Genomic DNA, 114,029 nt, shown 5'->3' with positions numbered 1-114,029 from the left:
CCGCCGCCAGCGGTTTGCTCAGCGCCACATAACTGCCCACCAGCGACATGCTCAGGGCCAGGAACACACAGGCCAACCACAGAGGCGGCGCAGCAACAACTTTCAAAGTCATGGGTGCAACTCGTTCACATCAAAGCCCTGGATGATGCCCGAAATAGTGGGTCCATCCGGGGCGCTGGTCAGGCGATGTCAGTGGCCAAACTCCTGCTTGGGCCGGACTTTGTGGAAGCTGATCGGCACACCCTGGATGGCTGCGGCCAGTTCCTGGCGCGACTGCTTGGCCACGGTGGGTTTCATCTTGCCCATGACGTGCATTTCGCAGGGTTTGCAGTCAAAACGCAGGGTGAGTTTCTCCTTGCCGTTGACCAGTTGCAGCGGCTCGGCCTTCACAAAACCCTGCACACCGGTCACGCCCTTGGCCTGTTTGGGGCACAGGCTCAAGGAAAAGCGCACACAGTGTTTGGTGATCATCAGGCTGACTTCGCCCGTCTCCTGCACCGCTTCATAGGCTGGGGCGATCACCTTGACACCGTGTTTGGCATAAAAGGCGCGGGCCGCCCGGTTGAACACATTGGCCAGGTAACTCAAGCTGTCTTCGGGGTAGGGCGCGGGTGGCTCGATGGGCAGGGCACGTGGCAGGCGGGTGAAGGCGGCGGCGCGGGCTGCTTCCAACTGCGCCACTGCGTCGCGGCGCAGGCTGTTGAGCAGGGAGCTGGGCAACACAATGGCCTCAAATCGGCCTCTAGCCCAGGTCACGTCTGTGCTGATAGCTATGAAGTTGGTAGTTCCCAGGCGGCCCAGCTGGCTCCGGACTTGTTCCAGTGTGGCGTCCGAATCCAGCGCCGCTTGCCGCTGCGCTGCGGGAAAGGGCTGCTGCACCGTAGCGCTGTGGCCATCTTCGTCGGTCAGGGTCAGCTGCACGGCTTCAGCTTGTACCTGCAGGTTGATCCAGAGGCCGATGCGCCGGTCGCTCGATTTTTTGTCGAGCTGGCGCAGCCAGTGCACATCGCGGTTGCGGTTGACTTCCAGCCCAGCGCGCAGGTCTTTGAGTGTGTCCAGCGCGTCTTTGGGAAACACCCGCCAGCGCGCTTTCTTGGCGCTGATGAGTTCCGCGCGGTTGATGGCCAAGCCCACCAACTCTTTTTGCAGGTCGTAGTAACACAGGCCGTCGCCGTTGTGCAACTCGGTGTAGCGGCTGCTGAGTTCGAGCTCAACCCAGTTGGGGCCGGTTAACAACACGTGGCCAATCGGCTGGCCTGGATTTTTGGGTGAATCAAAGGCACCGATGTCATCCTGGCGGCCATTAACAAAGTAGTCGGTGAACTCGCGGTTGAAGTTCTGGTTCGGATCGGGGGTGAAACTGAAGGTGGTCTTGCCGCTGCTGGCGCGGGCCAACGGCTGCTCCGAATGTTGACGCTCTTCGATCACCTCATCGAGCAGGGTGCGGTAGTGCGCGGTGATGTTTTTGACATAGGCCATGTCCTTGTAGCGGCCTTCGATCTTGAAGCTGCGCACACCGGCGTCCACCAGCGCGTTGATGTTGTCGCTCTGGTTGTTGTCTTTCATCGAGAGGACGTGTTTGTCATGGGCCACAAAGCGGCCCTTGTCGTCAATTACCTGGTAAGGCAGGCGGCAGGCCTGGCTGCATTCACCGCGGTTGGCGCTGCGCCCGGTGTGGGCAGCACTGATGTAACACTGTCCGCTGTAGGCGACACAAAGTGCGCCGTGCACAAAAAATTCGATGGCGCATCGGCTGGGGTCGGTGGCGGCGCGGATGGCGGCGATTTGTTCGAGCGTCAGCTCACGCGCCAGCACAATTTGCGACAGGCCTGCGTCTTGCAAAAAACGTGCTTTCTCAGGCGTGCGGATGTCGGTCTGGGTGCTGGCGTGCAACTGGATCGGTGGCAGGTCCAGCTCCAGCAGGCCCATGTCCTGGATGATCAGCGCATCCACCCCCGCGTCGTAGAGCTGCCAGTTCAGTTTTCGCGCAGGCTCCAACTCATCGTCACGCAGGATGGTGTTGAGGGTGACAAAAATGCGGCTGTTGAAGTGGTGCGCATGGGCCACCAGACGGGCGATGTCGGCCACCGAGTTGTCGGCGCTGGAGCGTGCCCCAAAGCCCGGGCCACCGATGTAGACGGCATCGGCCCCGTGGTTGACGGCTTCGATGCCAATGGCGGCGTCGCGCGCCGGGGCTAAGAGTTCAAGTTGGTGGGGGAGCAAGGACATGGCCCGAATTATCCCTGCGTAGGCCGGGCTCTGCAGCTTCAGCGGGTGATGGCCCCGGGGCTTGCGCTGGACGGTGCTGCCGCAGCCTAGCGCCAGTGCAGCGAGTCCCGCTCCAACAAGCCGCCTTGGTGGGCGCGCTGCTGAGACGTATACACCTGCGCCTGCAGCCATTCCGGCGCACCGATGTCCTTGAGGGTTTCAGCATTCAGGCCGTCCAGTGCCGTCAAATGGCTCAGTTCCAGTCGGGCGCGCCGCGCTGCCTTCCAGGACGCCCAGAAGCGGCGCACAGCACCCATCCAGCGTGGGATGAGGCTGGGTGTGCTGTCTTGTGGCAAGGCGCGGCAGGCACAGGGCTGGGCGAGGGTGTTCATGAGAATCTCCAGGGTTTGGTTGAAGGTTCTGGTAAGCTTACCTGCCTGATTAGGCGCTGTATATCGATGATTTATGGATTGATTGTTCACTTATGCTTACCAAGACATGTCAAGATTACCGCTGAACATCCTGCCGACCTTTCGTGTGGTGGCGCGCCTGGGCAACCTGCGTGCGGCCGCGCAGGAGTTGCATCTGACCCACAGCGCGGTCAGCCAGCAGATCAAGTTGCTCGAAGAACAGCTGGGTTTTGAGCTGTTTGACCGGCGTGGGCGGCGCATTGTGCTCAATGCCGCAGGCGCCGCTTTGCTGCGTCATGTGGAGCCTGCGCTGGATCGCCTGGATGAAGGTTTGCGTGCCGCCGTGGCCACCGCAAAAGGGGAGGCGCAGCGCATCCGCCTGAGTTTGCTGCCTTCCTTTGCACAGCGCTGGCTGATGCCACGTATGCCGCGCTGGCGGGCCCGTCACCCGGAGATCAACCTGGAGATCCATGCCACGCAACAAATGGTGGATCTGGTGCGTGAGGGCTACCACGTGGCGCTGCGCCAGGGGGCGGGACCGTGGCGTGGTCTGCAGGCGGTACAGCTGATCGATTCACCCCTGATTGCGCTGGGGTCTCCTGCCGCAGCCCTTCGCCTGCAAGGGCGCAGCATCCATGCACTGGCCGAGGAGCCGCTGCTGGGGCGGGCCAGCTGGTGGGAGCGTTGGTTTGCCTTGGGCGGCTACCGGGTGGCGGTCAACCCGGTGGCCACCTTCAACGATGCCGGCTTGATGCTGCAGGCGGTGGAGCAAGACATGGGCATTGGCCTGGCGCGGGAGGTGCTGGCCGCCGACGCCTTGCGTCAGGGGCAACTGGTGCGGCTGTCGCCCTGGGCGTTACCAGATGCCACGGCCTTTGCCTTCTGGTGTGTTTTTCCGCCTGAACTGGACAACTGGCCACCTTTGTTGGCCTTTCGCGCCTGGTTGCAAGAGGAGCTGGCCTTGTCGCTGCAAGGGCTGGGCGACATGGCCGCGCACAGCGACCCGCTGTCTTAGGCTCCCCCAAAAAAACGCGGCCACTCGGGCCGCGTTTTTGGCATCAAAGGCTGTTGCCTTATTCGATGCGTGCTTTGGTGCGCAACTCGTTCTGGTAGTTGGCCAGTTTTTGCTGTTGCAGTTGCTGGGCGATCTGCGGTTTGACTTCCTCAAACTTGGGCAACTGGGCTTCACGCACATCGTCCAGGCGGATGATGTGGTAACCAAACTGTGACTTGACCGGGGTGTCGGTGGTCTTGCCCTTGGCCAGTTTGGTCAGTGCTTCGGCAAATTCGGTCACATAGTTGCCAGCGGGTGCCCAGTCCAGGTCACCACCGTTGACGCCGGAGCCCGGGTCTTTGCTGGCTTTTTTGGCGATGTCTTCAAACTTGCCGCCTTTTTTGAGCTGGGCGATGATGGCCTTGGCTTCGGACTCTTTCTCAACCAGGATGTGGCGGGCACGGTATTCCTTGCCGCTGTTGGCCGCTGCAAACTTGTCGTATTCAGCCTTGATTTCTTCGTCGGTGACGGCGTTGGTTTTCTGGAAGTTGGTGAACAGGTCACGGATCAGGATGGTCTGGCGTGCCAAGTCCATCTGCACCTTGTAGTCTTCGGTGGCGTCCAGGCCTTGTTTCTGGGCTTCCTGGATGAAGATTTCGCGGGCGATGACTTCGTCCTTGATCTGTTTTTCGATGTCCGGCGTGACTTCACGGCCGGAGCGGGCGATTTGCTGGCTCAGGGCCTGGACACGGGCCAGCGGCACGGCTTTGCCATTCACGATCGCCAGGTTCTGGGCGTTCGCCAAGGGAGACAGACCGGCCACCAGGGCAGCCAGTGCAAAACTTGCGACGAGTTTGTTTTTCATGGAAATTTCCTGCGTTTTTTGAATGAAAAGTGTTTGGGGGTTGGACCCGCTTCAGTTGGCGGCGGGTAATTGGGTTTCGATGGCCAGCGCATGCAGGCCCTGGTCGATGAAATCTTGCAGCGCATCATACACAAGCCGATGCCGCGCTACCGGTGTCTTGCCGGTAAATAACTGTGAAGCAATCCGTACACGGAAGTGGCTGCCAAAGCCAGTGCCATTGGCGCCCGCATGGCCGCTGTGTAATGCACTCTCGTCAATCACCTCGAGCGCAGTGGGTTGCAGCCGCTCTTGCAGGCGTTGGGTGATCAGCGCCGCGCTCGCTGTCGGCAGTGGCTGGCTCATGGTGTGGGCTCGCTTTTCTCCTCGGTCAGGTAGCGCGAGATATAAAAGCCCTGGCCCACTAGAAACACCACCGGGAACACATAACCCCAGATCTTGAAGTCGACCCAGGCCTCGGTACTGAAATACGCCGCCACATAACCATTGATGATGGCCATGAAAGCGCTGTAGCCCACCCACAGTCCGTTGAGGCGCATCCACACCGGCTCGGGCAGGCTCAACTGGCTGCCCAGCAGCGCCTTGAGGAAGTTTTTCTTGTAGACCCACACTGCCAAGGCCAGCGCAATTGCTATGGCGCCATACAACACGGTGGGTTTCCATTTGATGAAACGCTCATCGTGCAAGACCAGGGTCAAGGTGCCAAATACCAGGATCAAGGCCAGCGTGATCTTGTGCATGGCGGTCAGCTTGCGGTCGATGCCGTAGATCAGCGCCATCTGCAGCACAGTGGCGGCCATCAGCACCGCAGTGCCCACATAGATGTCGTAGAACTTGAAGGCGCCGAAAAACAGCAGGATCGGGAAGAAGTCGATGAGGATTTTCATGTAGCCTTGAAGTTTAACGAAGCCGAGTTCATGCAATAACGCAGGCCGGTGGGCGCCGGGCCGTCGTCAAACACATGGCCCAGGTGGGCGCCACATTGGGAGCACACGGTTTCCACCCGGGTCATGCCGTGGCTGCGGTCGGTGATCTCGGTGATGGCACCAGGCACCGCCAGCGAAAAGCTGGGCCAGCCGCAGTGCGCGTCGAACTTGGTGTCGGCGTCAAAGAGCTTATTGCCGCAGCAGATGCAGTGGTAGCTGCCGTCGGCCCAGTGGCGCGCGTATTTGCCGGTGAACGGGCGTTCGGTGGCGGCCTGGCGTGTGACCTGGAAAGCACCGGGTTCGGCGCCCATGTCGGCCAGCTGGGCCTGCCACTCGGCGTCACTTTTCTGGATGGGAAAACGCATGGTGTGGGTCTCCAAAAGGGTCAGGAACTGCAGCTGATGCTGATCTGGCTGGCCCAGTCGGGCGGCAAACCAGCCAGCGCCTCAAACGCGGGGTGTTCATCATAGGGCGCCAGCAGCAGCGTCAGCAAGTTGGCCACGCCGCTGAAGTCTTTGTGTCGTGCCGCCTCGATGGCGTTTTCACCGAGGTAGTTGCGCAGCACATACTTGGGGTTGACTTTGAGCATCAAATTGGCCTCTAGCCCTTGTTCTGATTGGGCGCATAGCTCTTGATACAGTAGCAGCCAGGTGTCGAAGCCAACCCGGTCGATGAACAGGTCGCGCACCGGCTCGAAGGGGCCACTGGCCCGGGCATGGCTCAGGCGGCGCCAGAAGATGCTGTAGTCGACCCGGTCCTGCGCCAGCAAGGCCAGCGTGTCGCGGATCAGTGTGGACAGCTGCTCGTTCCCCTCTGCGGCCTTGAGCCCGAGTTTGGCTGCCATCAACTGCTGGTAGCTGCGCTTGAAGGTGGGCTCAAAGCTGTCCAACGCCTGTTCTGCCGGGGCCGGGCTGCCAATCAGCGGCAGCAGCGCGTTGGCCAGCGCGTACAGGTTCCAGTGGGCGATCTCGGGTTGCTGGTCAAACGCATAACGGCCATGCGGGTCGCTGTGGTTGCAGATGTGGCCCGGGTCAAACGCGTCCAGAAAGGCAAACGGGCCGTAGTCCAGCGTCAGGCCCAGGATGCTCATGTTGTCGGTGTTCATCACGCCGTGGCAAAAACCCACCGCCTGCCAGTGCGCCACCATCACCGCCGTGCGCTGCACCACCGCCTGCAACCAGCTCGCGTAGACGTTGCCGTCCAGCGTGGGGGCGCTGCGGCAGTCCGGGTAAAAGCGGTCGATGACAAAGTCGGCCAGGGTCTTTAACTCGGCATGTTGCCGGCGGCTGGCAAAGTGTTCAAAGTGGCCAAAACGGATGAAACTCGGCGCCAGCCGGGTTACCACCGCCGCAGTTTCCAGCAGCTCGCGCGCCACCGGCTGGTCCGAGCCGGTCACACACAGCGCCCGAGTGGTGGGAATACCCAACCCAAACATCGCCTCGGAACACAAGAACTCGCGGATGCTGCTGCGCAACACCGCCCGGCCATCCCCCATACGGGAATAAGGTGTCAGGCCCGAGCCTTTGAGCTGGATTTCCCAACCATTGGCTTCACCGAGCAGAATCGCCCGACCATCCCCCAGCTGCCCGGCCCAATGCCCAAACTGGTGGCCGCTGTAGACGCTGGCCAGCGGCTGGCTGCCTGAGAGTGGCAGGTTGCCCGACAGGGCTTGCAACAGCTCGGGCGATGCCAGGGTCTGGGGGGCCAGGTCCAGCAGCGCGGCTGCGCTGGGGCTGCGCCCGACCCAATACGGCTCGGTCAGCGGCTGGGGGGCGATCTGGGTGTAAAACGCCGCGCCCAGTTGGTGAAACCGGTTGTCCCAGTTCAGGGGCAAACGCAGGGGCAGCTTGGGCAGGTGGGGCGCATTCATGGCTGAATTGTGGGCTGGCCGCGACAAACCCTGTGGGTGCAGGGGCATCCGGCGCAGGCTAGGGTTGCAGGGTGCCTGAGCGGGTGGGGGGCGGAGGGGGCCTGGTTTCGCAGTACGATGGACGGTTGATTCAAACCACAAGAGGAGCGCTGACATGTTGGGATTGATGCAAAACCAGGCGCTGACGATTTCGTCCCTGATCGACTTTGCCGAGCGCCACCATGGCGACGGCGAGATCGTCTCGCGCCGGGTTGAGGGCGACATCCACCGCTACACCTACCGCCAGGTGGCGCAGCGCGCACGCCAGTTGGCCCATGGGCTGGATACCCTGGGTGTCCAGATGGGTGAACGTGTTGGCTCGATCGCGTGGAATGGTTACCGTCATCTGGAGATGTATTTTGGTGTCAGCGGCTCGGGCCGGGTCTTGCACACCATCAACCCACGCATGCACCCGGACCAGATCGCCTGGGTGATCCACCATGCGCAGGACCAGTTGCTGTGTTTTGACCTCACGTTTTTGCCCATCGTCCAGGCCATCCACAGCCGATGCCCGAGTGTCCAACACTGGGTGGCGCTGTGTGACGCCGACAAGCTGCCGGCCAACAGCGGCATCCCCGGTTTGCTGAGTTATGAGGTCCTGCTGGCGCGTCAGCCGGTGACCTACACCTGGCCCGACCTCGACGAAAACACCGCATCAAGCATGTGTTACACCAGCGGCACCACCGGCAACCCCAAGGCCGCGCTCTACAGCCACCGTTCCACCGTGTTGCATGCCTACGCTGCCGCACTGCCCGATGTGATGTCGATGTCGGCGCGTGACGCGATCCTGCCAGTGGTGCCGATGTTTCACGTCAACGCCTGGGGTATCCCGTACTCGGCCGCACTCACCGGTGCCAAGCTGGTGTTTCCGGGGCCGGGCCTGGACGGCAAGTCGGTCTACGAGCTGATCGAGTCGGAGCAGGTGACGTATGCCGCCGGTGTGCCCACGGTGTGGCAGATGCTGCTGAGCCATGTGCAAGGCAAGGGCCTGAGGTTTTCCAGCCTGAAACGCACGGTGATTGGTGGCTCGGCCTGTCCGCCCGCGATGATCAGCGCGTTCAACGACCAGTTTGGTGTGGAGGTGCTGCACGCCTGGGGCATGACCGAGATGAGTCCCTTGGGCACGCTGTGCACCCTGAAAAACAAACACCAGCACCTGTCCGAGGACGAGAAGATGAAGGTGCGCCTGAAACAGGGACGAGCCCTCTATGGCATCGACATGAAGATCGTCGACGGCGAGGGTGCCGAACTGCCTTGGGACGGCCACACCTGTGGCGACCTGCTGGTCAAAGGGCCATGGGTGATCCGCGAGTATTACCAGGGTGAGGGTGACACCCAGGCGGTCAGGCCGCTGGTGGACGGCTGGTTTCCCACGGGGGATGTGGCCAGCATCGATGCCGACGGCTACATGCAGATCACCGACCGCAGCAAGGACTTGATCAAGTCGGGTGGCGAGTGGATCAGCTCGATCGATATCGAAAACATCGCAGTCGCCCACCCGGCGGTTGCCTTGGCGGCCTGTGTGGGCATGAAACACCCCAAGTGGGACGAACGCCCGGTGGTGGTGGTGGTCAGGAAGCCCGGTCTGGACGTGTCGCGCGAGGATCTGCTGGCCTTCTACCAGGGCAAGGCGGCCAAGTGGCAGGTGCCCGACGATGTGATCTTTCTGGAGGCCATCCCGATGGGTGCCACCGGCAAGATGCAAAAGAGCAAGCTGCGCGAGCTGCTCAAAGACTATGTGTTGCCCGACCTGCGTTGAGGACACCTGCACGGCATGGCTTGGTTGACCCTGTCTTTGTTGAACGGCATCAGCTACGGCCTGCTGCTGTTTTTGCTCAGCTCTGGGCTGACGCTGATCTGGGGCTTGATGGGGGTGCTCAACTTTGCCCACGCCGCGTTTTACATGTTGGGTGCGTACCTGGCCTACAGCGTCTCGAACTGGCTGGGTTTCTGGTGGGCGATGCTGCTGGCGCCCCTCGGGGTTGGGCTGCTGGGCGCGGGTTTTGAGCGGCTAGCCTTGCGCCGGGTGCGCTCTTTTGGTCACATGTCCGAGCTGCTGATCAGCTTTGGCCTGTCTTACATCCTGGTGGAGCTGGTGCAAGGCCTGTGGGGCCGCAGCGCGGTCGACTACCGGGTGCCGCCGGTGCTCGACGGGCCGCTGTTGACCCTGTTTGACACCCAATTTCCCCTGTACCGCGCCTTCATCATGGGCGTGACGCTGCTGGTGCTGGCGGCGCTGGCGCTGCTGGTGCGCACCCGCGCTGGCCTGGTGGTCCGCGCTGCCTTGACCCACCCCGAGATGGTGCAGGCCCTGGGCCACAACGTGCCGCGTGTGTTCACACTCGTGTTTGGCCTGGGCTGTGCCCTGGCCGGGCTGGCCGGGGTGCTCGGCGGCAATGCTTTTGTCACCGAGCCGGGCATGGCGCAGGCACTCGGTGGGGTGGTGTTTGTGGTGGTGGTGGTGGGGGGGCTGGGATCCTTGCGCGGGGCCTTGGTCGCCTCGCTGGGGATCGGCTTGTTGCAGACCTTTGCTGTGGCGTTGGATGTGGCGCTGCTGCCTTCACTCAAGCTCAGCCAGCTCGCGCCGGTCTTGCCCTATGTGGTGATGGTGTTGACCCTGGTGGTTCGGCCCCATGGTTTGATGGGAAGTGCACAGCGCCATGCCAGTTACTGAGCCGGGGTCAAGCCGACATCGCCAGACGCTGCTGCTGTGGGGCGGCTACGCGCTGGTCCTGGTGCTGGCGCCGCTGCTGTTTGACAGCAGCCTGGGCCAGTCGCTGTTGAGCCAGATCGGCATCGCGATCATCGTCTGCCTGAGCTACAACCTGCTGCTGGGCCAGGGTGGTCTGGTGAGTTTTGGCCATGCGGTGTATTCGGGCATGGGCGCGTATTTGGCGATGCACACGCTCAATCTGGTCAGTGGTGGCTGGCCGCTGCCCGTGAGCCTGGTGCCGCTGGCGGGTGGTCTGGGCAGTGTGCTGCTGGCGCTGCTGCTGGGCTGGGTCAGCACCCGGCGCGCGGGTACCGCGTTTGCCATGATCAGCTTTGGTGTGGGTGAGCTGATCTGGGCGGGTGCGCTGGTGCTGCCGGGGTTTTTTGGCGGGGAGGGTGGTCTGTCTGGCAACCGGGTGGCGGGTAGCGCGCCCTTGGGTCTCACGTTTGGCCCGCAAATCCAGCTCTACTACCTGATCGCGGCCTACACCCTGGTCTGCACGGCGCTGATGTACTCCCTGACGCAGACGCCGCTCGGCAGACTGCTCAACGCGGTGCGCGACAACCCCGAGCGTGTCGCCTTCATTGGCTACAACCCGCAGCGGGTGCGTTACATGGTGTTTGTGATGTCGGCCTTTTTTGCAGGTATCGCGGGTGGCTTGTCGGCCTTGCACTATGAAATGGTGAGCGCCGATGTGCTCTCGGCGCACCGCTCTGGCCTGCTGCTACTGTTCACCTTTGTCGGTGGCAGCACCCTGTTTGTCGGCCCGATCCTGGGCGCGGTGTTGATGGTGCTGGCGCTCGGTGTGTTGCCCGGCCTGACCCCGGCCTGGCTGCTCTACCTGGGTGTGGTGTTTGTGGGGGTGGTGATGGTCGCGCCCGGTGGTCTGGCGGCGCTGTTGCTGCGCGGCTGGCAGCGCGCCGGGCAGGGCGGTTGGTTGCGCTTGTGGCCCTGGCGGCTGGCGCTGGCGGCCTCATTTTTGATAGCTATTACCCCTGTATTGGCGGGGGTTGAGATGCTTTATCGCTTGCAACAGGTGGACATATTGGGCCCCCATCTGCGCTTCTTGGGCTGCACGCTGGACGTGTTGAGCCCCGCCAACTGGCTGTGTGTGGTGGCGGTGGCGAGCCTGGGCGGGCTGGGGTGGTGGCTGAGCCAGGGCGTTCTGGCGCAGAAAGCCGCGTTGTGAACCCACCTCTGACATCCCCCGCTGGTGCTGCGCTGGCCTTGCTTGGCCTGCACAAGTCCTTTGGCCCGGCCCAGATCATCCGAGACATCAGCCTGACGGTGGCACCGGGCGAACGTGTGGCCATCATTGGCCCCAATGGCGCGGGCAAATCCACGCTGTTTGACATCATCAGCGGGCGCTGTGCCCCCAGCCGTGGCCAGGTCTGGCTGGCGGGCCAGCGCATCGACGGCAAAAAGCCGTTTCAGATCAACCGCCTGGGCCTGGCGCGCAGCTTCCAGATCAGCCAGCTGTTTCCGACCCTGAGTGTGTTTGACAACCTGCGCTGCGCGATGATGTGGCGCCAGGGCCTGGGCTACAACTTCTGGCGCTTTCTCTCCAGCCTGACCGACACGAATGCCCGCAGCCAGACCCTGATGCAGCAGCTCCAGCTGGAGAGCGTCGCCCACATACCGGCGCAGCAGCTCAGTTACGCCCAGCAACGCGCGCTGGAGCTGGGCGTCACCCTGGCCAGCGACGCGCCGGTGCTGTTGCTCGACGAGCCCACGGCGGGCATGAGCCGTTCTGAGACCACCCAGTTCATGGCGCTGATCGACGAGTTAACGCGCGGCAAAACGCTCCTGATGGTGGAGCACGATATGTCCGTGGTGTTTGGGCTGGCGACCAAAATCGCTGTTTTGGTGCAAGGTGAACTGCTGGCCTTTGACAGCCCTGATGCCGTGCGCGCCAACCCGCTGGTGCAGCAAGCCTACCTGGGCGCCGTGTTGTCCACCGCTGAGCCGACCAAGGCCTGATGCAGATGCTGCAGATCCAGAACCTGAGCGCCGGTTACGACAAAAGCCGTGTCTTGCAAGGCGTGTCTTTGCAAGTGGGCGCGGGTGAGCTGGTGGCGCTGCTCGGGCGCAACGGCTCGGGCCGCTCCACCCTGGCCAAAGCCATCATGGGCTTGGTGCCCGCGCAAGGCAGTGTGTTGTGGCGCGGCCAGCAGCTGCTGGGTCGCACCACCTTCGAGATCGCCCGTGCTGGCCTGGGGTATGTGCCCGAGAGCCGTGATGTGTTCCCCGACCTGACGGTCACCCACAACCTGCTGCTGGGCCAGAAACCCGGTCGCCAGGGCGGCGGCTGGTCGCTCGACGACATGTTTGCGCTGTTCCCGCAGTTGCAGCAGCGTGCCCATGTCAAGGCCGGTGTCTTGTCGGGCGGTGAGCAGCAAATGCTGACTCTGTGCCGCACGCTCATGGGTAACCCCGAGCTGATCCTGATCGACGAGCCCACCGAAGGCCTGGCGCCGCAGCTGGTGGCGCAGGTGGCGACGTTCCTGGGCACCCTCAAAGCACGCGGGGTGTCGGTGCTGCTGATCGAGCAAAAACTCAGCATCGCGCTGCAGGTGGCGTCGCGCTGCCTGGTCATGGGCCAGGGCCGCGTGGTGTTTGAGGGCAGCCCTGCCGCGCTGCTGGCCAACGAGGCCGTGTGCCGGGAGTGGCTGGCGGTGTGAGGCGGAGGCGGTTCACGGCTGAAACCGAAGTGAGCTAACATATTGGTGCTTAAACACCAATGCAAGGACTCACATGAGCCGTTTGACAATCACCCTGTCCGAGCCGCGTTACCGGGCGTTGAAAGAAGCCGCCGCCCAGCGTGACAAAACCATTGGGCAACTCATTGACGAAAGCCTGGACTTCTACGGCATCAAATCGCGTGAGCAGGCGCAAGACCTGGTGCGCCGTGCGCGCCAGCTCAGCACACGCAGTGACGACCAAGCCATGGCGCTGGCACTGGATGCCCAGCGTGCAGCCCGCAGCGCGGGATGAGCCGTTTTTTCATCATCGACACCAATGTGGTGGTCGCAGGCTTGCTGACCTCGCATGCCGATTCGCCCGTGGCGCGTATTCTGGACGGCATGTTGGCTGCGGCCTTCCCGTTTGTGCTGTCAGAGGCGCTGTTGTCCGAATACCGCGCTGTGCTGGCCAGGCCGCATCTCGTCAAGATGCACCGGCTCAGCGCCGACGAGCTGGACACCATCCTGCTGGAACTGGCCCGCCACGCCATTGTGCTGACCCCCGCCAACAGCGACGCCACCCCGCAAGCGCCCGACCCCGGCGACCAGTTTTTGTGGGACTTGCTCAGCAGCCGTGACGACCTGTACCTGGTCACCGGTGACAAACTGCTGCTACAGGACCATGTTTTGCAAGATCGCGTTTTGACCCCGCACATGTTTGTGGACCGCCCATGACCCCCCAAGACTTCATCACCCAATGGGGCGCCCCCGACGGTGTGCCCGGCCCGGCCTATGGGCTCAACGAAGAGCAGGGCGCGCAAAGCCATTTTCTGGACCTGTGTGAACTGCTGGGCGTGCCCAAGCCGGGCAGTGCCGACGGTTACCGGTTTGAGGAAAAAAGCGCGGTCATCGGCGGCAAAACCGGTTATGCCGACGTGTTCAAACGCGGCGTTTTCGCCTGGGAGAACAAGGCCCCCGGCAAAAACCTCGACACCGCGCTCAAACAGCTGCTGACCTACAGCCTGGCGCTCTCCAACCCGCCGATCCTGGTGGTGTCTGACCGCCTGACGATTCGCATCCACACCCAGTTCACCGGCCACCCGAGCCAGACCCACAGCGTCAGCCTCTACGAGCTGGACCAGCCCGACAAACAGGCGCTGCTGCGCCGCATCTGGACCGCGCCCGAGAGCTTCAAGCCAACGGAGACCAACCGCGACATCACCGAGGCCGCCGCCAAAAGTTTTGCCACCCTGGCCGAGGGCCTGCGCCGACGCGGCATCACCACCGACGCACAGGGCCAGGCCAACCGCGTGGCCCATTTCCTCACGCAATGCCTGTTCTGCTTTTTTGCTGAAGACGTGGGCCTGCTGCCTGGGCGCATGTTCGAGCGCCTGGTCAACAACCGCCACATCACCCCGGCCAAACTCAGCCAGGGCCTGGCCGACCTGTTTGCCGCCATGGCCCAGGGGGGCATGTTTGGTGCCGACGACATCCCCTGGTTCAACGGCGGCCTGTTCAAACGCATCGACGTGCCGACCCTGAGCATCCTGGACGTGACCGAGCTGCGCAACGCCGCCAACCTCAACTGGAGCGCCATCGACGTGTCGATCTTTGGCACCCTGTTCGAGCGTGGTCTGGACCCGGCCAAACGCAGCCAGCTCGGCGCCCACTACACCGACACCGCCACCATTGACCGCATCATCGACCCGGTGCTGCGCCGCCCGTTGCTTCAAAAATGGCAGCAGGTAGCCCAGGAGATACAAGGGCTACAGGCCAAAAGTACCAAGAAGGGTGACAAGAACTACCGCGCCGCCAAGGCGTGTTTTATCGGCTGGCTGGACACTTTGCAAAACTACCGCATCCTCGACCCAGCCTGCGGCAGTGGCAACTTTCTGTTTCTGGGCCTCAAGGCGCTCAAAGACATCGAGCACAAGAGCCATCTGGACGCCGCCGCGCTGGGGCTGGACCGCGAGGCCGACTTGGTCACTGGCCCTCACAATGTGCTGGGCATTGAGCTCAACGAATACGCCGCCGAGCTGGCGCGGGTGACGGTGTGGATTGGTGAGCTGCAGTGGCGCATGGCGCACGGTTACGAGTTCAAGACCAACCCGGTGCTGGAGCCGCTGGACCACATTGAGTGCCGGGATGCTTTGCTTTGCTTTCCTGATGCGGTTTCTGATGGCGAGGACGCTGCTTCTGAGGAGGCAGGCTGTGAACCCGGGGCGCGGGCGGCGCAGAGGCCGCAGCCTCATACGCGTTGCTTTTTAAAATCGGCTGCGACCTCCGCACCACCCGCACCCCTGAGCGACAACGGCTCGCCCTCGGTGACCGAAGCCACTTGGCCGACAGCCAATGTGGTGATTGGCAACCCGCCGTTTTTGGGTGATCGCAAGATGATCCGGGAGTTGGGTGAGGACTACACCTTCACGCTGCGCCGCGTGTATCAGGGGCGGGTGCCAGGGGGCGCTGACTTGGTGTGTTATTGGTTTGAAAAGGCACGCTTGGCGATCGAGCGCGATGGTTTGCAGGCGGCCGGATTGGTTTCTACCAATTCGATACGTGGCGGTGCCAATCGCAAAGTGTTGGATGCGATTTGTCAAAGTACCCGGATTTTTGACGCTTGGAGTGACGAGGGCTGGGTGAATGACGGTGCTGCAGTTCGGGTTCCCCTCATCGCATTTGGTGACAAAGCCCAAATAGCGCGACTGGACAACGTAGCAGTGACAGCGATATCTGCAGATTTGACCGAGCAAGACTTATCTGGCCTAAATGACCTCACCGGCGCAGCGAAGCTGCCTGAAAACACGAGCGCATCGTTCATCGGTACGCAGAAAAACGGCCCTTTCGATATCACTGGGCAACTCGCCCGGGAATGGCTGCGGCAGCCAAATCCCAATGGGTTATCCAACGCAAAGGTGCTTCGTCCCTGGGTGAATGGAATAGCCGTAACCAGGCGTTCAGAAGATTTGTGGGTAATTGACTTTGACAAAATGAGTGAAGCAGATGCCTGTCTGTTTGAGTTGCCGTTTGCAAAGGCAATTCGAGAAGTAAAGCCTACGCGGTTGGAACTCAGAAGAGATTGGCATCGTTTGCATTGGTGGTGTCATGGTGATCCACGACCCTCAATGAAACTTGCTTTGCGTGACCTACCAAGGCAAATCATCTCTCCTCGCGTTTCCAAGCACAGAGTGTTCGCTTGGTTTAGCAGCGCCGTTTTGGCGGATAGCGCTGTGGTTGCCATCACCCGCGCCGACGACACCACGTTTGGCATCCTTCACAGTCGATTCCACGAACTTTGGTCACTGCGTATGTGCACCTGGTTGGGGGTAGGTAACGACCCGCGCTACACCCCCACGACCTGCTTCGAAACCTTCCCCTTCCCCGCAGGCCTTACACCCGCTGATACCGCTCACCAGCGCACCGAAACCCTGCCCGGCGGCGCTTTGATCCCTGCCGACCTCTATAAGGAAAATCAGCCTCTAGCCCTTATGAATCAAGGGCAAGTAGCTACAAATACCATATTGACTTTGGCCAACGGTGTCGATCCGTCCAGCACCTCCAAGGCGCGGGTGGTTCGGAGGTCGGGGGCGATTTTAAAAAGCAACGCGTATGAGCCCCCGGCATCCGAGCCAGCCGCGCCGGGCGAATCACCGCAGACCGTAGCGCATCACAACACCAGCCCAGCCACCAGCAAGAGTTCAACCAAGGTCTCTGCGCCCCTGGGCCTGCGTGACCACGCCATTGCCATCGCCCAGGCCGCCAAAAAGCTCAACGACCTGCGCGAAGCCTGGCTCAACCCGCCCGAGTGGACACACCGCGTGCCCGAGGTGATACCTCTGGGTTTGGACCATTCACCGTACCCGGACCGCATCGAGCCGCGCCCCGGCATCAGCGATGCAGACCTCAAGGCGCTGCACAAACGCACCCTCACCAACCTCTACAACGCCAAACCGGCCTGGCTGACGCTGGCGCACCAGCAGCTTGACTTGGCGGTGGCCGCTGCCTACGGCTGGGCTGACTACAGCCCGGCGCTGCCCGACGACGAGATTCTGAAACGCTTGCTGGCGCTGAATCTGGCGCGTTCTGGTGGTGATGCGGCATCTGGCAAGCTCACCCAATCAGCGTCTGTGGCTGATGTTGCACATGATGTCTGAGACCGCCATCCCCACCTACTGGCATGTGATCACCCGTTTTGGTGAGGTGCAAACCTTGCTGCCGGCGGCGCTGTGGGTGTGCCTAGCGTTGCTGCGCTCGCATGCCACGCGGGTTTTGGCCTACAGGTGGTTGTTCTGGCTGGCGCTGGTCACGCTGTTGAATGCTGCCTCCAAGCTGGCGTTCATCGGTTGGGGTGTGGGGGTGGCCAGCTGGAACTTCACCGGCTTTTCGGGCCACGCCATGTTCTCTGCAGCGATTTACCCGCTGTTGCTGGTCACGCTGGTGGCCCAGCGTTCATCGCGCTGGCACAGGGCGGCGCTGGGTTTTGGCCTGGTGCTGGCCGCTGGGGTAGCGCTGTCGCGGGTGATGGTGAATGCCCATTCGGTGTCTGAGGTGGTGTTAGGCTGGCTGCTGGGCAGTGGGGTGACGCTGTTGGCCATGTCCCGACCCGCTCTGCAAAGTGCACGCTGGCATCTGTATGTGCCGACGCTGCTGGCACTCTGGATGGTGCTGGCGCCGCTGCTGGCGCCACCCGCGCCAACCCATTGGATGGTGACCCGGCTGGCGTTGCTGCTGTCCGGGCGTACGCAGCCCTATACCCGGCTTGATCTGACGCCGGAGCGGCGCCCGCTGCCACCGGCACCGCTGCCTCAAGCCACGGTGCCGGGCTGAGCAAGATCTGTGGCGCCAGGGGCGCCGTTTTATGGACTTATCATCATTTGTATGCTGACACACATCGTTTTCTGGAAACTCAAGGACCACGCCGAGGGCGCGGACAAGGCCACCAACCTGGCGCGCGCCAAGGCGCTGCTCGAGTCCTGCGCCGAGCTGGTGCCTGGCATGCTGCGGTTTGAGGTGGCCACGGCCCAGCCGGGCCATGAATGCACCTATGACCTGGTGCTGTATTCGCAGTTTGAAGACGCCCAGGCGCTGGCGGCCTACCAGAACCACCCGGATCACGTGGCCATCAAGCCCTTCATCGGCGCCATCCGGCTGGAGCGCCAGTGTATGGACTACACCTATCCCGCACCATGAGCGATACCTCGAACCTGTCGTACAGCTCGGTGCCTTATGTGCTGCGGGTGATCCTGGCGCGCCCGGTGTTTTGGGGCGCCTGGCTGGTCGGTGCTGTGGTGGCCTGGATCGTGCCCGCAGCAGAAGTACAAGCCTGGGTGGCCAAGGCCATTTTGGGCTGGAACGCTGGCGTTGCGGTGTTTTTGTTGGGCGCCGCCTGGCAGATTTTTGGCAAACCGCGCACCAGTGTGCGGGTGCTGGCGGTGCTGCAGCAAGACGGCAGGCAGATCGTGCTGGGGTTGGTGGTGGCGGCGGTGCTGTTGTGCCTGGGCACGGTGGTGGCTCAGCTGGCGCTGGCCCGGGAGCTGCCAGCAGCGCAGCGGCTGGCCCACACGGTGCTGGCCGGTCTGACGCTGGCCAGCGCTTGGGCGGTGACCCAGGTCAGTTGTGCGCTGCACTACGCGCAGGCTTATTTTTATGCGCAGGTGCAGGGCAGCCCTGCGGTGTTGCGCTGGTCCGAGGAGCGGGTGTGTGACTACCGGCGTTTTCTAGGCTTGGCTGTGGCGCTTGGCACCGTGGGCCGTAGCACGCAGGCCCACATCAGCAGCACCGAGCTTGTGCGTGTGCTCTGGGTGCAGCGCGGGCTGGCGGTGTTGTTCAACCTGATGCTGTTGGTGTTGCTGGGCAACCTGGCCAGCGGGTTGTTGTAGCCGCGTTCATGACCAGCTTGCCAGAGACGCCAGGCGGTGAATCCGCTTATGTGTTGCGTGTGTTGCGCTCACGCCCGCGTTTGTGGGGGTGTCTGGCAGCGGGTGTGTTCACCGCCGCGTTGATTCCGCAGGCCACGGTGCAGCCCTGGGTGACACGCGCCATCATCGGCTGGAACGTGGGCGCGCTGGTGTACCTGTTGCTGGCGGCCTGGATGATGTTCGGGTCCACCCACGAGCGCATGCGCAGTCGTGCGGTCTCGCAGGACGATGGCAAGTTTCTGGTGTTGTTGCTGGTGGTGGGTGCGGCGCTGATGTGTGTCTGGGCCATCGTCGCCGAACTCTCGATGGTCAAGGAGCTTACTGGTGAGCTGCGGCGCAGCCATGTGCTGCTGGCCACCCTGACGCTGGCCAGTTCCTGGGCCTTCACCCAGGTGGCGTTTGCGCTGCACTACGCGCACGATTTTTATGTGTCGGTGGCCCAGGGTGCACCGGGTGGGCTGGACTTTCCGGGCACCCACGCGCCGGACTACGCCGACTTTGTGTACTTTGCCATTGTGATTGGCACCTCGGCACAAACAGCGGATGTGAGCTTCACCAGCCGCAGCATGCGCCGCATTGGCACCTTGCACTGTGTGCTGGCGTTTTTCTTCAACACCACGCTGCTGGCCTTGACGATCAACATCGCCTCAAGCCTGTTTTGAAGGCGCTTTAGCCCAGTCGCCAGCCGCCCGCCCCCAACACGCCAATCAGCCCAATGGCAATCAGGTAGATGGCCACGATGGTGCTGAGCAACCTGGGCATGACCAGGATCAGAATGCCGGCCAACAGTGAAATCAGGGGGGTGAGGCTCAGGTGGATGTTCATGGGTTCAGTTGTTCAACAGGATTTGCAGGATGACGCCGGTGCTGATGGCAACCAGCAGGTAGTCGCTGCCGCTTTGTACCCAATGGTAGCCGCGTGGTGGTGCCGACAGCCGGTGGCCACGCCAATCGTTCACCACATATTGGCGGCTGCGGTACTCGGCGGGCAGGCGAGCGCCCCGGTGGAACGCGTGGTTGGGTCCGGCGCCGCGTTGGTTTGACTGCGCCTGGTGCTGCGGCATGGGTTGGGGCGGCGCACGGTGTGCCTCGTTGTGGCGCGCCTGACCCGGTGGCTGTTGGGGGCGCTGGCTGTTCTGCTGGGACATCGGCCGCTGGGCCGGGACGACGCAGTTGCCGGGTGTGTTGCGGCAGTCATTTTGATTGTGCGGGGCGCGTGGCTGCGGGCCGTGGCCCTGCGCCAGGGCGCTGGTGCTGATGGCCAAAGCCATGGCCAAGCCCAAAACCGATGTGGTGTTCATGTGGTGATCTATGTGGGTGTCAAAAAAAGAGGGAGAAACGTGGGTTCACGTTCAGCTGCGGGGCTCACCACGCCGGTTGACGGTGATGCTGTCGCCTGGGGGTGTTTGCAACTGCACATGGTGGTCCAGGCCGCGGAAGTTGTAGCTCACATCCCAGAACTCGGGAGGTGCTTGGCTGGGCATCTCCTGGCAGCGTTGTACATCACGCGTGGAGGCTGGCTGCGGCTGGTTGTAGCGCCCGACCTGGTTGCCCATGGCGGCTCCCGCCACCGCACCACCAATGGTGGCCAGGTCTTTGTCCGAACCACCACCCAACTTGTGTCCCAGCACACCACCTTCCACGGCGCCTGTCAGGTCGTTGTTGCTGCGCTGTTTCACCGGCAGCTGCTCGCGCTCGACCCAGCAACGCTGCTCGGGCGGACCCACCACCGCACGCACTGAGCTGACACGTGCCTGGTACAGCCGCTCGTTCTGGCGCGGGCGGTAGTCGGGTGGGGTGGTCGTAGGTAGCGGCGCGTAGCGCAGGGTTTCAACACGGGTGTTTGGGCTTAGGGGGCGCACCGACGACACCTGCCTGTTCAAACCCATGGCTGCCAGCGAGGGGTAAACACCCTGGCGCAACACCACGCAACGGCCGTTGAAATCACTGTCCTCACATACCTCCCAGCGGCCACGGGTCACCTCTGCGGAGGAGGATCGGTCGTTGAAGCCAAAGCGAGAGAAGTCGTTGATGGTTTTTTGTGTGCTGAAGGACTGGCCGCGAAATTGGTCCCGCTCATAAAAACTGATTTGAGCCGCCGCCTGGCTGGCCAGCACCACACCAACAGCAACACAAAGAGGTCTCAACAACAGAGGCATGGCGGGTTCCTGTGAATTGGGCGGTGCTGTGCACCTTGTGTGGTGGCCAGCTTGGGGGGCGACTGTGGCATGGTGCGGCGGGCCTGTCTGTGTGTTGCCGAACAATCAGTCTGTGGGCCGGCACACCGACCACGCAGTTTGCATGAGGTAGTGTGTGCCACCGTTTTACCCCATGGACCGCAGGCATCGCTTTCTCCTTGCTGCTGCTTGCGCCTCTGTGGGGCTGGACGGCTTGGACATTGGCTCGAAGCTCGCTGAATTTCCTGCAAAATGGCTCCCAACAAGGACTTACCATGCCACGCACCATCCAACAACTTTTTGACCTGAGCGGCAAAACTGCGCTGGTCACCGGCGGCTCGCGCGGCCTGGGTTTACAAATGGCCCAAGCGCTGGGTGAAGCGGGCGCACGCCTGATGTTGTGTGCACGCCAGCCCGACGCACTGGAAGCGGCCTGTGCTGAACTACAAGCCGCTGGCATCGACGCACGCTGGGTGGCGGCCGATTGCGCGCAGGAGGCCGACATCCACAAGCTGGTGTCCGAGACCCTGCAGCGCATGGGTGACGTGGACATCCTGGTCAACAACGCCGGTGCCACCTGGGATGCCCCGGCGCAAGACCACCCGCTGGAGGCCTGGGACAAGGTGATGGACCTCAACGTGCGGGGCATGTTTGTGCTGAGCCAGTTGCTGGGCCGCCAAAGCATGATCGCGCGGGGTGGGCGCATCATCAATGTGGCCTCGATTGCCGGGCTGGGTGGCAACCCGCCGGGCATGAGCAGCATTGCCTACAACACTTCCAAGGGTGCGGTGATTGCTTTCACCCGCACGCTGGCCTGCGAGTGGGGGCGCTACGGCATCAACGTCAACGCCATCTGCCCGGGTTTGTTCCCCAGCCAGATGACCGCCGACACCCTGGTGCTGCTGGGTGAGGAGCGACTGGCCGCCAGCGCGCCGCTGCGCCGCCTGGGGGATGACGAAGACATCAAGGGCGTGACGGTGTTGCTGGCGTCGGATGCGGGCAAACACATCACCGGCCAGTGCCTGGTGGTGGATGGTGGCACCAGCGCGTACATGCGAGGGTCTGCCGCATGACCCTATCCCTGCCCAGCACCGACTTTGGCGTCGATATCCCGTTTGTGAAGCACCTGGGTTTTGTGCTCACCGTGTTTGCTGACGGCCAGTCCGAGGTGGACTTTACACCGCAGCCCGAACACCTCAACTCTTACCAGGTGACCCACGGTGGTGTCGTGATGACGCTGCTGGATGTGACCATGGCGATGGCGGCCCGTGCCGCACCCGGGCGCACCGGCGTGGTCACGGTGGAGATGAAGACCAGCTTCATGCGGCCCTCACAAGGGCCTTTGACAGCGCGCGGCACCCTCAAGCACCACACCGCCACCCTGGCCTTCACCGAGGCCACGGTGTATGACGCGCACAACCAGGCCTGCGCCCATGCCACCGGCACCTTCAAGTACATCCGGCGCCTGCCGGTAGGCAGCAAAAGTGTGCATGGCTTCAATAGCGCCTTGGCCCAGTCGGATGCCTGATCTATATGAAAAATTGGCCTCTAGCCCTTTTTCAGCAAGGGCCTATAGCTACACATGAAGGAGCAAACAGGTGTTGCCACCGATCCGGCTGATTCCCGAGCATGCGGCGCAGTACCGCGACCTCATGCTGCAAGCCTATGCCCAGCACCCACAGGCGTTCAGCTCCAGTGTGGCCGAGCGCGCTGCTTTGCCCGTGAGCTGGTGGGTCAGGCGGCTGGAACCTACCGACGACGCCCCAGAGGTGGTGCTGGGGGTGTTTGATGCGCAAGAGCTGGTGGCGGTGGTGGGGGTGGGTTTTGAGGCACGCGACAAACTGCGCCACAAGGCCACCTTGTTTGGCATGTATGTGGCGCCCCAAGCGCGTCAGCGCGGGCTGGGTGCCGCCTTGGTACAGGCCGCGCTGGACTGCGCCCGTGCACGCCCAGGCATCCAATTGGTGCAGCTCACCGTGACCGAGGGCAACCAGGCAGCGCAAGCGCTGTACGAACGGTTTGGTTTTGTGAGTTTTGGGCTGGAACCCATGGCGGTTGCGGTGGCGGACGGTTTTGTCAGCAAAAACCACATGTGGCGCCCGTTGGCTGAATAAACCCTTGTTATGCACCATAAGCGTGCATATTGCTCAGGGAAAACCCTCTCTAAGGCTTGGTAGGCTGCTAGACTCAGAAGGTTTAGCCGTCGGTTAAACCCTGCCATGCAATCTATCTTTTTGAGTGAAATGTCATGTTACGAGCAGACCGTGTGAGCAACCCCCTCCTGAAATCCAAAATCATGTCGGCAGAAGCCGCCGCCGCGCTGATACCGCCGGGCGCCAATGTGGGCATGAGTGGTTTTACGGGGTCCGGCTACCCCAAGTTGGTGCCGGGGGCGCTGGCGCGGCGCATGAAACAGGCACATGCAGCGGGTGAAGCCTTTCGCATCGGGCTGTGGACCGGTGCCAGCACCGCACCCGAGCTCGACGCGGTGTTGGCCGAGGCGCATGGCGTTGAGATGCGCCTGCCCTACCAGTCTGACGCCACCGTGCGCAAACAGATCAACGCTGGCGAAATGCAGTACACCGACCTGCACCTCTCGCACGTCGCGCAGCTGGTCTGGTACGGTTTTCTGGGCCACCTGGACGTGGCCGTGATCGAAGTGGCTGGCATCTTGCCCGACGGGCGGCTGATTCCGTCGTCATCGGTTGGCAACAACAAAACCTGGATCGACCAAGCCGACAAGATCATCCTCGAAGTCAATTCCATGCAAAACCTCGGCATGGAAGGTATGCACGACATTTATTACGGCACCCAGGTGCCGCCAGACCGCCAGCCGATCCCGCTGGTGCGTGCCAATGGCCGCATTGGTGAAGCCTACCTGCGTTGTGACCTGAGCAAGGTGATTGCGGTGGTCGAAACCAACCAGCCCGACCGCAACACCCCGTTTGCCGCGCCCGACGAAAACTCGCAACGTATTGCCAACCACGTCATCGAATTTCTCGGTGCAGAAGTCAAGGCCGGGCGTTTGCCGCCAGACCTGCTGCCGTTGCAATCGGGTGTGGGCAACATTGCCAACGCGGTGCTGGCCGGGCTCAACAACGGCCCGTTCGAGAACCTGACCGCCTACACCGAGGTGCTGCAGGACGGCATGCTCGACATGCTGCGCTCGGGCAAACTGGTCTCGGCCTCAGCCACCGCGATCTCGTTCAGCCCCGAGGCGATGAAAGACTTCAACGAGAACATTGAGTTCTACAGCAAACGCATCGTGCTGCGCCCGCAAGAAATCAGCAACCACCCTGAGGTGGTGCGCCGCTTGGGTGTGATCGCGATGAACGCGATGATCGAGGCCGACATCTACGGCAACGTCAACTCCACCCACATCAAGGGCACCAGCATCATGAACGGCATTGGCGGCTCGGGCGACTTTGCCCGCAATGCCTTCCTGTCTTTCTTTGTGACGCCGTCCACCGCCAAGAATGGCGCTTTGTCGTGCATCGTGCCGATGGTGTCCCATGTGGATCACACCGAACACGATGTGCAGATCATCGTCACCGAACAGGGCCTGGCCGATTTGCGCGGCCTGTCGCCCAAACAGCGTGCCCGCCTGATCATCGAGAAGTGTGCCCACCCCGACTACCGTCCGGCACTCACCGAGTACTACGAGCGTGCCCTGCGCGAGTCCCCCGGCAAACACACCCCGCATCTGATGAACGAAGCCTTCAGCTGGCAGGACAACGCCGTCAAGGTGCTTAACACCGAAGCCGCCTGATCTGAGGTGGCAGCGGGGCTGGGGCGGCATCCCAGCCTTGAGCGCGCATCTTGTGTGCTGTGATTTTGATAGCCTCCAGTCCTTTATATATAAGGGCTGGAGGCTATTTTGTTATGGAAGCCCTCAGAACAGTCATTTGGTGAGCGCGTCACTGTGCCACCCAACCTCCATCCATGTTCCAGGCCACACCCCGCACGTTGTTGCCCGCGGGTGAGCAGAAAAACACCGCGAGTGCGCCCAACTCTTCGGGCGTGGTGAAGGTTTTGGAGGGCTCTTTTTCGCCCAAGATCAGCGCAACCGCCTCGTCGTTGGAGAGGCCCAGCGCCGCCGCTTTGGCGTCCACTTGTTTTTGCACCAGCGGGGTCAGCACCCAGCCTGGGCAAATGGCATTGCAGGTGACGCCGCTGCTGGCGTTTTCCAGCGCGGTGACCTTGGTCAGGCCGACCAGGCCGTGTTTGGCGGCCACATAGGCGGACTTTTCAGCTGAAGCAACCAGGCCGTGGACCGAGGCCAGGTTGATGATGCGGCCCCAGCCCGCCGCCTGCATTGCGGGCAGGACCAGACGGGTGGTGTGGAAGGCGCTGCTGAGGTTGATGGCGATGATCGCGTCCCAGCGTTCAGGTGGAAAACTCTCAATGCGCGACACATGCTGGATGCCAGCGTTGTTGACCAGGATGTCGACCCGGCCAAAACGCTGGGCAGCAAAAAACATCAAAGCCTCAATCTCTTCGGGTCGGCTCATGTCGGCGCCGTGGTAGGCCACTTGCACACCGAGTGCCGCGACTTCGGCCGTGGGGCCGTCCACATCCCCAAAACCGTTCAGCACGATGTTGGCACCTTGTGCGGCGAGTGCCTTGGCAATACCCAGACCAATGCCGCTGGTGGAGCCGGTGACCAGGGCGGTTTTACCTGTGAGCATGGGAACTTCTCCGCAAAAAATAGATGGGTTGGGGGCGACCAAAGCGGGGTGGCTGGCCGGATTGAATTAGGATGCAGTCATTATCCAGTGACGCCCCATCATGTCCAACCCCACCCTTGCATTTATCGATTGCCCCGACGCCCAGGGCAGCCACCGCATGGCCTATTGGCAATGGGGCAACCCGGCCAGCCGCCATGTGGTGCTGTGTGTGCACGGGCTGACGCGCCAGGGCCGCGACTTTGACACGCTGGCGCAGGCGCTGTGTGAACAGGCGGGTGGCGACATCTGCGTGGTGTGCCCGGATGTGGCGGGTCGCGGCCAGAGCGATTGGCTCCAAGACCCGCAGGGCTACCAGCTGCCGTTTTATGCGGCTGACATGCTGGCCTTGCTGGCGCAGCTGCAGCCCACCCGGCTGGACTGGGTTGGCACCAGCATGGGGGGCTTGATTGGCCTGGTGCTGGCGGGCCAGCCCGATTTGCCGCCTTTTGCCAAGGTCCACCGTCTGGTGCTCAACGATGTCGGGCCGGTGATCGAATGGCAAGCGCTGCAGCGTATCGGTCAGTACCTGGGCCAGGTGCCGGTGTTTGACACCGAGCAGCAAGCGGCTGACGCGCTCTGGGCCATTGCCAGCAGCTTTGGCCCTCACACCCCAGAACAATGGCTGGCCCTGACACGCCCGCAGATCAAGCCGCTGGCCGATGGCTCTGGCCGACTCACCCTGCGTTACGACCCAGCGCTGGCCGAGCCGTTCAAAGCCATGACGCCGGAGTCTGCCGCCCAGGGTGAGGCGTTGTTGTGGCAGGCCTATGACCAGATCCGTGCACAGACGCTGCTGGTACGCGGTGCCGAGTCAGACCTGCTCTCAGCCGCCACGGCGCAGGCCATGACACAACGCGGCCCGAAGGCGCAACTGGTTGAATTTGCCGGTGTGGGCCACGCACCCACGTTTGTGCCGCAGCCGCAGGTGGATGCGGTGCTGTCTTTTCTGCTGGCCCCCGACCGTTAGAGGCCACACCCAAGCCCACCTTTATTGATTCAGTGTTTTCATGAAAATTTCCGAGATTGAAGTGACCACCCCCGAGCGCTCTGCCCAAGCCGTGCTGCCAGTGGTGGCCGCCACCGCCCAGAGTCTGCCTGAGCACCCGCAGGCCTTGGCGCGGGCCCGTGCCTTTGCCGAGCCGCTGCTGTCCTGCGAAGAACTCGACACCGGCGAAAACACCTTGGCCCATGCCGATGCGGTGGCCGTCATTCTGAAAAGTATCGGTGGTTCGGAGGCGATGCAGGCCGCCAGTTACCTGGTGTACGCCTGTGACCACCTGAACAAACCGCAAGAGGTGATTGCCAAGGCCTTTGGTGACAACTTTGCCGCGCTGGCCATGGAAACCACCAAGCTGGTGCGGGTGCAGCGCCAGGCGCGCATGGCCAAGGCCACCCGCCCGGCGGTGGTGGTGGACACTCCGGCGGCGCAACAGGCGGCCGCCGTGCAGACCGAAAACGTGCGCAAGATGTTGCTGGCGTTTTCGCGCGATTTACGGGTGGTGATGTTGCGCCTGGCCTCGCGCCTGCAGACGCTGCGTTTTTTTGCGGCGACCAAGCGGCCCATGCCCGAGGGCATTGCGGCCGAGTCTCTGCAAGTGTTTGCGCCGCTGGCGAACCGCCTGGGCATCTGGGAAATCAAGTGGGAGATGGAAGACCTGGCCTTCCGCTTTCTGGAGCCCGACACCTACAAACAGGTGGCCCGCTTGCTCGATGAAAAACGCGTCGAGCGCGAGGCCCATGTGGAGCGCATGCGCAGCCAGTTGGAGGCAGATCTGAACGCCAACGGCATTGTGGCCAAGGTCTCGGGTCGGCCCAAACACATCTACAGCATTGTCAAAAAAATGCGTGGCAAGTCGCTCGGGTTCGACAAGGTCTACGACGTGCGTGCGCTGCGTATCCTGGTGGCCAGCGTGCCCGAGTGTTATGGCGCCTTGAGCTGGGTGCACCACCATTTCACCCCGATCACCGAGGAGTTTGACGACTACATCGCCAAACCCAAGGTCAACGGTTACCAGTCTTTGCACACCGTGGTGCGTGACGCGGCCGGGCTGCCGACCGAGATCCAGATCCGCACCCAGGCCATGCACGACCATGCCGAAAACGGTGTGGCCGCGCACTGGGCCTACAAGGAGGCGGGTGCCAAGGGTTACGCGGGGGTGTCGGCCACCGGCGCCTATGACGCCAAGATCGCGGTGCTGCGCCAGCTGCTGGCCTGGGAACGCGATCTGTCCGGTGTGCAGACGCAGGACCTGCTGGACGACCGCATCTACGTGCTGACACCCGATGCCAATATCGTTGAGCTGCCGCAGGGTGCCACCGTGGTGGACTTTGCCTACACCGTGCACACCGACCTGGGCCACCGCTGCCGGGGGGCTCGGGTGGACGGCGCCATGGTGCCCCTCAATACCGCGCTCAAAAACGGCCAGACGGTCGAAGTGACCGCCGCCAAAGAGGGCGGCCCCTCGCGTGACTGGCTCAACACCGAGCTGGGTTACCTGGTGAGCCACCGCGCCCGCACCAAGGTGCGCGCCTGGTTCAACGCGCTGGCCCTGAGTGAAACCATTGCCAAAGGCCGCGAGGCGGTTGAAAAACTGCTGCAGCGCGAGGGCAAAACTGCACTCAAGCTCGATGACCTGGCGGTGCAGCTGGGTTTTGCCAACGCCACCGCGCTGTTTGAGGATGTGGGCAAGGACGAGTTCTCGCTGCGCGCCATCGAGCAGGTGCTGCGCCCACCCGAAGCGCCGCAGTTTGACGCCAATGCCCCGGTGTTGCGTAAACCCCGCTCGGGCGACAACCCGAGCAAAGGCGGCCTGCTGGTGGTGGGGGTCGACTCCCTCATGACCCAGATGGCCAAATGCTGCAAACCGGCGCCGCCGGACGCGATTTGTGGTTTTGTCACGCGTGGCAAGGGTGTCAGTGTGCACCGCAAGGACTGCAGCAACCTCAAGGAAATGGTCGCCAAAAATGGCGAGCGCCTGATCGAGGTGGAGTGGGGCGTGGCACGCGCCATGAGTGGCTCGGTGTTCCCGGTGGATGTGGCGGTGCAGGCGCACGACCGCCAGGGCCTGTTGCGCGACATTTCCGAAGTCTTCACCAAAGAGAAGATGAACGTGATTGGGGTGCAGACCCAGTCCATCAAGGGCATCGCTTGGATGACCTTCACCGTGGAGGTGTCCGACTCGGGCCGCCTGCACAAGGTGCTGGGCCTGGTGGCTGAGCTACCGGGTGTCAACTCGGCTCGCCGGAAGTAATGCCTTTTTTACCCTCCAGCCCTTGATGTAAAAGGGCTGGTAGCTATCTATTTTGTAATTCTCTGAACAAGCGTCATGGCCCACACTTTCCTCTGGCACGACTACGAGACCTTTGGTGTCAACACCCGCAGCGCCCGCCCGGCGCAGTTTGCCGCGATCCGCACCGACGCCGATCTGAACCAGGTGGGGGAGCCGATCATGCTGTATTGCCAGCCGGCCAACGACTTTTTGCCCGACCCCCAGTCCTGCCTGATCACCGGCATCACGCCGCAGGAATGCCTGGCCAAAGGCCTGCCCGAACACCAGTTTGCGGCGCAGATTGAGCAGGCGCTGGCCTGGCCCGGCACCGTGGGTGTGGGTTACAACACCATCCGTTTTGACGACGAAATCACCCGCTTCATGTTCTGGCGCAACCTGATCGACCCCTATGGACGTGAGTGGCAAAACGACTGTGGCCGCTGGGACATCCTGGACGTGGTGCGCACCGCCTACGCCCTGCGCTCCGAGGGCATCCAGTGGCCCAAAAACGCCGAGGGCAAACCCAGCTTCAAACTCACCGACCTCACCGCCGCCAACGGTCTGGTCCACGAAGCCGCCCACGATGCGCTGAGCGACGTACACGCAACAATAGCCCTGGCACGGCTGATCAAAGCCGCGCAACCACGCTTGTTTGACTTCTGTTTTGGCCTGCACAAAAAAGACCGGGTGTTGACCGAGCTGGGTTTGCCCAGCACCCCCGCCAACGCACGGCCGTTCTGGCATGTGTCAGGCATGTTCTCGCCTGAGCGCGGCTGCTTGGCGCTGATGTGGCCGCTGGCCATGCACCCGGGCAACAAAAACGAGCTGCTGGCCTGGGACCTGTCGCAAGACCCGAGCGAGTTGGCCAGCCTGAACGCCGCACAGATCCAGCAACGCCTGTTCACCCGCAGCGCCGATTTGCCCGAAGGTGTGTTGCGCCTGCCGATCAAGTCGGTGCACATCAACAAATCACCGATGGTGATGGGCAACCTCAAGGTGCTCAGCGAACCCATGGCGCAGCGCTGGGGCATCAACGTGGCCGAGCAACTGGACAACGCGGTGAAAGCCCGCGACCTGCCCGACATGAGCGCGATCTGGGCCGAGGTGTTTAAACGCGAGGCCAGTGGCCCGGTGGATGTGGACCAAGACCTCTACGGCGGTTTCATCGGCAATACCGACCGCCGCCGCCTCAACGACCTGCGCCAAAGCAGCCCGGAGCAACTGGCCCAAGCCCGCCCGGCTTTTGACGATGCCCGGCTGACCGAGCTGTTGTGGCGTTACCGCGCGCGCAACTTCCCGGCCAGTTTGTCGGCGGACGAGGCCACCGCTTGGGAAGCCCACCGCGCGGCCCGGCTGCTCGAAGGTGAGGGCGGGGCACTCACCTTGACCGCGCTGTTTGACCAGCTCGACCAACTGGCCGAGACGGCCGATGAGCGCGGTGAAGCCGTGTTGGGTGCTTTGTACGACTATGCGGAGATGGTTGCGCCGCAGGTCGATTGACAGCGCCGTGAGCGCTGGCGGACGCCAAAAGCCCACCCAGGTTAATGGCCAGGCACCGTTGGTTTGCTCTCCACATAGGCCCAGAAATCATCTGTGACCTCGTACTGCGGAAACGCCGTTTTGTGTTGTTCGGCCAGATAGTGCAGGGCCATCAGGATGTCCGCCGGAAAACCGCGACGGGTGCCATTGCGGGTGCCGTGTAACAGCCCCTCCATGTAGGCCACAAAGTTGCTGTGGCCCCAATAAGATGTTAGCTTGTCACCGATATGCGGGAAGGCCTTGGCCACGGTACGGAACTGCGGGTTGTTGTTGAGCACGGTGAACCTCCTCGGTAGTAGCCGCCACTGGCCGTGCCTAGATGGCATGGATGGCCAAACAATGTATAGCTGTCAGTCCTTGCTTGTAAAGGGCTTCAGGCCAAAAAGCCGATGAAGTGATGGTGCTGCAGGTGTGCAAGGCGAGTGCTGAAGTGCTTGTTGTCCGGTCGACTTGTGAGTAAGCGGGGCACTGCACCCTGCAAGCCATTTCCTGCTGTCGGCTGTTTGGGAAATGCTGGTTAAGGCCTTGGATTCAACCGGTCGCTGCAACAAGTTGGCTGAATCGTTCAGCAGGTGTTTCATAGTCTAGAGTTTTCCTTGGGCGTTCGTTGAGTTTTCTCGCAATCGCATTCAGCTGTGCCTGTGAGTAATGCGAAATATCGACCCCCTTGGGGAAATACTGCCGCAACAGTCCATTCGTGTTTTCATTGCTTCCACGCTGCCAAGGACTGTGGGGCTCACAGAAATAAACGCTGATGTCGGTGGCCAATGTGAAACGCTTGTGGTCCGCCATTTCATGCCCCCGGTCCCAAGTCAGCGATTTGTAGAGTTCCTGGGGCAACTTGCGTGCGTTTTTGATCAGCGCATTGACCACCGTCTGGGTATCTTTGCTGGCAACCTTTACCAGCATCACGTAGCGCGTCTGACGCTCAACCAGTGTCGCAATCTGGTTGTTGAGACTCCCAAACAGCAAATCGCCTTCCCAGTGGCCTGGTACGGCCCGATCCTCCACGCAGGCTGGGCGCTCACTGATGGATACAGCATTGGTGATCTTGCCGTGGTTGTCCGTCTTTTGTGTGTAGTGACGTGAACGGCGCATGGCTCTGGTACGCCTCAAATGCTGCAGTAGTTCCTTCTTCAATGCGCCGCGGGCTTGAATGAACAGACTGCGGTAGATTGTTTCGTGTGACACGTGATAGTCCTCGTCGCACGGGTAAGTATGCTTGAGCCACCCAGCAATTTGCTGGGGTGCCCATTGACATTGGTGCTTACCCGCCACGATGTTGGCCAGCTTTCGCTTGGCCACCAGTTTGCACGTCTTGGGGCGACGCGCCCGATCCCAAGCCGCTTGGTCGGCCTGGGCTGCGCGGTAGCAGCCTTGGCCACCATTGCGCTGGATCTCCCGGCTGACAGCTGAGGGAGCACGCCCAAGCTGGCAAGCGATTGACCGGATCGATCGTCCCGTCGCCAATGCGCGTGATATCTCTTCGCGCTCGGCCAGGCTCAACGCCAATTTGGAACGACAGCGTTGAGCCGGGCGTATGCCTCCAGTCTCAGCCAAGATGCGACTGACGGACGAGTGATTGCGATCAAATAATTGGGCAATCTGTTGAAGGGACTCACCCTTTTTCCAGCGATCCCACATCAGAGCCTTCTGGCTGTCTGTGTAGTAAATCCTTGGTCTTTGCTTCATCTGCAACACTCCTTCTGCTTACGCAGTCTCTAGTGTGTTGCAGCGACCGGTTGAATCCAAGGCTGATTCCCGACATTCAACTTTCCAAACTGCTTGCCTCAAACGCGACATTGAAAGAAGTGGCTTGTTCTTATCCGATCTTGCAATGATTTTGCCAACCGGACCTAACGAACGTGGATTTCTCTTGCTGAAACTGGAAACAGGTTTTTGCTGCGCTACTCAATATGGAAGCGTAACACCCCCTAGAGAAAACCCAGTAACTTGTAACCAAGAAGAAAAATACCCCACTGTCCACAACGTCACGTCCATCCAATAGGCCATGACGGTGCTCAGACAAACTAGATTCAGCGCTTGAGAAGACGACGAAGTGCCTCAATGTGAGTTGGATCCGTCTCGTATCGTTGCGGATGGTCAGCGAGATAGATGCCTGACGGGGCACCAGGCTTGGAGCGCAACAGCCACAACCCACGTTCGCCGCGTTTGTGAGTCATGTCACTGCCCGAGCGAGGGCCATTTTCTGACGGGGTAGCAACGAAAGCCAAAACCTGAGCGGATGGTCCCTTTAGCACCTCGGCAATCGTGATCACGCCCATGTCCAGAATGGGTGCAGTTTCGCCGAGGGCAGTTGCACCTACAGCCGATTGCCCCGACCATTCACCCAGAACGATCAACTCTGACTGACTGACCAATTGTTCATCCGTAAAGCGTGCAAACATGGCTGACGATACGCTAGGCAGCCCAGCAGCCAGAATCACGGCGACAGCACGTCGCCGATTCAATTGGGCGTCTGGGATTGCTTTCAAACTTTAGGCTGCGCCGAACGACGCCGAAAAACCAACATGACCAAGGCTAAACCCAATAGTGCCAGGGAACTTGGTTCAGGAACCGTGGATTGGATCGGTACGCCGTAAAGGTACTGCATTCCAGCGATGTCGTCTGCCTGCGGGCCGCTAAACTTTTCCGTAATGTACGGATTCATCAGGGAGTCGACCACACTGGTGTGGTTTAGGCCCAGCGCATGACCCAGCTCATGCGCCATGACTTGAAAGATACTAAAACCATCCCCAATAAGCCCTAGGCCCCAATTCTCTGCTGTGTCGAAATGAATGTCGCCAGCAAGCGAACCTCCATTGGCTGGTGGGTAATAGCCATGGGCCAAAACACCGAATTCGCCGTCGAAGGCATGGCCACTAATGCGGATGTCGGCATTCGTGCCTAAAGCATTGGACGCGACACCGTTGTCGACGACCTCCAAAAAGGTGAGGTTGGCTACGTTGGACCAAGCCGCGAGTGCGGACTGTATCTCTGCCTCAAAACCCACAGGCATGAAACTTGACAGTGCGGGGCAGATTCCCCCTCCTTCGGCTGAGCAGTCAATTGCTCCGGTCAGACTCCAGGTGATGGTCGCGCCAGTTCCGAGTGTGGGACTTCCCCACTTGCCAGGGCTGGTGGGGCCAACCACAAAGGCCGAAGCCAGGGTGGGAAGAATCAGAACTGAGGATAGTGCCAATTTGGCAACCAGCTTCTTTAGCATATTAGTTGTTCCGATTAAGGGTTGCCGCCTTTGGACGGAAAAGTCCAAAATGGACTAATTTTGAATGGCATGCAAAAAGTAGACCATCAACTTTAAATTGAATGTAAGTAATTGATTAAAAAAACAATTTGATATATATCGAATCTGACTAAGTCCGTTGAGCAGCCCAAATGTAAATATTCTCGACATTTTTGGTCCAGCTAAATGGCAGATGATGAGTTCTGCTGGCCACCATTCGGTCAGTCCATCGTTGTCAATATGCGGGGTACTTCAGGGATTGAATCAATGGCGTCTAGATTGCCACCCGGTGGCAAAGTCAGAAGATAGGCGAGCACATCGAGGTCATACTAATGACCATCGCTCATGGCGGCAAGGGTCTTCTGACTCAAAGGAAATTGGGAAGACATAAAGCCGCAATTCACCAATGCCCGGTACCGCTGCTTACCGCTCTCCCGCAGCCATCTCAATTTGCAGAGATTGAGTGCAAAATAAATAGCTACCAGTCCTTATAAATAAAGGGCCAGCAGCCAAAAAGACCATTCACTTATTGCGTACCAAAGATCCGGTCACCAGCGTCACCCAGACCCGGCAGGATGTAGCCGTGGTCGTTGAGCTGGCGGTCGATGGCTGCCGTGAAGATCTGTACATCGGGGTGGGCTTCGCGCAGGGCCTTGACACCTTCGGGGCAGGTCAGCAGGCAGACGAACTTGATGGAACGCGGTTGCAGCGCCTTGACACGGGTGATGGCGGCAATGGCCGAATGGCCGGTGGCCAGCATCGGGTCGACCACAATCACGTCACGCTCGGGCATGTCCTTGGGCATCTTGAAGTAATACTCCACCGCCTGCAGCGTGGCCGGGTCGCGGTACAGGCCGATGTGGCCCACACGGGCGCCGGGCACCACCGCCAGAAAACCCTCCAGCAGTCCGTTGCCCGCACGCAGGATGGAGGCCAGTGCCAGCTTCTTGCCGTCGATCATGGTGGCGGTCATGGTTTCCAGCGGGGTCTCGACCTCCACATCTTGGGTGGGCATGTCGCGGGTCACCTCATAAGCCATCAGCATCGCCAGCTCATTGAGCAGGGTACGGAAACTGGTGGTGCTGGCGTCTTTGCGGCGCATCAGGGTGAGTTTGTGTTGCACCAGCGGGTGCTTGATCACGTGAACGAAAGGATCGGATGTCGTCATGAATTGCTTTCCTGCATTTATCTTTTGGAACCGCCAAAGATACCACCCAAAACACCCCGGATGATCTGGCGACCCACTTCGCGGCCAATCGAACTGGCCGCACTTTTGAAAAGTTGTTCACCCGCCGAGGTGCGCCGGCCATTGCCACCGCCCAGCAGGCTGCCCAGGCCGGAGCCCAGGCTGTCGAGCAGGCCGCCGGACTCGGCGGCGGGGGCCTCAGCAGCGCCTGTTTTGTCTGCGCCGTTTTTGGCGGCGGCGTTGGTCCGTTCGGCAGAGCGGCCTTTGAGCTTTTCAAAGGCCGACTCGCGGTCCAGCGTTTTCTCGTAGACACCGGCGACGATGGACTCGGCCAGCAAGGTCTGGCGCTGCTCAGGCGTGATCGGACCAATCTGGCTGGCCGGGGGGAATACATAGACCCGTTCGGTTGGGCAGGGGCGGCCTTTCTCGTCCAGAAAACTCACCAAGGCCTCACCCACAGCCAACTCGGTGATCGCCGCGCTGATGTCCAGCCCGGTGTTGGGGCGCATGGTGTCGGCAGCCGATTTGACGGCTTTCTGGTCACGTGGGGTGAAGGCGCGCAGCGCGTGTTGCACCCGGTTGCCAAGCTGGGCCAGCACGTTGTCGGGGATGTCGAGCGGGTTTTGTGTCACAAAATACACGCCCACGCCTTTGGAACGCACCAGCCGCACCACCAGCTCAATGCGTTCGATCAGCACCTTGGGTGCGTCGTTGAACAGCAGGTGCGCTTCGTCAAAGAAGAACACCAGTTTGGGTTTGTCCAGGTCACCCACTTCGGGCAGGTTCTCGAACAGCTCACTCAGCAGCCACAGCAGGAACGTGCTGTACAGGCGCGGTGAATTCATCAGCTTGTCGGCAGCCAGCACGTTGATCAAACCGCGCCCGGCGCTGTCGGTTTGCATGAAGTCGTCGATGTTGAGCATGGGCTCACCAAAGAACTTGTCACCACCTTGGGCTTCGATCTGCATCAGGCCGCGCTGGATGGCGCCGATGCTGGCCGCGCTGATGTTGCCGTATTCGGTGGTGAAGCTCGACGCGTTGTCACCCACATGCTGGCACATTGCGCGCAGGTCTTTCATGTCCAGCAACAGCAAACCCGCGTCGTCGGCGATTTTGAACACCAATTGCAACACCCCAGCCTGGGTGTCATTCAGATTGAGCATGCGAGCGAGAAGCAGCGGGCCCAGATCACTCACGGTGGCACGCACCGGGTGGCCTTGTTCACCAAACACATCCCACAGCGTGGTTGAGAATGCTGCGTATTCGGGAGCATCCAGCCCTCGTTCAGCAAGGACTTTGGTCAGTTTTGGCGTGGAACTGCCGGCGCGTGAGATGCCGGTCAAGTCGCCCTTGATGTCGGCCATAAACACCGGCACACCGAGTTTGGCAAACCCTTCGGCCAGGGTTTGCAGGGTGATGGTTTTGCCGGTGCCGGTGGCGCCGGTGATCAGCCCGTGGCGATTGGCCTTGTCGGGCTGCAGGAAACACTGGGTCTGGCCGTGCTGGGCGATCAGGATAGGTTCAGGCATATCGGGCTCAAAAAGTACAATCGAGCCAATAGCGTAACGAATTTTCAAAGGAATTCCCGTGGCAGGACACAGTAAATGGGCCAATATTCAGCACCGCAAAGGCCGTCAGGACGAGAAGCGCGGCAAGATCTGGACGCGCATCATCCGTGAGATCACCGTGGCTGCGCGCTCCGGTGGCGGCGACTTGTCCGCCAACCCGCGTTTGCGCCTAGCCATTGACCGCGCCAAGGCAGCCAACATGCCGGCGGATCGCATCAAATACAACATTGACAAAGCCACCGGCTCGCTCGACGGCATCAGTTACGAAGAAATCCGTTACGAGGGTTACGGCATTGGTGGCGCGGCCATCATTGTCGACACCATGACCGACAACAAGGTGCGCACCGTGGCCGAAGTTCGGCACGCGTTCTCCAAGTTTGGCGGCAACATGGGCACCGAGGGTTCGGTCGCGTTCCAGTTCAAACACTGCGGCCAGATCATTTTTGCCCCAGGTGTGAGTGAAGACAAGGTGATGGAAGTGGCGCTGGAAGCCGGTGCCGATGATGTGATCACTGACGAGGACGGCGCCATTGAGGTGATCACCCCGGTGGCAGATTTTGAAGCCATCAAGGACGCGCTGGTGGCCGCTGGCCTGACCCCCGCCGATGCCGAGGTGACCATGCGGCCCGAAAACCCGATCGAGGTCTCCGGCGACGAGGCAGCCCGCATGCAGAAGCTGCTCGACGCGATTGAAGACCTGGATGATGTACAAGCGGTGTACCACAACGCCCAACTCGACACCCAAGACTTATGAAAATCCTCGTCATTGGCGGCGGTGGCCGCGAACACGCCCTGGCCTGGAAACTGGCCCAGTCGCCCAAAACCCACAAGATCTACGTGGCACCGGGCAATGGCGGCACCGCGCTGGACCCGCAGTTTGAGAATGTGGACATCACCGACATCCAGCAGCTGCGTGAATGGGCGCTGGCCCAGAAGATCGCCCTGACGGTGGTGGGCCCCGAAGGGCCGCTGGCCGCGGGCGTGGTTGACGAGTTCCGCAAACACGGCCTGCGTGTGTTTGGCCCGACCCAGGCCGCAGCCCAGCTGGAAAGCTCCAAGGCGTTTTCCAAAGCCTTCATGAGGCGCCACGCCATTCCCACGGCCGAGTTTGAGACCTTTTCTGACCCGGTGCTGGCCCATGCCTACATCGACAAGATGGGTGCACCGATTGTGGTCAAGGCCGATGGCCTGGCCGCTGGCAAAGGTGTGGTGGTGGCCGCCACCCTGGCCGAGGCGCACGCGGCGGTGGACTTCATGCTGCTGGACAACACCCTGGGTGTGAGCCACAACGCCGGTGGCGCGCGGGTGGTCATTGAGGAGTTTTTGGCCGGGGAAGAAGCCAGCTTCATCGTGATGGTGGACGGCAAGAATGTGCTGCCACTGGCCACCAGCCAGGACCACAAACGCCTGCTCAATGGTGATCTGGGTCCCAACACCGGCGGTATGGGTGCGTATTCACCCGCACCCATCGTCACGCCCGATGTGCATGCACGCGCCATGCGCGAGATCATCCTGCCGACAATTCGCGGCATGGAAAAGGACGGTATCCCGTTCTCAGGCTTTTTGTACGCGGGCCTGATGATCGACGCCCAAGGCAAGCCCAAAACGCTCGAGTTCAACTGCCGCATGGGCGACCCCGAAACCCAGCCCATCATGATGCGCCTGAAGACCGATCTGGTGGACGTGATGCTGGCCGCCACCGAACCCGGCCCACACGGCAAGCTCGACCAGATTGAGCTGGAGTGGGACCGCCGCACCGCCCTGGGTGTGGTGTTGGCCGCCCACGGCTACCCGATGCAGCCGCGCAAAGGTGATGCCATTACCGGCATTCCCAAAGAAGTGGAGGACGCCTGTGTGTTCCATGCGGGCAGCACCCTGGTGGATGGGCAATTGCAAACCTCTGGCGGGCGTGTGCTCTGCGTGACGGTGCTCGCCGACAACGTGCGCCTGGCCCAGCAGCGTGCCTACGAGGTGGCCGCAGGTATTCGCTTTGATGGCATGCAATACCGCACCGACATTGGGTACCGTGCTATCAAAGGTACATCTGCATGACAGCCGAGGTGAGCCAGCCGGGGGATGTGACAGCGCAGGTCAGCAACTACCTGCGTGGCCTGCAGGCGCGTATCACCGGCGCCATCAGTGAGATCGACGGCAGCACCTTCCTGACCGATGCCTGGCACAAAGCGCCTAGCGACAAGTTGCAAGGGCAGGGCATCACCCAGATTCTGGAAAATGGCCCGGTGTTCGAGCGTGCGGGTTGCGGTTTTTCGCATGTGCGCGGCCCGAGCCTGCCGCCCTCAGCCACGCAGCACCGCCCTGGCCTGGTGGGTGTGCCGTTTGAGGCCATGGGGGTGTCGTTGGTGTTCCACCCGCGCAACCCCTATGTGCCCACGGTGCACATGAATGTGCGCATGATTTCGGCCACCGCCAGTGATGGTTCGGTGGTGTGCTGGTTTGGCGGTGGCATGGACCTGACGCCGTATTACGGTTTTGAGGAAGATGCGCTGCACTTCCACCAGAGCTGCAAAAACGCTTTGGCCCCGTTTGGTGACGATAAATACCCGCGTTTCAAGACCTGGTGTGACGACTACTTCTGCAACAAACACCGGGGCGAACAGCGTGGTGTGGGCGGCGTGTTTTTTGACGATTTCCAGGAACTGGGCTTTGAGCGCAGCCTGGCCATGATGCAGTCGGTGGCGGACAGTTTTCTGGGTGCTTACCTGCCTATCGTGTTGCGCCGCAAGGACACGCCCTATGGTGAGCGCGAACGCAATTTCCAGCTCTACCGGCGCGGCCGATATGTGGAGTTCAACCTGGTGTGGGACCGGGGCACCCACTTTGGCCTGCAGTCGGGTGGGCGCACCGAGTCGATTTTGCTGTCGATGCCGCCGCTGGTGAGCTGGGCCTACAGCCAGGTACACGCGCCGGGTACGCCTGAGGCCGCGTTGACAGAGCAGTTTCTGGTGCGTCGGGAGTGGCTCTGAGCTCGTCTGGCGTGGCCCCCAAACGCATCGGGATCCTGGGTGGCTCATTTGACCCGCCGCACCTGGCGCATGTGGCGCTGGGGCAGGCCGCCGTGGCCCAGCTGGCGCTGGACGGCCTGTGTGTGGTGCCCACCGGCCAGGCCTGGCACAAAGCCCGGGTACTGAGCGAGGCCACACACCGTCTGGCCATGACGCAGCTGGCGTTTGCCGGCATCCCCCAGGCCTGGGTCGATCCGCGTGAAACCCAACGCGCCGGGCCCAGTTACACCATCGACACCCTGCGTGAGTTGTGTGCCGAGTTCAGCCAGGCCGAGTTGTTCCTGATCATCGGCGCCGATCAGGCGCAAGCGCTGACGACTTGGCAGTCGTGGCAGGAGATTCTGCAATCAGCTACAATATGTGTAGCTGATCGCCCAGATCTAACGAGGGTCAGGGCCGTATTTGATGCAGAAAAGGCGTATCCCGAGCGTTTTTTCCACCTGCAAATGCCATCGATGGCCATCAGCGCAACCGACATCCGCTCTGCCATTTCTACCCACCAAAACGTGACGGCACTGGTGGGCGAGAGCGTTGCGCGTTATATTGCCGACCACCACCTTTACCTATCCTCTTGATGACTACCAAAACCACCACCCCGACCGCTGCCAAACGCGCCGCCAAAACCCCCGCCAAATCGGCTGCCAAGACCACCGCGAAAGCGGCCAGCCAGGCGCTGACGCCGCTGGAAGCCGAAGAGCGCCAACGCGCCGTCACCAAACCAGCGGTCAAACCCGTGGACAAGTCCGAGGCCAAGGCGGATGGCAAGAAAAACGTGCAAAAACTGCAACGTGCGATTGTGGACGGGCTCGAAGACGTCAAGGCGCAGGAGATTGTGGTGTTTGACACAGAAGAGTTGTCCTCGCTGTTTGAGCGGGTGATCATCGCCTCGGGCACTTCCAACCGGCAAACCAAGGCGCTGGCCATGAGTGTGGTGGATGCGGTGCGTGACGCCGGTTTCCCCAAACCCCGGGTTGAGGGTGAAGCCAACGGCGAGTGGATCATTGTGGATTGTGGCCAGGCCGTGGTGCATGTGATGCAGCCCAGCTACCGCACTTATTACAACCTCGAAGAGCTGTGGGGTGAAAAACCGGTGCGCCTGAAACTCGGTGCCGCCAAACCGGTGGTGGCCAAGGCCGTCAAGGCGCCCGCCGCGCCGACCCAGCCGGCCCGTGCCGCCAAACCCGAGACCAGCTTGCGCCGCTCCAGTGCTGCCAAGAAGGGTGTGGAAGACGCTTTCCCCTCCAAAGCACAGCTCAGAAAGCAGGAAGAGGCCAAGGCTGCTGCTGCGAAAAAAGTAGCATCCAAAGCTTCACCCACAAGGGCTAGAGGCACAAAAGATGCTGAAACTGTGGCCAAACCCCGGATCAAGACCCTGGTGGTGAACGCGCCCAGCAAGCCCGCTGCCAAAAAATCTGCGGCCAAGTCTGCGCCCGCCAAACGGGCCGCCAAACCCGCTTCGCGCAAAGCCTGAGTGTGCGGCTGCTGATTGTTGCGGTAGGTCAGCGTGTGCCCGACTGGGCACAAACCGCCTGGGACGATTACGCCAAACGTTTTCCGTTCGAGATCAAGCTCGAACTCAAAGCGGTCAAAACCGAGCCACGCGCCTCCAAGTCGCTGGAAACCATCTACGCCGCTGAACGCGCCCGTATTGAGGCGGCCATTCCGAAAGGCTGTCGCATTGTGGCGCTGGACGAACGTGGCACCACGCTGACCACCATGGCGCTGGCCGGCAAGCTCAAGGACTGGCAGTTGTCGGGCGGTGATGTGGCGCTGGTGATCGGTGGCCCGGACGGGTTGGATCCGGCTTTTCGGCAGGCAGCGCATGAGCGGATTCGTTTGTCCGATCTGACGCTGCCCCATGCCATGGTGCGGGTGTTGCTGGTGGAGCAGCTCTACCGTGCCTGGTCGATCAATGCCAACCACCCATACCACCGGGAATAGTCAGACATGAAGCCATTCGTTTACCTGGCCTCCCAAAGCCCGCGGCGCAGGCAGCTGCTGGAGCAGCTTGGCGTGGCCTATGAGTTGCTGTTGCCTGATGCGGATGAAGACGCGGAAGCTTTGGAAGCAGTCCTGCCGCGTGAGGTGCCGCAGGCCTATGTGCAGCGTGTCACCCAGCTCAAGCTCGACGCGGCCTTGGCGCGGCTGAAAAAGCGTGGCCTGCCTGCTGCGCCCGTCTTGTGCTCAGACACCACGGTGGCGCTGGGGAGGGTGATTCTGGGCAAGCCGCTGGACGAAACTGACGCGGTGCGTATCCTGCGTGCCCTGTCGGGTAAAACCCACCGAGTGCTCACAGCGGTGGCACTGGGCACCGAACAACAGCGCCAGCAGGCGGTATCGATCTCCAAAGTGACTTTTGCCCCCATGTTTGATGCGCAGATCCAGGCCTATGTGGACAGTGGCGAGCCGATGGGCAAGGCGGGTGCTTATGGGGTGCAGGGCAGGGTGGCGGCACACATTGCCCACATCAGCGGCAGTTACAGCGGCATCATGGGTTTGCCAATGTATGAGACGAACACCTTGTTGCAGGGTTTTGGGCTGGGCCGTTAGGCCGCGAGGCGTTACAGTCTGCCCCCTATGCAAGAAGATATTCTGATCAATTGGGCGCCGCAGGAGACGCGTGTGGCCATTGTCGAGGGCGGTGCGCTGCAGGAGTTGCACGTCGAGCGCTCGCTTGAGCGTGGCCTGGTGAGCAACGTCTACCTGGGCAAGGTGGTTCGGGTGCTGCCAGGCATGCAGTCGGCCTTCATCGACATTGGTCTGGAGCGCGCCGCGTTTTTGCATGTGGCCGATGTCTGGCACCCACCTGCCGAGGGTGAAACCATTTCCAACGCGCGTGCGGCAGCTTCGCAGATCCCGATTGAAAAACAGGTGTTTGAGGGCCAGAGCCTGATGGTTCAGGTGATCAAGGATCCGATTGGCACCAAGGGTGCACGCCTGTCCACCCAGATCAGCATTGCCGGGCGCATGCTGGTTTTTTTGCCGCAGGACGACCACATTGGTGTGTCGCAAAAGATCCCGACCGAGCAGCGCGAGAGCCTGCGCCAGCGCGTTCAGTCGCTGGTGGGAGACATGGGCGGGGGCTTCATCCTGCGCACCAATGCCGAGGACGCCAGCGATCAGGAACTGGCTGACGACATCGCCTACCTGCGCAAAGCCTGGAAACGCATCCGTGAAGCGGCGACCAGGCTGCCTGCCAGCTCCTTGTTGCACCAGGATTTGAGTCTGATGCAGCGGGTGCTGCGCGACATGGTGGGCGAACGCACCGTCTCTATCCGGGTGGACTCGCTGGAGCAGTTTGAGGCCTTGAAAGCCTTTGGGGTGGAGTTCATGCCCGCTGCGGCGCAGAAGCTGCAGCACTACAAGGGTGAACGGCCGATTTTTGATTTGCACTCGATTGACGAGGACATCGCCAAGGCGCTGGGGCGTCGGGTGGAGCTGAAGTCGGGTGGTTACCTGATCGTGGACCAGACCGAGGCGCTGACCACGGTGGATGTCAACACCGGTGGTTTTGTCGGCGCCCGCAACTTTGATGACACCATCTTCAGAACCAACCTGGAAGCCGCACAAGCCATTGCCAGGCAGCTGCGTCTGCGTAACCTGGGCGGCATCATTGTGGTGGACTTCATCGACATGGAGCGTGAGGAACACCGCCAGGCGGTGTTGACCGAAATGCGCAAACAACTGGCGCGTGACCGCGTCAAAACCATGTGTGGCGGCTTTTCGCAGCTGGGGCTGGTGGAGATGACACGCAAGCGCACCCGCGAGTCCCTGGCGCACATGTTGTGTGAACCCTGCCCGCTGTGCCAGGGCAAAGGCATTGTCAAAACGCCACGCAGTGTGGCCTACGATATTTTCCGCGAGATTTTGCGCGAGGCGCGCCAGTTCAACCCCAAAGAATTCCGTGTGGTGGCCTCACCCAAGGTCATCGAGCTGTTTCTGGACGAAGAAAGCCAGCATCTGGCGGGCCTCTCCGAGTTCATTGGCAAGCCAGTGTCACTGCAAAGCGAAGGTGCCATGGGGCAGGAGCAGTACGACATTGTGTTGCTGTGATACCGGTAAGTCGGTTTCTTGTGTGGTGCTGCCTGGGAATTGGATGTTGTGTGGAGTGGAGTGGGCCGAGGCTTACACAATGTCGGTCCTGCAGGTGGCTTGTTACATTCTTCGGCGAGTCAACACAAACGCATATTCTGGTTAGATATCTTTTGCTTATTATGTATGAGCATTACTATCTGCAATGTGCTCCAATTTTCAGTGCACATAACGATGGGTTCTACTTGTTATTATTGGCATAAGGGCGTTTCACTCATTATGGTCTATCTTAAAGTCGCTTGCCGGACCTTCAATAATTACACAAATTTTGGCTATTTATCCACGCAAAGAGTGCGGCATAAATAGTGATAATTTTATATCTTATATTTAAATGAACTACAAATTGCCAATTTCATTTAGAGGGGTGTATTGGATTTTTTTGGCGTACTTGGCTATTCTGCCACTTGCTAATACCACTGCATTAAGAAATATTTTTCTTTTAACACTTGTTTGTTTAATTGGATATCACATTTTTTTTACCAATTTTTTGGTGGAGAAAGATTTTGAGCTGCGAAGTATTCCATTGCCTCTTGTTGTCTGGTTTTGTTTTTTAATTCTTTTTCCGCTCTGGGCTGAGCAAACAGATGTTGCGTGGATGAATCTTAAAGGGCAATGGGGGCAGTCTATTCTTGCTTGGTGTGTTGGTATTGGCGTTGCGCTAATTCTTGGGCGACAGGGGCCAAGTCTGTGGGGTCTGGCTGTTGCAAGTACTTTGCCTGTTGTAATTCACTTAACTTTGACTCTGCTGGCATGGTCGGGTGCATTTGGTACCAATTTCTCTGACAGTATATCCATTGGTGAGATATGGAGTTCTCTGATCCAAATGTTTGATTCCAGCATGCATGGAGATTCTGTTTCGCATGGCTTTCCATGGGGTTTCCGTGGATACGATCCTATGCATGGAAACCTCGGTTACGCCGCTTGTCAGGCTATCGTGTTGTTTGTGGTTTGCGCTGATATTGCGTGGCGGAAAGATCAACATGATAGATTCTGGGCAGCTGTAGCTGCTGTCACGCTTTGTTTTTTGAGCGTGTTTATAGCCAGTTCAAGGGGGGCTGTTCTGTTTGGAATTGTTATGTTGTTAATTGCATCTGTAGCTATTTATTTTAGAAATCTACAGAAAAAAATCGCATATAAAAAACGAAATTCTAGAAGATTAAATTTTAGATTACTTTTTGGAGTGCTAATTTCTCTTATTTTTGTGGGCGCATTTGCTGTAAAGATTGTTGGGAGTGATTCGCGATGGGTAGGTGTGGTCGATAAAATGTCAGTGGGCTTTGATATAGAAAATCCTATAGATTTTTTGTGTAATGGATTGTCGTTGGCGGATCAGGAAAAAATTAAATATCGTTACAGAAATGAATTGCCAAAATACTCTGATGAATTAATTGGAAGTTTGAGTTCGGATGGGGGGCGAGTTGTTTTGATGCGCGCAGGATTCTCATTGATTTTAGAAAATTGGCGTGGTATTGACGGTTCAAGATCAACTTATGAGAGGCTTATTGAAAATAAGTGCGGACATCCACCAGTGATGCATTTTGCACATACACATCAGGCTTGGATGGATGTTATTTTGGCATTGGGTTTAGTTGGTGCATTGCTGCTTGCATGGGTTTTTATCTTCTTCATGCTTGAAGGTTGGCGTAACACCAAGAGACTTGATTTTAGTGCTTGGGCATTTGCCCTATTTCTGATAACTATGTTTTGGATCTTGAGAGGATTTATGGATTCGGTTTATCGTGAGCATTATCTGCAAATGCAAGCGACGATTATTTCTTATTTGTATTTCAGAAAATATAATTCGATTGACATTGGAAAAAATTACGTTACTTCTCTCAAAATAAATGTTTGAAATTTTTTTTGTTTTTTGCCAGGCTGATTTTTAATCTCTCTTTGATTGTACGTTTGAGAGATGTTTTGTAACTTACGCCGGTGCCGCCACCTACGCCGCAGATAATTGGTGGCTCTCTAAGTAAACATGCTTTTATATTGTTTTTTTGAATGGATTCAAGAAAGCACTCCTCTAAGCCATATCCCATATCTATTTTGATGTTTAAATGGACGTTCGTGAAAAATCTCTCATAAGCACTAATGCTGGCTATGTAAAATCGAGTGTCAATGTATTTTAGTTTTATGGGTTTGAATAGGGAGAAGGCATTAACGAAAACGCCTTTAAAGAGAAGATTTTCATTCCACTCTGACAGGCATTCAAGATAGTTTTTAACCCAGAGTTTGGACGTGCATTTGGTGAAGCAACCGGCCTTTGATATAGACTCTGAGTGAGCTACTGCATATTTAACGATTTCTCCTTCGCCAAAACCTCGTCCATATTTTCTTACCATATCTTTGCTGTTTTCAAAGAAAATGCATTCGATTTTTGAGTTGGGGAATTCCTTTGTAATAAGTGGAGTGAAATCAAAACCGGAGCCGTCACATAAAGTGATTTGTAAGCCGGGATCAATGGCGAGCCATTCCTTGATCGATTCAAGTGCAAATGCTATTCTTTTATCGGCATCAGTAAGTTTTACACTTGTATCATGTGCAATGATGCTTGAAGTTAGTAGTATTGGGATGCTATTTGCTTTCAAAGAAGTATGCCTTAATTTTATTGTTGTTGATTTTTAATTTTTCTAAAAATATTTTGGAAGTTTGAGAGATTTTGTTTTTGAGTAATCCTGATTTTGAAAATTACTTTTTCATCCAGAGCGACTTCCAGTTTCTCTTTTTTTTTGGGGTGAGATCTAATCCGAAATTCCAGTTTGATTGTTTAATTATTCCTAGATAATTTCGAGAAATCACCTCTTCGGTTTCGCCAATCTCTTTGCTTTCATCGTATTGCTGTTTGTAATGAAATACTTTGAAAAGAGGTTCTATCGGCATTAGGCGGATTGGGGTGTATTTGAGTAATGCTTCGCCATACAATAGCATTTCGTTTGGATACTCTCGAATAAGATCCGCAAAACTGCAATCCTTTGTTGCTATGTATTTTTCATCCAATGTTTTCCAAACTAAAGATGAGCATATGATAGGTAGCGGTCCAAAATCATACACTCGCCCCGATCGATCAAAGCGCTGTTGGCCTTGAATACGATCTTTTATGAAATCACTTCTGATTTTGTGCTTGCCATGACGAGCAGCAAAGCTGAGAAGATCTCTTCCCTCATGCATGACGGTATAAGGTGTTTCTTCGTCATACATAAAGTCTTTGTATGCAAATGGCTTAATAAAGTATGCGTCTGAATCAATCATTACATAATTTTGACAAATTTTCAAGCGCCAAAATTCCGACTTGATGACCTGTTGTAGGAGGTTGCCTGGCATCTCATGCATTAAATCAATAGAGTGCTTTGGATTTGCCAGCAAGATCTCTTCATCTTGAATTAAGGTGTAAGTGAGTCCAGTGAGTTTCTCTTGAAAAAGATCCATATCCGAAGCCGGTACAGATATATAAAATGGAATGTGGTCAGAATTGTACTTTTGCACACTTTTGGTCAGTTCTACAACGCGAAGAACATCATTTTTGTAAGATTTGCAAAAGAGTACCAAATTCTTCATGTTAATGCTGTCCGTGTCGCTTTGACTCTTTTTGTGTAGTCAGATTATCCGTCAAGGCCACTATTTTTGAAACTGCGTCTTCCACAGTGAATGGGTTTGATTTAATATTGTCTGGAAGCTCACTGGTTTCCCAGGTATTGAATATTTCTAGTAGCTTGTTTTGTAAATCGGCAACATCAAGAGCGTTAACTACAGTGTGCTTCCGCTCATTAAGAATATTTTCTAGTTGAGCATTTCTCCAAATCAAGCCAAGTATCGGACGTTTAGCCCAAAGATATTCAAATAGTTTTGATGGTATGTATTCTTCGCAGAAGGGGTCGCCGCCATGCAACAGCAGAAGCACATCTGAGCGACGCATTGCTTCCAGTACCTGTTGCCTACCGCTTTTTCCAGTGGTTAAATCTGTTTCTAGGCGGCCATGCTCTACGACAATGCCGGGTAGAGGAAAACGGGCTAAAACTTCTCTTGACACTGAGTCCAGTTTAGAGCTGTATATATCTATCTGGACTTTGTTGCCATACTGCGGATTTTTTTCCAATACACCATGCAAAGCTTCAATAAAGACTGCAAGATTTCTCGTCTCAGCCAATGAGCCGCAGTGGGCAAAATGTAGGCGCTCTCTTTTTCTGTACACGGCGTCTTGAAAATCAGGAGCTGCCACACCCGGTATGATCATGTGGCCCTTTGAGCCAAGGTCAGGATTTCGTTCACTTGCCCTAGCTAAGGCCATCTCCGTAAACCACCACGCAGCCGAAGCATGTTTGCAGATTTTTTGTTCAAGATATTTGGCCCAGCCGTAGGCCATCCGTGAGTTTCGCCATTCTCCATGAATCATTGGATCATGAAGTTCTGCGATCCATGGGATGTGATAACGCCGAGCTAGCAGGAAGCCTGCAAGATGGGCAGAATTGGCCCCACCAGTCGAATAAATTATCGTCGGGTTATGTTTGCGGATCATTGCCGCGCCCTTGATATAAGCCATGACGAACCAGGACCACTGACTTTCCAGATGAATGAATGTGCGCTCAAGTAGATAGAAAGGTAAGAGTACCAAAGAAAATAGCCCTCTGACGATCTTGAAAGAAAGCGGGTTGCGAAGATATTTTCTTAGAATGTGCCGCATATCAAACTTCAATCCAGAGGGTGCTATAGCCGGCACTTGATGATGTTCGATAAAGATATCTTTTGTCCCGGTTTGAGCACTGACCACAATCGGCGTAATACCCTGTTGTATCAGGAATGGAATTTTATCGGTTATGGTTTGGCTAGCTGCACGGCCGTCCATATTAAAAGCGTGGGAAAGGATCAGCCATTTTCCACGACTTTCGTTCAGCTGAATAGTTTTTGTCATATCGTTATCATGCATTAAGGTTCGGTGTGTTGACAGTTGGGCTTGCCAAGCAGACCGCCATTGCCGCCAGAACTTCATCTTCTGTAATCTCTAGCATGCAGGGACTCGCAGTTTGTCCACTGTCATCGCATCCTGCCTTGCCACAAGGGACACATTCTCGGTCTTTTTGAACCACGACGATATTTCCTCGTTGTAGTCTGCCTCGCTGCGGTGGACATACCTGATCTGGAGAGCCTGGGTTGTACCAAGGGAACCAACGCGAGATAAATGTCGGGCCATATAGGGCGACCATGGGTATGCCGACGCTTGCTGCTAAGTGACTGATGGCGGTGTCCAGGCCGAGGTAACATTTGGCGCGCTTGAGCAGGCAGGTCATCTGATTGATGGAGAGATCACCTGCAATAAGCGTTGGTTGGTGACGGCACAGCAACGCAGCATTGGCAAGCCCAGCCTTCTCCTCTGCTGAAGGTGATGATGTCCAAACTGGATGCAGGCCGTATCGCTCGACAATTGCATCACTGACTGCGGCAAATCTTTCTGGTCGCCAGTATTTGTAGATCCATCGGGCAAAAGGATGAACCACGAAGTAGGGAGTGTTCACACCACGTTCATTGAGAATGCTGTTGACTCTGGCTTCATCTGCGCTGTCCCAAAAAATATCGACTGTCAGATGCGTATAAGGTATTTGTAGTGCTTTGGCAATAACTCCGCAATGATGTACGACAGGAATATCTTCCGGAAAGACAAGCGGGTGGGTAAGTAGCAGTCGTTGCCAGATATTTTTCAGTGAGTTGCCTTTGTTGCGAAATCCGATTCGCGTGACTCTTCCTGCTAGCAGTACTGCAATATTTCCTCTGTCAGATGAATTCATGTTGATGGCCAAGTCATAGCTTCGGAATATTTGGCCTAGGTACCCATCGTTTTTTTTATTGTTGTCAACGTAGATAACTTTTCGCACACGTTGATCCTTTTCCAGGAATTCACCGGTTCCTCGATTGACCAAAATATCTATATCGGCTTCAGGGTATGCTTGTCTGAGCAAGGCAATGAGGGGGGTCGTCAATATGACGTCACCAATCAGACGAATGTTGGCGATGAGTATATTTTTTGGCGAGGATGTCATTATTTCTGCTTCTGGTCGCGAGGATTGAGTATGCTCGACCTCATATAGGGATAAACGTCAACATATTGCTGGCGCAAAAATGGGTTATTGCGTCAAGCCTGCTGGTTCGGGGCCCAGAATGCAAATGCCTGCTTTCTGCGAGAAGCCACTGTGTTGATCACTGCACATGTATTGGGCTTAGGTGTCGTTCAGAAGGCTAGCTTTTGTCACTGTCACTGTCACGTAACAGCTAACTATTTGCTTTTACATCTGAATCTGATTCAGATTGGCGTAGTACCCGGCGGCAGAGATCAGTTCAGCGTGCGTGCCAGATTCAACGATACAGCCTTTGTCCAGCACCATGATACGGTCTGAGTTTTCGATGGTGCTTAGTCTGTGGGCAATCACCAGCGTTGTGCGGTTTTTCATCAACACCGCCAATGCCGCTTGGACTTGACGCTCTGACTCGGTATCGAGTGCTGATGTGGCTTCGTCGAGAATAAGAATGGGTGCATCCTTGAGCAAGGCACGTGCTATGGCGATACGTTGACGTTGGCCCCCAGAAAGTTTGGCGCCGTCTTCGCCGATCAGCGTGGACAGTCCTTCTGGCAACTGCTGAATGAATTCCCAAGCGTTCGCCGCTATAGCTGCTGCAATCACTTTGTCGCGGTCGCAATGGTTGCTTAGTCCAAAGGCGATGTTGGCCTCAATCGTGTCGTTAAAAAGCACAATGTCTTGACTGACCAAAGCGATGTTTTGTCGCAGACTTTCCAATGTCAGCTCAAGGATGTTGATGCCGTCAATGCGAATTTGTCCGGCGGTTGGGCTGTAAAAGCGTGGTATCAGTGCGCTGACGGTGGTTTTACCTCCTCCAGACGCTCCAACAAAAGCCACCGTTTGTCCTGCGTTCACGCTAAAGCTGATGTTGTTCAGTGCGAGCCGTTCGGCGCCGGGGTAACTGAAACTCACTTGCTCAAAAACGATATCTCCTTTTGCCTCAATGAGTTTTTTATCACCCGTGTCTGTTTCTGCGTTTTGGTCAAGCAGTGCAAAGACGCTCTCACACGCAGCTAGTCCACGTTGCAAAATTGGACTGATGCTGGTTAACTGTTTGATGGGAGATATCAGCAATAGCATGGCGGTGATGAACGATACAAAACCGCCCGCTGAAGTACTGGCCTGACCAGTGGTTTGGCTCAGTGCCAAGTAGGCGATCAAGGCAACGGCTAGAGATGCCGAAAGATGGGTGATGGGCGTCATCGCTGAAGCGGGCAATGCCTCACGCATCATGGATCTGCGAAAACGCTCTGTGTTTTTGAAGAAGCGTTCGGTTTGCTGGGTTTGGCCACCAAATATCTTGATGATTTTGTGGGCGGAAGCTGTTTCTTCAATGGTGTGCGACATCGAACGGATCGCTTCAAAACTTGAACGACTGGCAGCACGTATGCGTTTGCTAAACCCTTTCACGATGACTGCAATCAAGGGGCCAATGGCCAGTGTGATCAGCGTCAGTTTCCAGTCCAGATACAGCAGATAAACCAGCAGTGCCACGCCAGTAAGAGATTCCCGAATGGCGGTGACAAGGACACTGGTTGCCGCTAGATTGACGTTGTCAGCATCGTACAAAATACGAGAAATCAGTTTGCCTGATGATTGGTCATGGAAAGCTTGTGTTGGCAAAAAAAGAATTTTGTCGAACATCTCGCGTCGCAGGTCTGTGACCAGATGTGTAGAAGTCCATGTCATCAAGTAACTGGTACAAAAAGTCAGTATGCCTCGAACAAAAAACAACGCTACGATCCCGAGCGGAATGAGCCAGATCAGCCTTTTGTCTGGTGTCTGGAACCCGTTGTCCAGCAGGTATTTCATGATGGCAGGGAATACCGGTTCGGTAGCAGCTGTGCATACCATGCCTAAAACAGCCAGGCCAAACGCCTTCCAATACGGGCGGAGATAGGTCAAGAGCCTGGCATAGAGCGCGCGACTACTTTGCGGAGCGGGGTTAGACATGAAGTGACTGATTGAACGCCTGGTGCATCCATTACGGATTCACGCAGAGCCTCCTGAAACGGCGAGGCAGTTATTATCAGTTGAACTCCGTCACCTCCAAGAATGTCTATGCGTCTTTCCGTTGTTGTCATCACCCGCAATGAGCAACTTAACATCGAATCCTGTCTGCGGTCTGTTGAATTTGCTGATGAGCTTGTGGTGGTGGACAACACGAGCTCTGACCAGACTGCGGACTTGGCGCGTCAACGGGGTGCAAAGGTGGCTGTGACTCCAGATTGGCCTGGTTTTGGCCCGCAGAAAAATCGAGCGCTGGATCTGGCTACCGGGGATTGGGTGTTGTCTCTGGACGCCGATGAGCGTGTTACACCTGAACTTCGCCAGGAAATTTTGACGGTGATCGCTAGAGCCGATGCTGCAGACTGTTACAGCATTCCTCGCTCATCCTGGTTTTGTGGCCGTTTCATTCGACACTCTGGCTGGACCCCAGACTATGTGGATCGTCTGTTCAAGCGGGGTTCTGCCCGTTTTTCCGATGATCTGGTGCATGAAAGGCTGGTTCATCGGGGGCAATCGCAATCGCTTAAAAATGCATTGCTTCACTATAGCCACCGCAGTTTCTCGGATGTTTTGACCAAGATTGATCGCTATTCCACAGCCTCTGCACAACAGGCTTGGGGTCGGGGCAAGCGATCCTCCGTATGGGGGGCCGTCGGGCATGGTTTGTGGGCCTTTGTCCGGACCTATGTTTTCAAGGCTGGATTTCTGGATGGTGGTCATGGACTAGCATTGGCCATTGCCAACGCGGAAGGCAGCTATTACCGACACATCAAACTCTGGCAACTGGCGCAGCCAGCCAATCAGTGATCGCGCATGATCTTCAACATTGTTGAGCCCACGCTAAACAGCTACACGGGGCATTGTTACAGTTTGGTTGAGGCCATTGCCAAAACGGCTCCTGCAGAACACATCCGTATCTGGTCGGGGAAAGAGATCGGGCAGTCTTGGACATCTCGCGGAGAGATCCGGCCGTATTTTTCTCGTTCTTTGCGAAAAATCCAAAGTTTTTTTCTCTACAAACGTCTCTTGGATCAGCCGGGGAAAATTCTGCTTTCCACTGCGGGCACCACTGATCTGGTGCTCCTGAATTGGGCGGCTAAAGCTCAGATTCCACCTGACAAGGTGTATGTGTATGTGCACTGGCTGGGCACCAAAGCGTCCAAAGCCGGGAAGCTGGCAGCCATTGCTCGGAGCCAGCCACATATTGAGATTTTGTGTACAACTGAGACCACCACCTTTTTTTTCAAAGAACTTGGTTTTCGAGCCACCACAGTGGCCTATCCGCATGTGATTGATCAGCCTCAGAGACAAACTTTGTCAGGGTTTCGACACTTGTTGTTTGCGGGTGCAGCACGGATGGACAAAGGCTTCAGCCGGGTTGTCGACTTGGTGGATGACTTGGCGCACAGTCAAGGCGTCTGGCCCTTCTGGATTCAAACCTCTGCAACGCACCAGGCCAAACATGGCCCGGACATTTTGGCCCACATTGAGCGGCTCAAGCGGTCCAACTATCCACAACTGACACTGCTCAGTGAGACTCTTTCACCGGAAGACTACCGTGCGCTGTTTGTCGGTGGCATCAGCATCCAGCCCTATGCAGAAGCTGATTTTCAGGATCGGGTGAGTGGTGTGACTCTGGATGCCCTGACCGCAGGTTGCCCGGTGGTGGTCACAGCCAACACTTGGCTGGGGCGTGTTGTTTTGGAGCACAATGCAGGGGTGGCAACCAGCGATCTATCATCATATGGCCTGCGGCGAGCCATTGAAGAAATTGTGCGTGACTACGATGCATTTTCCCGGCGTGCCTTTCAAGCAGGCCAGATACTCCAAAATCAGCATTCCACAACCGCCATGATGCAGGCCATCTTCCACAAAGAGCGCCCAAGCGCTGTGTAAACTGAAATCCTGGGCCTGTGCGCTGACGTTTCGCAATCTATCCAAAAAAGTGACCTACTGCATGCGATTTCCTTTTGTTTCAACCTTGTTTTGCTTCCTGTTGGCATTGTTTAGCTTGCCTTCTTCGGCGCAGTTCCGTGTTGAAGTCTCCGGCGTGGGCTTGACCCAAGTCCCGATCACGGTGGCGCCCTTTAAGGGCCAAGCCGCCGCCATTGCAAAGATTTCCGAGATTGTTCAGGCAGATTTGGAGCGCAGCGGGCAGTTTCGGGCTGTGGCGGCGACACATGGCGCGCTGGATGAGGTGTCTTTGCCGGATTTGTCTGTCTTTCGCCGTGCCGGTTCTGATGCAGTGGTGTCCGGGAGCGTGAGCACCTTGGCTGATGGTCGTGTTGATGTTCGCTTTCGGCTGTGGGATGTGGTCAAGGGGCAAGACCTGGGTGGTCAGAGTTTTGCCGTGAATGCCGCTGACGCCCGTCTGGCTGCGCATCGGGTGGCTGATTACGTCTATGAAAAACTGACGGGCGACAAAGGCGCTTTCTCGACACGTATTGCGTATGTCACCAAGTCTGGGCCGCGTTACCAGTTGTGGGTCGCTGATGCTGACGGAGAAAATGCCCAGTCTGCATTGGCCAGCCCTGAGCCCATCATTTCGCCAGCTTGGTCACCCGATGGCAACCAGTTGGCGTATGTGTCATTTGAGTCGCGCAAGCCGGTGATTTATGTTCATAACGTGAGCTCGGGCAAGCGCCGCCTGATTGCGAACTTCAAAGGTTCCAACAGTGCGCCAGCCTGGTCGCCTGATGGCAAGACGCTGGCCGTGACCTTGAGCCGCGACGGTGGTTCCCAGTTGTTTTTGTTGAGTGCGACCGGTGGTGAGCCGCGCCGCTTGATCCAATCCAACAGCATCGATACCGAACCGGTTTTTTCGCCAGATGGGCGCAGCATATATTTTGTCAGTGACCGTGGTGGTTCGCCGCAGATTTACAAGGTGGGTGTGAATGGTCAGGGCGTCGAGCGCGTCACATTCACCGGTGCTTACAACATTTCTCCATCCATCAGCCAGGACGGACGTTGGATGGCTTATATTTCACGCACAGGCGGTGCTTTCAGGCTGCATTTGTTGGATATTGACAGTGGCAATGTGCGCGTGTTGTCTGATGCGGCTGCAGACGAGAGTCCCAGCTTTGCACCCAATAGCAAAATGGTGGTCTATGCGACCCAGTCCCAAGGACGTGAAGCTTTGATGACGACCACTTTGGACGGCAAGGTGAAAGCCCGGCTGAACGGTCAGAATGGCGATATTCGGGAGCCGCACTGGGGCCCATTTTTGAATTGATGATTTTTAGGAGAGTTTGATGAAACGGTTGGTCTTGTCTTTTGTTGTGAGTGCTTTTTTGGTTGGATGCGGCTCGACGGTGCCGTTGAATGATGTGCCGGTTTCTGATGCCACGGTCAATCCCGTGTCAGGCAGTGGGGGTGATAACAGCGCCTCAGGTGTCAAGAGTGGTGGTGTCACTCCCGTGGATCTCGGTGCGAATGGTGCCCAGGGAGGGTTGCCATCAGCCAAGAGAATCATCTACTTTGATTACGACAGTTTTGTCATTCGCCCAGAATTCCAGGCATTGATTGCAGAAAATGCCAAGGTGATTTTGAGTCAGTCTGGTCGCAAGGTGGCTATTGAAGGTCACACCGACGAGACCGGTGGCCGCGAGTACAACTTGGCATTGGGTCAAAAGCGGGCAGAGGCCGTTGTTGGTGCGTTGAGTGTGCTTGGGGTGCCCAGCAGCCAGCTTGAAGCTGTGAGTTTTGGTAAGGAGAAACCAGCGGTGGTGGGCAGCGATGAGTCTGCTTATGCCAAGAACCGCCGGGCTGAAATCCGCTATCAATGACTTGGGTGCGCGTGATGCAGATGCGTTTCCCGAAAGCCCACCTTGTTTTTGTGGTTGGCGTGTTGCTTGCCACTTGGGCACACGCTGGTCTTTTCGAAGACGATGAGGCGCGTAAGGCCATTCTGGATTTGCGCCAGCGTGTTGAGAAGCTCAGGGCGGATACTGACCAGATTCAAACCAGCAGCAAGGATGAGAACGCCGGATTAGGGCGTGGTTTGCTGGAGCTGCAGAGGCAAATGGAGTTGCTTCGCGCTGACTTGGCGTCTTTGCGCGGTGTGAACGAAAAACTGGCCAAAGATGTGGCAGATCTGCAGCAACACAACAAAGACGAGGCACAAAGCCTGTCGGAGCGTTTGTCCAAGCTGGAGCCCGCAAAGGTCAGCGTGGATGGTGTGGAGTTTGTTGTGACTCCTGCTGAGAAACGTGACTATGAAGCCGCGCTTGCAGTTTTCAGAAAAGGTGACTTTGTCAATGCACAAAGCCAGTTCTCTGGCTTCCTGTCGCGTTACCCCGGCAGTGGTTATGCGCTGACGGCCTTGTTCTGGCTGGGCAATGCGCAATACGCCACACGTGATTACAAAGAGGCGATTGTCAATTTTCGCTCTTTGATTGCCAAAAATCCGGAGCATCTTCGTGCACCAGAAGCCGTCTTGTCGGTGGCCAATTGCCAGTTGGAGCTGAAGGACAGCAAGGGCGCTCGGACCACTTTGACCAATCTGATCAAAGCCTACCCTCAGTCCGAGGCGGCAGTCGCCGCCAAAGAGCGACTGGCTTCGCTGAAGTAACTCACAGCACCTTTCCCCGCGTCGCATTGTGAAAGATCGTCGATTTGCCGGCTTGGACCGGCTTTTGGGAGTGTCTGGCGCTCAGAAGGTGAGGCAGTCACATGTTGCGGTTGTCGGGGTAGGGGGCGTGGGCTCCTGGGCGGCAGAGTCATTGGCTCGAAGTGGCGTTGGCAGATTGACGCTGATCGATTTGGACCATGTGGCGGAGTCCAACATCAACCGGCAGATTCACGCGACAGAAGCCAGTTTAGGGCAAGCCAAAGTGATGGCGATGCGCGACAGGATCCATACTTTTTTCCCAGATTGCCAGGTGAATTGCGTCGACGAGTTTGCAACACCAGCCAATTGGCCCCAGCTCTTGCCTGCAGGCGTTGACGCGGTCATTGATGCCTGCGATCAGTGGCATGTCAAAACCGTCATGGCGAACTGGGCCATAAAGCAGCGGGTGATTTTTGTTGCCTCGGGCGCTGCAGGTGGCAAAAGACACGCGCATCTGACAAGCATGGATGATTTGTCCCAAGTGACGCACGATCCTTTGTTGGCGAAGGTGCGTTATCAGCTTCGCAAAAACCATGGCGCAGCGCGTGATGGTAAAAAAATTAGCTTGGCCTGTGTGTTCAGTCGTGAACCAGTAGCTCCCCCTGACGCATCGTGTGGCATTCTTGGCGATGGTTCACTCAACTGCCACGGTTTCGGCTCATTGGTCACCGTCACAGCAACGTTCGGACAATGTGCTGCCGGCTATGTACTGAACCAATTGGCAGATAAAAAAGCCAGTTGACTACAACAGTTGGCGTTGCCAATGGTCGTGCATGCCCATCTCAGTGCAGTTTTCAACGCTCGAAACGAGGCTCTGGCAGGAGGTGTTGTTTGATGCAAATCCATATTCATATTCAAAAGCGGCTTGCCACAATCCCTGTGCAACTGTGCAACTGTGCAACTGTGCAACTGTGCAACTGTGCAACTGTGCAACTGTGCAACTGTGCAACTGTGCAAGTAGCAACGACTGGTTCAGACAAGAAAAAAGCCCTGACGATTTCTCGTCAGGGCTTTTTTCTTTGAATTTCTTTTGGCTCCTCGACCTGGGCTCAAACCAGGGACCTACGGATTAACAGCACAGGTCACACCAGTTTTGATGGCGCGCAACTTGAAGAAAGTTAACGAGTTTTCTGCATGGTTAGGCTGTGCTTTTTTGGTTCGGAATATGCAGGAAACCGAACAGACGTCGGTAATGGTTGTGGCGATATCTACACAGACCGGAACTTACTTCAGCGCTTCCTCAAACTCAGCCAACTCCTTGCCAATGACAGCGTATTTTTTGGACTTGGCGCGGTTGTCGGCCCAATTGAGTACAGCACCCTCCAGGTCCTCTTTGAAGTGAGCAAGTGCCGATTCTTTGACCGCATTGGTTGCGGTGCTTGACCAGAGGTCAATGAGGGCCGACAGACCGTTGTCAAAGTCCTCGAACGTTTCAAGATGAATCCACTGGCCGTTTTTGTCAAACATCGTTTTCCTTTGGTAAATGTTTCAGTGTAGGTGGTGCGCAGTCGAAACAGAGCGTTGGCATTCCTCAGCGCGATGTCATCCGCCCTGCATGTCACCCGACAGGAGCGTGACAACCCCTGGTTTGGCCGCCTCGACGGCTCGGATCAGAGCATGCGCCACATCCTTGGCCGGGATGGCACGGTAGTTCGCAGGCACGAGCAGCCGCAGTCCGCGCATCAGCAACAGGCCAAAACCCTCACCAGCACGCTCTGGTTGGCCCAGGGCAGTCCTGTTGCCATCTAGCAAGGATGGGCGCGCTATCACGAGGCTTTTCAAGCCCAAGCTGCCAACGGCAAGTTCCATTTCGCCTTTGATGCGGTTGTAGAAAACTCGGGACTTCGGGTTAGCACCCATGGCACTGACAACCCCCAATTTGGTAACTCCTGCTATCTTTGCAGCCTTGGCGACGGCCACAATAGCATCCAGGTCGACCGCTTTGAACGCCTCTTGACTACCGGCAACCTTGATGGTGGTGCCCAGTGCGATATAGTACTCATCCACCTTAGGAAGGGCAGGCAGCGCAGCAAAATCGACCACGTGGTTTTGGAGTTTGGGGTGTTTGAGTGCCAGTGATCGGCGACCGAGACAGTGAACGGACTCGACGGTCCGGTCAGCCAGCAGCAAGGCGACGATTTCCCTTCCAATGAGACCCGTGGCGCCAGCCACCAAAACCACACGACCTTGATCCGTCGCCATATTCACCCCCTGTTTCACTTCTTGACTCCATCCTTGACGGAGCGTATCAAATTCGCCTCCGAAGTCTTTGGGAGGGGTGTGCAAATCCGTCCGGGCATTCACGTAAACAAAGCATCATCAAATGCAGATGGTCGTGACAGAGGCTTCCGCAGGGGTAGCCACAATGCCCCAAGGGTGAAAATTGAGCAATTGACTACCCGAACAATGTGGCGCAGAATTTCTTCGTAACCGAGTCCCTAACCTCGGTATAGGAGACCTGCTGATGATCAAGGACCACACTGACGCTCACACATGACTGACGGTTTGCCGTCATGACGCTTCCCATACATGAGGAAGCAACAAAGGGTTAGGGTTCGACAGGAGCCCAGCCCTTTTTTGTTGTGGCTACGGTCCACTTGATGCGGCTGCAATTGCTACGGTCAATGCGTCGCTACCAACGAACTGGTAGTTGATTCAGGTTAGATTCCTGACCAGCAATCTTCCTATACGCCATACCGAATACCCGATCACCAATCCCGCACAGTCGGCGATCCAGTCTTGCCAATCGCCTTGCCGCCAGCCGGTCAACCCCTGCACAACCTCAATACCAGCACCAAACAGAGCCAAGCCCAACATCACCCTCGGCAGGCGTCCCGGATAAGCCATCAGGCCCAGGAACGCCAACCCGGCAAAGCCCAGAGCGTGTTGCGCCTTGTCCCAGAAATGGAATGCCGAAGGGACTTGCTCTGAAGGGACCAGTGACAGCCATAGGGTGGTTAGCACCAGTGCCCAGAATGACGTCTTCCAGAACAAACTAGTTGCCATCATCAGAATCCGGTATCACTGCATCAGCCATCGCACCGACCGCCTTGGCAGTAACTTTGACCCCGGTGGCAACGACTGTCACAGCAGCATCTGCCACAGCCACTACGGCGCAGCCCTGCAGGAAAAAAATGATGCTACCGACGAGGGCCAGTTTGAACGTACTGAATGGGAAAGAGCGACGGTCAGGCGGTGTTTTCATGTAAATTCATATTCAGAAGCAAAGCTGCCGAACCGATGCAGAGCCCGAGGCGCCGCACTAGACCCATCCGGGCAAGAAAAAAGCCCTGGTGATTTCTCACAAGGGCTTGATTCGTTTGGATTTTTTGGCTCCTCGACCTGGGCTCGAACCAGGGACCTACGGATTAACAGTCCGGCGCTCTACCAACTGAGCTATCGAGGAATAAGCCTTAGATTATAGACAGAAGTTTTTGCTGTTTCGTTTGCGTGGCAGATAAAAAATCTGATTTTTGTTGCGGCTGATTGCCAGATTGTGTGTGACTATGGCATAATACAGGGCTTGTCTACAACGACAAGGGCGGTTAGCTCAGGGGTAGAGCACAGCATTCACACTGCTGGGGTCGGAGGTTCGAAGCCTCCACCGCCCACCATGAATACCCAAAAAAATTAAGGACTTAGCAGAAATGCCAAGTCCTTTTTTCATGGCCGATGTTTGTTGGGTGTTTTGAACGACCAGACGGTTGGTAGCAGGGTGGTGATCAGCGTGAACCACGCAGCTTCAGGTGCATTTCAGGCATGTTGGCCAACGCTGCCCACACTCAAAAAACCAAGACGCTATTTAGACCATAGCTTCTCACCCTTATATTCAAAGGGCTAGAGGTCTTTTTCCCTCAAGGATTCAAGTTCCACCACCGTGGTGCCGGATTTGCCCGGTGGCGTCAAGTACTTGAGCGCCAGGCGGTAGCTGTCCAGGTCAAAGGCCAGCACCTCGGCGCGGCTTTGCAGGGCTTCATTCAGTTCTTCGTCGCTGCGCACGGTGGCCAGGTGGCACCATTGGTCAAAGATATGGATGTCGGCTTGACCGGTGTGTGGGTTGTGTTCACGCAGGCCAACCGGTCCGCCAAACGGCCAGACGCGCAATTTGTTGGCGCTCAGCGCCAGCTGCAGGCGCAGGTGGTGGCGCTCAGGCGTTTCCTCGCCACAGCACACGCCTTTGCAGTGGCCGATCTGATGCGCAAAACAGCGGCCTTTGCCGGATTCCAGACCCAGTGCCTGCAGGCACAGCTGGTGTTGTTCGGCCAGCTCGCGCAGCTGGCTCAGCGCCTGATTTTTCGAGCGGTACGGGCCGTAGAGGTTGCCAAACTGCTGCGGGCTCAGCTCGGCGCCGCGCACCAGCGTTAGCGGCGGGCGGGCATTCGGGTTGGTATCCAGCCGCCAGGCGCACAGGTTGTTCTCACGGCGCAACTGGCGGTTGTGCAGCGGCTGGTGTTGTTTGACCAGGCGGGCTTCGAGCAGCAGGGCGCCGACTTCACCTGCGGTCTCGATCCATTCGATGCGGCGGATTTCCTGGGCAATGCGCATCTCGCGCTGCTCGCGGCTGCTGGCAGAGAAGTGCGACATGACACGGCTGCGCAATTTGACACTTTTGCCCACGTAGATTGGCAGTGCGCTCTCGCCGTAAAACAGGTAGACCCCCGGGCCTTCGGGGATGTCGGCCACGTTGGTGTCAAGTTGCGGTGGCAGCGCGGCGCTGCCTTGTAACAGTACCTGCGCCTGACGCTGCAGATGTTCGGCGCCAAACTGCTGGGTGACCTGCGCCAGCCAGGTTTGCATCACCAGCACGTCGCCCAAAGCGCGGTGGCGTGATTCGGTGCTGATGCCGTGGCGCTGCATGATGGCGTCCAGCCCATGGCCTTTGACGCCAGGGTAGAGCAGACGTGACAGGCGCACGGTACACAGGGTCTTGCTGCGCAGGGCCACGTCCAAACGCGCCAGGGCGTGCAGCAAGAAGCCGTGGTCAAAACGCACGTTGTGCGCCACCAGCACCGCACCGTCCAGCAGTTTCAGCAGCTGGGGTGCCACCTCGTCAAAGCGGGGTGCATCGGCCACCATCGCGTTGCTGATGCCGGTGAGTTGTTCGATGAAGCTGGAGATAGGGACGCCCGGGTTGACCAGGGTGCTCCAGCGTGCCACTTCCACGCCGTGCTCCACACGCACCGCGGCAATCTCGGTGATCTGATCACGTTGTGCGTTGCCGCCGGTGGTTTCCAGGTCAAGCAGGACGTAACAAGGCGGCATGGTCTATCAAAATGTATAGCTACCAGCCCTTGTTGTATAAGGGATTGAGCCGTAAAACGTTAACAAAACATCAAGGCCAGCCAGGCCGGGTCGTCCAGGATGCTGGTGACAAAAAAGCAGCCAGCGCGGTAAAACCACAGCTCGGCGCTGGCCAGTAGCTCAGGTGATATCAAAGACATGGATCGAGAACTGACCCGCGCGCTGGTCGGCAAAAAACCGTTTGAGGGTTTCGCCCACGGTGCGGAAAGCGATCTCGTCCCAGGGCACCTCGTCTTCGGTGAACAGGCGAGCCTCGATGGTCTCAAAGCCGGGATCAAACTGGTCGCTGAGCAAGCGCGCCCGGTAAAACAGGTGGACTTGGCCAACCCGGGCGATGTTCACCAGCGAGAAAAATTCCCCCATCTCGAACTGCGCACCGGCTTCTTCGAGCGTCTCGCGGGCAGCACCCTCGGCCACGGTTTCGTTGAGTTCCATGAAGCCTGCGGGCAGCGTCCACTTGCCAAAACGCGGCTCGATGTTGCGTTTGCACAGTAACACCTTGTTGCCCCAGACGGGGATGGTGCCAACCACGTTGAGCGGGTTGTCGTAGTGCACCGTGCGGCAGGCCGGGCAGACGGCGCGTATTTTGGTATCGCCGTCGTCCGGGATGCGGTACTCCACCGCGTGGCCGCATTGTCGGCAATGTTGGAGGGGGGGACGATGCATGTTGCCAGTGTAATTTGAAACCATGCCAGCCTTGTGACAGCGCAGCATGGGCCAGTGCTTTCAACCCACTTTGTCACACCACCTGCAGCGTGATGGGGCTCAGCCCGCTGATGCTGGCCTGCAAGCGGTCACCCCGCACCACCGCCGCCACACCTGCCGGGGTGCCGGTGTAGATCAGATCGCCGGGCTGCAAGGCCCAGGCGGTGGAGAGCTGTGCGATGGTCTCGGCCACGTTCCAGATCATCTGGCTGATCTGGCTGCTCTGACGCGCCACACCGTTGACCTGCAGGCCGATGTCTGCGTTGTGGATGCCCGGGACCACGTTGGCGGCTGTGATTGGCCCGATCGGCGCCGAAAAATCGAAGCCCTTGCCGATGCACCAGGGGCGACCCTGCTTTTTCATCTCGTTTTGCAGGTCGCGCCGGGTCATGTCCAGCCCCACGGCGTAACCAAAGATGTGGCCCAGCGCCTGCTCAACCGGGATGTTCTGGCCACCGGTGCCCATCGCCACCACCAGCTCAACCTCATGGTGCAGATTGTTGGTCAGGCTGGGGTAGGGCAGTTGGGCTGTCTGGCCGGGCTGGCAGACCAGCACAGCGTCCGCAGGTTTCATGAAGAAAAACGGCGGTTCGCGGTTGAGCTGGCCCATCTCTTTGGCGTGGTCTTCATAGTTGCGCGCCACGCAGTAGATGCGGTGCACCGGAAACTGGGCATCGCTGCCCGTCACCGGCACGGTCACGGCGGCAGCCGACGGGAAAACATAGTTCATGGTGCTCTCTTTTTGGTTGCTGTAAGCGCTTGGAATACGAGGGCTTCAGGCCGATTTGGCCACCAGATCAAAGTGCTGCACCACTGGCGGGCTGACAAAAAACGGCCCGACAATGGCGCGCCATTCACCAAAAGCGGGCGACTCGCGAAAACCCACGGTGTGGTCTTCGAGTGTGGTCCAGAAGATCTGCAGCACATAACGCTGGGGGTTCTCGATGCAGCGGTTCACCTTGAAACCTTCAAAACCTTTGGCATGGGCAATGACGGTGCTCAGACCGCGTTGGATAGCCTCTTCAAAAGCGGCGTTGTGCTGCGGGTGGATCGTGATGTCAGCGAGTTCGAGGATCATGGTGGTGCCTTTTAAGCAATATTGATAGCGGTTGACCCTTTCCCAATAAGGGCTGAAGGGTGATTGGTCTGGTGGTTCTCGGTGAACAGACCCATTCTAGTCACCCCCACCGATGTCCACCGGGCCACTGTTATCCTTGCCCCATGCACAACACCACGTTTATCCCAGGCAAAGACGCCGCCCTCGAGTCCACCATCAGCACGCTGCAAGGCAAGCTGCAGCAACTGGGCTTTCACATTGAAGAACGCAGCTGGCTCAACCCGGTGGAGGGCATTTGGTCGGTCCACATCCGCGACCGCGACTGCCCGCTGCTGTTCACCAATGGCAAGGGCGCCAGCCGTCTGGCTTGCCTGGCCAGTGCACTCGGCGAGTTTGTCGAACGTCTGTCCACCAACTATTTCTGGACCCACTTTTACCTCGGCCCAGATGTGGCGAACCGCGACTTTGTCCACTACCCGCAAGAGCGCTGGTTTGCCCTGCCCGAAGACGGCAGCTGGCCCAGCACGCTGCTGACGCCCGAGCTGCAGGCGCTCTACAACCCACAAGGCGACATCGAGGCTGAGCGCCTGGTGGAGTTCAACTCCGGCAACGAGGAGCGTGGCATCTGCGCCATTCCCTATGTGCGTGAGTCTGACGGCGCCATCGTCTATTTTCCGGTCAACATCATTGGCAACCTGTATGTCAGCAACGGCATGTCGGCTGGCAACACGCAAATGGAAGCGCGCGCCCAGGCGCTGTCCGAGATTTTTGAGCGCTCCATCAAGGCACGCATCATCAGTCAAGGCATTTGCCTGCCCGATGTGCCAGACGACGTGATAGCACGCTACCCACGTATTGCCAAGGGCATCGCCGCTTTGCGTGAGGCCGGTTTTGGCATTCTGGTGAAAGACGCGTCGCTGGGCGGTCAGTACCCGGTGATGAATGTGACCCTGCTCAACCCGCAGGACCAGGGCTGTTTTGCCAGCTTTGGCGCGCACCCGCGTTTTGAGGTGGCGCTGGAACGCGCCTTGACCGAGCTGTTGCAGGGTCGTGCGCTCGATGCCTTGTCGGGCTTTCCGGCGCCGGGCTTTGATCTGGACGAGACCGCCAGCTCCACCAACATCGAGATCCATTTTGTCGACTCCAGCGGTGTCATCCACTGGAAGTTTTTGGGCAACCAGCCCGACTATGAATTTGTCGACTGGAACTTCAGCACCACCACCGCCGAGGACTACGCCTGGTGTGTGGAGCGCCTGCATGCCGATGGCCATGACATCTATGTGGCTGACTTCACCCACCTGGGCGTGTACGCCTGCCGCATCCTGGTGCCGGGCCTGTCCGAGATCTACCCGATCGACGACCTGGAGTTCGAGAACAACAGCATCGCCAACCCGATCCGCGAAGCCATTCTGAACCTGAGCGACCTCGACGACGAAGAGTGCACCGACCTGTTGGAGACGCTCAACGAGTCCAACCTGGCCGACCATCGCCCAGTGCCCGCGTTGATTGGCCTGGCGGCCGACGCCGGTTCGTTCTGGGCCGATCTGCGCCTGGGTGAGCTCAAAACCCTGCTGGCCCTGGCCGTGGGTGACGAGGCTGCCACGCTCGAAGGCTGCGAATGGATCCTGAACTTTGATCAGCTCAACCCGCAGCGCAAACCGATCTACGCGTGTATCCAGAACCTGATCCACCTGGCTGACATGGGCGACAGCGGCCCGTACCTGGATGCGCTGGAACTGTTGTACGGTGCCGGTCCGCTGGCCCAGGCGCATGCGCTGATCATGCAGGAAGACCGCTTCATGGGTCTGAGCGCCCCTGGTCTGGCTTTGGAGGGCTGTGAGATGCACCACCAACTGCTCAAAGCCTATGACAAGGTCCACGCCGCGCACTGATTGGCTCACACCGGACTGGCCCGCACCAGCCGGTGTGCACGCGGTGTGCACCACCCGAGTGGGTGGCGTCTCCAACGCGCCTTATGACAGCCTGAACCTGGGCGACCATGTGGGCGACGACCCGGCCCATGTAGCGGCTAACCGGGCCATCCTGCAACAGGCCATCGGTGCCCAGCCGGTGTTTCTGACCCAGGTGCACGGCACCGAGGTGCTGCGCCTGGATGTGACCACCCCCAACGCCAGCGTGGCCGACGCCTGCATCACCGATGTGCCTGGTATTGCCTGCACCATCATGGTGGCGGACTGTTTGCCGGTGCTGTTTACCACCAGGAATGGTGCCTGGGTGGGTGCGGCACATGCCGGTTGGCGTGGCTTGGCCGGGAACAGTGGTGTTGGTGTACTGGAGCAAACTTATCAGTCTTTTTGTGCTCTAGCCCTTATAGATCAAGGGCAGGTAGATACAGAAGTCATAGCGTGGCTGGGCCCGTGTATTGGTCCGAAAGCCTTTGAGGTGGGTGATGAAGTGCGCGCCGCATTTGTTACGCAAGACGCCCAGGCTGCGTTGATGTTTGTCCCTCTGGGTGGCGGCAAATGGCTGGCCAATCTGGCCGGGCTGGCGCGTCAACGGCTGGCAGGTATGGGCATCACCCAGGTCTATGGCAATGACGGCAGTGCCGACTGGTGCACCGTCACACAAGCCTCACGGTTCTTTTCGCACCGGCGCGACCGGGTCAGCGGTCGGCTGGCGGTCTGCATTTGGCGCGACATCTGAGGCCCGCGCCTGCGCTGCGGCGCTGGCGGCCACCCGCTCGGCTTGTTCTCTGGCCTTGATGGCACGTTTGCGTCCCGGCGTGCCCATCAGGTACACCACCAGACCAACTGGCAGCAGTCCATAAAATACAAACGTGATGACCGCACCGAGCACGGTGCCGTTGCTGTTGGTGGCTTCGGCCAGCGCCATCATCAGCGCCACATACAGCCAGGCAATGGGAACGAGGTACATAAAAAGGGGTATTAAAACTTCAGATTTGTTTGTCAGCTTGCCGAATGCCTTCTTCCAGCATACTAGGGTTTTGTCATCAACCTGGCTGAGAAAGGGTAACCCATGAAAGAAGAGACACAGCAACAATGGTTGCAAACGGCGCAGCAGTTCCAGCAATCCATGGTTGACACCTGGGGCAAAGCCTTTGAGTCGTTCAAGAACATGGACCTGGGCCAGGCCGGTGCCAAGCTGATGGCGCCCACGACCAAGCCGCCACAGGTGTCCTTTTCGCCAGACAAGCTGCAGGAGCTGCAGCAACAGTTTCTCAAAGATGCGACCGAGCTCTGGAGCAACAGCTTCAAAGGGGCGCATGTGCTCAAAGACCGGCGTTTCGCCGACCCGGCCTGGGCCGCCAATCCGATGGCAGCCTTCACCGCTGCGGCTTATCTGCTCAATGCCAAGACACTGGCTGCCATGGCCGACGCGGTGGACACCGATGACAAAACCCGTGCCCGCATCCGCTTCACGGTAGAGCAGCTCACTGCCGCAGCTGCCCCCAGCAACTTCATGGCGCTCAACGCCGAAGCGCAGAAAAAAGCCCTGGAAACCAATGGCGAGAGCATCAGCAAGGGCCTGCAAAACCTGTTGCACGACATGCAGCAAGGCCACATCTCGATGACCGATGAGAGCCTGTTCCATGTGGGCAAAAACGTGGCCACCACCGAAGGTGCGGTGGTGTTTGAGAACGAGCTGTTCCAGCTGATCGAATACAAACCTCTGACCGACAAGGTCTACGAGAAACCCTTCCTGCTGGTGCCGCCCTGTATCAACAAGTTCTACATCCTGGACCTGCAGCCGGAGAACTCGGTGGTGCGATATGCGGTAGCGCAGGGTCACCGCACCTTCCTGGTGAGCTGGCGTAACCCCGACGCCTCCCTCGCCAAAGCCACCTGGGACGACTACATTGAGAACGCTGTCATCAAGGCCATCACGGTGACGCAGGAGGTGTCTGGTTCCAAAACCATCAATGCGCTGGGCTTTTGTGTGGGCGGCACCATGCTCGGGACCGCGCTGGCGGTGCTGGCCGCGCGTGGTGAAAAGCCGGTGGCCAGTGCCACCTTCCTGACCTCGATGCTGGATTTTTCTGACACCGGTGTGCTGGACCTGTTCATCGACGAGGCATTTGTCAAATACCGCGAACTGGAAATGGGCAAGGGCGGCTTGATGAAGGGGGGCGATCTGGCCACCACCTTCAGCTTTTTGCGCCCGAACGACTTGGTGTGGAACTATGTGGTGGGCAACTACCTCAAGGGTGAAACACCGCCACCGTTTGACCTGCTGTACTGGAACAGCGACAGCACCAACCTGCCAGGCCCGTTCTACGCCTGGTACCTGCGCAACACCTATCTGGAAAACAAACTCACCAAGCCGGGCCAGGCCACCGTGTGTGGGCAGAAGGTTGACCTGGGCAAGGTCGATATGCCGGTGTACATCTACGGCTCGCGCGAGGACCACATCGTGCCGATCAACGGTGCCTACGCCACCACGCAATACCTGCCGGGCAAAAAGCGTTTTGTCATGGGGGCTTCGGGCCACATTGCCGGGGTGATCAACCCACCGGCCAAAAACAAGCGTTGTTACTGGGTGCGTGATGACGACAAGTTGCCCAAGACCCATGACGAGTGGATGCAAGGCGCGGTGGAACACCCTGGCAGCTGGTGGACCGACTGGTCGACCTGGTTGGCAGCCCAGGCGGGTAAACAAATCGCCGCACCCAAGACCTACGGCAAGGGCAAACACAAGGTGATTGAGCCCGCGCCCGGTCGGTATGTGCTGGCCAAGGCCTGACCCCACTTTTTGGACGTTCTTTTTTCTAACTACAACTCTGGAAGCAGCATGGAAGACATCGTTATCGTTTCGGCAGCGCGTACCGCGGTGGGCAAGTTTGGTGGTTCTCTGGCCAAGGTGGCCGCGCCCGAGTTGGGCAGCATCGTGATCCGTGAGGTCTTGGCTCGCGCCAAGTTGTCACCCGATCAGGTGGGTGAGGTCATCATGGGCCAGGTGCTGGCGGCTGGCCAGGGGCAAAACCCGGCGCGTCAGGCGACGCTGAAGGCGGGCTTGTCCCAGGAAACCCCGGCGCTGACGATCAATGCGGTGTGTGGCTCGGGGCTCAAGGCGGTCATGCTGGCAGCACAAGCCGTGGCCTGGGGTGACAGCGACATCGTGATTGCCGGGGGCCAGGAAAACATGAGCGCCAGCCCGCACGTGCTGCAAGGCAGCCGCGACGGCCAGCGCATGGGTGACTGGAAGATGATCGACTCGATGATTGTGGATGGCTTGTGGGACGTCTATAACAACTACCACATGGGCATCACCGCTGAAAACGTGGCCAAAGCCTGCGGCATCACCCGCGACATGCAGGACGTGCTGGCTCTTGGCAGCCAGCTCAAGGCCGCCGCCGCGCAGGATGCGGGTCGGTTCAAGGATGAAATCGTCAGCGTGCAGATCCAGCAGCGCAAGGGTGATCCGGTGGTGTTTAACACCGACGAGTTCCTGAACCGCAAGACCAACGCTGAGGCGCTGGCAGGTCTGCGCCCGGCGTTTGACAAGGCCGGGACGGTCACTGCGGGCAATGCTTCAGGCATCAATGATGGTGCAGCTGCTGTGCTGGTCATGACGGCCAAAAAGGCGGCGGCCCTGGGCCTGACACCTCTGGCCCGTATTGCCGCGTTTGGCACCAGCGGGCTGGATCCGGCGCAGATGGGTCTGGGCCCGGTGCCTGCGTCGCGCAAGGCACTGGCGCGCGCTGGTTGGAAGGTGCAGGATGTGGATCTGTTTGAACTCAATGAAGCCTTTGCTGCCCAAGCCTGTGCGGTGAACCAGCAGCTCGAAGTGGATCCGGCCAAGGTCAACGTGAACGGGGGTGCGATTGCCATCGGCCACCCGATTGGTGCGTCTGGCTGTCGTATCTTGGTAACACTGTTACACGAAATGCAGCGCCGAAATGCCAAAAAAGGCCTGGCAGCCCTGTGTATTGGGGGGGGCATGGGGGTTTCCCTTGCCTTGGAGCGCTGATTCCCCGTCTATCATCGTGACTCAATGATGGACAAACAGGAGCAGTTGATGAGTCAAAAAGTAGCGTATGTCACGGGGGGCATGGGTGGTATCGGTACCGCTATCTGCCAGCGTCTGAGCAAAGAAGGGTTCAAGGTCATTGCTGGCTGCGGCCCGACACGCGACTACGCCAAGTGGCTGGCCGAACAGGCGGCGGCCGGTTTCACTTTTTACGCCTCGGCTGGCAATGTGGGTGACTGGGACTCCACCGTGGCCGCGTTCAGCAAGGCCAAGGCCGAGCACGGCAGCATTGATGTGCTGATCAACAACGCGGGCATCACGCGTGACCGTATGTTTTTGAAGATGACCCGCGAAGACTGGGACGCGGTGATCGAAACCAACCTCAACTCGATGTTCAACGTCACCAAACAGGTGGTCGGTGACATGGTTGAAAAGGGCTGGGGCCGCATCATCAACATCTCCAGCGTGAATGGCGTCAAAGGCCAGGCCGGGCAAACCAACTATTCGGCCGCCAAGGCCGGTATGCATGGTTTTTCGATGGCGCTGGCGCAGGAGTTGGCCAACAAAGGGGTCACCGTCAACACGGTGAGCCCAGGCTACATCGGTACCGACATGGTCAAGGCCATCCGCCAGGAAGTGCTTGAGAAAATTGTGGCCACGGTGCCGGTCAAACGCCTGGGTGAACCGTCTGAGATCGCCTCCATCATTGCCTGGCTGGCGTCGGAAGAAGGCGGTTACGCCACCGGCGCCGAGTTTTCAGTGAACGGTGGGCTGCACATGGGCTGATGGCGACGGGTACGTCACCAGACACAAAAAAGCCCGCTTTGTGCGGGCTTTTTTGTTGGGTCCAAACTGTGCAGGAAGATCGGTTGATAACCGGTTTGCGGGTTTTATGAGAAGACTTCAGCGGTATCCAGCGTTGCGGCCGCCTTGTCCTTGGCCGCCAGCAAGGGTTGGCTCTGAATAGGCCAGATGATGCCCACGGTTGGGTCATTCCAAAGCAGACTGCGCTCAAACTCGGGGTACCAATACTCGGTGGTTTTGTAGAGAAACTCGGCACTCTCACTGGTCACCACAAACCCATGGGCAAAACCCGGAGGTACCCAGAGCTGGCGTTTGTTCTCTGCAGACAACACCACACCGGCCCACTGCCCAAAGGTGGGAGAACTCTTGCGCAAGTCCACCGCCACGTCAAACACCTCACCCTGCGTTACCCGCACCAGCTTGCCCTGCGGGTGCTGGATCTGGTAATGCAGACCGCGCAGCACCCCTTGGGCCGACTTGCTGTGGTTGTCCTGCACAAAGGCCACATCCAGCCCGGTGCAATTGGCAAAGTCACGTGCGTTGAAACTCTCAAAGAAAAAGCCACGTGCATCCCCAAACACTTTGGGCTCCAGGATCAGCACATCAGGCAATGAGGTGGGAATAACGGTATAGGGCATAAAAGTGGCTTTAGCCCTTTTTAAATAAGGGCTGGTAGCTATGAAGTTTGAAGAACAGATCTAAAGGTGATCAATGGAGAAGGCGGAGTAAATATTGCCCATATCCATTCTTGGCCAGTGGTGAGGCCAGCTTCTGGATCTGTGCCGCATCGATCCATCTCTGGGCAAACGCAATCTCTTCCGGGCAGGCCACCTGCAGACCCTGGCGCTTTTGCAGCGTGGCGATGAAGCTGGCCGCTTCCAGCAGGCTGTCATGGGTGCCGGTATCGAGCCAGGCATAACCCCGGCCCATGATCTCGACATTGAGCTGGTTTTGCTCGAGGTAGCGTTTGTTCACATCGGTGATTTCCAACTCGCCCCGGTGAGACGGCTGGATGCTCGCCGCAATGTCACACACCTGGTTGTCATAGAAGTACAGCCCGGTGACGGCGTAGTTGCTCTTGGGCTGTTTGGGTTTTTCTTCGATGCTGATGGCGCGCATTTGCTCGTCAAAGGCCACCACACCATAACGCTCCGGGTCACTCACGCGGTAGGCAAAGACGCTGGCACCACTGGTGTTGGCATTGGCGTGGGCCAGTTGTTTGACCAGATCGTGGCCGTAGAAGATGTTGTCGCCCAATACCAACGCGCTGGGGTGTTTGCCTACAAACTCGCGCCCGATGATGAAGGCCTGGGCCAAACCGTCAGGGCTGGGTTGCACCGCGTAGCTGATGCTCATGCCCCATTGGCTGCCGTCGCCCAAGAGTTCGGCAAAACGCGGGGTGTCCTGCGGGGTGGAGATGATCAACACCTCACGGATGCCCGAGAGCATCAGGGTGCTCAAGGGGTAATAAATCATCGGCTTGTCGTACACCGGCATCAGCTGTTTGGAGACAGCTTGTGTCACCGGATACAGCCGGGTGCCGGAACCACCAGCCAGGATGATGCCTTTGCGGCTGCTTGTATTGCTCATTGATCGACTCCCTGGAGGTTTAAAGAATCTCTGCCAGCATGCGGTTCACCCCGGCCTGCCACGGTGGCAGGGTCAGGCCAAAGGTGGTTTGTAGCTTGGTGGTGTTCAGGCGCGAGTTAAACGGCCGCTTGGCTGGTGTCGGGAAGGCAATGGTGGGCACCGGGTCCACCTGCTTCGCTTTGATTTGGATAGCGGGTTGCACAAGCTGTGCCTGGGCTAACACATGTTTGGCGTACTCAAACCAGCTGGTCTGGCCAGCGGCCACCAGGTGGTAGATACCAGCCAGGGCTTCTGCCTTGGCACTGTTGGGAGCTTGGGTGAGCTGACGGAGGGCATGCGCCGTCACATCGGCCAGCAGATCCGCGCCAGTGGGTGCGCCGATCTGGTCGTTGATGACGGTGAGTTTGTCACGCTCTTGTGCCAGGCGCAGCATGGTTTTGGCAAAGTTGCCACCGCGGGCCGCATAAACCCAGCTGGTTCTGAAGATCAGGTGGCGCGGGTTGGCGGCGGTTATCAGCTGTTCACCTTCGAGCTTGGTGGCGCCATACACGCTCAAGGGGCCGGGGGTGTCGGTCTCGATCCAGGGTCTGTCACCACTGCCATCAAAGACATAGTCGGTGCTGTAGTGCACCAGCCAGGCGCCCAGCGTGGCGGCTTCCTGGGCCAGCACTTGGGGTGCCAGGGCGTTGAGGGTGCGGGCCAGATCCGGTTCACTCTCGGCTTTGTCGACCGCGGTGTGGGCAGCGGCGTTGACGATGAGGTTCGGGCGCACAGAGCGGACCGTTTCTGCCAGGCCCGTCAGGTTGGTAAAGTTGCCGCAATAGTCGGTACTGTCGTGGTCCAGGGTGATGAGTTCACCCAGAGGGGCCAGGCTGCGTTGCAGCTCCCAGCCGACCTGGCCGCCTTTGCCCAGGAGCAGGATTTTTGTCATGTCAGTGGCTCCTGGTTCAGGCGTATTGCTTCTGGACCCAGTCGCGGTAGGCACCGCTTTGCACATGGGCGACCCACTGCGGGTTGTCCAGGTACCACTGAACTGTTTTGCGGATGCCGGTCTCAAAGGTCTCAGCCGGTTTCCAGCCAAGTTCAGATTCGAGCTTGCGCGCATCGATGGCGTAACGCCGGTCATGGCCGGGGCGGTCGGTCACATAAGTGATCTGTTCTTTGTAGGCTCGGCCATCAGCACGTGGGCGCAATTCATCAAGCAGGGCACAGACGGTGTGCACGATGTCAATGTTGGCTTTTTCGTTCCAGCCGCCCACGTTGTAGACCTCACCCAGTCGGCCCGCCTCCAGGACGCGGCGAATCGCGCTGCAGTGGTCTTTGACGTAGAGCCAGTCGCGGATTTGCTGGCCGTCACCATAGACCGGCAGGGGTTTGCCGGCCAGTGAATTGACGATCAGCAGCGGGATGAGTTTCTCGGGGAAGTGGTAGGGGCCGTAGTTGTTGCTGCAGTTGGTGGTGAGCACCGGCAGGCCGTAGGTGTGGTGCCAGGCACGCACGAGGTGGTCGCTGGCAGCCTTGCTGGCGGAATACGGGCTGTTGGGCTCGATGTGGCTGGACTCGGTGAAGGCGGGGTCGTCTTTGGCCAAGGAGCCGTATACCTCGTCGGTGGACACATGCAGGAAGCGAAAGGCTGCTTTGTCTGCTGCAGGTAAACCAGACCAGTAGCCGCGCACAGCTTCGAGCAGGTTGAAGGTGCCAACGATGTTGGTCTGGATGAAGTCACCGGGGCCGTGGATGCTGCGGTCCACATGGCTCTCGGCAGCGAAGTTGATGACGGCACGGGGTTGGTGCTGGGCCAGCAGCTGGGCCACCAGATCGCGGTCACCGATGTCGCCTTGCACCAGGGTGTGGCGGGTGTCACCTTGCAGGCTGTGCAGGTTCTCGACATTGCCGGCGTAGGTGAGTTTGTCGAGGGTGAGGATGGGCTCGTTGCTGTGGGACAGCCAGTCGAGGACGAAGTTGGCGCCGATGAACCCGGCGCCGCCAGTGACCAAAATCATGTTGTTTTCCCCGTGAAAGCGAGCCCGGACTCAGGCTGTGGCTGATTCTATTTGCTGCGATACCTCCAGCCACTGTTCTTCCAGGCCCTGCAGCTCTTCGTTCACCGCTTTCAGGCGTTTGCCCAGATTGGCAAAGTCGGATGGCGGGGGCGATTGGCTCAAGTGGCCTTCCAGCGCGGCGCCCTCAGTGTTGAGCACGGCCATGCGCGCCTCAATGTCCTGCAACTTGCGTTTGAGGGAGCCGGTGGGCGCGGGTTTTGACTTGGCCTTGGTCGCCGCCGCAGCAGCTTCGGCCTGTGCTTTGCGCTCTGCCTTGGCGGCGGCACTGCTGGCTTCCTTGATAGCCTCACGCTGGCGTTTGGCCTCGTCCAGCAGATATCTCTGGTAGTCGTCCAGATCACCGTCAAACGGTTCCACACCGCCGCGTGACACCATCCAGAACTCGTCACAGACTGAGCGCAACAGCGCCCGGTCGTGGCTGACCAGCATCAGCGTGCCCTCAAACTCGTTGAGCGCCATCGCCAGCGCTTCGCGGGTGGCCAAGTCCAAATGGTTGGTGGGTTCGTCCATCAGCAGCAGGTTGGGGCGTTGCCAGACCATCATGCACAACACCAGCCGGGCTTTTTCACCGCCACTCATGCTGCCCACCGCCTGTTTGACCATGTCTCCGCTGAAGTTGAAGGTACCCAGGAAACTGCGCAAGTCTTGTTCACGCGTCTGCTGGCCAGCGATCTTGCCAGCCGCAGTCATGTCTTTGACCAGGCGGATCATGTGCTCCAGCGGGGTGTCGGTGGGGCGCAACACGTCAAGCTCCTGCTGGGCAAAGTAGCCGATGTTCAAACCCTTGCCCTCGGTGATCTCACCACCGATGGCCTGAAGATCACGCGCGATGGTTTTTACCAGGGTCGATTTGCCCTGGCCGTTGGCACCCAAAATGCCGATGCGTTGGCCTGCCAGCACCGACTTGCTGACGTTATGGACGATGACGGTGGGGGGCGTGCCTTCAGGCGCGTCGTCCGGCGCGGGGTAACCAAAACTCACACCGGTCATCGACAACATCGGGTTGGGCAGGTTCGCGGGTTCCTTGAACTCGAAGGTGAAGTCGGCCTCGGACAGCAGCGGCGCAATTTTTTCCATGCGGTCCAGCGCCTTGACCCGGCTTTGTGCCTGTTTGGCCTTGCTGGCCTTGGCCTTGAAGCGGTCAATGAACTTCTTGAGGTGGGCGATCTTGTCCTGCTGTTTGGCAAACGCCGCTTGTTGCAGCTCCATCTTCTCGGCGCGCATGTCCTCGAACTTGCTGTAGTTGCCGCCGTAACGCACCAGTTTGCCCGCGTCGATGTGCAGGGTGACGTTGGTCACCGCATCCAGGAACTCGCGGTCATGGCTGATGACAATCATCGTGCCCTGGTAACGCTGCAACCAGGCCTCCAGCCAGACCAGCGCATCCAAGTCCAAGTGGTTGGTCGGTTCGTCCAGCAGCAGCAGGTCACTCGGGCACATCAGCGCGCGCGCCAGTTGCAAGCGCATGCGCCAGCCGCCGGAGAAGCTGTTGACCGGGTTGGTGAGTTCGGTGGTTTTGAAACCCAGGCCCAGGATCAGCGCCTGCGCGCGTGCCGGTGCATCATGGGCGCCAGCATCCTGCAAGGCCATGTAAGCGTGGGCCATGCGGTCATAGTCCTCGGTGGCCTCAGACGCGGTGACTTCCTGTTGCGCGGCCAGCAGGGCCGTGTCGCCATCGACCACAAAGTCGGTGGCGGATTGCTCGGTTTCAGGCATGTCCTGGGCCACCTGGCCCATGCGCCATTGGGTCGGGATGTAGTACTCACCCACATCTTCGTGCAGGCTACCGTTGAACAAGGCAAACAGCGAGGATTTGCCCGCGCCGTTGCGCCCGACCAAGCCCACTTTTTCGCCGGGGTTCAGGGTGACGGAAGCGCCTTCGAGAAGGACTTTGGCGCTGCGGCGCAGGGTGACGTTTTTGAGGGTGATCATGTAGGGAGCTTGGGTGTGGCCGGGCTGAGCGGCACGCCCAGAAAAACCAGTTGTGCGTAAGGATGGACTTTGAACGGGGCAATGGGCTCAAAGCCCAGTTGTTGGTACAGCGCCAGGGCCTGGGTGTTCTCAGGCCAGGTGCTGATGGCAGCGGTGTGGTAGCCCATGGCTTGCGCCTGGGCCATCAGCTGTTGGGTCAGGGTGCGGGCCAGGCCCTGGCGGCGAAAAGCTTCGCGCACATAAATGCGTTTGACCTCGGCCACGCCGGTGTGTTGGGTGTTGGTGAGGGCGCCACAGCCAACCAGGGTCTCCCCCGCATAGGCAAGCACAGCCGCACCGTGGGGCGGGCCATAACGCTCAGGCAGGGCCTCCATATCTTTCCAGATGCTGCTGTTGGCGGCGTCGGCCAGATCCTTGTCCGCGTACTCCTTCAGCAGTTGGCCAAACAGCGCGTAGTCTTCGGCGCTCGATACGCCGCGCAGGGTAAAGGCTTGAGCGCTGCTCAGGTGGGCCTGCGCTTGGTAGGCCACCAGGGCTTCGCGTGTCATCAGCAGCACCTGGTCTTCACCCGCGCTGGTCTCCAGCCAGATCACTTCCAGCCCGGGAAAGGCCGCTTCGAAGTGGGGGCGCTCGTGGCCAATTTCGAGCACCAAAACAGCCTCTTCAGACATCTGTGCAGGCGCATCCGACAACAGCTGACGGATGAAGTCCATGCCATCGCTGCCACCCGCCGTGTTGCCGTCCAGCGCCAGCGCCGGTTCGGCCTTGAACTCAGGCGGCAACTCGGCCATGCTTTGCGCGTTCACGTAAGGCGGGTTGCACAGGATCAGGTCGTAGTGGCTGCCGGTTTTGGGAATGCCGTCACCCTGACGCAGCGCAATGCGTTCGTGCAGGCCGTGGCGATCGATGTTGATACGGGCCACATCGAGCGCATCCTGGCTGATGTCTGAGGCCTGTACCTTCACATCCGGGTAGACCATGGCGGCGATCACCGCCAGACTGCCGTTGCCGGTGCACAAATCCAGCACGCGGTGGGTCTCGGCGCTAAGCCAGTAGTCCAGGTTGCCCTCCATCAGCACTTCGGCAATCAGTGAACGTGGCACGATGACGCGCTCATCCACATAAAAAGCGACACCCTGCAACCAGGCCTCTTTGGTCAGGTAGGCGGCGGGTTGACGGGTGCTGATGCGTGCTTCAATTAAGGTAGCTATCAGCCCTTGCTCTTCAAGGGTTACAGCACGTTTTGATGCCTCATCGTCAGGATCAAGCGAGGTGTCCAGCGGCAGGCCCAGGCGCCATAACACCAACCAGGCGGCCTCGTCAAAAGCGTTGGTCGTGCCATGGCCAAAAGCGACACCGGCCTGCGTGAGCCGCTGTTCGGCTTGTTGCACACATTGCAGCAGGTTCAGTGTGGGAGAGGGGGACAAAGGCATGGGGTTCAGGTACTCAGGTTGTCCAGCACGCGCCGGTAGATGTTCTTCAGCGGTTCAATGTCGGCCAGGGCGATGTGTTCGTTGAGCTTGTGGATGCTCGCATTGGGTGGGCCCAGCTCAATCACCTGCGGGCAGATGCTGGCAATAAAACGCCCATCGCTGGTGCCACCGCTGGTGGAGAGCTCGGGGGTGAGGCCGGTCTCGGCCTGGATGGCGGCCACGACCGCGTCGACCAGGGTGCCGGGCGGGGTCAAAAACGGCAAACCACTCAGGGTCCAGACCAGGTCAACGTCCAACCCGTGCCGGGTCAGCACCTCTTGCAGCCGTGTTTGCAAGGATTCTGGCGTTGATTCGGTGCTGAAGCGGAAGTTGAAATCCAGCACCACTGTGCCCGGAATCACATTGCCCGCACCGGTGCCGCCATGGATGTTGCTGACCTGCCAGCTGGTGGGCGGGAAGAAGGCATTGCCCGCGTCCCACTCGGTGGCCACCAGCTCGGCCAGTGCGGGTGCAAGTTGATGGATCGGGTTGTTGGCCAGATGCGGGTAGGCGATGTGGCCCTGCACCCCTTTGACGGTGAGGCGGCCGCTCAGTGAGCCGCGGCGCCCATTTTTGATCATGTCACCGGTGCGTTGCACCGAGGTCGGTTCACCCACAATGCAATAGTCCAACCGCTCGCCGCGTTCACGCAGCAGGTTCACCACGCGCACCGTACCGTCAAGCGCCGGGCCTTCCTCGTCGCTGGTGAGCAAAAAGCCAATGGTCAGCGGGGTGTCTGGCTGGGCGTGCAGGAACTCTTCGGTGGCCACCACAAAGGCCGCGAGCGAGGTTTTCATGTCGGCCGCGCCACGCCCATAGAGCTTGCCGTCGCGCACGCTGGGTGTGAAGGGTGGGCTGTGCCAATCTGCCAGTGGGCCGCTGGGCACCACATCGGTGTGGCCGGCAAAGACTATCAACTTGCTAGCTGTACCCCCTTGTTCTATAAGGGCTGAAGGCCGTTTTGCCCATAAATTGGTGACACTTTGGTCCTGGGGGCCGCAGTGCAGGGTCTCCAGCACAAAACCCAGGGCAGCCAGGCGCTGGCCGATCAGGGTCAGGCAACCTGCGTCAAGAGGTGTTTCAGAAGGGCAGGCAATCAGTTGCTGGGCCAGGTCGAGGGTCGCGGTCATGGGCTCGGGCTGGCTACTGGCTCATGTCCAGGGTGATTTCGGTGAAGGTGGCCCGGTCATCCGGGTCGGGCTCATTGGCCTTGGCCAATGAGTTGGCCTGGCTGGTGAAGTCGTTCTGCAGGCGCCACATCAGGTTGGTGGGGGAGTCGGAGTTGGCCAGGCCTTCCTTGCGCTCGACGATGCCGGCCATGATGAGGCGGGCAATGTCTTGCTCAAAGGTCTGGCTGCCTTCGGCCAAGGATTTTTCCATGGCCTCGACGATGCCCGAGAAGTTGCCTTTTTCGATCATTTCACTCACCAGCCGGGTGTTGAGCATGATCTCCACGGCCGGTGTGCGGGTGCTGGCCACGGTTTGCAGCAGCCGCTGCGACACGATGGCCCGCAGCGAGGCGGCCAGATCCCCCAGCATGGTGGGCCGCACTTCCACCGGGAAGAAGCTCAAGATGCGGTTGAGGGCCTGGTAACTGTTGTTGGCGTGCAAGGTGGCCAGGCACAGGTGGCCGGTCTGGGCGTAGGTGATGGCCGCCGTCATGGTGTCTTGGTCGCGGATTTCGCCGATCATGATCACGTCGGGCGCCTGGCGCAGCGCATTTTTCAGCGCCACCTGCAAGGACTCGGTGTCGGTGCCGATCTCGCGCTGATTCACCACCGAGCGTTTGTTCTTGAACAAAAACTCGATCGGGTCTTCAATGGTCAGGATGTGCCCCGACAAATTGGCGTTGCGGTGGTCGATCATCGACGCCAGCGTGGTGCTTTTGCCCGAGCCGGTGGCGCCCACCATCAGGATCAGCCCGCGCTTTTGCAGCATCAGATCGGCCAGCACCGCCGGCAGCGCCAGCGTCGACATCGGTGGCACTTCGTTGACGATAAAACGGATCACCACCGCAAACGAGCCGCGTTGGCGCAAGGCGCTGACACGAAAGCGCCCAACCCCCGTCATCGACCAACCCACATTGAGCTCGTTGTTGGCTTTGAGCTCCTGGATCTGCTGCTCAGGAAGAATCTCGCACAGCAGGCTCAGCGGCGCATCGGGCGGCAGCAGTTGGCTGTTGATCGGCACACACACACCGTTGATGCGGATCAGCGCCGGTGAGTGCGCCGACAGGTAGATGTCCGAGGCACGTTTCTCGGACATCAGCCGCAACAAACGGCGCATGGTGCCCTCGTTGGGGCTGTCGGTGCTGGCCATGTGGGTGTGCCTTTGGGTGGGTGGAGGAGGGCGCGGCTGCGGGGTGGGGGATCAGTCGCGCAGCAGGTCGTTCAGGCTGGTCTTTGCCCGGGTTTGGGCATCCACACGCTTGACGATGATGGCCGCGTACAGGCTGTATTTGCCGCCGTCCTTGGGCAGGTTGCCGGAGATCACGACCGAGCCGGCCGGAATGCGGCCATAACTCACGGTGCCGGTGGCACGGTCATAAATCGGGGTGCTCTGGCCGATGTAGACCCCCATGGAGATCACCGAGTTTTCTTCGACGATGACACCTTCGACAATTTCGGAGCGGGCGCCGATGAAGCAGTTGTCTTCGATGATGGTCGGGTTGGCCTGCATCGGCTCCAGCACCCCACCAATACCAACGCCACCGCTCAGGTGCACGTTTTTGCCGATCTGGGCGCATGAGCCCACCGCAGCCCAGGTGTCGACCATGGTGCCTTCGTCCACATAGGCGCCGATGTTCACAAACGAGGGCATCAGGATCACACCCTTGGCCAGGTAGCTGCCACGGCGCGCCACGGCGGGGGGCACGATGCGCACGCCGGTGGCCTTGATGCCAGCTTCGTCCAGGTCCGAGAACTTGGTTTGCACCTTGTCGTAAAAGCTCAGGTCACCGGCTTTCATCAACTCGTTGTCGCGCAAACGGAAGCTCAGCAGCACCGCCTTTTTGATCCACTGGTGGGTGGTCCACTGGCCCACACCGTCACGGCTGGCCACACGCAGTTGGCCGTTGTTGAGCTGGTGGATGACGTGTTCGACGGCATCGGTCACTTCCTTGGGGGCACTGGCAGCTGACAGGTTGGCTCGGTCTTCCCAGGCGGCGTCCAAAAGGGTTTGCAATTGTTGGGTCATGGTAGGTGTGGTGAGTCAGAGGAAAAAAGGGTGGGTCAGGCGGCAGACCGCTGTTTGACAAAGTCCCGGATACGGTGAGCGGCTTGCACACATTCGGCGCTGTCGGCGACCAGTGCCATGCGGATACGACCAGCGCCGGGGTTGCTGCCCTGCGCTTCGCGCGCCAGGAACGAACCCGGCAACACGGTCACATTGTAATTTGCGTACAGCGAGCGGGTGAATTCCAGCTCATCCCCGGCCACATCGGCCCACAGGTAAAAACCGGCATCGGGCAAAGCCACGTTCATCACCTCGGCCAGCAGCGGCGTGACCTCGGCAAACTTTGCTCTGTACAGCGTGCGGTTGGCCACAACGTGGGTCTCATCACCCCAGGCGGCGATGCTGGCCGATTGCACCACCGGACTCATGGCACAGCCATGGTAGGTCCGGTAGAGCAAAAAGGCGCTGATGATGGCCGCATCACCCGCGACAAAGCCGCTGCGCAGCCCCGGCACATTGCTGCGTTTGGACAGGCTGGTGAGTGAGATCAGGTTGTTGAAATCGCTGCGGCCCAATTGCGTGGCGGCTTGCAGGCCACCCAGCGGTGGCTCGTCGCGGAAATAGATCTCGCTGTAACACTCGTCGCTGGCAATCACAAAACCAAAACGCTCGCTCAGGTCCAGCAGCTTCTGCCACTCAGACAAGGGCATCACCGCACCGGTCGGGTTGCCGGGGGAACACACAAACAGCAGCTGGGTGCGCGCCCACACGGCGTCGGGCACGCTGTCCCAGTCCGGCGCAAAGTTGCGCGCCGGGTCACTGGCCACGTAATACGGCTCGGCCCCGGCGAGCAGCGCGGCACCTTCGTAGATTTGGTAGAACGGATTGGGGCAGACCACGACGGGCTTCACACCACTGACCGCGCTGTCACCCGGGTTGATGATGGTTTGCGTCAGTGAAAACAGCGCCTCGCGCGAGCCGTTGACCGGCAGTGTCTGGGTGAACGGGTTGACGCTCAGGCCATAACGTTTTTGGAGCCAGTCGGCAAAGGCCTGGCGCAGCGCGGGTTCACCGGCCGTGGCCGGGTAAGCGGCCAGGCCGCTGGGTGTACGGTTGATCGCCTCACACAGCGCCTGCTGGATAAAGGGTGGGGTGGCGTGTTTGGGTTCACCAATGCCCAGGCTGATCGGTGTGAAAGCGGGGTTGGGCGTGACACCGGCAAACAGCTGGCGCAGGCGCTCGAAAGGGTAGGGTTGGAGCAGGGGCAACAGAGGGTTCATGGCCGGGGATTATCCCGGATGAAGCTGGGCCGTGTGACCCCGCTTGCCCCGCTCCCAGCGGGGATTTGCCCAGCCGTTATCCCGGCAAGGCTTGCACCGGTACCTGCAGCCCCAACCAGCGCTCTGCGGCCTGGGCCAACAGAGCGGGGGCACCGGTGCTGAGTAGCTTGATCTGACCGGAGTGTTGGCCACTGGCCGGGTCGGGCAACACGCGGCGGGTCTGGCGCGCCACCGGTGCACCGTTGTCGATCAGTTGCACACCTGCGGGCAGCAGTGTGCGCAGGCATTCGCTGGCAAAGGGGTAATGGGTGCAACCCAGCACCAAGGTGTCTACCTCGCCCTCTTTTAAGCCAAATTGGCCGATAGCCCTTGTGTAGATTGAGCACAGGGCTATTATTTTTGAAGTGTCCGCATGTTCAATGGCATCGGCTAGGCCATCACAGGGCTGGCAGACAAACTCGGCTTGCCCCGCCAGCCTGGCCAGCAGGGCCTTGAACTTGGCGCTGGCCAGTGTGCCACGGGTGGCCATCACCCCAATGCGTTTGGTGCGGCTGCTGGCCACCGCTGGCTTCAAAGCGGGCTCGACACCCACGATGGGCAGGCCGGGCAGCTCCTGGCGCAGCAGATGGATCGCCGCTGCGGTGGCGGTGTTGCAAGCAATCACCAGCGCTTGAATGGGGGGCTGCTCAGCGTGCAGCAAATGTTGGGTGATACGACGTGCGCGCTCGACCACAAAGGCTTCGTCACGCTCACCATAGGGCGCATAACCGCTGTCGGCCAGGTAGACAAAGTCTTCGTGTGGCAACTCGGTCCGCAAGGCACGCAGCACACTCAAACCACCCACTCCGCTGTCAAAGACGCCGATTGGGTGCCTTGGCAGCGTGTGGTCACAAAAAGGATCTAACTCAGTCAAACTGAAGTCAACTCACGCTGTGGTGACCGTGATGCCTTTGAATTCACCGCTGGCGATGCGTTCTTGCCATTCGGCCGGGCCGGTGTTATGCACGCTGATACCGGCGGCATCGACTGCCACGGTGACAGGCATGTCGACCACATCGAACTCGTAGATGGCTTCCATGCCCAGGTCGGCAAAACCCAGCACCTTGGCGGTTTTGATGGCTTTGCTGACCAGGTAGGCGGCGCCACCCACGGCCATCAAATAAGCCGACTTGTGTTTCTTGATGGCCTCAATCGCCACCGGGCCCCGTTCGGACTTGCCGATCATCGCGATCAGGCCGGTCTGTGCCAGCATCATTTCGGTGAAACCGTCCATCCGTGTGGCGGTGGTCGGGCCGGCCGGGCCGACCGCTTCGTCACCCACCGGGTCGACCGGGCCGACGTAATAAATCACCCGGTTGGTGAAGTCGACCGGCAGTTTTTCACCCTTGGCCAGCATCTGCTGGATGCGTTTGTGGGCGGCGTCGCGGCCGGTCAACATCTTGCCGTTGAGCAACAAGGTGTCGCCGGGTTTCCAGCTGGCGACTTCTTCCTTGGTCAGGGTGTTGAGATCGACTTTTTTGCTCTTGACGTAGTCAGGTGTCCAGGCCACATCGGGCCAGGTGTCGAGTGAGGGTGGTGTCAGGTAGACCGGGCCGCTGCCGTCCATCACAAAATGGGCGTGGCGGGTGGCGGCGCAGTTCGGGATCATCGCAATCGGTTTGCTGGCAGCGTGGGTCGGGTACATCTTGATTTTGACGTCCAGCACCGTGGTCAGGCCACCCAGGCCTTGGGCACCGATACCCAGTGCGTTCACTTTGTCGAACAGCTCCAGGCGCAGTTTTTCGACGCTGGAGAGCTCTGCACCGCTGGCGGCCTTGGCCTGCAACTGGTACATGTCCAGGTCGTCCATCAGGCTTTCCTTGGCCATCAACACGGCTTTTTCGGCCGTGCCGCCGATGCCAATGCCCAGCATGCCCGGTGGGCACCAGCCCGCACCCATGGTGGGCACAGTTTTGAGCACCCAGTCGACCACGCTGTCGCCGGGGTTGAGCATGTACATCTTGCTTTTGTTCTCCGAGCCGCCACCCTTGGCCGCCACGGTGACTTCGACCGTGTTGCCCGGCACGATCTCGCAGCTGATGACCGCCGGGGTGTTGTCCTTGGTGTTTTTGCGCAAAAACTCGGGGTCGGCCACCACGCTGGCGCGCAAGGTGTTGCCGGGGAAGTTGTAGGCGCGGCGTACTCCTTCGTTGATGGCGTCGTCCAGGCTACCGGTGAAACCCTCCCAGTGCACATCCATACCCACCTTGAGGAACACGTTGACGATGCCGGTGTCCTGGCAAATGGGCCGGTGGCCGGTGGCGCTCATCTTGCTGTTGGTCAGGATTTGGGCGATGGCGTCTTTGGCCGCCGCGCTTTGTTCACGCTCGTAAGCGCGCGCCAGATGGGCGATGTAGTCGGCGGGGTGGTAATAACTGATGAACTGGAGGGCTGCGGCAACGGATTCAATCAGGTCGGCTTGGCGTATGGCTGTGCTCATGGTGATTTGCCTCAAGGGTTTAGCGGGTTTGGGTGTCTTCGATAACATCACAGTTTAACCAAGCCCCTTCAGAACACACGGGTTCACCCGTCGCCAGCCCATGATCAAAAACATCGTTCGAAGTGTCAACCAGTTTGTCAACGGGCAGACCATTGGTGGTGTGTTGCTGGCCTTGGCCGCGCTGGTCGCGCTGATCATCAGCAACTCACCGCTGGCGCCGTATTACGTTTCTTTTCTGAATACACCCAGTGCCGTGCATCTGGCGGGTGACTGGCTGGTGCTGACCAAACCCACGCTGGTCTGGATCAACGATTTGTGGATGGCGGTGTTCTTTTTCCTGGTCGGCCTGGAAATCAAGCGGGAGTTGTTGGAGGGTGAGCTGGCCTCGCGCGCGCAGGCTTTGTTGCCAGCCGGTGCGGCGTTGGGTGGCATGCTGGTGCCCGCGCTGATTTATGCCGCTTTCAACGCCGGTGACCCGGTGGGCCTGCGTGGTTGGGGCATTCCGATGGCGACCGACATCGCGTTTGCGCTGGGCATCTTGCTGCTGCTGGGTAGCCGGGTGCCAGCCTCACTGAAGATTTTTTTGACGGCAGTGGCGATCATCGACGACCTCGGCGCTATTCTGGTGATTGCCTTCTTTTACACCGACAACCTGTCCTTGACCATGTTGCTGGCAGCTGCTGTCGGCATCCTGATCCTGCTGGCACTCAACCGTTTGCGGGTGATGGCGATTGGCCCCTATGTGATCGTGGGGCTGGTGATCTGGGTGTTTGTGCTCAAGTCGGGTGTCCATGCCACCTTGGCTGGTGTCATCACCGCACTGGCCGTGCCTTTGTCGGATGGGCGTGGTGGTTCACCCTTGAAGACCGCTGAACACGCCTTGCACCCCTGGGTGGCCTACCTTGTGTTGCCGGTGTTTGCGTTTGCCAATGCCGGGGTGTCGCTGGCCGGCGTGACGCTGTCCACCTTGACGCAGGCCGTGCCTTTGGGCATTGCGGCTGGCCTGGTGCTGGGCAAAACCGTGGGGGTGTTTGGTGCGTCCTGGCTGCTGATGCGTTTTTGCGGGGCCAAGCTGCCCGATCAGAGCAGCTGGTTGCAGTTTTTGGGTGTGTGTGTGTTGTGTGGGGTGGGCTTCACCATGAGCCTGTTCATCGGCTCGCTGGCATTTGAAGGTGCCGACGAGATCTACGGTGTGCAGGTCAAGATGGGGGTGTTGCTGGGCTCGCTGGTCAGCGCCACGCTCGCGGTGGCGCTGCTGTTGGCCCAGTCGCGGCGGTCCAACCACCACTGAGCCGGATCACCCCAGATCAGTGTTTGTCTGCGTTGGGGTGCTGCATCAGCCGGTCGGTGTAGGCGATGGCCATGGCCGAGAGCAAAAACGCGATGTGGATCACCGTCTGGGCAATCAACACCTTGTCGCTGTAGTTGGCGGCGTTGATGAAAGTCTTGAGCAGGTGGATCGAGCTGATGCCGATGATGGCGGTGGCCAACTTGACCTTGAGCACCGAGGCGTTGACATGGTCCAGCCACTCGGGCTGGTCGCGGTGACCTTCGAGGTCCATGCGTGACACAAAGGTCTCATACCCACCCACAATCACCATGATCAGCAGGTTGGAGATCATCACCACGTCGATCAGCGCCAGCAGCACCAGCATGATCACGGTCTCATTCAGGTGGGTGACCGGTGCGTCACTGCGGTAGCCAATACTTTCCACCAAAGCCGCCAGTGCGGTCTGGCTGCCAAACACCGCCTCCAGCAAATGCACCAGCTCCACCCAGAAGTGGTAAACGTACACACATTGCGCCAGGATCAAGCCCAGATACAGCGGCAACTGCAGCCAACGGCTGGCAAAAATCAGGCGGGGGATCGGGCGCAGAGCTGGACTTTTAATGGGACTTGGTGTGGACATAGGGGCTTAGCAGGGTGGAAATGTGGGCGAGTTTATCGTGGCAGGTGTTTCCCGCAGCTAGTCAGTGGCTTGTAAGTGGGGGCCTTGACATTACGGCGTGAATTTCATTTAACAAAGAGGAGACTGACCTGTGAGCACACCTTCCGCTATTGAGTCCGTGCTGGTTGAAAACCGCGTGTTCGAGCCCAGCGCGGCCACCGTCAAAGCCGCGCGCATCTCCGGCATGGATGGCTACAACGCCCTGTGCGCTGAAGCAGCCAATGACTTTGAAGGTTTCTGGGCGCGCCTGGCGCGTGAGAACGTGGTCTGGAACAAACCGTTCACCAAAGTACTCGACGAGTCGAATGCCCCGTTTTACACCTGGTTTGAAGACGGCGAACTCAACGCCTCTTACAACTGCCTCGACAAACACATGGGCACGCCCAACGAGAACAAGGTCGCGGTCATTTTTGAAGCCGATGACGGCCAAGTCACCAAGACCACCTACAAAGAATTACTGGCCAAGGTCAGCCAGTTTGCCAATGCGCTCACGGCCCGTGGCATCCAGAAGGGTGACCGCGTCCTGATCTACATGCCTATGACCTTGGAAGGTGTTATTGCGATGCAGGCCTGCGCCCGCATCGGCGCCACCCACAGTGTGGTGTTTGGTGGCTTCTCGGCCAAGGCGCTGCAAGAGCGCATCATCGACGCTGGCGCCGTGGCGGTGGTCACCGCCAACTTCCAGATGCGCGGTGGCAAAGAGCTGCCGCTTAAATCCATCGTCGACGAAGGCCTGGGCCTGGGCGGTTGTGAATCGATCAAGACCGTGCTGGTGTTCGAGCGCACGCCCACCCAATGCAACATGGTCGCCGGGCGCGACATCACCTTCACCGAAGCGCTGGCCGGCCAAAGCACCACCTGTGCACCGGTGATGGTGGGGGCCGAGCACCCGCTGTTCATCTTGTTCACCTCCGGCTCCACCGGCAAACCCAAGGGGGTGCAACACGCCACCGGCGGTTTTGTGCTGTGGTCCAAGCTGACCATGGACTGGACCTTTGATTTGCGCGCTGACGATGTGTTCTGGTGCACTGCCGACATCGGCTGGATCACCGGCCACGCCTACGTGGGTTACGGCCCCTTGGCGGCGGGTGCCACCCAGATCATTTTTGAAGGCGTGCCAACTTACCCGAACGCCGGGCGCTTCTGGCAGATGATCGAGCGCCACAAATGCAGCATTTTCTACACCGCACCCACCGCGATCCGTTCGCTGATCAAGTCGGCCGAAAGTGACCCCAAGGTGCACCCGGACCGCTCAGACCTGTCGAGCCTGCGCATCCTGGGTTCGGTCGGCGAACCGATCAACCCCGAAGCCTGGATGTGGTACTACAAAAACGTAGGCAAGGAAAAATGCCCAATCGTCGACACCTTCTGGCAGACCGAAACTGGTGGCCACATGATCACGCCGCTGCCTGGCGCGACCCCGCTGGTGCCCGGTAGCTGCACCTTGCCGCTGCCCGGCATCATGGCTGCCATCGTCGACGAAGCCGGTCACGATGTGCCCAACGGCTCAGGCGGCATGCTGGTCATCAAACGCCCCTGGCCGTCAATGATCCGCACCATCTGGAACGACCCGGCGCGTTTTAAATCGAGCTACTTCCCGGCAGAAATGGGTGGCACTTATTACCTGGCCGGTGACGGCGCGGTGCGCAGCGCCGACCGTGGCTACTTCCGCATCACCGGCCGGATTGACGATGTGCTCAACGTCTCCGGCCACCGCATGGGCACCATGGAAATTGAATCGGCCCTGGTCGCCAAGACCGATCTGGTGGCTGAAGCCGCTGTGGTGGGCCGTCCGGATGACCTGACCGGTGAAGCCATCTGCGCCTTTGTGGTGCTCAAGCGCGGTGTGCCGACCGGTGACGAGGCCAAGCAGATTGCCAAGGACTTGCGTGACTGGGTGGCCAAAGAAATTGGCCCGATTGCCAAACCCAAAGACATTCGTTTTGGCGAAAACCTGCCCAAGACCCGTTCCGGCAAGATCATGCGCCGCCTGCTGCGTTCCCTGGCCAAGGGTGAAACCATCACCCAGGACACCTCGACCCTGGAAAACCCAGCGATCCTGAGTCAGCTGGGGCAGACCTACTGATCAAAACCATAGCTACTGGCCCTTTTTGAATAAGGGCTAGAGGCTGTTTTGATCTATAAGGCTGGTGCAGAGCCAGCCGCCATGAAAAACCCGCATTGGCTGACCTTTGCGGGTTTTTGCTTTGATGGGCCTGTTGTTTCAGGTCGGTGGTGGCAGCGGGTGGGGTATTGGGGCCCACCTCATACGCGCTGCGCTTTGCGAAATCGGTGGTCCCCAACACCCCACCCACTGCGGCAAGCGTTTTGATACGCCGACTTTCAAGGGCCGGGGCCAGGTCATGCGTCGAGAACCAAACCAGTCTCAGGCCATGTGGGGTCGGGCAGGGGGCCGATTTCGCAAAGCGCAGCGCGTATGAGGCCCTCTGCCTGACCCCATATGGCCCATTACCTTAGCCAGCTGATCTTTGAACCACGTTGGCAATCACCGCTCCAGCGACGCACTCCAGCGGTCACCCCAGGCGTCGCCGCGCAATTTGTCGGCGTCGCGGCGGTCGCGTTTGGTGGGGCGGCCTTGGGTCAGGGTCAGCGCCGGTTCGGGTGCCAGGCGGCGTTGTTCGGCGGCCTGCTGGCGCTGTTGGACCGAGGCCTCTGTTTCCTGGTAGAGCAGAGCGGCCTGCGGCGCCGGGCCGCGTTTGTCACTCACACCCAGCACGGTCACCGTGCGGGTGATGACACCATTGCGCAGTTGCACGCTGTCGCCAGCCTTGACCTCACGTGCGGGCTTGACTGTGGCGCCGTTGACTTGAACCCGGCCCTTGTCGATTTCATCGCAGGCCAGGCTGCGGGTTTTGTAGAAGCGGGCGGCCCAGAGCCATTTGTCGATGCGCAATTTGTCCATGTGTCAGCTGCTGTTGTGTCGGCTCAGAGTGCGCGCTCGATGTCGGCAATCAGGCTGCGGCTGGTCGGGCCGGTCAGGCTGCTGTAGCTGTCTATCACCTTTCCGTTGCGGTCAATCAGGTACTTGTAGAAATTCCATTTGGGGGCGGTGCCGGTGGCTTGCGCCAGCTGAGCAAACAAGGGGTTGCGGCCTGCGCCCGATACCACGGATTTGGAAAACATCGGGAACTTGACGCCGTAGGTGTTGAAGCAGAAGTCGGCAATCTGTTTGTTGGAGTCGGGCTCCTGCTGGCCAAAGTCGTTGGACGGGAAGCCCAGCACCACCAGCCCTTTGGCCTGGTACTTGGCGTAGAGCGCCTCCAGCCCCTCGTACTGGCCGGTGAAGCCGCAGTAACTCGCGGTGTTGACCACCAGCACCACCTTGCCCGCGTATTGGCACAGGTTCTGCGGGGCTTCGTCCTGCAGCCGGTTGAAGCTGTGGTTCAGGATGGCCGGGCAGGCGGCTGGGCTGGTCCCGGAAGCAGCGGGGGTGGCCGGGCTGGCTTGTGCCATGGCGCCCGGGCCAGCGAGCAGGCCCATACACAGCGTGGCGCCAGCCAGCAAGCACGGGGTGACCGATGGGCGACACAAAAAGCCGGGTGTCTGGGTGTTGCGCAACATGGTGGAGCTCCTGGGTGTTTGTTTCAGTTTAGCTGTTGGCTGGCGGACGTGCTGGCCGCCAGCGGCAGCCGGGCGATGGTGTCGAGCCCGTCGCGCTGGCCCTGGGTTTCTCGGTTGACCAGCTCGATGTGGCCACCCAGGGTGCGGGTGATTTCCAGGCAGATCGCCAACCCCAGGCCCGAGCCGCTGCTGGCCTGGCCGGCCGAAAACGGCTGGAACAGGCGCTTGCGCAGTTCGTCCGAAATGCCTGGTCCGCTGTCGGCAATGACCAGGGTGGCCCAGCGGCGATCGCGTGTCAGGCGCAGGTGCAGGCGGCCGCCGCGCGGGCTGTAACGGATGGCGTTGTGCAGCAGGTTGCGCGTGAGTTCACGCAGCATCCAGTCGTGGGTCTGGATGTTGGCGTGGGTGGTCTGGATGTCAAAGTCGAGTTCCTGTTCGGCAATCAGCGGGGACAGGTCCAGCGCCACCTCGCGCAGCACCAGCGCCCAGTCCAGGCTTGGGCCGGGGTCAGATCGCTCCTGCGCGAGTTGGGCCACCTTGGCCAGCGACAACATCTGGTTGGCCAGCACAGTGGCGCGTTGCACGGTGTGGCTGATCTCCTGCAGCGCCTGCTGGTGCTCCACATCGCCGCGCAGCGCCGACTGCACCTGTACCTTGAGCACCGCCAGCGGGGTGCGCAGCTGGTGCGCGGTGTCGCGCACAAAACGTTTCTGGTTGTCCAGCAGGTCTTTGAGGCGGCTCATGGTGGTGTTGGTGGCGTCCATCAGCGGCAGCAGCTCGGTGGGTGCGTCGGCCACCTGCAAGGGGGTCAGGTCGTCCACCCGGCGTTGGCGCAACTGCTCGCTGAGCTGGCGTACCGGTTTGGTGGCACGTTGCACCACGACAAACACCACCAGCGCAATCACCGACACCAGCGCCAACTGGCGCAGCAAGGTGTTGATCAGGATCTGGCGCGCCAGCGTGCGGCGCAGCTCCAGGGTTTCGGCCACCTGCACCACCGCCATGACGCGGGCGTTTTGCACCGCCACCGGCTGTAGCAGCACCGCCACCCGGACCGGGTCGCCCCGGTAGACATCGTTGTAAAAATCGACCAGCGCCGCATAGGGACCGTGTTGAGGCAGGCTGCCGTGCCAGGCGCGCAGGTCGGCAAAACCGTCGATCAGCTCCCCCTGGGTGTTGGAGATGCGGTACATCATGCGGCTGCGGTTGTCGGCTTCGAACACTTCCAGTGCCGCGTAGGGCACGGCCGCGCTGAGCTGGGCCTCCTCGGCCTCGCCGCTGGCGCTGATGCGCTCCCCAATCGACTTGGCCGAGGCCAGCAGGGTGCGGTCGTAGGCGGTGTTGACAGCCTCCAGCGCCTGGCTGTAGAGCACCACGGTGTCGAGCACAATGAACAGCACCACGGGCACCAAGATGCCCAACATCAGGTAGCTGCGCAGCGACAGCTTGCGGGGTGTCGCCAAGGCCTGGGTGCTCATGCTGGCAGTTTCAGCAGGTAACCCAAGCCACGCAGGGTGGTCAGTGTGGCGCCAGTGCTTTGCAATTTTTTGCGCAGTCGGTAGGCCACCACCTCGATCGCTTCAAACTGCACCTCGGTCTGGCCCGGAAACACAACCTCAAACAGCCGCTCTTTGGACACCGCTTGGCCGGGGCGCGCCAGCAAGGTTTTTAAAAAACTCAACTCACGTGGTGCCAGCTCCAGCACTTGGCCTGCATGGTAGATTGCACCGCTCTCTTTGTCATAGCTGAGTGCGCTTTTTCCATAAGGGCTAGAGGTCGTTTTCTCGTAGTTTTCTGAACGCCTGCGGTGCAGCGCACGCAAGCGCGCTTCGAGCTCGTCAAGGTCAAAGGGTTTGGGCAGGTAGTCGTCGGCACCGGCGTTCAGGCCGGCAATGCGGTCGCCCACGGTCCCACGTGCGGTGAGGATCAGCACTGGGGTGGCCAGGCCCTCGTCACGCGCCTGGCCCAGGATGTGCAGGCCGTCGCGCACCGGCAGGCTCAGGTCCAGCATCACCACATCGGGCTGGCTGCTGCGCCAGTGGCCCAGTGCGGCACGTCCATCGTGGCAGACCTCGACCTGCCAGCCCAGACGCGTCAGGCTGCGTGTGAGCGCCGTGTGCAGGGCCTCGTCGTCTTCGATCAGCAGCAGTTTCACAGTTGACCGGGTCCTTCAGAGTGTGCTGCTGGTTACCACCGCCAGCCGCCAGAGTGAGGTGACTTCCTTGGCGCGGGCCTGGTGCAGCGGGTCGCTGGCATCGCTGGCTTTGGGGTGCAGCGGTTTGGCGTCGATGCGGCTGATGACGCGCAGGCCGTGCTGCTCAAACAGTGCCAGCAGCGCCTCGCGCGAGCGCAAGCCCAGGTGTTCGGCCAGGTTGGACAAAATCAACCAGCCTTCCCCTTTGGGTTCCAGGTGGGCCGACAAACCGGCCAGAAAGCCGCTCAACATCTGGCCGCCTTCGTCGTACACCGCACGCTCCAGCGCAGAGCCGGGTCGGGCTGGCAACCAGGGGGGGTTACACACCACCAGCGAGGCGCGACCTGGGGGAAACAGGTCAGCCTGGATCACACGGATCTGGTCTTGCAGACCAAGCTGGGTCACATTGGCACGGGCACAGGCCAGGGCCCGCGCGTCCATGTCGGTGCCAACGATGTGCTGCACGCCACGGCGAGCCAGCACCGCTGCCAGCACACCGGTGCCGGTGCCGATGTCAAAGGCCGTCAGGCTGTCCTGGCCTTTGGCAGGTTTGGGCAGGTGGGCCGTGGCCACCAATTGGATGTATTCACCACGCACCGGCGAGAACACCCCGTAATGCGGGTGGATGCGGTTGTTGGGTGGCTCACCAAGTGCAGCAATCTCGACACCCACACGCTGCCACTCAAAAGCGCTGGTGATGCCCAGCAGCTCACGCAGGGATGCGACCGACGTTGCTGCAGAAGCATCGCTGGTGACCAATGGCTCACCCCAGGCTTCGGTGCAGGCGGCTTTGACATCGGGTGCACGACGCAGTGGGATGCTGTAGTCGGCGTTGAACTCGATCAGGATCATGCCCAGGGTGCGCGCGCGTTGTGACTGCGCCAGCCGATGCTGGTGGAAGGCCTCGGCGGCGGCAACAGGTGCCTCGGCCTTTTTGCGTTTGCGTTTGGGCACCTGGTCGGCCCGGCGTGCCAGGGCTTGCAACAGTTGGCGGGCGTTCTGGAAGTCGCCCCGCCAGAGCAAAGCGTTGCCTGCACAGGCCAACCTGTAGGCGCTGTCGGCGGTGAGGGTGTCGTCCGCCAGAACCACTTTGCGTGGTGCGGCGGCTCCGCGTTCTGAGCGCCAGCGGGCGCTGCGGGCCTGACCGGCTTCTTGCCAATGGATGAGTGTGTCTGCACTGAGGGTGTCAGGCAGGGTGAGGGGAAGGGTATCTGGCATGGGTATGGGCTCAACAAGTGAATGGCAGGGTTGTAACAGATGGCCGGGCCCGAGCAGACGCTTCACCTGGCTCGGTATTTTCCCTAGTGCCACAGGACAGGTGTTTGACAGGCTGTCCACGCATCATCAGGCCCTGTCTCAACCCCTAGGAGAATCTGATGCGTCGCGATACCTTCCTCAAGTCTTTGGCGGTTCTGGCTGCCAGCAGCAGCCTGCCACTCTCGGCCCTGGCGGCCTCCAGTATCAAGATGATGCTGCCCGCCAACCCGGGCGGTGGCTGGGACACCACCGGTCGTGCTTTGGGCAAAGCCCTGATGGACGCCAAGGTGGCCGACACCGTGGTCTATGAGAACAAAGGGGGGGCTGCCGGTGCCCTCGGTCTGGCCCAGTTTGTCAACGCCAGCAAGGGTGACCCCAATGCCCTGATGGTGATGGGTGCGGTGATGTTGGGCGGGATCATCACCGGCAAACCACCGGTGTCCATCACCGCCGCCACCCCGATTGCTCGCCTGACCAGCGAATACAACGTGTTTGTGTTGCCCGCCAATTCCCCTTTCAAAACCCTGGCCGAGGTGGTTGAGCAGCTCAAGAAAGACCCCGGCAGTATCAAGTGGGGTGGTGGTTCCCGTGGTGCCACCGAACACATCGCTGCGGCCATGATTGCCCGCGCGGTGGGTGTCGACCCAGCCAAGATCAATTACGTGGCTTTCCGGGGTGGTGGTGAGGCCACCGCTGCCATTCTGGGTGGCAATGTGACGATTGGTGGCAGCGGCTACAGCGAATTTGCGCCTTACATCGAGTCCGGCAAGATGCGCGCCATCGGGGTGACATCCGGCACCCGTATCAAAGGCATCAATGTGCCCACTTTGAAAGAGCAGGGTGTAGATGTTGAAATTGGTAACTGGCGCGGTGTGTATGGTGCCCCGGGCATCTCCCCGGCGCAACGCAAGACACTGACCGAGATGGTGCTCAAGGCCACCCAATCCAAGGCCTGGGCCGAAGCGCTCGAGAAAAACGCCTGGACCCCCGCGGTGTTGGCGGGTGAGGCTTTTGAGAAATTTGTCGACGATGACTTTGCGTCCCTGCGGGCGACCATGGTCAAGTCCGGCATGATCTGACCGCACAGGAGGCAGCATGCGTCAACACGCACCGGCGAAGCATTCGCCACGTTTGCAATTGCTGGTGGGCCTGGGTGTGCTGCTGTTGGCGCTGGGCCTGGGCCTGGGTGCCTACAGCATTCCGTCTCAGTCCGGGTATGCCGGGGTCGGCCCCAATTTTTTGCCCTGGGTGGTGACGCTGGCCTTGCTGTTGTGTGGTGTTCGCCTGGTTTACAAGGCTGGCCGGGGTGGTTTTCAGCACATGGATGACCACTCGGGGGACCACCCCGACTGGGTCGGTTTTGTCTGGCTGTCTGCAGGTTTGTTACTCAATGCTGCGCTGATCACCACCATCGGTTTTATTGCCAGTTGTGCCCTGTGTTTTGTGCTGGCTGCGCGTGGCATGCGCTTGGCGCAGGGCCAGCCGGTGGCCTGGCGGGTGTCTTTGTCCGTGGACGTGTTGCTTGGCCTGCTGATTGCTGCGCCTGTCTATTGGGCGTTTACCAAATTTCTGGGCATCAACCTGCCTGGTCTGACCCAAACAGGATGGTTGTGATGGATGTCTGGAACTTGTTGTTACAAGGTTTTGCCACGGCGGGCACGCCGGTAAACCTGTTGTGGGCGTTTGTGGGTTGTGCGCTGGGTACCGCTGTGGGTGTGTTGCCTGGCATCGGGCCGGCCACCGCCGTGGCCATGCTGCTGCCGATCACCACCCAGGTCGAGGCCACCGCCTCGATGATCTTTTTTGCCGGCATTTATTACGGCGCCATGTATGGTGGCTCCACCACCTCGATTTTGCTCAACACACCGGGTGAAACCGCCACCATGGTGACGGCCATGGAAGGCAACAAGATGGCCAAAAGTGGCCGCGCTGGTGCCGCGCTGGCCACGGCCGCGATTGGCTCTTTTGTCGCGGGATCGATTGCCACCGTGCTGGTGACACTGTTTGCGCCGGTGGTGGCCGAATTTGCGGTCAAGCTTGGACCGCCGGAATACTTCATGCTGATGGTGCTGGCTTTCACCACGGTGAGTGCGGTGCTGGGCAAGAGCACGGTGCGGGGTTTGACGGCGTTGTTTATTGGGTTGGCGCTGGGTCTGGTCGGGATGGACCAGATCACCGGCCAGGTGCGTTACACCGCCGGTGTGCCCGAGATGCTCGATGGGGTCGAGATTGTGTTGGTGGCCGTGGGGCTGTTTGCGGTGGCCGAGGCCATGCACGCGGTGATGTTTGAGGGCCGGGTGATCGACACCGAAAACCGCCTGACCCGTGTCAGCATGACGCTGAGCGACTGGAAACGATCGCTGCCAGCCTGGTTACGTGGCACCGCGATTGGTGCACCCTTTGGTTGTATTCCGGCGGGCGGCACCGAGATACCGTCCTTTTTGAGTTACGCGGCTGAGAAAAAACTGGCCAAAGGTGCCCACAAAAAGGAGTTCGGCACACGTGGTGCGATTGAAGGGGTGGCGGGGCCCGAGGCGGCCAACAATGCCACGGTGACGGCGGCGATGATCCCGCTGCTGACCTTGGGCATCCCCACCTCCAACACCACCGCGATTTTGCTGGGTGCGTTTCAGAACTATGGCATCCAGCCCGGCCCGCAGCTGTTCACCACTTCGGCCACGCTGGTCTGGGCGCTGATTGCCTCACTCTACATTGGCAACGTGATGTTGCTGGTGCTGAACCTGCCGCTGGTGGGCCTGTGGGTGAAACTGCTCAAGGTGCCCAAGCCGCAGCTGTATGCGGGCATCATGATTTTTGCCACCGTGGGGGTCTACGGCATGCGCCAAAGTGCCTTTGATCTGTTTTTGCTCTATGGCATTGGCCTTCTGGGGCTGGTCATGCGTCGTTTCAACTTCCCCACCGCACCGGTGTTGGTGGGCATGATCCTGGGGCCCTTGGCAGAAGCCCAGATGCGCAACGCGATCTCCATCGGTGAGGGCAGTGCAATGATCTTTCTTGAGCGCCCGATGTCACTGTCGATCCTGCTGGTGGTTGTGTTGATCCTGACAGTGCCACGGGTGCTCAAGTGGCACACCGAACGTTTGCGTTGACACCTCAACACAGCCAACGAAAAACGGCCCTCTCGGGGCCGTTTTTTTGATTCACGTGGTGGCCGCTGTTCGCCCACCCATTGCCACCTGACTTATTTTTTCTGGTAGCCGCGGCTGGACATCGGCACCAGGCCGAGCACAAAACCCATCGCAGCCAACGCGGCCACGTAATGTGCTGGCGCCAGCACATCCTTTTGCACCCACAGCGTGATGATGATCGGTGTCAGGCCGCCGAAAATCGCGTAGGACATGTTGTAGGCGAACGAGAGCCCGGAAAAACGCACCGCCGCCGGGAAAGCGCGCACACCCACAATCGGCACCATCGCAATTGAGCCGACGAACAGGCCCACCAAACCGTAGCTCCACACCAACGAGGAAGGTGTGCCCGGCAAGCCGGTGTAGAAGAGGTAAGAAGTGAGCACCAGTCCGCCGAAACCCAACAACATCACCGGCCGGGTGCCAAAACGATCATTGGCCCAGCCCGCCAACACACAACCCAGGGTCAACATCAGCGTGGCCACCGCATTGGCCTCCAACGCCAGTGTGGGTGCGATGCCGTGTACCTTTTGCAGATAACTCGGGGTCATCAGCACCACCACCACCACGGCAGCGGACAGCACCCAGGTCAGCAGGGCAACCAGCACACAGGCAGCGCGGTGTTCGCGCAGGATGGTCTTGAGCGGCAGCTCACGCGCCACCGTGCGGCGTTTGGCGAGTTCCTGGAACACCGGTGTTTCGTGCAAAAAACGGCGCAGGTAGACCGAGATCAGGCCAAACACACCGCCCAGGATGAAAGGAATACGCCAGGCGAAATCGCTGACGTCGGCCGGGCTGTAATGCCGGTTGATGGCCATCGCCACCAGCGAGCCCAGCAGGATGCCGCCGGTGATGCCAGCGGTGAGAGCCCCCACGCCGAAGCCGTAACGCTTGGCGGGTACGTGTTCGGCCACAAACACCCAGGCACCGGGCATTTCACCGCCAATGGCGGCACCTTGCAACACACGCATGGCGAGCAGCAGCAGCGGCGCCGCCACGCCAATGCTGGCGTAGGTGGGCAACAGGCCAATCACCAGCGTGGGCACGGCCATCATGAAAATGCTCAGCGTGAACATGCGCTTGCGGCCCAGGATGTCGCCAAAGTGCGCAATGATGATGCCACCCAGCGGGCGCGACAGGTAGCCCGCTGCGAAGATGCCAAAGGTCTGCAACTGGCGCAGCCAGTCTGGCATGTCCACCGGGAAAAACAGTTTGCCAAGCACGGTGGCGAAAAACACATAAATGACGAAGTCGTAGAACTCCAGCGTGCCGCCCAGGGCCGACAGGCCAAGGGTCTGCACGTCCTTGCGGGACAGGGAGGGAGAGGTTTCGGCAGACGCGCCGACGGGAAGCGGAAGTGAGCTGGACATGTGGACTCTTTGGGCAGTAGGAGACCGCTGCGCGAACGCAGGCGGAAGGACAGCGACAAAACGCACAGGCGCGTGTGGTGTACCTGTTTCCGGTCTGCGGCGGCCATTCAGCGAGCCCGGGATGCGGGCCGGTCAGGCGCCAGCGCAGGTAGGCGCAGGTGCGAGGAACGGATCAGAGGTGCACAGCCAGAACCGGTGATTCTAAGGGTTTACCCGTTGTGGCCTGGCTGGCGCTTGGGCCCCTGTGACGGCTTTGTAAGTAGCTAAAAAATAGATAGCTACTTAGCCATGTCCTATAAGGGCTGGAGGCTGATTTGTGCCCAACTTGAAGGCGCCAACAACCTGTTCCAGGTTTTCTGCCTGGTCTTGCAGGGACTGGGCCGCCGCTGCCGCTTGCTCCACCAGGGCGGCGTTTTGCTGCGTGACCTGGTTCATCTGGGCAATTGAGCTGCTGACCATTTCCAGGCCTTCCGACTGGCTGGCGCTGGCGCCAGCGATCTCGCCCATGATGTTGGTCACATGGCGGATGCTCTCGACAATCTCATTCATGGTGCTGCCTGCCTGTTGCACCAGGGTGCTGCCAGCATCCACCTTGTTGACCGAGTCACCGATCAGTGCCTTGATTTCATGCGCTGCATCGGCCGAGCGTTTGGCCAGGCTGCGCACCTCGGCCGCCACCACCGCAAAACCACGCCCTTGTTCACCGGCGCGGGCCGCTTCCACCGCCGCATTGAGCGCCAGGATATTGGTCTGGAAGGCGATGCCGTCGATCACCGAGATGATGTCGACAATGCGTTTGGACGAGCTGTTGATGGAGGCCATGGTGTTGATCACCCCGGCCACCACGCTGCCCCCCTTGACCGCCACTTCGGAGGCGGATTGTGCCAACTCGTTGGCGCGGCGGGCGTTCTCGGCGTTCTGGTTGACGGCGGTGGTCAGGTCACCCATCGAGGTGGTGGTTTTTTCCAGGGAGCTGGCCTGTTGTTCGGTGCGGTTGGAGAGGTCCAGGTTGCCGCTGGCGATGTCGCTGGAGGCGCTGTAAATGGTGTCGGTGCCACGGCGCACCTCCTGAACGATCTTCACCAGGCTGTCGTTCATGTCTTTCAAGGCCTGTTCCAGCTGGCCCATTTCGTTGCTGGTCTCGACCTCGATCTTTTGGGTCAGGTCACCTTGTGCAATACCGCGCGCCACTTGAACACAATACTCGAGCGGCTGGGTGACCACCTTGCGGATAAACGGGTAAATCAGCATCAACACCGGGATGCAGGTGATCAGTGCCGCCAGAATCGACTTGAGGCGCTGATCGGCCAGGCTGGCGTTGACCTTGTCGAGTGACACCTTCATGCTGACCACGCCCAGCACTGTGCCCTCGGGCGCGGCGTGGCAGGTGGTGCAGTCTTTGCCCAGGTAGTTTTTGGAGGACAGTGCCGGGCGCACCGCACGCAAATATTCGCCGGTGCTGTCCGATTGCACTTCTACCACCGCTTGGCCGGTGCTCAGCGCCTGTTGCTCCAGTGCGTCAGGCGTGGCGGACTCGGTGGCGGTGCCAGGGCCGTAAATCTTGGTCACAGCTTCGGCGCGCAACACCCGTACGTCACGGATGGCGCCGAGTTGTTTGATCTGGTCCAGAAACACATCGCGCTGTGCCACGGTGCCGGTGACCATCATGCCGGTCAGGCCGGCCATGGTGGCATCGTGCATGCTTTCAGAAAAGTCGGTGGCCTGGTCCAGCGCTGCCTGGCGTGTCACGTGGCCCTGCCAGATGATGACGCCGGTCCAGACGACCAACAGCGCAGCGCCGATGGTGGTCAGTAGCTGAATCCATATTTTGTATTTGACTGTTTGCACAGCGTCTCCTGGGTCTCTTTGGCAAGCAATATACCCTTGATCCCACCCGCTTCTCCGGGCAGGTGGCGCATTTGTTTGATGTGGGTCAAGATTGGACGGGCTTTGTCATCGCGCTGTGTGCCTCGTCCAAATTGCCCATTCATCCGGTGTTGTTACCACGGTCGTTCTGCCCACCCTAGAATCAAACCACGTTGGTAGAAAAATTGACCCCCTGTTGCGTCAGGTGTGTTGTGTGAGCCAACGGTCTCAGCCAGGCAGACTGTGATGACCACCACACGGCATCAGGCTGCTGCACCGGCCACACCTCCTTTTTGAAAGCCTCCTATGTTTGAATTTGCCGAAATCGGGCACCAGCTGTCAAAGTCCGTTTACCGCGCTGCCGTGCCAGGATTGCGAGCGGCCTTGCTGGATGCGCAGGTGAATCTGTTTGAGCAACGCAAAACGCCGGTGGTGGTGCTGATCAGCGGCCAGGACGGTGCCGGCAAGGGTGAAACCATCAACGTGCTCTATGAGTGGATGGACCCCCGTTTTATGTCCACGCTGGCGTTCTCAGAACCCAGTGATGAGGAGCGTGAGCGCCCACCGATGTGGCGTTATTGGCGCAGCCTGCCACCGAAGGGGCGCATTGGCATGTTTGCGGGCTCGTGGTATTCCGACCCGATCCGCGAACGCATCCAGGGCGAGATATCGATCAAGGAACTCGATGCACGGGCCGAGCAGATCAACCGCTTTGAGGAGATGCTGGTCAACGAGGGTGCGCTGGTGCTCAAGTTCTGGTTCCACCTGACCAAAGAGGGGCAAAAACAGCGCCTCAAAGCCTTGTCCAGCGATCCGCGCACCGCCTGGCGAGTCACCCCATGGAACTGGGACCGGCTGAAAACCTATGACCAGTTGCAGGAGGTGGCAGGCCATTTGCTGCGTGTCACCAACACGGCCGCAGCACCCTGGGTGGTGGTGGAGGGCACCGATGATCGGTATCGGTCCCTGACCGTGGGCCAGGTGTTGCTGTCTGCGATCCAGAAAAAGCTGGCCGAGACCGAGCCGCCGCGTGCCACGGTGGCGCCGATGGTTCGTATTGACTTGGATGGCCGCACTGTCCTGTCCGAGTTGGACCTGAGCCTGGCACTCGCTGACAAACCCTACAAAGACGAGTTGGCGCGCTGGCAGGGCAAGCTGTCTGAGCTGTTGCGTGATGCGCGTTTCAAAAACCGTTCTCTGGTGTGTGCGTTTGAGGGGGCTGACGCCGCAGGCAAAGGCGGGGCCATCCGCCGTATTGCGGCGGCGATGGACGCGCGCCAATACCAGGTGACGCCGGTGGCCGCACCCACCGATGAAGAAAAGGCGCAACCGCACCTGTGGCGCTTTTGGCGCAACCTGCCACGCCAGGGCCATGTCGCCATTTTTGACCGCACCTGGTATGGCCGGGTGCTGGTGGAGCGGGTGGAGGGCTTCTGCAGCGAGGCCGACTGGCTGCGCGCTTATGGTGAGATCAACGACTTTGAACACGAGCTGATCGACGCCGGTGTGATCGTGGTGAAGTTCTGGCTGCAAATCAGCCAGGCCGAGCAGCTCAAACGTTTCAAGGACCGCGAAAAAGTCGCCTTCAAACGTTTCAAGATCACCCAGGAAGACTGGCGCAACCGCGAAAAGTGGCACGACTACCAGCAAGCCATCTGTGACATGGTGGAGCGCACCAGCACCGGAGAGTCGCCCTGGACGCTGGTTGAGGCCAATGACAAGAACTACGCCCGGGTCAAGATTTTGCGCACTTTGTGCCAACGCCTGGAGGCGGCATTACAGCATCCTGCACATCCACAACGTGCCGCAGAGCAACAGTTTGTTACAAAGTCAAACAAATCGGCCAAAATAGCCAAGTCTGTGTCCGCCAAAAAGCCACCTGCACGCGAAAATTAAGAATCACACCCTCTCACCCATGAACGACCCGTCACCCAAAAAGCCGTCCAAGATCCTGATTGTGGAAGACGAGGCCATTGTGGCGCGTGACATCAGCCTGCAGGTACAGGCCATGGGTTATGTGGTGGTGGGCTCGACTGCGCTGGGTGAAGAGGCGATCACACTGGCTGACAGGTGGCGGCCTGACCTGGTGTTGATGGACATCCAGCTGGCCGGTGAGATGGACGGCATCACCACGGCACACACACTGCGCGAAGCGTATGCCATTCCCGTGGTTTTTCTGACTGCTTACGCGGCCGACGACATTCTGGAGCGGGCCAAACTCACCGAGCCGTTTGGCTACATCCTGAAGCCTTTTTCGGAGCGTGAACTCAACACCGTGCTGGCCATGGCGCTGTACAAACACCAGGCTGAAACCCGGCTGCTGACCACCACCCGACAGCTGCAAGCCCTGTCGCACCGGGTGCTGGAGGCGCAGGAGCAGGAACGCCGACGTGTGGCCATGGAGTTGCACGACGAGCTGGGCCAGTCACTCACCGCCATCAAGATCAACCTGCAACTCGGTGAACGCTTCAAGGACCAGGCGCCCCCCGACCTGTACCAGGAGAACATCCGCATTGTGGAAGACGCGCTGCAGCAGGTGCGTTCGCTGGCAACCGGTCTGCGACCGTCGATGCTCGATGACTTGGGGTTGGCACCCGCTTTGAAATGGATGGCCGAGCAAAGTGCCAGCCGCAGCGGCTTTGAGGTGCAGTTTCACCATGATCGCGCGCTGGAGCGCCTGGCGCCCGCGATCGAAACCGCCTGTTTTCGCATTGTTCAGGAGGCCTTGACCAACATCACCCGCCATGCCCAGGCCAGCAAGGTGCAGATCAATTTGTGTCACGAGGCCGGTGAGATGGTGCTGACCGTGACCGACGATGGGCTGGGCTTTGACACCGTGGCCATGCAGGAGCGTGCCACCACCGGCGCCAGCCTCGGTGTGCTGGGTATGCAGGAGCGGGCAACCCTGGTGGGGGGGCAGTTGGACATCCGTTCTTGGCCCGGCCAGGGCAGCACGGTGGCGCTGCGTTGCCCCTGGCGCAGCCAGGAGGAGCGTTTGTGAGCGCCACCCGCGTCCTGTTGGCCGATGACCACGCCCTGGTGCGGGCGGGCCTGAGCAAGTTGCTCGAAACCATGCCCGGCGTCACTGTGGTCGGTGAGGCCGGTGACGGCCTGGCCGTGCTGGCACTGGCGGAGGAACTCAAGCCCCATCTGGTGCTGATGGACATCGCCATGCCCGGTCTCAACGGACTGGAAGCCACCGCGCGCCTGGTCAAGTCCATGCCCGATATCCGGGTGATGATTTTGTCGATGCACCAGAGTGAGGAGTACGTGCGCCGCGCCCTGCGCCACGGTGCGGTGGCCTATTTGCTCAAAGACGCAGCGCCGATGGAGCTGGAGCTGGCCGTGACCGCTGTCTTGCGCGGTGAGACCTACCTGAGTCCGACGGTCTCCAAAGGGGTGCTGGCCGATTATGTGCACCGCTTGCGTGAAGACGACCAAACCGGCGAGCAGTTGTCGCCGCGTCAGCGCGAGGTGCTGCAACTGATTGCCGAGGGCTTGAGCACCAAGGAGATTGCGCGTCGGCTGGACCTGTCGATCAAAACCATCGAGACGCACCGCACCGGTCTGATGCGCCAGCTCGATGTGCACGAGGTCACCGGCCTGGTGCGTTACGCCCTGAAGCTGGGTTTGCTCACCATCTAAAAAAAATGCCTCTGGCCCTTATATATAAAGGGCATACAGCTATGAATTCAGGACTGACTGTTCGCCCAACAGTCCAACTGTTGTTCGTTTGACCGAGCTTCTTTGGCCGGCTCAGCCGGGTGGATCAGGTGTTTCATCTGACAGACTCAGGTGTTTGCCGGATGCCGCAGGTGGGCTTTTGCAAGTATCTTTGGGCATGCTCACATCCTCCGACTTTGCCCGACCCCTTGGTTCGTCCACACGGCGGATGGGGCCGGTGCGACTGCTGATTGTTGAAGATGAGGCCATCATCCGGCGTGACATCCGCCAGCAGCTGGAGATCCTGGGTTACCAGGTGGTGGGGGAGGCCGCCAGCGGCCTGGAGAGCCTGCAGCTGACCCAGCAATTACAGCCGGACCTGGTGCTGATGGACATCGGCCTGGGCGCCGGTATGGATGGCATCACCGCTGCCCAAACCATCCGTGACACCCATGCCTTGCCGGTGGTGTTTTTGAGTGCCTTCGCTGCCGACGACATCCTGGAGAGGGCCATGCTGGCCGAGCCCTATGGCTACATCCTCAAGCCCTTTACCGAGCGTGAGTTACACACCGTGCTGCAGATGGCGCTTTACAAACACCAGATGGACTTGCGCGAAAAAGACACGGCGCTGCGCAACCGGGTCATTCTGGACAATCTGGCCAGTGGGGTGTTGACCGTGGGGCCGTTGGGTATGGTGGCGTCCTGCAATCGGGGTGCCTGTGAAATTTTTGGTTACACGGCCGACGAGTTGGTGGGTCAGAACCTGGCCATGCTGATCCCCGAGAGTTGGCGTGACAGCCACAGCCAGTTCATGCAGCAAGATGCCTCAGAGGTGGTGAACCGGGTGATCTGCCATGAGCGTGAGGTCGACGGCCTGCGCAAGGATGGCCGCAGCTTCCCGCTGCAGATCACGGTGTCGCGCATTGTTGTGGCAGACCAGTTGTCTTACGTCGTGATCGTGTCGGACATGAGCACACATCGCCAGGCAGAACAAACTATCCAGACCCTGGCTTTTTATGACGAGCTCACCGGCCTGCCCAACCGCAGGCGTTTGCTGGACCGTCTGCAGCAGGCGGTTGTCTCGGCCGCGCGCTCCGGACAACGTGGTGCCCTGATCCTGCTCGATCTGGACCATTTCCGGCGGGTCAACGACACACTGGGCCCCGCGTTTGGTGATGAACTGCTGCGTCAGGTGGGTTCGCGGCTGCTGGTCTGTGTGCGCGAAGAGGACACCGTGGCACACCTGGGCGGTGACGAGTTCATGGTTTTGCTCGAAGACCTGGGTGTGATTGGCCAGCCTGCAGCCATCCATGCCGAGGCTGTGGCGCAAAAGATCCTGCACGCGCTGAACCAGCCCTATGCCTTGCTGAGTCGCCCCTACCTCAGCTCGGCCAGTTTGGGCATTGTGATGTTTGACAAACACGCCGGTGGTTTTGATGAGCTGCTCAAAATGGCCGATGCCGCCATGTACCAGGCGAAATCGGCCGGGCGCAAAACCGTGCGGTTTTTTGACCCGGACATGCAGGCCTTGGCGGTAGCCCGCATGGCGTTGGAGAAAGACATCCAGCGCGGCTTGGGACAGCAGGAATTTGTGCTGCACTACCAGCTGCAGGTGGATGCACGCGGCACACCCCGGGGTGTGGAGGCGCTGGTGCGTTGGCAACACCCTGTCTGCGGCTTGATGATGCCCGGTCAGTTTATTGAGGTGGCAGAAGACACTGGCCTGATCCTGCCGCTGGGCGATTGGGTGTTGGATGCAGCCTGCCAGCAACTCAAGTTGTGGGCTGCGCAGCCACGCACTGCAAACTGGACGATGGCGGTCAATGTCAGCGCCCTGCAGTTTGCGCAGGCTGATTTTGTCCAGACCGTGGCGCAGGCGGTGGCACGCAATGGCATCGATGCAGGCCGGCTCAAACTGGAACTCACCGAGAGCATGCTGATCGACGACCTGCCCCAAGTGATCGACAAAATGCGCCGCATCCAGGACCTGGGGGTGAGTTTCTCGCTGGACGACTTTGGCACCGGCTATTCCTCACTCACCCACTTGAAACGCCTGCCGATGAACCAGCTCAAGATCGACCAGTCTTTTGTGCGTGATTTGCTGGCGGACCCGGATGACGCGATGATCTGCCAGACCATCGTGGCACTGGGCCACAACCTGGGCATGCAGGTGATTGCCGAGGGGGTGGAGACACCGGGCCAGCTTGATTTCCTGGCAGGCATCGGCTGTGACGCTTTCCAGGGCTATCTGTTTGGCCGACCGATGCCGCCCGAGGCCCTGCTAGTTCTTGAAGATTCCATGAGAAATGAGCCTCAAGCCCTTATGGAATAAGGGCTGATAGCTATTGTTTGATGAGTCATTTGAGACATTTTCTGTTGGTCTTGATGTGTGCCTGGCTGGGGTTTGCCCATGCCCAGGCGGCGTCTGCGCTGGCCCCCGAGTCGATCACCGTGGTGGTCAACGACGACTATCCACCTTACCTCTTTCGTGACGCCAAGGGCGAACTGCAAGGCATTTTGAAAGACCGCTGGGCGCTGTGGCAGGCGCGCACCGGCATCGTGGTCAAACTTCAGGCCAACCACTGGGCGCAGGCCCAGCGCATCATGGAGGCGGACTTGGCCGATGTGATCGACACACCGTTCAAAACGGCTGAGCGCGAGAAGCTGTATGACTTTGGCAAACCCTATGCACGGGTCAAAGTGGCCTTGTTTTTTCACCACAGCATCAGCGGTTTGGTGGATGTCAGCTCGGCACGTGGGTTCACGGTAGGAGCCATGGACGGTGGTGCCTGTTTCGACCTGTTGCAGTCCAACGGGGTCGACTCGGTCAAGCGGTACCCCAGCTATTCAGACCTGGTCACAGCGGCCGAGGCTGGCGAGGTGCGGGTCTTTTGTATGGACATGCCCGCTGCTGCGTATCTGTTGAACCACCGGAATCTGGCCGACAGTTTCCGCTTTTCCCAGCCGATAGCAGAGGGGGAGTTGCACTGGGCCGTCCACCGGGGGAATACCGCTTTGCTGGCCCAGGTCCAGGCTGGATTTGATCGCATCAGCGAGGAGGAGTTGCACCAGATTGATCGCAAATGGTTGGGTGCCAGCGTGGCTGATGTGCTGGTATCCCCGTATGCACGTTACGCCGCACATGCCGCGTTGGTGGTGGGTGTGTTCACGCTGCTGCTGGTGGCGTGGAATGTGACATTGCGTCAGAAGGTGCGGGCAAAAACCCGCTCGCTGTGGGAGTCGGTTGTTACTCTGGACCAGACCCGGCTGAGCCTGGAGCGCGCATTGGCAGAGCAAAAAGCCATGCTCGACAATGAGATGGTGGGTATTGCCAAGGTGCACAACAGGGTGTTGGTCTGGGTCAATCCGGCCATTGAACGCATGCTGGGTTATGGGGCGGGTGAGATGGCGGGTACAAACATGCGCCGTTATTACGCCAGCGAGCAGGACTACCAACGATTTGGTGAAGAGGCCTACGGCATCTTGAAGGCTGGCAACATCTATCGCACGCAGACGCTGTTTGTCCGCCGCGACGGATCCAGCATGTGGGTTGAGTTGAGTGGTTCCCTGCTCGCCAACACAGATGGCACCTCCCTCTGGATCGCTCTGGACATCACCGGGCAGCGCCAGGCCAGTGGCGCCCGCGACGACGCTTTGCGCCGTTTGCAAAAACTGGCCAACAGTGTGCCGGGCATGGTCTACCAGTTTGTTCAGCGACCCGATGGCAGCGCCACCGTGCCTTTTGTCAGCGACGCCATCACCGACATTTACCGGGTGAGTCCACAAGAAGCCCAGGCCGACGCTTCTGTGCTTTTTGCCAGACACCATCCAGCGGATCAGCAACACGTCATTGACTCCATTCAGCAATCGGCCCTGCACCTGAAGCCCTGGCAGCAGGAGTACCGCGTCAAGTTCGACGACGGCACGGTGCGCTGGTTATTTGGTGACTCCTTGCCTGAGCGGCTGGCGGATGGCTCGACCCAGTGGCATGGGTTCATCACCGACATCACCGATCGCAAAGCGGCCGATGACCGGCTGCGCCAGCTGTCGCGCTCGGTGGAGCAGGCGCCGGTGTCGATTGTGATCACCGATCTGAGTGCCAACATTCTCTACGTCAACCCCACTTTCAGTCGTCTGACGGGTTACAGCCTGGAGGAAGTGCTTGGCAAGAACCAGCGCATCTTGCATTCCGGGCACACACCACCCGAGGTGTTTGTGGCCTTGTGGGACACCCTGTGTCGGGGCGGTGTGTGGCAGGGTGAACTTCATAACCGTACAAAAAGTGGTGAGCTGCTTATTGAACACGCGGTGATCGCCCCGGTCCTGGATGCCCAGGGGCAGACCAGCCATTACGTGGCCATCAAGGACAACATCACCCAGCGCAAACAGGCGGATCTGGCGCTACAAGCCTCGCTCAAAGACAAGGTGGCCTTGTTGCACGAGGTGCATCACCGGGTCAAGAACAACTTGCAGATCATCACCAGCCTGCTGCGCTTGGAGGCGGGTCGCAGCGATGAACCCCACACCCGGGCTGTGCTCAAGGACATGCAGGGCCGCATCTACAGCATGGCCTTGTTGCACGAGAGCCTGTACCGGTCTGGTACCTTTGCCTCAGTTGAGCTGGGCGCCTACCTGCGGCAGCTGGCTACGCAGGCGTTTCGGAGTCAGGCCGGGGTGGTCGGTGATGTCCGGCTGGTGTTGGCGTTGGCCGAGGTGCATGTTGGCATGGACCAGGCCACTCCTTGTGGCCTGCTGGTCAACGAGTTGTTGTCGAACTGCCTCAAACATGCTTTTGTGCACGGCCAGACCGGGCAGGTGACGGTGAGCCTGCAGCCTGCGGATCGTGCGGGCTGGTGGTGTTTGTCGGTGTCTGACACCGGGGTTGGGCTATCGCCAGACTTTGAGGCGCGCCGTGCTTTGTCACTGGGCCTGCAGCTGGTGTCTGACCTGGCCCGCCAGCTCGGTGGCCAGCTTACGATTGACTCCGGGCCTGGTGCCGCATTTTCTGTGGTGTTTTTCGTTCAGGTGTTTTCCCCGCCAGACTAGGGTGTTGTACTGATACCGCCTGGTTGCGGCTGTCTCTACATTACTGCTCATGTTGAATCATCTGGCTATGACACTGGCACCAGCGCTTTACAGCATGCGGGTGCCTGTTGCCTACCTGCAGCGGAGCCTTTTATGACGTTGCAGATTTTGTTGGTAGACGATAACTTGACTTTTTTGGCATCGGTCAAAAAATCACTCAAACTTGTACCCAATACCAGCGTTCTGGCTGAGGCGCATGACGGTGTTCAAGCGCTGGCGCTGGCACAGCAGCTGCAACCGGATCTGGTGCTGCTTGACATCGTGATGCCAGGCCTGAGTGGGCTGGAGGTGGCCAAAGCCATGCAAGCGTGGCCGCGTGCGCCGCAGGTGTTGTTTTTGTCGATGCATGACAACGAGTCTTACCGCCTTGCGGCCGAATCCCTGGGCAGCCTGGGGTTGGTGAGCAAGTCTAATTTTGTGAACGAGCTGCTGCCTATCCTTGCGGGCCTGGCAGCCTCGCCAAAGGGGGGAACTTCATGACACGTTTGCCAACTCAAGGTGCACACAAGTATCTTCCGCTGGTCTGGGGTGGGTTGGCTGTGCTGGCGCTGTTGTGGGTTGGCCAAGCCAGCCTGTTGTCCGTAGCGCTGGCCGGTTTGCTGTTGGCCGGTGGTGGCCTCATCACTTGGCTGTTGGTGCAAAAGGAGGCGGCCCTGCATCAGGCGGTTGCCGACTATCTGGTCGGACAGACCGCCTACAGCGCGGATGTGGTGCCGGTCTGGAACGGCCACATTGAGTCATCTCGCGCACAAATGGAGGTGGCCGTTAATGCCTTGTCTGAACGCTTTGGTGGCATTGTTGACAAGCTCGATGTGGCTTTGCGCACGGCGACGCAAGAAACCGATGGCATGGAAGGTGGGGGGGGCCTGCTCGCCCTGTTTGCCAAAGCCCAGCAGGACCTGAGTGCCTTGATTGAGGTGCAGAAAGCTTCCATGGGCAACATGGAGCAGATGTTGGACAAGGTGCAGCAACTGGACCGTTTTGTGGTCGAAATGCAAGACATGGCGGCCGATGTGGCCCGTATTGCCCAGCAAACCAATCTGCTGGCGCTCAACGCCGCGATTGAGGCTGCCCGGGCCGGTGACCTGGGGCGTGGTTTTGCGGTGGTGGCCAAAGAGTTTCGCATGTTGTCCAACCAGTCGGGCGAGACCGGGCGCAAAATTGCAGAGAAAGTCAAAGTGATCAGTACCGCGATTGTGGACACCTGCAGCACCGTGCGTGAGTCGGTGGTGGCAGAAGACGGCTCGCTCGAATCGGCCCACGCCACCATTGACCGCGTGATCACCGACTTCAAAGGCATCACCGAGGCATTTCAGAGGTCCCGTGATGTGTTGCAAGGTGAGAGTCTGAGCATCCAGTCCGAGGTGAACGAGGCCTTGGTGCAGCTGCAGTTTCAGGATCGGGTGAGCCAGATCCTGACTCAGGTCATCAAAAACATTGAACGCCTGCCGGCGGTGTTGCAAGAAACCCAGTTGGCGTATGCCCAGACCGGTGTGTTGACCGCCCACAACGCGCAGGACACCTTGGTCGAGATGAAAAAGACCTATGTGATGGCGGATCAACACGTCATCCATGCCGGGGGCAAGGTGGTTCAGAGCAACGCCACCGACATCAGTTTTTTCTAGAGGAAATACCATGGCCAAGACCATCATGATTGTTGACGACTCCGCCTCCATGCGACGGGTGGTCAGTATTGCGCTCAAGGGCGCGGGTTACGACGTGCTCGAAGGGGCAGACGGCCGGGATGCCCTGGCCAAACTGACCGGGCAAAAGGTGCACCTGATCATCAGCGATGTGAACATGCCCAACATGGACGGCATCACTTTCCTGAAGTCGGTCAAGCAAATGCCCGCTTACAAGTTCACCCCGGTGATCATGTTGACCACCGAGTCAGACGAGTCCAAAAAACGCGAAGGCCAGTCAGCCGGTGCCCGAGCTTGGGTGGTCAAGCCGTTTCAGCCAGAGCGGCTGGTCGATGCCGTACAAAGGTTGTGCCTGCCATGAGTGCGCCCACCGTCCTGAAGATGGAGGGTGAGCTCACCATCTTCCGCGCTGCGGAGCTCAAGCCCGTGCTGCTGGACGCAGTGGCTGTCACCGAGATTGATCTCTCCGCTGTGACCGAGTTGGACACCGCCGGTTTGCAGTTGCTGATGTTGGCCAAAAAGGCCGCACTGGCGCAAGGACGTGAGCTGAACTTGACCGGCCACAGTCCGGCGGTGCTGGATGTGATTGAGTTGCTCAATGTGGCAGCCTATTTTGATGACCATATGGTGACGAATTTGCCTGCCTCTGCGGTTGGCACAAGGAGCTGACATGGACATGGATGACGCACTGGAGCTGTTCATTGTCGAAAGCCGTGAGCTGCTGGAAGACATGGAGGCCGCCTTGCTGGCGATTGAGGGTGCCGACGACAAGACCGAGATGGTCAACGCCATCTTCCGCGCCGCACACACCATCAAAGGCTCCAGCGGGTTATTCAGCCTGGACCAGGTGGTGGCATTCACCCATGTGGTGGAGAGTGTGCTGGACAAGGTGCGCGCGGGCAAGATGGTTTTGTCCGACAAACTGGTGGTGCTGTTGCTGGCTTGCTGTGACCACATTGGTGCCTTGATGGACGGTTTGGCCGCCGGGCAGCTGGTGGCGGGTCCTGAGTTGTTGGCGCAGGGTGAACCTCTGGTGTTGCAGCTTCGCGCCCATTTGGGGCTTGGCCAGTCAGAAAGTTCTGCAGAAGGACTCAAGCGCCAGGGGCCTGCCGCAGCCACCGAGCCCTTGCAGCACCCCAGGGGGGACATGGCCGACGCCGACCACTGGCATATCTCTCTGCGCTTCGGGCCGGATGTGTTGCGTAATGGCATGGACCCTCTGTCGTTCATTCGTTATCTGAATACCATGGGCCAGGTGCTGGCGGTGGAGACCCTGAATGACGCCCTGCCGGACGCCGATCAGTTTGACCCCGAATTGTGTTACCTGGGGTTTGAGCTGGCCTTCCAGTCCGAGGTGGACAAGGCAGCCATTGAACGGGTGTTTGAATTTGTGCGTGACGACTGCCGCTTGGTGATCCTGCCGCCACACAGCCACATCTCCGAGTACGTCAATCTGATCAACCAGCAGGAGGGCGAGGTCGCCCGGCTGGGTGAGATGCTGATGCGCTGCGGCACACTCACTGCACAAGAGTTGGACATGGCACTCGACACCCAGGTGGATGTGCCCGGCAAGCCGATTGGCAGCATTCTGGTCGAACAGGGTTCGATACAAGCCGAGGTGCTGGATGCTGCCTTGAGCAAGCAAAAACAAGTCAAAGACACGGGCGGCTCCGAGAGCCGCTCCATCCGTATTGATGCCGACAAGCTTGACAAGTTGATCAACCTGGTGGGTGAGTTGATCATCGCTGGTGCCAGCGTCAACACGATTGCACACCGCTCCCGGGTGATCGAGCTCACTGAGGCTACCTCGAAGTTGGCCACGCTGGTCGAAGAGGTGCGCGACAGTGCCCTGCAGTTGCGCATGGTGCGTATTGGTGCCACCTTCAACCGCTTCCAGCGGGTGGTGCACGATGTGTCACGCGAGCTTGGTAAAGACATTGCCCTGGTGATTGCCGGCGAAGACACCGAGCTTGACAAAACCGTGGTCGAGAAAATTGGTGACCCGCTGATGCACCTGGTACGCAACTCTATGGACCACGGTATTGAGGCTGCCGAGCTGCGAGCTGCCGCAGGCAAACCGGCACAAGGCATTCTGAAGCTCAACGCCTACCACGACTCGGGCGCCATCGTCATCAGTGTTGAAGATGACGGTGGTGGTTTAAAGCGCGACAAAATTCTGGCCAAAGCCATCGAGCGCGGTTTGGTGGATGTGAACCACCACCTCAGCGACGAAGAGGTGTTTGGGCTGATTTTCGAGCCTGGTTTTTCTACCGCCGACAAAGTGACCAACCTCTCGGGTCGCGGTGTGGGGCTGGATGTGGTCAAGCGCAACATCACGGCGCTGCGCGGCACCGTGGGCATCAGCAGCACCGAGGGTGTGGGCACCACAGTCACGGTACGCCTGCCGCTGACCTTGGCGATCATCGATGGTTTCCTGGTGGGTGTGGACAAGACGGTGTATGCGATTCCGCTGGACATGATCGAAGAGTGTGTGGCCTACAGCGCCGAACCAGGCCATGACTACACCAACCTGCGCGGCGAGGTTTTGCCCTTCATTCGCATCCGTGAGCTGTTCTCGGTGCCGGGCACACCCGCCAAGGGTGAAAACATTGTGGTGCTCAAGTTTGCCGGGCAAAAGGCCGGGCTGGTGGTGGACACCTTGCTCGGTGAATTCCAGACGGTGATCAAACCACTGGGGCAAATGTTTGCCCAAAGTCGTTGTATCAGTGGCTCCACCATTTTGGGCAGTGGGGAAGTGGCCTTGATTCTGGACGTGCCATCGCTGGTGCGTCAGGCCATTGACAAGAATGGTCAGGCCTCGCCTGAACGTGTTGTTGGTGGGTGAGTCGGCTTTTTTGTCCGTTCAGTTTTTCAAGGGAGTTTGAGATGTTTGCAAACATGAAAATTGGTCTGCGTTTGGCGCTGGGTTTTGTGGTGGTGCTGGTCTTGATGGCCACCATCGCTTTTGTGGGTGTCGGCGGCATGTCCAATGTGCAGCAGCGGCTCGATGACATTGTCAACATCAACATGGCCAAGACCGAATACAGCAATGTGGTGGCCAACTCGATCCATGTGGTGACCCGAACCACGCGCACCATCATCTTGCTGGAGGACCCGACCGCCATGGCTGCCGAGATGAAACAAATCGAGGTCGCCCGAACCAAGTATGGTGCAGCGCTGGTGGCCACCGAGAAACTGCCGGTCACTGAGAAAGGCAAAGCCCTGCGTGCCAGCATGAAGGCTGCCGCCGATGTGGCCCGCCCCTTGACCAACAAGGTGCTTGAGCTGGCCATGGCCGGGCACCGTGACGAGGCTGTGAAACTGTTGGTCACCCAGGCCGCACCGGCTGCACAGAAATGGCAAGACCTGATTCAGGAAGACGTCGATCTGCAGAATGAAGAGAGTCGGGCAGCGTTTGACCAAGCCCACCAAGACTATCAGACAGCCTTCAAGACCATGCTGATACTGGCCGCCGTGGCCATTGTGCTGGGGGCTTTGATCGCCTGGGTGCTGACCCGCTCCATCACACGGCCTGTGAACCAAGCCCTGTCGGTAGCCAATAGCTTGGCAGACGGTGACTTGTCGGTGCGCATCAACAATCCGACCCAGGACGAAACCGGCCAGATGTTGCAGGCCATGGGCAACATGGTCAGCAAACTGACGCAGGTGATTGATGGCCAGAACAAGCTGGTGGAGGCCGCCAACCATGGCAATTTTGAGTCGCGTATTGATCTGAATGGCTTGCAGGGCTTCCAGAAAAAAATGGGCGAAGACCTCAATAAATTGGTCACAGTCACAGGTGACAGCATCAACGATGTGGTACGGGTCATGGGGGCTTTGTCGGAAGGTGACTTGACGCAAAAAATCGACAAACCGTATGAAGGCTCATTTGGTGTGCTCAAGGATTACACCAACAACACCTCGGCCAAACTGGCGCAAGTGGTGACGGATGTGAACAACGGTGCCCAAGCCTTGGCCAGCGCCGCAGAAGAGGTTAGCGCTACCGCGCAAAGCCTGAGCCAAGCCGCCAGCGAACAAGCTGCAGGTGTCGAGGAAACCAGCGCCAGCATTGAGCAGATGACCGCCAGCATCGCGCAAAACACCGAAAACGCCAAGGTCACCGACGTCATGGCCAGCAAAGCCGCCAAAGACGCTTCTGATGGTGGTGAAGCCGTCAACGCCACCGTTGACGCCATGAAACAGATCGCCAAGAAGATCGGCATCATCGACGACATTGCCGCGCAAACCAACCTGCTGGCTTTGAATGCGGCGATTGAGGCCGCCCGTGCCGGTGAACACGGCAAAGGTTTTGCGGTGGTGGCAGCTGAGGTGCGCAAAC

General features: G+C 59.3%; 108 protein-coding genes, 2 tRNA genes and 1 pseudogene (1 of these 111 running past the window's edge). 57 read left to right on the top strand and 54 right to left on the bottom strand.

The genetic code is table 11. The features are described from left to right. The 3 genes from FDG13_RS08380 to FDG13_RS08370 all read right to left on the bottom strand — a co-directional run. Positions 1–112, bottom strand: partial view of a DMT family transporter gene (locus FDG13_RS08380; RefSeq protein ID WP_180126660.1) — the start only. 842 nt of this gene lie to the left of the window's left edge; 112 of the gene's 954 nt are visible here — the first part of the coding sequence; it begins with the start codon at positions 110–112; its stop codon lies off the left edge, out of view. A 77-nt stretch (positions 113–189) separates the two neighbouring features. Beyond that, positions 190–2,229 (bottom strand): U32 family peptidase, encoded by a 2,040-nt coding sequence (locus tag FDG13_RS08375; RefSeq protein WP_180126658.1) that lies wholly within the window; start codon positions 2,227–2,229, stop codon positions 190–192. A gap of 86 nt (positions 2,230–2,315) precedes the next feature. Beyond that, positions 2,316–2,600, bottom strand: a complete 285-nt coding sequence (locus FDG13_RS08370; RefSeq protein WP_180126656.1) for a hypothetical protein — start codon at positions 2,598–2,600, stop codon at positions 2,316–2,318. Between the two features lie 106 nt (positions 2,601–2,706). Between FDG13_RS08370 and FDG13_RS08365 the strand changes: the two genes are divergently transcribed. After that, positions 2,707–3,633 (top strand): LysR substrate-binding domain-containing protein, encoded by a 927-nt coding sequence (locus tag FDG13_RS08365; protein ID WP_180126654.1) that lies wholly within the window; start codon positions 2,707–2,709, stop codon positions 3,631–3,633. A 58-nt stretch (positions 3,634–3,691) separates the two neighbouring features. On the opposite strand, the gene FDG13_RS08360 is transcribed toward FDG13_RS08365, so the two are convergent. From FDG13_RS08360 to FDG13_RS08340, 5 genes are read right to left on the bottom strand one after another with little or no spacing between them, the layout of a single operon-like run. Beyond that, positions 3,692–4,477: a peptidyl-prolyl cis-trans isomerase gene (locus tag FDG13_RS08360; protein ID WP_180126651.1), complete on the bottom strand. Its 786-nt coding sequence runs from the start codon at positions 4,475–4,477 to the stop codon at positions 3,692–3,694. Between the two features lie 51 nt (positions 4,478–4,528). Further along, positions 4,529–4,819, bottom strand: a complete 291-nt coding sequence (locus FDG13_RS08355) for a BolA family transcriptional regulator (protein ID WP_180126649.1) — start codon at positions 4,817–4,819, stop codon at positions 4,529–4,531. Further along, complete coding sequence (locus FDG13_RS08350; protein WP_180126647.1) at positions 4,816–5,361, bottom strand: septation protein A; 546 nt, start codon at positions 5,359–5,361, stop codon at positions 4,816–4,818. Before FDG13_RS08350 ends, FDG13_RS08355 begins: the two co-directional genes overlap by 4 nt. Beyond that, positions 5,358–5,765: a peptide-methionine (R)-S-oxide reductase MsrB gene (gene msrB / locus FDG13_RS08345; protein WP_078363678.1), complete on the bottom strand. Its 408-nt coding sequence runs from the start codon at positions 5,763–5,765 to the stop codon at positions 5,358–5,360. The genes FDG13_RS08350 and msrB overlap by 4 nt, the downstream gene beginning before the upstream one ends. Positions 5,766–5,785: 20 nt before the next feature. After that, on the bottom strand, positions 5,786–7,270 hold the full coding sequence (locus FDG13_RS08340) for a YdiU family protein (protein ID WP_180126644.1): 1,485 nt from the start codon (positions 7,268–7,270) through the stop codon (positions 5,786–5,788). A 154-nt stretch (positions 7,271–7,424) separates the two neighbouring features. Between FDG13_RS08340 and FDG13_RS08335 the strand changes: the two genes are divergently transcribed. The 12 genes from FDG13_RS08335 to FDG13_RS08280 all read left to right on the top strand — a co-directional run bounded on the left by FDG13_RS08335 (position 7,425) and on the right by FDG13_RS08280 (position 19,283). Further along, positions 7,425–9,068: a 3-(methylthio)propionyl-CoA ligase gene (locus FDG13_RS08335; RefSeq protein WP_180126642.1), complete on the top strand. Its 1,644-nt coding sequence runs from the start codon at positions 7,425–7,427 to the stop codon at positions 9,066–9,068. 15 nt (positions 9,069–9,083) lie between these two features. Further along, a complete protein-coding gene (locus FDG13_RS08330) occupies positions 9,084–9,983 on the top strand; it encodes a branched-chain amino acid ABC transporter permease (RefSeq protein WP_180126639.1) in 900 nt (299 codons plus the stop codon). After that, positions 9,970–11,211, top strand: coding sequence for a branched-chain amino acid ABC transporter permease (locus FDG13_RS08325; protein WP_180126637.1), 1,242 nt, complete (start codon positions 9,970–9,972; stop codon positions 11,209–11,211). The genes FDG13_RS08330 and FDG13_RS08325 overlap by 14 nt, the downstream gene beginning before the upstream one ends. Further along, positions 11,208–12,002, top strand: a complete 795-nt coding sequence (locus FDG13_RS08320) for an ABC transporter ATP-binding protein (RefSeq protein ID WP_370528195.1) — start codon at positions 11,208–11,210, stop codon at positions 12,000–12,002. Before FDG13_RS08325 ends, FDG13_RS08320 begins: the two co-directional genes overlap by 4 nt. A gap of 5 nt (positions 12,003–12,007) precedes the next feature. Further along, positions 12,008–12,703: an ABC transporter ATP-binding protein gene (locus FDG13_RS08315; RefSeq protein ID WP_180126749.1), complete on the top strand. Its 696-nt coding sequence runs from the start codon at positions 12,008–12,010 to the stop codon at positions 12,701–12,703. 73 nt (positions 12,704–12,776) lie between these two features. Next, complete coding sequence (locus FDG13_RS08310; RefSeq protein WP_180126635.1) at positions 12,777–13,016, top strand: CopG family transcriptional regulator; 240 nt, start codon at positions 12,777–12,779, stop codon at positions 13,014–13,016. Continuing rightward, positions 13,013–13,438 carry a putative toxin-antitoxin system toxin component, PIN family gene (locus FDG13_RS08305; protein WP_180126633.1) on the top strand — a complete coding sequence of 142 codons (426 nt, stop codon included), beginning with the start codon at positions 13,013–13,015 and terminating at the stop codon, positions 13,436–13,438. The genes FDG13_RS08310 and FDG13_RS08305 overlap by 4 nt, the downstream gene beginning before the upstream one ends. Beyond that, positions 13,435–16,857: a class I SAM-dependent DNA methyltransferase gene (locus FDG13_RS08300; protein WP_180126631.1), complete on the top strand. Its 3,423-nt coding sequence runs from the start codon at positions 13,435–13,437 to the stop codon at positions 16,855–16,857. Before FDG13_RS08305 ends, FDG13_RS08300 begins: the two co-directional genes overlap by 4 nt. After that, a complete protein-coding gene (locus FDG13_RS08295) occupies positions 16,847–17,530 on the top strand; it encodes a phosphatase PAP2 family protein (protein ID WP_180126629.1) in 684 nt (227 codons plus the stop codon). The genes FDG13_RS08300 and FDG13_RS08295 overlap by 11 nt, the downstream gene beginning before the upstream one ends. A gap of 51 nt (positions 17,531–17,581) precedes the next feature. Further along, positions 17,582–17,893: a Dabb family protein gene (locus tag FDG13_RS08290; protein ID WP_180126627.1), complete on the top strand. Its 312-nt coding sequence runs from the start codon at positions 17,582–17,584 to the stop codon at positions 17,891–17,893. Further along, positions 17,890–18,582 carry a DUF1345 domain-containing protein gene (locus FDG13_RS08285; RefSeq protein ID WP_180126625.1) on the top strand — a complete coding sequence of 231 codons (693 nt, stop codon included), beginning with the start codon at positions 17,890–17,892 and terminating at the stop codon, positions 18,580–18,582. Before FDG13_RS08290 ends, FDG13_RS08285 begins: the two co-directional genes overlap by 4 nt. An 8-nt stretch (positions 18,583–18,590) precedes the next feature. Further along, entirely contained in the window at positions 18,591–19,283 is a 693-nt protein-coding gene (locus FDG13_RS08280) for a DUF1345 domain-containing protein (RefSeq protein ID WP_180126622.1), read from the top strand. A gap of 7 nt (positions 19,284–19,290) precedes the next feature. On the opposite strand, the gene FDG13_RS08275 is transcribed toward FDG13_RS08280, so the two are convergent. From FDG13_RS08275 to FDG13_RS08265, 3 genes are read right to left on the bottom strand one after another with little or no spacing between them, the layout of a single operon-like run. Continuing rightward, positions 19,291–19,446: a DUF3096 domain-containing protein gene (locus FDG13_RS08275; protein WP_180126620.1), complete on the bottom strand. Its 156-nt coding sequence runs from the start codon at positions 19,444–19,446 to the stop codon at positions 19,291–19,293. A gap of 4 nt (positions 19,447–19,450) precedes the next feature. Beyond that, complete coding sequence (locus FDG13_RS08270; RefSeq protein ID WP_180126617.1) at positions 19,451–19,921, bottom strand: RcnB family protein; 471 nt, start codon at positions 19,919–19,921, stop codon at positions 19,451–19,453. A gap of 51 nt (positions 19,922–19,972) precedes the next feature. Further along, positions 19,973–20,779 (bottom strand): beta/gamma crystallin-related protein, encoded by an 807-nt coding sequence (locus FDG13_RS08265; RefSeq protein WP_180126615.1) that lies wholly within the window; start codon positions 20,777–20,779, stop codon positions 19,973–19,975. A gap of 293 nt (positions 20,780–21,072) precedes the next feature. On the opposite strand from FDG13_RS08265, the gene FDG13_RS08260 reads away from it, so the two are divergent. The 4 genes from FDG13_RS08260 to FDG13_RS08245 all read left to right on the top strand — a co-directional run bounded on the left by FDG13_RS08260 (position 21,073) and on the right by FDG13_RS08245 (position 24,566). Continuing rightward, positions 21,073–21,870, top strand: a complete 798-nt coding sequence (locus tag FDG13_RS08260; protein ID WP_180126613.1) for an SDR family oxidoreductase — start codon at positions 21,073–21,075, stop codon at positions 21,868–21,870. After that, positions 21,867–22,325, top strand: a complete 459-nt coding sequence (locus tag FDG13_RS08255) for a PaaI family thioesterase (protein WP_180126611.1) — start codon at positions 21,867–21,869, stop codon at positions 22,323–22,325. Before FDG13_RS08260 ends, FDG13_RS08255 begins: the two co-directional genes overlap by 4 nt. A gap of 70 nt (positions 22,326–22,395) precedes the next feature. Further along, positions 22,396–22,911, top strand: a complete 516-nt coding sequence (locus FDG13_RS08250) for a GNAT family N-acetyltransferase (protein WP_370528194.1) — start codon at positions 22,396–22,398, stop codon at positions 22,909–22,911. A gap of 134 nt (positions 22,912–23,045) precedes the next feature. Next, positions 23,046–24,566: an acetyl-CoA hydrolase/transferase family protein gene (locus FDG13_RS08245; protein WP_180126609.1), complete on the top strand. Its 1,521-nt coding sequence runs from the start codon at positions 23,046–23,048 to the stop codon at positions 24,564–24,566. A gap of 148 nt (positions 24,567–24,714) precedes the next feature. Here the strand turns inward: FDG13_RS08245 and FDG13_RS08240 are convergent, their stop codons facing one another. Continuing rightward, positions 24,715–25,485 carry a 3-hydroxybutyrate dehydrogenase gene (locus tag FDG13_RS08240; protein ID WP_180126607.1) on the bottom strand — a complete coding sequence of 257 codons (771 nt, stop codon included), beginning with the start codon at positions 25,483–25,485 and terminating at the stop codon, positions 24,715–24,717. A 100-nt stretch (positions 25,486–25,585) separates the two neighbouring features. Between FDG13_RS08240 and FDG13_RS08235 the strand changes: the two genes are divergently transcribed. From FDG13_RS08235 to sbcB, 3 genes are all read left to right on the top strand, one after another. Next, complete coding sequence (locus FDG13_RS08235; protein WP_180126605.1) at positions 25,586–26,491, top strand: alpha/beta fold hydrolase; 906 nt, start codon at positions 25,586–25,588, stop codon at positions 26,489–26,491. Positions 26,492–26,531: 40 nt separating this feature from the next. Beyond that, complete coding sequence (locus tag FDG13_RS08230) at positions 26,532–28,775, top strand: bifunctional (p)ppGpp synthetase/guanosine-3',5'-bis(diphosphate) 3'-pyrophosphohydrolase (protein WP_180126603.1); 2,244 nt, start codon at positions 26,532–26,534, stop codon at positions 28,773–28,775. A gap of 75 nt (positions 28,776–28,850) precedes the next feature. Then, a complete protein-coding gene (gene sbcB, locus FDG13_RS08225) occupies positions 28,851–30,293 on the top strand; it encodes an exodeoxyribonuclease I (protein ID WP_180126601.1) in 1,443 nt (480 codons plus the stop codon). Between the two features lie 41 nt (positions 30,294–30,334). Here the strand turns inward: sbcB and FDG13_RS08220 are convergent, their stop codons facing one another. The 6 genes from FDG13_RS08220 to FDG13_RS08195 form a co-directional block, all read right to left on the bottom strand. Next, complete coding sequence (locus FDG13_RS08220; RefSeq protein ID WP_180126599.1) at positions 30,335–30,610, bottom strand: hypothetical protein; 276 nt, start codon at positions 30,608–30,610, stop codon at positions 30,335–30,337. 253 nt (positions 30,611–30,863) lie between these two features. Next, the gene (locus FDG13_RS08215; protein WP_180126597.1) at positions 30,864–32,024 is read right to left on the bottom strand and encodes an IS30 family transposase; all 1,161 of its coding nucleotides are present in this window, start codon (positions 32,022–32,024) and stop codon (positions 30,864–30,866) included. Between the two features lie 344 nt (positions 32,025–32,368). After that, positions 32,369–32,740 carry a hypothetical protein gene (locus FDG13_RS08210; protein ID WP_180126595.1) on the bottom strand — a complete coding sequence of 124 codons (372 nt, stop codon included), beginning with the start codon at positions 32,738–32,740 and terminating at the stop codon, positions 32,369–32,371. A gap of 83 nt (positions 32,741–32,823) precedes the next feature. Next, positions 32,824–33,606 (bottom strand): matrixin family metalloprotease, encoded by a 783-nt coding sequence (locus FDG13_RS08205; protein WP_180126593.1) that lies wholly within the window; start codon positions 33,604–33,606, stop codon positions 32,824–32,826. 496 nt (positions 33,607–34,102) lie between these two features. Further along, on the bottom strand, positions 34,103–34,744 hold the full coding sequence (gene upp, locus FDG13_RS08200) for a uracil phosphoribosyltransferase (RefSeq protein ID WP_180126591.1): 642 nt from the start codon (positions 34,742–34,744) through the stop codon (positions 34,103–34,105). Between the two features lie 17 nt (positions 34,745–34,761). Continuing rightward, positions 34,762–36,291 carry a helicase HerA-like domain-containing protein gene (locus tag FDG13_RS08195; RefSeq protein ID WP_180126589.1) on the bottom strand — a complete coding sequence of 510 codons (1,530 nt, stop codon included), beginning with the start codon at positions 36,289–36,291 and terminating at the stop codon, positions 34,762–34,764. A 58-nt stretch (positions 36,292–36,349) separates the two neighbouring features. Here FDG13_RS08195 and FDG13_RS08190 point away from each other — a divergent pair, with 58 nt between their 5' ends. From FDG13_RS08190 to FDG13_RS08150, 9 genes are all read left to right on the top strand, one after another. Then, entirely contained in the window at positions 36,350–37,084 is a 735-nt protein-coding gene (locus FDG13_RS08190; RefSeq protein ID WP_180126586.1) for a YebC/PmpR family DNA-binding transcriptional regulator, read from the top strand. After that, positions 37,081–38,382 carry a phosphoribosylamine--glycine ligase gene (gene purD / locus FDG13_RS08185; protein ID WP_180126584.1) on the top strand — a complete coding sequence of 434 codons (1,302 nt, stop codon included), beginning with the start codon at positions 37,081–37,083 and terminating at the stop codon, positions 38,380–38,382. The genes FDG13_RS08190 and purD overlap by 4 nt, the downstream gene beginning before the upstream one ends. Further along, on the top strand, positions 38,379–39,314 hold the full coding sequence (hemF, locus tag FDG13_RS08180; protein ID WP_180126582.1) for an oxygen-dependent coproporphyrinogen oxidase: 936 nt from the start codon (positions 38,379–38,381) through the stop codon (positions 39,312–39,314). The genes purD and hemF overlap by 4 nt, the downstream gene beginning before the upstream one ends. Then, positions 39,305–39,928 carry a nicotinate-nucleotide adenylyltransferase gene (nadD, locus tag FDG13_RS08175; RefSeq protein ID WP_370528193.1) on the top strand — a complete coding sequence of 208 codons (624 nt, stop codon included), beginning with the start codon at positions 39,305–39,307 and terminating at the stop codon, positions 39,926–39,928. The genes hemF and nadD overlap by 10 nt, the downstream gene beginning before the upstream one ends. Further along, the gene (rsfS, locus tag FDG13_RS08170) at positions 39,928–40,824 is read left to right on the top strand and encodes a ribosome silencing factor (RefSeq protein ID WP_180126580.1); all 897 of its coding nucleotides are present in this window, start codon (positions 39,928–39,930) and stop codon (positions 40,822–40,824) included. The genes nadD and rsfS overlap by 1 nt, the downstream gene beginning before the upstream one ends. Positions 40,825–40,826: 2 nt before the next feature. Then, complete coding sequence (gene rlmH, locus FDG13_RS08165) at positions 40,827–41,294, top strand: 23S rRNA (pseudouridine(1915)-N(3))-methyltransferase RlmH (RefSeq protein WP_078365847.1); 468 nt, start codon at positions 40,827–40,829, stop codon at positions 41,292–41,294. A 6-nt stretch (positions 41,295–41,300) separates the two neighbouring features. Beyond that, positions 41,301–41,903, top strand: a complete 603-nt coding sequence (locus FDG13_RS08160) for a nucleoside triphosphate pyrophosphatase (protein WP_180126578.1) — start codon at positions 41,301–41,303, stop codon at positions 41,901–41,903. A gap of 27 nt (positions 41,904–41,930) precedes the next feature. Continuing rightward, positions 41,931–43,406 (top strand): ribonuclease G, encoded by a 1,476-nt coding sequence (gene rng, locus FDG13_RS08155; protein ID WP_180126575.1) that lies wholly within the window; start codon positions 41,931–41,933, stop codon positions 43,404–43,406. Positions 43,407–43,776: 370 nt separating this feature from the next. Then, complete coding sequence (locus FDG13_RS08150; protein ID WP_180126573.1) at positions 43,777–45,297, top strand: O-antigen ligase family protein; 1,521 nt, start codon at positions 43,777–43,779, stop codon at positions 45,295–45,297. Here the strand turns inward: FDG13_RS08150 and FDG13_RS08145 are convergent. The 5 genes from FDG13_RS08145 to msbA all read right to left on the bottom strand — a co-directional run bounded on the left by FDG13_RS08145 (position 45,281) and on the right by msbA (position 51,463). Next, entirely contained in the window at positions 45,281–46,033 is a 753-nt protein-coding gene (locus FDG13_RS08145) for a hypothetical protein (protein WP_180126571.1), read from the bottom strand. The genes FDG13_RS08150 and FDG13_RS08145 overlap by 17 nt on opposite strands. 100 nt (positions 46,034–46,133) lie before the next feature. After that, complete coding sequence (locus FDG13_RS08140; protein WP_180126569.1) at positions 46,134–47,000, bottom strand: DUF6492 family protein; 867 nt, start codon at positions 46,998–47,000, stop codon at positions 46,134–46,136. 1 nt (position 47,001) lies between these two features. Further along, positions 47,002–48,351 (bottom strand): hypothetical protein, encoded by a 1,350-nt coding sequence (locus tag FDG13_RS08135; RefSeq protein ID WP_180126567.1) that lies wholly within the window; start codon positions 48,349–48,351, stop codon positions 47,002–47,004. Between the two features lie 7 nt (positions 48,352–48,358). Then, positions 48,359–49,474 (bottom strand): glycosyltransferase family 9 protein, encoded by a 1,116-nt coding sequence (locus FDG13_RS08130; RefSeq protein ID WP_180126565.1) that lies wholly within the window; start codon positions 49,472–49,474, stop codon positions 48,359–48,361. 243 nt (positions 49,475–49,717) lie between these two features. After that, positions 49,718–51,463: a lipid A export permease/ATP-binding protein MsbA gene (gene msbA / locus FDG13_RS08125; RefSeq protein WP_180126563.1), complete on the bottom strand. Its 1,746-nt coding sequence runs from the start codon at positions 51,461–51,463 to the stop codon at positions 49,718–49,720. 108 nt (positions 51,464–51,571) lie between these two features. Between msbA and FDG13_RS08120 the strand changes: the two genes are divergently transcribed. The 6 genes from FDG13_RS08120 (at position 51,572) to FDG13_RS08095 (ending at position 56,871) form a co-directional block, all read left to right on the top strand. Continuing rightward, complete coding sequence (locus FDG13_RS08120) at positions 51,572–52,327, top strand: glycosyltransferase family 2 protein (protein WP_180126560.1); 756 nt, start codon at positions 51,572–51,574, stop codon at positions 52,325–52,327. Between the two features lie 6 nt (positions 52,328–52,333). After that, a complete protein-coding gene (locus FDG13_RS08115) occupies positions 52,334–53,416 on the top strand; it encodes a glycosyltransferase (protein WP_180126558.1) in 1,083 nt (360 codons plus the stop codon). A 61-nt stretch (positions 53,417–53,477) separates the two neighbouring features. Continuing rightward, positions 53,478–54,752 (top strand): Tol-Pal system beta propeller repeat protein TolB, encoded by a 1,275-nt coding sequence (gene tolB / locus FDG13_RS08110; RefSeq protein WP_180126556.1) that lies wholly within the window; start codon positions 53,478–53,480, stop codon positions 54,750–54,752. 34 nt (positions 54,753–54,786) lie between these two features. After that, a complete protein-coding gene (pal, locus tag FDG13_RS08105; protein WP_370528192.1) occupies positions 54,787–55,305 on the top strand; it encodes a peptidoglycan-associated lipoprotein Pal in 519 nt (172 codons plus the stop codon). Then, the gene (ybgF, locus tag FDG13_RS08100) at positions 55,302–56,090 is read left to right on the top strand and encodes a tol-pal system protein YbgF (protein WP_370528191.1); all 789 of its coding nucleotides are present in this window, start codon (positions 55,302–55,304) and stop codon (positions 56,088–56,090) included. The genes pal and ybgF overlap by 4 nt, the downstream gene beginning before the upstream one ends. Positions 56,091–56,115: 25 nt before the next feature. Then, the gene (locus FDG13_RS08095) at positions 56,116–56,871 is read left to right on the top strand and encodes a tRNA threonylcarbamoyladenosine dehydratase (RefSeq protein WP_180126739.1); all 756 of its coding nucleotides are present in this window, start codon (positions 56,116–56,118) and stop codon (positions 56,869–56,871) included. A 482-nt stretch (positions 56,872–57,353) separates the two neighbouring features. On the opposite strand, the gene FDG13_RS08090 is transcribed toward FDG13_RS08095, so the two are convergent. The 5 genes from FDG13_RS08090 to FDG13_RS08070 all read right to left on the bottom strand — a co-directional run bounded on the left by FDG13_RS08090 (position 57,354) and on the right by FDG13_RS08070 (position 59,535). Continuing rightward, positions 57,354–57,596, bottom strand: a complete 243-nt coding sequence (locus FDG13_RS08090) for a hypothetical protein (RefSeq protein ID WP_180126554.1) — start codon at positions 57,594–57,596, stop codon at positions 57,354–57,356. Between the two features lie 75 nt (positions 57,597–57,671). Then, on the bottom strand, positions 57,672–58,415 hold the full coding sequence (locus FDG13_RS08085; RefSeq protein ID WP_370528190.1) for an NAD(P)H-binding protein: 744 nt from the start codon (positions 58,413–58,415) through the stop codon (positions 57,672–57,674). Between the two features lie 369 nt (positions 58,416–58,784). Next, positions 58,785–59,135, bottom strand: coding sequence for a VanZ family protein (locus FDG13_RS08080; RefSeq protein WP_180126552.1), 351 nt, complete (start codon positions 59,133–59,135; stop codon positions 58,785–58,787). Then, positions 59,125–59,334: an NF038104 family lipoprotein gene (locus tag FDG13_RS08075; protein WP_180126550.1), complete on the bottom strand. Its 210-nt coding sequence runs from the start codon at positions 59,332–59,334 to the stop codon at positions 59,125–59,127. The genes FDG13_RS08080 and FDG13_RS08075 overlap by 11 nt, the downstream gene beginning before the upstream one ends. Positions 59,335–59,459: 125 nt before the next feature. Beyond that, positions 59,460–59,535 (bottom strand) — tRNA-Asn (locus tag FDG13_RS08070). Positions 59,536–59,668: 133 nt separating this feature from the next. Between FDG13_RS08070 and FDG13_RS08065 the strand changes: the two genes are divergently transcribed. After that, positions 59,669–59,743 (top strand) — tRNA-Val (locus FDG13_RS08065). Positions 59,744–59,966: 223 nt separating this feature from the next. Here the strand turns inward: FDG13_RS08065 and FDG13_RS08060 are convergent. The 4 genes from FDG13_RS08060 to FDG13_RS08045 form a co-directional block, all read right to left on the bottom strand. Further along, positions 59,967–61,391, bottom strand: coding sequence for an exonuclease domain-containing protein (locus FDG13_RS08060; RefSeq protein ID WP_180126548.1), 1,425 nt, complete (start codon positions 61,389–61,391; stop codon positions 59,967–59,969). Positions 61,392–61,550: 159 nt separating this feature from the next. Continuing rightward, on the bottom strand, positions 61,551–62,096 hold the full coding sequence (locus FDG13_RS08055; protein ID WP_180126546.1) for an NUDIX hydrolase: 546 nt from the start codon (positions 62,094–62,096) through the stop codon (positions 61,551–61,553). Between the two features lie 73 nt (positions 62,097–62,169). Beyond that, entirely contained in the window at positions 62,170–62,865 is a 696-nt protein-coding gene (locus FDG13_RS08050) for a fumarylacetoacetate hydrolase family protein (RefSeq protein WP_180126544.1), read from the bottom strand. A 45-nt stretch (positions 62,866–62,910) separates the two neighbouring features. Then, complete coding sequence (locus tag FDG13_RS08045; protein ID WP_180126542.1) at positions 62,911–63,213, bottom strand: antibiotic biosynthesis monooxygenase; 303 nt, start codon at positions 63,211–63,213, stop codon at positions 62,911–62,913. Positions 63,214–63,356: 143 nt separating this feature from the next. On the opposite strand from FDG13_RS08045, the gene ycaO reads away from it, so the two are divergent. Together ycaO and pgeF are read left to right on the top strand one after the other, a co-directional pair. Beyond that, a complete protein-coding gene (gene ycaO, locus FDG13_RS08040; protein WP_180126540.1) occupies positions 63,357–65,084 on the top strand; it encodes a 30S ribosomal protein S12 methylthiotransferase accessory factor YcaO in 1,728 nt (575 codons plus the stop codon). Next, entirely contained in the window at positions 65,059–65,856 is a 798-nt protein-coding gene (gene pgeF / locus FDG13_RS08035) for a peptidoglycan editing factor PgeF (protein WP_180126538.1), read from the top strand. The genes ycaO and pgeF overlap by 26 nt, the downstream gene beginning before the upstream one ends. Here pgeF and FDG13_RS08030 read toward each other — a convergent pair. Continuing rightward, entirely contained in the window at positions 65,785–66,087 is a 303-nt protein-coding gene (locus FDG13_RS08030) for a hypothetical protein (protein WP_180126536.1), read from the bottom strand. The genes pgeF and FDG13_RS08030 overlap by 72 nt on opposite strands. Positions 66,088–66,189: 102 nt before the next feature. Between FDG13_RS08030 and FDG13_RS08025 the strand changes: the two genes are divergently transcribed. Genes FDG13_RS08025 through phbB form a run of 3 tightly spaced genes read left to right on the top strand, consistent with a single transcriptional unit; the run spans position 66,190 to position 69,927 of the window. Then, positions 66,190–67,914 (top strand): alpha/beta hydrolase, encoded by a 1,725-nt coding sequence (locus FDG13_RS08025; RefSeq protein WP_180126534.1) that lies wholly within the window; start codon positions 66,190–66,192, stop codon positions 67,912–67,914. Between the two features lie 48 nt (positions 67,915–67,962). Then, positions 67,963–69,141, top strand: a complete 1,179-nt coding sequence (locus FDG13_RS08020) for an acetyl-CoA C-acetyltransferase (protein WP_180126532.1) — start codon at positions 67,963–67,965, stop codon at positions 69,139–69,141. 48 nt (positions 69,142–69,189) lie between these two features. Continuing rightward, entirely contained in the window at positions 69,190–69,927 is a 738-nt protein-coding gene (gene phbB / locus FDG13_RS08015) for an acetoacetyl-CoA reductase (protein WP_180126529.1), read from the top strand. A 104-nt stretch (positions 69,928–70,031) separates the two neighbouring features. On the opposite strand, the gene rfbC is transcribed toward phbB, so the two are convergent. The 13 genes and pseudogenes from rfbC to FDG13_RS07955 all read right to left on the bottom strand — a co-directional run bounded on the left by rfbC (position 70,032) and on the right by FDG13_RS07955 (position 83,935). Further along, entirely contained in the window at positions 70,032–70,583 is a 552-nt protein-coding gene (gene rfbC, locus FDG13_RS08010) for a dTDP-4-dehydrorhamnose 3,5-epimerase (RefSeq protein ID WP_180126527.1), read from the bottom strand. A gap of 70 nt (positions 70,584–70,653) precedes the next feature. Beyond that, positions 70,654–71,535: a glucose-1-phosphate thymidylyltransferase RfbA gene (gene rfbA, locus FDG13_RS08005; protein ID WP_180126525.1), complete on the bottom strand. Its 882-nt coding sequence runs from the start codon at positions 71,533–71,535 to the stop codon at positions 70,654–70,656. 19 nt (positions 71,536–71,554) lie between these two features. Beyond that, positions 71,555–72,466, bottom strand: a complete 912-nt coding sequence (rfbD, locus tag FDG13_RS08000) for a dTDP-4-dehydrorhamnose reductase (protein ID WP_180126523.1) — start codon at positions 72,464–72,466, stop codon at positions 71,555–71,557. A 16-nt stretch (positions 72,467–72,482) separates the two neighbouring features. After that, positions 72,483–73,538 (bottom strand): dTDP-glucose 4,6-dehydratase, encoded by a 1,056-nt coding sequence (gene rfbB, locus FDG13_RS07995; protein WP_180126521.1) that lies wholly within the window; start codon positions 73,536–73,538, stop codon positions 72,483–72,485. A gap of 30 nt (positions 73,539–73,568) precedes the next feature. Continuing rightward, on the bottom strand, positions 73,569–75,530 hold the full coding sequence (locus tag FDG13_RS07990; RefSeq protein ID WP_180126519.1) for an ABC-F family ATP-binding cassette domain-containing protein: 1,962 nt from the start codon (positions 75,528–75,530) through the stop codon (positions 73,569–73,571). Continuing rightward, complete coding sequence (locus FDG13_RS21060) at positions 75,527–75,904, bottom strand: N-acetyltransferase (RefSeq protein ID WP_255435172.1); 378 nt, start codon at positions 75,902–75,904, stop codon at positions 75,527–75,529. Before FDG13_RS21060 ends, FDG13_RS07990 begins: the two co-directional genes overlap by 4 nt. A gap of 150 nt (positions 75,905–76,054) precedes the next feature. After that, positions 76,055–76,963, bottom strand: a pseudogene (prmB, locus tag FDG13_RS21055) (50S ribosomal protein L3 N(5)-glutamine methyltransferase); the annotation flags it as partial. 5 nt (positions 76,964–76,968) lie between these two features. Continuing rightward, the gene (gene dapE, locus FDG13_RS07980; RefSeq protein ID WP_180126515.1) at positions 76,969–78,132 is read right to left on the bottom strand and encodes a succinyl-diaminopimelate desuccinylase; all 1,164 of its coding nucleotides are present in this window, start codon (positions 78,130–78,132) and stop codon (positions 76,969–76,971) included. A gap of 13 nt (positions 78,133–78,145) precedes the next feature. Next, positions 78,146–79,321: a PilT/PilU family type 4a pilus ATPase gene (locus tag FDG13_RS07975; RefSeq protein WP_255435162.1), complete on the bottom strand. Its 1,176-nt coding sequence runs from the start codon at positions 79,319–79,321 to the stop codon at positions 78,146–78,148. 51 nt (positions 79,322–79,372) lie between these two features. Then, positions 79,373–80,197, bottom strand: coding sequence for a 2,3,4,5-tetrahydropyridine-2,6-dicarboxylate N-succinyltransferase (gene dapD / locus FDG13_RS07970; protein WP_078363483.1), 825 nt, complete (start codon positions 80,195–80,197; stop codon positions 79,373–79,375). A gap of 35 nt (positions 80,198–80,232) precedes the next feature. Further along, positions 80,233–81,456 carry a succinyldiaminopimelate transaminase gene (dapC, locus tag FDG13_RS07965; protein WP_180126513.1) on the bottom strand — a complete coding sequence of 408 codons (1,224 nt, stop codon included), beginning with the start codon at positions 81,454–81,456 and terminating at the stop codon, positions 80,233–80,235. Positions 81,457–81,532: 76 nt separating this feature from the next. After that, positions 81,533–82,336, bottom strand: coding sequence for a glutamate racemase (gene murI, locus FDG13_RS07960; RefSeq protein ID WP_180126732.1), 804 nt, complete (start codon positions 82,334–82,336; stop codon positions 81,533–81,535). Positions 82,337–82,381: 45 nt separating this feature from the next. Beyond that, a complete protein-coding gene (locus FDG13_RS07955) occupies positions 82,382–83,935 on the bottom strand; it encodes a fumarate hydratase (RefSeq protein ID WP_180126511.1) in 1,554 nt (517 codons plus the stop codon). A gap of 100 nt (positions 83,936–84,035) precedes the next feature. Here FDG13_RS07955 and nhaA point away from each other — a divergent pair, with 100 nt between their 5' ends. Further along, complete coding sequence (gene nhaA / locus FDG13_RS07950) at positions 84,036–85,226, top strand: Na+/H+ antiporter NhaA (protein ID WP_180126510.1); 1,191 nt, start codon at positions 84,036–84,038, stop codon at positions 85,224–85,226. Positions 85,227–85,242: 16 nt separating this feature from the next. Here the strand turns inward: nhaA and FDG13_RS07945 are convergent, their stop codons facing one another. Continuing rightward, a complete protein-coding gene (locus FDG13_RS07945; RefSeq protein WP_180126508.1) occupies positions 85,243–85,845 on the bottom strand; it encodes a YqhA family protein in 603 nt (200 codons plus the stop codon). 130 nt (positions 85,846–85,975) lie between these two features. Here FDG13_RS07945 and acs point away from each other — a divergent pair, with 130 nt between their 5' ends. Continuing rightward, positions 85,976–87,970 (top strand): acetate--CoA ligase, encoded by a 1,995-nt coding sequence (gene acs / locus FDG13_RS07940; protein WP_180126506.1) that lies wholly within the window; start codon positions 85,976–85,978, stop codon positions 87,968–87,970. A 420-nt stretch (positions 87,971–88,390) separates the two neighbouring features. On the opposite strand, the gene FDG13_RS07935 is transcribed toward acs, so the two are convergent. The 5 genes from FDG13_RS07935 to FDG13_RS07915 are packed head-to-tail and all read right to left on the bottom strand — an operon-like array spanning position 88,391 to position 92,878. Then, entirely contained in the window at positions 88,391–88,807 is a 417-nt protein-coding gene (locus FDG13_RS07935; RefSeq protein ID WP_180126503.1) for an RNA-binding S4 domain-containing protein, read from the bottom strand. A 23-nt stretch (positions 88,808–88,830) separates the two neighbouring features. Beyond that, positions 88,831–89,466: a glutathione peroxidase gene (locus FDG13_RS07930; RefSeq protein WP_370528189.1), complete on the bottom strand. Its 636-nt coding sequence runs from the start codon at positions 89,464–89,466 to the stop codon at positions 88,831–88,833. 23 nt (positions 89,467–89,489) lie between these two features. Next, positions 89,490–90,944, bottom strand: a complete 1,455-nt coding sequence (locus tag FDG13_RS07925) for a sensor histidine kinase (protein ID WP_180126500.1) — start codon at positions 90,942–90,944, stop codon at positions 89,490–89,492. Further along, on the bottom strand, positions 90,941–91,621 hold the full coding sequence (locus tag FDG13_RS07920) for a response regulator transcription factor (RefSeq protein ID WP_180126498.1): 681 nt from the start codon (positions 91,619–91,621) through the stop codon (positions 90,941–90,943). Before FDG13_RS07920 ends, FDG13_RS07925 begins: the two co-directional genes overlap by 4 nt. Before the next feature lie 15 nt (positions 91,622–91,636). Beyond that, positions 91,637–92,878 (bottom strand): class I SAM-dependent methyltransferase, encoded by a 1,242-nt coding sequence (locus tag FDG13_RS07915; protein ID WP_180126496.1) that lies wholly within the window; start codon positions 92,876–92,878, stop codon positions 91,637–91,639. Between the two features lie 158 nt (positions 92,879–93,036). Between FDG13_RS07915 and FDG13_RS07910 the strand changes: the two genes are divergently transcribed. The 3 genes from FDG13_RS07910 to FDG13_RS07900 are packed head-to-tail and all read left to right on the top strand — an operon-like array spanning position 93,037 to position 96,027. Beyond that, positions 93,037–93,996 carry a tripartite tricarboxylate transporter substrate binding protein gene (locus tag FDG13_RS07910; protein WP_180126494.1) on the top strand — a complete coding sequence of 320 codons (960 nt, stop codon included), beginning with the start codon at positions 93,037–93,039 and terminating at the stop codon, positions 93,994–93,996. A 16-nt stretch (positions 93,997–94,012) separates the two neighbouring features. Then, positions 94,013–94,531 carry a tripartite tricarboxylate transporter TctB family protein gene (locus tag FDG13_RS07905; protein WP_180126492.1) on the top strand — a complete coding sequence of 173 codons (519 nt, stop codon included), beginning with the start codon at positions 94,013–94,015 and terminating at the stop codon, positions 94,529–94,531. Then, the gene (locus tag FDG13_RS07900; protein WP_180126490.1) at positions 94,531–96,027 is read left to right on the top strand and encodes a tripartite tricarboxylate transporter permease; all 1,497 of its coding nucleotides are present in this window, start codon (positions 94,531–94,533) and stop codon (positions 96,025–96,027) included. Before FDG13_RS07905 ends, FDG13_RS07900 begins: the two co-directional genes overlap by 1 nt. 92 nt (positions 96,028–96,119) lie before the next feature. Here FDG13_RS07900 and FDG13_RS07895 read toward each other — a convergent pair whose 3' ends face one another. Beyond that, positions 96,120–97,433 carry an MFS transporter gene (locus tag FDG13_RS07895; RefSeq protein ID WP_180126488.1) on the bottom strand — a complete coding sequence of 438 codons (1,314 nt, stop codon included), beginning with the start codon at positions 97,431–97,433 and terminating at the stop codon, positions 96,120–96,122. A 282-nt stretch (positions 97,434–97,715) separates the two neighbouring features. Continuing rightward, entirely contained in the window at positions 97,716–99,281 is a 1,566-nt protein-coding gene (locus FDG13_RS07890) for a methyl-accepting chemotaxis protein (protein WP_370528188.1), read from the bottom strand. Positions 99,282–99,605: 324 nt separating this feature from the next. Here FDG13_RS07890 and pap point away from each other — a divergent pair, with 324 nt between their 5' ends. The 11 genes from pap to FDG13_RS07835 form a co-directional block, all read left to right on the top strand. Beyond that, positions 99,606–101,195, top strand: a complete 1,590-nt coding sequence (pap, locus tag FDG13_RS07885) for a polyphosphate:AMP phosphotransferase (protein WP_180126486.1) — start codon at positions 99,606–99,608, stop codon at positions 101,193–101,195. A 19-nt stretch (positions 101,196–101,214) separates the two neighbouring features. Beyond that, positions 101,215–102,300 carry a response regulator gene (locus tag FDG13_RS07880; protein WP_180126483.1) on the top strand — a complete coding sequence of 362 codons (1,086 nt, stop codon included), beginning with the start codon at positions 101,215–101,217 and terminating at the stop codon, positions 102,298–102,300. Further along, positions 102,297–102,944 (top strand): response regulator transcription factor, encoded by a 648-nt coding sequence (locus FDG13_RS07875; RefSeq protein WP_180126481.1) that lies wholly within the window; start codon positions 102,297–102,299, stop codon positions 102,942–102,944. The genes FDG13_RS07880 and FDG13_RS07875 overlap by 4 nt, the downstream gene beginning before the upstream one ends. 196 nt (positions 102,945–103,140) lie before the next feature. Continuing rightward, positions 103,141–105,294 (top strand): bifunctional diguanylate cyclase/phosphodiesterase, encoded by a 2,154-nt coding sequence (locus tag FDG13_RS07870; RefSeq protein WP_255435161.1) that lies wholly within the window; start codon positions 103,141–103,143, stop codon positions 105,292–105,294. Positions 105,295–105,314: 20 nt separating this feature from the next. After that, the gene (locus FDG13_RS07865) at positions 105,315–108,008 is read left to right on the top strand and encodes a PAS domain S-box protein (RefSeq protein ID WP_180126479.1); all 2,694 of its coding nucleotides are present in this window, start codon (positions 105,315–105,317) and stop codon (positions 108,006–108,008) included. Between the two features lie 132 nt (positions 108,009–108,140). Next, on the top strand, positions 108,141–108,527 hold the full coding sequence (locus FDG13_RS07860; protein ID WP_180126477.1) for a response regulator transcription factor: 387 nt from the start codon (positions 108,141–108,143) through the stop codon (positions 108,525–108,527). Then, a complete protein-coding gene (locus FDG13_RS21295) occupies positions 108,524–109,672 on the top strand; it encodes a methyl-accepting chemotaxis protein (protein WP_180126475.1) in 1,149 nt (382 codons plus the stop codon). Before FDG13_RS07860 ends, FDG13_RS21295 begins: the two co-directional genes overlap by 4 nt. 10 nt (positions 109,673–109,682) lie before the next feature. Next, positions 109,683–110,051, top strand: a complete 369-nt coding sequence (locus FDG13_RS07850; RefSeq protein ID WP_078363460.1) for a response regulator — start codon at positions 109,683–109,685, stop codon at positions 110,049–110,051. Then, on the top strand, positions 110,048–110,359 hold the full coding sequence (locus FDG13_RS07845) for a lipid asymmetry maintenance protein MlaB (protein WP_180126473.1): 312 nt from the start codon (positions 110,048–110,050) through the stop codon (positions 110,357–110,359). Before FDG13_RS07850 ends, FDG13_RS07845 begins: the two co-directional genes overlap by 4 nt. Position 110,360: 1 nt before the next feature. After that, positions 110,361–112,535: a chemotaxis protein CheA gene (locus FDG13_RS07840; protein WP_180126470.1), complete on the top strand. Its 2,175-nt coding sequence runs from the start codon at positions 110,361–110,363 to the stop codon at positions 112,533–112,535. Between the two features lie 41 nt (positions 112,536–112,576). After that, positions 112,577–114,029: methyl-accepting chemotaxis protein (locus tag FDG13_RS07835; protein ID WP_180126468.1), on the top strand; the 1,453-nt coding region annotated here is incomplete at its 3' end.

The sequence above is a fragment of the Rhodoferax sp. BLA1 genome (assembly GCF_013416775.1).
Taxonomy (GTDB): Bacteria; Pseudomonadota; Gammaproteobacteria; order Burkholderiales; family Burkholderiaceae_C; genus Rhodoferax.
The sequence above is the reverse complement of the archived record's forward strand: the minus strand, read 5'-3'. Positions and strand labels throughout refer to the sequence as shown.

Bases quoted from the DNA above. Each gene is read 5' to 3' on its own strand.
- FDG13_RS08375 (WP_180126658.1), bottom strand. From the start codon at position 2,229: ATGTCCTTGCTCCCCCACCAACTTGAACTCTTAGCCCCGGCGCGCGAC.
- FDG13_RS08370 (WP_180126656.1), bottom strand. From the start codon at position 2,600: ATGAACACCCTCGCCCAGCCCTGTGCCTGCCGCGCCTTGCCACAAGAC.
- FDG13_RS08365 (WP_180126654.1), top strand. From the start codon at position 2,707: ATGTCAAGATTACCGCTGAACATCCTGCCGACCTTTCGTGTGGTGGCG.
- FDG13_RS08360 (WP_180126651.1), bottom strand. From the start codon at position 4,477: ATGAAAAACAAACTCGTCGCAAGTTTTGCACTGGCTGCCCTGGTGGCC.
- FDG13_RS08355 (WP_180126649.1), bottom strand. From the start codon at position 4,819: ATGAGCCAGCCACTGCCGACAGCGAGCGCGGCGCTGATCACCCAACGC.
- FDG13_RS08350 (WP_180126647.1), bottom strand. From the start codon at position 5,361: ATGAAAATCCTCATCGACTTCTTCCCGATCCTGCTGTTTTTCGGCGCC.
- msrB (WP_078363678.1), bottom strand. From the start codon at position 5,765: ATGCGTTTTCCCATCCAGAAAAGTGACGCCGAGTGGCAGGCCCAGCTG.
- FDG13_RS08340 (WP_180126644.1), bottom strand. From the start codon at position 7,270: ATGAATGCGCCCCACCTGCCCAAGCTGCCCCTGCGTTTGCCCCTGAAC.
- FDG13_RS08335 (WP_180126642.1), top strand. From the start codon at position 7,425: ATGTTGGGATTGATGCAAAACCAGGCGCTGACGATTTCGTCCCTGATC.
- FDG13_RS08330 (WP_180126639.1), top strand. From the start codon at position 9,084: ATGGCTTGGTTGACCCTGTCTTTGTTGAACGGCATCAGCTACGGCCTG.
- FDG13_RS08325 (WP_180126637.1), top strand. From the start codon at position 9,970: ATGCCAGTTACTGAGCCGGGGTCAAGCCGACATCGCCAGACGCTGCTG.
- FDG13_RS08315 (WP_180126749.1), top strand. From the start codon at position 12,008: ATGCTGCAGATCCAGAACCTGAGCGCCGGTTACGACAAAAGCCGTGTC.
- FDG13_RS08310 (WP_180126635.1), top strand. From the start codon at position 12,777: ATGAGCCGTTTGACAATCACCCTGTCCGAGCCGCGTTACCGGGCGTTG.
- FDG13_RS08305 (WP_180126633.1), top strand. From the start codon at position 13,013: ATGAGCCGTTTTTTCATCATCGACACCAATGTGGTGGTCGCAGGCTTG.
- FDG13_RS08300 (WP_180126631.1), top strand. From the start codon at position 13,435: ATGACCCCCCAAGACTTCATCACCCAATGGGGCGCCCCCGACGGTGTG.
- FDG13_RS08295 (WP_180126629.1), top strand. From the start codon at position 16,847: ATGATGTCTGAGACCGCCATCCCCACCTACTGGCATGTGATCACCCGT.
- FDG13_RS08290 (WP_180126627.1), top strand. From the start codon at position 17,582: ATGCTGACACACATCGTTTTCTGGAAACTCAAGGACCACGCCGAGGGC.
- FDG13_RS08285 (WP_180126625.1), top strand. From the start codon at position 17,890: ATGAGCGATACCTCGAACCTGTCGTACAGCTCGGTGCCTTATGTGCTG.
- FDG13_RS08280 (WP_180126622.1), top strand. From the start codon at position 18,591: ATGACCAGCTTGCCAGAGACGCCAGGCGGTGAATCCGCTTATGTGTTG.
- FDG13_RS08275 (WP_180126620.1), bottom strand. From the start codon at position 19,446: ATGAACATCCACCTGAGCCTCACCCCCCTGATTTCACTGTTGGCCGGC.
- FDG13_RS08270 (WP_180126617.1), bottom strand. From the start codon at position 19,921: ATGAACACCACATCGGTTTTGGGCTTGGCCATGGCTTTGGCCATCAGC.
- FDG13_RS08265 (WP_180126615.1), bottom strand. From the start codon at position 20,779: ATGCCTCTGTTGTTGAGACCTCTTTGTGTTGCTGTTGGTGTGGTGCTG.
- FDG13_RS08260 (WP_180126613.1), top strand. From the start codon at position 21,073: ATGCCACGCACCATCCAACAACTTTTTGACCTGAGCGGCAAAACTGCG.
- FDG13_RS08255 (WP_180126611.1), top strand. From the start codon at position 21,867: ATGACCCTATCCCTGCCCAGCACCGACTTTGGCGTCGATATCCCGTTT.
- FDG13_RS08245 (WP_180126609.1), top strand. From the start codon at position 23,046: ATGTTACGAGCAGACCGTGTGAGCAACCCCCTCCTGAAATCCAAAATC.
- FDG13_RS08240 (WP_180126607.1), bottom strand. From the start codon at position 25,485: ATGCTCACAGGTAAAACCGCCCTGGTCACCGGCTCCACCAGCGGCATT.
- FDG13_RS08235 (WP_180126605.1), top strand. From the start codon at position 25,586: ATGTCCAACCCCACCCTTGCATTTATCGATTGCCCCGACGCCCAGGGC.
- FDG13_RS08230 (WP_180126603.1), top strand. From the start codon at position 26,532: ATGAAAATTTCCGAGATTGAAGTGACCACCCCCGAGCGCTCTGCCCAA.
- sbcB (WP_180126601.1), top strand. From the start codon at position 28,851: ATGGCCCACACTTTCCTCTGGCACGACTACGAGACCTTTGGTGTCAAC.
- FDG13_RS08215 (WP_180126597.1), bottom strand. From the start codon at position 32,024: ATGAAGCAAAGACCAAGGATTTACTACACAGACAGCCAGAAGGCTCTG.
- FDG13_RS08210 (WP_180126595.1), bottom strand. From the start codon at position 32,740: ATGTTTGCACGCTTTACGGATGAACAATTGGTCAGTCAGTCAGAGTTG.
- upp (WP_180126591.1), bottom strand. From the start codon at position 34,744: ATGACGACATCCGATCCTTTCGTTCACGTGATCAAGCACCCGCTGGTG.
- FDG13_RS08195 (WP_180126589.1), bottom strand. From the start codon at position 36,291: ATGCCTGAACCTATCCTGATCGCCCAGCACGGCCAGACCCAGTGTTTC.
- purD (WP_180126584.1), top strand. From the start codon at position 37,081: ATGAAAATCCTCGTCATTGGCGGCGGTGGCCGCGAACACGCCCTGGCC.
- hemF (WP_180126582.1), top strand. From the start codon at position 38,379: ATGACAGCCGAGGTGAGCCAGCCGGGGGATGTGACAGCGCAGGTCAGC.
- rsfS (WP_180126580.1), top strand. From the start codon at position 39,928: ATGACTACCAAAACCACCACCCCGACCGCTGCCAAACGCGCCGCCAAA.
- FDG13_RS08160 (WP_180126578.1), top strand. From the start codon at position 41,301: ATGAAGCCATTCGTTTACCTGGCCTCCCAAAGCCCGCGGCGCAGGCAG.
- rng (WP_180126575.1), top strand. From the start codon at position 41,931: ATGCAAGAAGATATTCTGATCAATTGGGCGCCGCAGGAGACGCGTGTG.
- FDG13_RS08150 (WP_180126573.1), top strand. From the start codon at position 43,777: ATGAACTACAAATTGCCAATTTCATTTAGAGGGGTGTATTGGATTTTT.
- FDG13_RS08140 (WP_180126569.1), bottom strand. From the start codon at position 47,000: ATGAAGAATTTGGTACTCTTTTGCAAATCTTACAAAAATGATGTTCTT.
- FDG13_RS08135 (WP_180126567.1), bottom strand. From the start codon at position 48,351: ATGACAAAAACTATTCAGCTGAACGAAAGTCGTGGAAAATGGCTGATC.
- FDG13_RS08130 (WP_180126565.1), bottom strand. From the start codon at position 49,474: ATGACATCCTCGCCAAAAAATATACTCATCGCCAACATTCGTCTGATT.
- msbA (WP_180126563.1), bottom strand. From the start codon at position 51,463: ATGTCTAACCCCGCTCCGCAAAGTAGTCGCGCGCTCTATGCCAGGCTC.
- FDG13_RS08120 (WP_180126560.1), top strand. From the start codon at position 51,572: ATGCGTCTTTCCGTTGTTGTCATCACCCGCAATGAGCAACTTAACATC.
- FDG13_RS08115 (WP_180126558.1), top strand. From the start codon at position 52,334: ATGATCTTCAACATTGTTGAGCCCACGCTAAACAGCTACACGGGGCAT.
- tolB (WP_180126556.1), top strand. From the start codon at position 53,478: ATGCGATTTCCTTTTGTTTCAACCTTGTTTTGCTTCCTGTTGGCATTG.
- ybgF (WP_370528191.1), top strand. From the start codon at position 55,302: ATGACTTGGGTGCGCGTGATGCAGATGCGTTTCCCGAAAGCCCACCTT.
- FDG13_RS08090 (WP_180126554.1), bottom strand. From the start codon at position 57,596: ATGTTTGACAAAAACGGCCAGTGGATTCATCTTGAAACGTTCGAGGAC.
- FDG13_RS08080 (WP_180126552.1), bottom strand. From the start codon at position 59,135: ATGGCAACTAGTTTGTTCTGGAAGACGTCATTCTGGGCACTGGTGCTA.
- FDG13_RS08075 (WP_180126550.1), bottom strand. From the start codon at position 59,334: ATGAAAACACCGCCTGACCGTCGCTCTTTCCCATTCAGTACGTTCAAA.
- FDG13_RS08060 (WP_180126548.1), bottom strand. From the start codon at position 61,391: ATGCCGCCTTGTTACGTCCTGCTTGACCTGGAAACCACCGGCGGCAAC.
- FDG13_RS08055 (WP_180126546.1), bottom strand. From the start codon at position 62,096: ATGCATCGTCCCCCCCTCCAACATTGCCGACAATGCGGCCACGCGGTG.
- FDG13_RS08050 (WP_180126544.1), bottom strand. From the start codon at position 62,865: ATGAACTATGTTTTCCCGTCGGCTGCCGCCGTGACCGTGCCGGTGACG.
- FDG13_RS08045 (WP_180126542.1), bottom strand. From the start codon at position 63,213: ATGATCCTCGAACTCGCTGACATCACGATCCACCCGCAGCACAACGCC.
- ycaO (WP_180126540.1), top strand. From the start codon at position 63,357: ATGCACAACACCACGTTTATCCCAGGCAAAGACGCCGCCCTCGAGTCC.
- pgeF (WP_180126538.1), top strand. From the start codon at position 65,059: ATGACAAGGTCCACGCCGCGCACTGATTGGCTCACACCGGACTGGCCC.
- FDG13_RS08030 (WP_180126536.1), bottom strand. From the start codon at position 66,087: ATGTACCTCGTTCCCATTGCCTGGCTGTATGTGGCGCTGATGATGGCG.
- FDG13_RS08025 (WP_180126534.1), top strand. From the start codon at position 66,190: ATGAAAGAAGAGACACAGCAACAATGGTTGCAAACGGCGCAGCAGTTC.
- FDG13_RS08020 (WP_180126532.1), top strand. From the start codon at position 67,963: ATGGAAGACATCGTTATCGTTTCGGCAGCGCGTACCGCGGTGGGCAAG.
- phbB (WP_180126529.1), top strand. From the start codon at position 69,190: ATGAGTCAAAAAGTAGCGTATGTCACGGGGGGCATGGGTGGTATCGGT.
- rfbC (WP_180126527.1), bottom strand. From the start codon at position 70,583: ATGCCCTATACCGTTATTCCCACCTCATTGCCTGATGTGCTGATCCTG.
- rfbA (WP_180126525.1), bottom strand. From the start codon at position 71,535: ATGAGCAATACAAGCAGCCGCAAAGGCATCATCCTGGCTGGTGGTTCC.
- rfbD (WP_180126523.1), bottom strand. From the start codon at position 72,466: ATGACAAAAATCCTGCTCCTGGGCAAAGGCGGCCAGGTCGGCTGGGAG.
- rfbB (WP_180126521.1), bottom strand. From the start codon at position 73,538: ATGATTTTGGTCACTGGCGGCGCCGGGTTCATCGGCGCCAACTTCGTC.
- FDG13_RS07990 (WP_180126519.1), bottom strand. From the start codon at position 75,530: ATGATCACCCTCAAAAACGTCACCCTGCGCCGCAGCGCCAAAGTCCTT.
- FDG13_RS21060 (WP_255435172.1), bottom strand. From the start codon at position 75,904: ATGGAGGCCCTGCCTGAGCGTTATGGCCCGCCCCACGGTGCGGCTGTG.
- dapE (WP_180126515.1), bottom strand. From the start codon at position 78,132: ATGACCGCGACCCTCGACCTGGCCCAGCAACTGATTGCCTGCCCTTCT.
- FDG13_RS07975 (WP_255435162.1), bottom strand. From the start codon at position 79,321: ATGGCCAGCACCGACAGCCCCAACGAGGGCACCATGCGCCGTTTGTTG.
- dapD (WP_078363483.1), bottom strand. From the start codon at position 80,197: ATGACCCAACAATTGCAAACCCTTTTGGACGCCGCCTGGGAAGACCGA.
- dapC (WP_180126513.1), bottom strand. From the start codon at position 81,456: ATGAACCCTCTGTTGCCCCTGCTCCAACCCTACCCTTTCGAGCGCCTG.
- FDG13_RS07955 (WP_180126511.1), bottom strand. From the start codon at position 83,935: ATGAGCACAGCCATACGCCAAGCCGACCTGATTGAATCCGTTGCCGCA.
- nhaA (WP_180126510.1), top strand. From the start codon at position 84,036: ATGATCAAAAACATCGTTCGAAGTGTCAACCAGTTTGTCAACGGGCAG.
- FDG13_RS07945 (WP_180126508.1), bottom strand. From the start codon at position 85,845: ATGTCCACACCAAGTCCCATTAAAAGTCCAGCTCTGCGCCCGATCCCC.
- FDG13_RS07935 (WP_180126503.1), bottom strand. From the start codon at position 88,807: ATGGACAAATTGCGCATCGACAAATGGCTCTGGGCCGCCCGCTTCTAC.
- FDG13_RS07930 (WP_370528189.1), bottom strand. From the start codon at position 89,466: ATGTTGCGCAACACCCAGACACCCGGCTTTTTGTGTCGCCCATCGGTC.
- FDG13_RS07925 (WP_180126500.1), bottom strand. From the start codon at position 90,944: ATGAGCACCCAGGCCTTGGCGACACCCCGCAAGCTGTCGCTGCGCAGC.
- FDG13_RS07915 (WP_180126496.1), bottom strand. From the start codon at position 92,878: ATGCCAGATACCCTTCCCCTCACCCTGCCTGACACCCTCAGTGCAGAC.
- FDG13_RS07910 (WP_180126494.1), top strand. From the start codon at position 93,037: ATGCGTCGCGATACCTTCCTCAAGTCTTTGGCGGTTCTGGCTGCCAGC.
- FDG13_RS07905 (WP_180126492.1), top strand. From the start codon at position 94,013: ATGCGTCAACACGCACCGGCGAAGCATTCGCCACGTTTGCAATTGCTG.
- FDG13_RS07900 (WP_180126490.1), top strand. From the start codon at position 94,531: ATGGATGTCTGGAACTTGTTGTTACAAGGTTTTGCCACGGCGGGCACG.
- FDG13_RS07895 (WP_180126488.1), bottom strand. From the start codon at position 97,433: ATGTCCAGCTCACTTCCGCTTCCCGTCGGCGCGTCTGCCGAAACCTCT.
- pap (WP_180126486.1), top strand. From the start codon at position 99,606: ATGTTTGAATTTGCCGAAATCGGGCACCAGCTGTCAAAGTCCGTTTAC.
- FDG13_RS07880 (WP_180126483.1), top strand. From the start codon at position 101,215: ATGAACGACCCGTCACCCAAAAAGCCGTCCAAGATCCTGATTGTGGAA.
- FDG13_RS07870 (WP_255435161.1), top strand. From the start codon at position 103,141: ATGCTCACATCCTCCGACTTTGCCCGACCCCTTGGTTCGTCCACACGG.
- FDG13_RS07865 (WP_180126479.1), top strand. From the start codon at position 105,315: ATGAGTCATTTGAGACATTTTCTGTTGGTCTTGATGTGTGCCTGGCTG.
- FDG13_RS07860 (WP_180126477.1), top strand. From the start codon at position 108,141: ATGACGTTGCAGATTTTGTTGGTAGACGATAACTTGACTTTTTTGGCA.
- FDG13_RS21295 (WP_180126475.1), top strand. From the start codon at position 108,524: ATGACACGTTTGCCAACTCAAGGTGCACACAAGTATCTTCCGCTGGTC.
- FDG13_RS07850 (WP_078363460.1), top strand. From the start codon at position 109,683: ATGGCCAAGACCATCATGATTGTTGACGACTCCGCCTCCATGCGACGG.
- FDG13_RS07845 (WP_180126473.1), top strand. From the start codon at position 110,048: ATGAGTGCGCCCACCGTCCTGAAGATGGAGGGTGAGCTCACCATCTTC.
- FDG13_RS07840 (WP_180126470.1), top strand. From the start codon at position 110,361: ATGGACATGGATGACGCACTGGAGCTGTTCATTGTCGAAAGCCGTGAG.